This window comes from Streptomyces sp. NPDC058796 (assembly GCF_042745235.1).
GTDB lineage: Bacteria > Actinomycetota > Actinomycetes > Streptomycetales > Streptomycetaceae > Streptomyces.
In genome coordinates this window covers 115,344-228,185 of record NZ_JBHYOP010000004.1, presented here as the reverse complement: position 1 = coordinate 228,185, position 112,842 = coordinate 115,344, and the positions used below count along the sequence as shown (strand labels likewise).

The following is a 112,842-nucleotide window of genomic DNA, read 5'->3' as shown; positions in this document are numbered from 1 at the left end:
CGGCGTCACCGTCCGGGTGGGTCCCGTGACCGGTCTCGCCCTCGGGGTCCGGGTCGGCGTGCTCGACCGCGCGGCTCTCCGCGTCCCGCGACGCGTCCGCGCTCCCGCCACCGGGGCCGACCGCCCCGTCCCGGGGGGCCGACTCGTCGTCCGCCGTGGCACCGCGGCCGGCGGCGGGCTCCGTGCCCTCCCGCGGCGCCTCGGAGTCCGCGTCGGCGTCCGGATCGCCGCCCTCCGCGGCCCCCGCGCCCGGCGTGTCCTCGGCGTCGTCCTCCGCGTCCTCGCGCCGCGCGTTCGCGGCGGCCCGCTCCTCGGCGGTCGCCACCCACGCCGCGACGGCGTCCCTCAGCCGCCCGTCGCTCGCGGCGGCGGGGCCCGCCGGTGCGTCCTCGGCGGCGTCGGAGCCCTCGGACGCGGTGGAGGATCCGGCGCTCTCCGCGTCGGCGTCGGCTTCCGCGTCCTCGCTCTGCGTGTCGCGGACCGACAGCACCCGGGTGGCCGTGTCGACCCCGCCGCGCGACTTCCCGGACCCGGCGGACGCCGAAGGCTTCGCGGCGTCCCGCGCCACCGACAGCCGCGGATCACGCGTCTCGCTCGCCCCGGTCCTGGCTTCGGGAACCGGACCCGCGCTCCCCGACGTCGGTTCTTCCGACGACTCGTGCTGCTTCGACCTGTCGGGGGACTCGCCCGCCACCGATGCCTCCTCCATGCGCCGCACGCCTCGTGTGCGCTACCGAACCCGTACCGGAACCATGTACCAGTGTCCTGTGTACGGGTGGAACCCACGCGGTAGACGAGAACGACATACCTACTGGTTCCACTACGAAGCGGTCACGCACCCTCGACAGACCAATGTGAGAGGGGTCACCCTGTCTGTCATCCACGCGGGGAGGCATGGATGGGCAGGAGCCGCAGAACACTTCCGGAGGAGCTTCTGCTGCTGGCGTTGGACCCGACCACGGGTACCACCGCGCAGCCGCAGTCGCTCGACCTCGGTCTGGCCGGAGCGCAGCTGGTGGAGCTGGCGCTGGCCGGACGGATAGCCCCAGACGGGGATCGTATCGCCGTGGTGGCCCCACGGCCGACAGGAGATCCAACACTGGACTGCGCGTTGGAGTTGCTGCGAAGGCGCGGCGCTCCCGTACGGGCGGTCAACTGGATTGGCGGACCCCGCCTGGGGCTGCGCCAGACCTACCTCTCGCATCTGGAGCGATGCGGCATGGTGCATGCCGTGGAGGGCCAGATGTGCGGGGTGCTGCCGACGACTCGCTACCAGGCGACGGACACGGCGATCAGCAGGGAGATCAAGGCCCGGCTGGACTCGGCGATCCGCACCGGCGTACCGCCGGACCCGCGGACCGCGGCGCTCGCCGCGCTGGCCCACGCGGTCGGCCTCGGCAAGCACCTCTACCCGGGCAACGAAGGACGCTCGTCACGGTCCCGCCTTCGGGACCTCATCAGGCACGACCCCATGGGCGGCCTGGTGGCGCACGCGGTGATGGACGTCCAGAACGGCGCGGCGGCCCAGCCACGCCGCAGCCCGGCACCGGCCGGCCGCCAGGCCGCGGGACCGGGCGCCAGGACGGCCCCGGAGCCCGCCCGCGGTGTTCCGGCGCAGCCACGCCACGGATCCATGGCCCGCGCGGCGGCCCACTGAGCCGCACGAGCCCACCGCACCACCGCACCACCGCACCGCCGCACCACCAGTCCCCGAGCCCGGTCACGGGAGCCGCAGGTCCGCGCGGGGCGGTGGGACCGACCGCACGTCCGCAGCAGCCGGACAGCGGAAAGGTTCCGCCGCCCCGCGCGGCCATGTGTGCGGGTGGCGCCCCGAACTGGCGTGTACGCGGCGCATATCGACCGTTTCCCAGCGGTAGAAAGCACCTTGGTGGCAGTCTGCTCAGCAGCAGATACGCAAAGTGGCAGCTATGAGTCACGCAGCCGGAGGTGCACGTCCCGTGGCGTCCAATGTCAATCCCACCGTCAGGCGGCGCCGGCTGGGCCAGGAGCTGCGCCGGCTCCGTGAGCTCAAGGGCATGACGGCCGAGGAGGTGGCGGAGCGGCTGCTGGTCTCGCAGTCGAAGATCAGCCGTCTGGAGAACGGCCGGCGCAGCATCAGCCAGCGCGACGTCCGTGACCTGTGCGGGGTGTACGAGGTCGAGGACCAGCGGATGGTCGACTCGCTGATGGAGATGGCGAAGGACTCCCGCCAGCAGGGCTGGTGGCACGCTTTCGGAGATATCCCGTACAGCGTCTACATCGGCCTGGAGACCGACGCCGAGTCGCTGCGGACCTACGAACCCCAGATCATCACCGGCCTGCTGCAGACCCGGTCGTACGCCGAGGCGCTGATCCAGGGCGCCCTGCCCGAGACGCCGGTCGCGGACGTGGAGAAACGCGTCCAGGTCCGGATACGGCGTCAGGAGCGCATCACGGCGGAGACCAACCCGCTGCGGCTGTGGGTGGTCCTCGACGAGGCCTGCCTGCGCCGGGTGGTGGGCAGCAAGCAGGTGATGCGCGAGCAGCTGGAGCACGTCGCCGAGATGTCGCAGCTGCCGCACATCACCGTGCAGGTGCTGCCGTTCGACGTCGGTGGCCACCCCGGCATCAACGGCCAGTACTCGATCCTGGAGTTCGCCGACACCGCCGACTCCAGCGTCGTCTACATCGAGGGCGTCACCAGCGACCTGTACCTGGAGAAGGCCCCGGACGTACAGAAGTACACGGTGATGTACGAGCACTTGCGGGCGCAGGCCCTCAACGTGGACGAGTCGCGGCGGCGCATCGAGGATGTGGCGAAGGAGTACGCCCGCTGACGCGGTGGCGGATGTTACAGCCCTGGTGTGCAGTACAGGAAGAGTCACCTGGAATATGCCACCCGGTCGGGTGAATGGCTGCTCCGTACGGCGAGGTCAGCGAGTAGCGTCGATCACGCCAAAGATCAAGCGTCATTGGCGTGAACCACACTCAGCGACTCACCATCGGAGCAGACATGGCAATTCTCCAGGGCGCCCAGGAATCGTGGACCAAGTCCTCCTACTCCGGAGGAAACGGCGCGTGCGTCGAGGTCAAGTCGCCGGTCGTGGCGGCACTCGCCGTCCGTGACTCCAAGGTCCCCGGGGGGCCGACGCTGGCCTTCCCCGCCGACGCGTGGAACGCCTTCGTGACCTCGGTCAAGAAGTAACGGCTCCACGCGACGCCCGTCAGCACCGCCGACGGAGCCCTCTCGACCAGTTCGCCGACCTTGCCGAGAGGGCTCTGCGCAGTTCGGCTCAGCTCACGGGGAACGCGATGTCGCACACCGGGTCCCCGGGACCCGCCGCCTCCCAGTCGGCGAAGTACACCTCACGGCACGGCCCCGTCACCGTCAGCCCCTGGGCCGCGATCCATTCCTCCACCGCCTCGAACGCGGCCAGGATCTGCGGATGGGCCACCTGCGCCTTGGTGATCCGGGTGTAGGCCAGCCGCTGGGCCGGCTCCACCCGCACCCGCGTCTGCCAGGCCCGCCCCCGCTCCTCGCACCATGCCCGGGCCGCCGTCTCGTCGGCGACCGGCACGCACGACTCGGCCGGACCGTCGCTCTCCACCGAAACCTCGGAGTGGTACAGGACGAACGGCGCCGCCGTCACACCCCCGCAGCCCCGGGCCGCCTCCTCCAGCCGCCCCAGCGACGCACCGATCCAGGCCGGCAGCTCGTCCGCCAGCGTGTGCCGGGTCTCGCTGATCACCACCTGCCCGGGCACGTCCACCGTCTCGACCACGAACTTCCCGTTCATCCCGGAACTCCTTCCCGAAAGGCGTCCACGGAGGTAGTCGGCGAGCGTGCGCTGCCCGGCCACCCGGGCCTCGACCCCGGACCAGTAGGCGCCGAGCAGTTCGGCGCCGCCCGGCCCGTCCGCGCGCACCACCTCCGCGACCTTCGCCAGCGGCATGTCCAGTTGGCGCAGCAGGGCCACGAGCCGGGCGCGTTCGATCTGGCCGGGGCGGTAGTAGCGGTAGCCGGTGACCTCGTCCACGTGGTCGGGCACCAGCAGGCCCATACGGTCGTACAGCCGAAGGGCCTTGGCCGAGAGCCGGGCCCGCGCGGCGAACGCCCCGATGGGCAGCAAGCCGCCGTCGCGTTCTTCGTCCACGACGCCATCCTCCGTCACCGAGCGGTCCGTCCGCCCGGTGACGGAGACGCTCGGGCCTGTCCCAGGGGCAAGGTCAACCCGCCAGCCGCTCCTCCACGGCCGCCACGACCTCGGCCGCCTCCGGCTCGGTCTGCGGCGCGAACCGGGCGGCGACCTTGCCGTCCCGCCCGATCAGGAACTTCTCGAAGTTCCAGCGGATGTCCCCGCTGTGCCCCTCGGCGTCCGCGAAGCCCGTCAGCCGGTCGTACAGCGGATGCCGGCCCTCCCCGTTGACCTCCACCTTCTCCGTCATCGGGAAGGTGACGCCGTACGTCGCCGAACAGAACTCGGCGATCTCGTCGGCGCTGCCCGGCTCCTGGCCCATGAACTGGTTGCACGGCACGCCGAGCACGGTGAACCCCTGCTCCGCGTACCGCTCGTGCAGCCGCTCCAGGCCCGAGTACTGCGGGCTGAGCCCGCACTTGGAGGCCACGTTGACCACCAGTACCACCCGGCCCGCGTACTGGGAGAGGTCCGCGGACCCGCCCTGGAGGGCACCGATCTCCACGTCGAGGGGAAGGCTGTCGTTGTCACGCGCGTTCTGTGAGGTCGTCATGGGCGGATGCTAGCCCCGCGACATGTCACGCGCCCCGCACGCCCGCTGCCCGCTCGCCTCCACGAGCACGTCCCCGGCCGCCGTCCGCGAGTACAGCACCGACCGTCCCGCCCGCCGCCGCCGCACCAGCCCCGCGTCCAGCAGCACCCGCAGATGCCGCCCGACCGAACCGAGCCCCTGCCCGGTCAGGCCGACCAGCTGGCTGGTGCTCATGGGGGAGCCGAGCAGCGTCAGGACGCCCGCGCGGGCCGGTCCGAGCAGCGCGCCGAGGGCGGCCGGCACGTGCCGGGCACCGTCGTCCGCGAGGGCGCCCGCGCACGGGTAGACCACCGCGTACCGCTCCGGTTCCTCCCACGCCACCCACCCGTGCCGCTGCGGAGTGACCGGTACCAGGACCAGTTCGGCGCCGGACAGGTCGCGGGGCGGATAGGGGTTCAGGTTGATCTGGAGCCGGCTGTCGCCGAGCCAGCGGGTGCCGGGCCGCAGGGCGTCCAGCACGGCCGCCCAGCCACCCCGGGTCACCTGCGCGGTCCGCGCGACGACATCGGCTTCCAGGACCCGGCGCCGCCGGTCCCAGTACGGCCGTACCGCCTCGGCCCAGACGTCCTGAAGCAGCGCGGCGGCCCGTTCGGGCAGGTCGTCGCGGTCCAGGGCGGCGGGCAGCGGGCCCCCGAGGGAGACGGCCAGGTCGGCGCGGGCCTGGCCGGGGCGGGTCGCCCGGACGCGGGCGACGCCCTCCTCGAAGCTCTCGCCCTCGGCCGGTGTGGGGGTGAGGAAGTCGGCGATCCATTCCCGGCCGACGCCCGAGCGGACGAGCAGAGCGGTCACCGGGTCCTCGGCCAGCCGGCGCCGGTGCGCGGGCAGGTGGGTGTCGAGCCAGGCCCGTTCACCGGGGTGCGCGGCCACACCGGCGTGCAGCAGTTTCAGGCACGCGAAGGTCTCGGCGAGCGGCGAGACGACGAAACGGCTGCGAGCGAGCGTGTCGGCGTTCACCTGCCACCAGCCCATACGGCGCCCCCGTTCCGTGCCGGGCGAGGTTTCGCCCTCGCGCGAAACGATAACGGCCGCCCTCCCCGCCGCCCGAGACTCCCCGCATGCCGGACACGCCCCGCAAGAGCTACACGGACCTCTTCCGAACCCCCGAATTCGGCCCCCTCTTCCTCTCCTCCTCCGCCAACATCGCCGCCCAGACGGTGAGCGGCCTGGCGCTCGGCACGCTCGTGTTCCGGGCGACCGGCTCGCCGCTGCTGTCCGCGCTGAGCATGTTCGGCCCGGCGCTCGCCCAGGTGCTGGGCGCCACGTTCTTCCTCTCCGGCGCGGACCGGCTGCCCCCGCGGGCGACGCTGGCGGGCCTCTCGCTGGCCTTCGCCGCGGCCACCGCGGCCCTCGCGCTGCCCGGCCTGCCGGTCTGGGCGATGCTCGCCGTCGTCTTCGGCGAGGGCCTGATCGCCTCCCTCGGCGGCGGGGTCCGCTGGGGCCTGCTGAACGAGATCCTCACCAAGGACGGGTACCTGACGGGACGCTCGATCTTCAACATGATGAACGGCGTCATGCAGATCGCCGGCTACGCGGCCGGCGGAGTCCTGGTGACCGTGGTGTCGCCGCGCCTGTGCCTGCTGCTCGCGGCCGGCCTCTACGGAGCGGCGGCCGCGCTCGCGCTGCTGCTGACCCGCCGCCCGCCCCGCGCCGCCGGCCGCCCCTCCGTGGCCGCCACCTGGCGCGCCAACGCCCGGCTGTGGTCCGCCCGTCCCCGCCGCCACGTCTACCTGGCCCTGTGGATCCCCAACGGCCTCGTCGTCGGCTGCGAGTCCCTGTACGTCTCCTACGACCCCCGCGCCGCGGGCACACTCTTCGCCTGCGCCGCGCTGGGGATGCTGGCCGGTGACGTGACCGTCGGCCGTCTGCTGCCGCCCCGGCTGCGCCCGCGCCTCGGCATCCCCCTGCTGGTGCTGCTGGCCGCCCCGTACCTCGCCCTCTTCCTGCGCCCGCCGCTGCCGGTGACGGCCGTCCTGGTCGCCCTGGCCTCCGTCGGCTTCGGCGCGAGCCTGGTGCAGCAGGAGCGCCTGGTCGTCCTCACCCCGGACGAGCTGACCGGCCACGCCCTCGGCCTGCACTCCGCCGGGATGCTCACGGCACAGGGCCTCGCCGCGTCCCTGGCGGGCACGGTGGCCCAGTTCACCTCCCCGGCGACGGCGATGACGGCGATGGCCCTCGTCTCCCTCGCGGTGACCCTCACGCTCACGGTGGTGAGCCGCCGGGACGCGGGTGCGGACGGCGGGCTGCTGCCGAGGCGGGCGCCGGAAGCGGCGTGACCGCCCGGCCGTCCGGCCGCTCGGCCTCGATTGGGTTAAGGACCGCCCGGTGACTCCTGCCCGATCAGACCCTTGCATAGGCTAAGAGACTGGGGAGGGACGCCTGAGAAGAGGAGAGGGCGGCTCTTGAGCGCTGCGACACCGGAGTAGTCATGACCGTGAAGAAGTCGCCGTCCAGTTCCACGATGCTGGCCTGGATGCCCGCGGCGGCCATGACCGTGGTCGCGGTCGTCGACCTCACGGCCGGTCCGGACGTGGGGCTGCTGCCGCTGGTGTCGCTGGGGCCGGCGTTCGCCGGGCTGGTCGGGGGCTGGCGGCGCACGGCGGTGATCGGGCTGGCCGCGCTGCTGCTCTGCGTGGGCCTCGGCCTCTACAACGGGCTCTTCGACCGGCCCCGCGGCTACACCGCCATGGTGTCGGTGGCCGGCGTCACCGGCGTCGGCATCGCGGCGGCCGTGATGCGCTCGCGCCGGGAGGCGGAGCTGGCCAGCGTCCGGTCGATCGCGGAGGCGGCGCAACGGGTGCTGCTGCGCCCGGTGCCGCTGACCGCGGGCCCGCTGCACGCGGCCGTCTCGTACACCTCGGCGCTCGCCGAGGCCCGGATCGGCGGCGACCTGTACGAGGTGGTGGCCTCGCCGCACGGCGTCCGGGTGATCGTGGGCGACGTACAGGGCAAGGGGCTGGCCGCGGTGGAGACGGCGGCGCGGGTCCTCGGCGCCTTCCGGGAGGCGGCGTACGACGAGAAGGACCTGGTCAAGCTCGGTGAGCGGCTGGAACGCAGCGTCGCCCGGGAGCTGGAGGACGAGAAGTTCGTGACCGCGATCCTCGCCGAGATCGGCCACGACCACCAGGTCGTCCTCCTCAACTACGGCCACCCGGCCCCGATGGTCGTCCACCCCGACGGCACCGCCGACTTCCCGGAGCCGCCCGCCTACGCCCTCCCGCTGGGCCTGTCCGCCCACGGCGGTCCCGGCCCGGAACCCTTCCCGGTGCCCTTCGTCCCCGGCGACCAGCTGCTCCTCTACACCGACGGTGTCACGGAGGCCCGGGACGAGGAGGGCGGCTTCTACCCCCTCGCCGAGCGCACCCACCTCCTCAAGGACCCCGACGTCCACCGCGCGCTGGACGCCCTGCGCGAGGACCTGGTCCGGCACGCGGCCGGACCGCACCACGACGACGCCGCGATGCTGCTGCTGCGCTACCAGGGGCACGCCGGCGCCGGACCGGCCGCCGGCGTGGCGGCCGCTGCCGATCCGGCCGGCTGAACGGACCGGCGGTTCCGGAGCGGCGGGTCAGGCGTGGCGGGCGCCCGCGGACGCCATGCCCAGCCAGGTGTGCGGGTTTCCGGCCCAGCACCAGCCGAGCTTCGGGGCCTTCTGGCTGATCCAGATCGCCGGGACCCGCCGGTCGCCGGACCGGGACCCACCGAGCGAGAAGCACTTGTTCTTCACCAGGAGCCGCGGAGCGTGCGTCATCAGCGCGATGCCCTCCTCGATGGTGAGCAGGGTGCGGCCCCGTTCGGCGACGGTGGCCATCGCGTCGTTCGGTACGGCCCCGCAGAACTCCTCCCCGCGCTCGACGTCGAACAGCAGGTGGACGCCGTCCGGGCCGGGCGGCTCGGCCTCCTCGGTGGCGACGAACCGTTCCAGCGAGCCGGGCTCGAAGCTGCGGTCGACGAAGCCGGGCAGCTTGCCGCCGTGCAGGGTGGTCAGCGGCATGGTCCGTTCGACCGGCACGAGGGCGCGGGTGACGACGAGGACGAACGGCACCCGGCCGCTCACGGCCGGATCGTACGCGGTGCCCGCCGCGGCGCCCGCCCGCTCCACGGCCGCGGCACGCAGCGGCGCCACCAACTCGGCGAACTGCTCGGGGGTGCGGCCGGCGAGCGCCGGGTAGCCGAGCGAGTCCAGCGTCCGGACCTGCCGGTCGAACTCGGCCGCGGCGTCGTAGGCGGGGGAATCGGCGGAGGCGATGGGACTCTTCCGGTCGGTCAAGCGAGGTTCTCCTTCGTCTTACCCGTCGCGGCGGTGTTCGCGATGGATTCGATGTCGGCGGGGCTGCCGGACATGATCGTGCGGACGTGGCGGGTGACCAGCTCGACGGGCCAGTCCCACCACGCGGCCCGCTGGAGCCGGGCGACGTCGTCGGCGTCGTACCGCGTGCGGATGGGCCGCGCCGGGTTGCCGCCGACGATCGTGTACGGCGCGACGTCCCCCGTGACCACCGCGCCTGCGGCGACGATCGCCCCGTCGCCGATGCGTACGCCGGGCATGACGGTGGCGCCGTAGCCGAACCAGACGTCGTTTCCGACGACCGTGTCGCCACGGCTGGGCATGCCGGTGACCAGGTCGAGCGTGGCCTCGGCCCAGGCACCGCCGAACATGGTGAACGGGAAGGTGGAGACGCCCGTCGTCGGGTGCTCGGCCCCGGCCATCAGGAACCGGGTGCCGGAGGCGATCGCGCAGTACTTGCCGATGACCAGCCTCTCCGGCCCGTATGCGTAGAGCACGTTGCGGGTCTCGAAGGCGGTGGCGTCGTCGGGATCGTCGTAGTAGGTGAAGTCGCCGACCTGGATGCGTTCGTCGGTGACGAGCGGCTTGAGCAGGACGACTCTCGGATGCTGTGCGAGCGGATGCAGGACACCGGGGTCCGGGGCGGCCTCGCCGTCGGTTCCGGGGCCGGTCATGCGGTGACCTCGATCCTGGCCAGGGAGCCGGTTTCCAGGGCGCACCACAGGGCGCCGTCGTGCGGGGCGATGCCGTGCGGTTCGCAGTCGGGGCGGGGCAGCGCGTACGAGGTGACGCGCCCGTCGACGGTGATCCGCCCGACCCGGCCGCTGCCCCACTCGGTGAACCACATCGCCCCGTCGGGCCCGGCGGCGACGGCGTGCGGCCGGCACGCCGGGTCGGGCAGCGGGTACTCGGTGATCTCACCGTCCACGGTGATCCGGCCGATGCGCCCGGCCCCGATCTCCGTGAACCACAGCGCGCCGTCCGGCCCCGGCGCGATGCCGACCGGCGCAGCGCCCTCGGTCGGCAGGGGGTGGACGGTGCCGGCCCCGTCGGTGGTGATCCGCCCGATCGCGTTCTCCTGATTGAGGGTCATCCACAGCGCCCCGTCCGGGCCCGCCGTGATGGCGGACGGAAAGGCGCCGGGCGCCGGATACTCGGTGACCTCGCCGTCCACGGTGACGCGGCCGACCCGGTCGGCGGCGGAGAGCGTGAACCACATCGCCCCGTCCGGTCCGGCCGCGATCCCGAACGGTCCGCCCTCCGGGGTCGCCGGCGCGAAGGAGGAACGGGAGCCGTCGGGCGCGATCCGCCCGATGCGGTGCGCCTGGTACTCGGTGAACCACACGGCCCCGTCCGGCCCCGCCGCGATGAGCGTCGGCCCGGCCCCGACCGGGTGGACGGTGACGGTCCCGTCGCCCGGGTCGCGGCGGCCGACGGCGCCCTGGTGGACGAGGGTGAACCAGAGGGCACCGTCCGGCCCTTCGGTGAGGGCGTAGGGCCCGGCGTCCGGACCGCTGACGGCCAACTCCCCTACGGATGCGGAGACTTCCCGAAAATCATTCATCGGTAGTAACTTTAGGGCGAGGCTACACAGGCAGTCAATATAAATTTACGACGAGAGTAGTTTTTCTGATGGACCCCATCGACCCGTCCCCACCACCCCACCCGACGTCTCTCGGCCTGCGCGAGACCAAGAAGCGCGAGACCCGGCAGCTCATCTCCGACCGGGCGACCGCGCTCTTCATCGAGCAGGGCTTCGAGCGCACGACGATCGCCGAGATCGCCGACGCCGCCCGCGTCGCCAAGAAGACGGTGACGAACTACTTCCCGCGCAAGGAGGACCTGGCCCTCGACCACCAGGACGAGTTCGTCGCCACCCTGGCCGACGCCGTCACGGCGCGCGAGGGGGACGAGACTCCGCTGGCCGCCCTGCGCCGCGCCTTCCTGGCAGCCGTGGCCGCCCAGGACCCCGTCGCGGGCTTCGCCGGCCCGGCCTTCACCCGCATGATCGCCGACAGTCCCACCCTCACGTCGTGCCTGCGCGGTCTGCACGACCGGCGGGAGGAGGCGCTGGCCGAGGCGCTGGCGGAAACGACCGCCGCCCCACCCGACGACATCACCCCCCGCGCGGTCGCCGCCCTGCTCGGCGGAGTCCACCGCGTGCTGTTCACCCGCATCCAGGAACTGACCCTGGCGGGCCGCGCCAACCCGGAGATCGCGGAGGTGCTGGACGGCGAGACGCGACGCGCCTTCGACCTCCTGGAACCGGCCTTGCGGGACTACGGCCTGAGGGCTCCGGGTGCGACACCACCCGAACGGACGCACACTGACTGAGTGAGCGAAATGCGCACCAAACGGGGCGACTCGGCCCTCGGTGCGGGCCGCGCCACCTCCCAGCCGCTGGCACTCGCGGCCATGATGTTCGCGGTGGCGATGACCTTCATCGACCAGACCATCGTGTCGATCGCGGCGCCCGACGTCGTCTCCGAACTCGGCCTCTCCGCCACGGGCATGCAGTGGGTGATCAACGCCTATCTGCTGGCCCTGGCCGCGTTCTTCGCCCTCGGTGGCCGCCTGGCCGACCTGTGGGGCCCGCGCCGCGTGGTCGTCGCGGGCACCCTGATCTTCGTCATCTCCTCGGTACTGTGCGGCTGCGTACCGGCCGACGACTACGCTCTCGCCTGGCTGGTCGTCTTCCGCGCCACCCAGGGCCTGGGCGCCGCCCTGCTCTTCCCGGCCGCGCTCGCCGTGGTGGTGGCGGTGTTCCCCGTCGAGCGCCGCGGACGCGCCCTCGCCCTCTTCTTCGGCGTCACCGGCGCCCTCACCGCCGTAGGGCCCCTGCTCGGCGGCTGGCTGACGGCCTGGACCTGGCGGGCGATCTTCTGGGTCAACGTCCCCGTGGCCGTCATCGCCCTGCTCCTCACGGCCCTGGCCCACATCCCCGACCGCCGCCGCGAAGAGACCCTGGACGTGCGGGGCGCCCTCTTGATCGTCGCCGGCATGGGCCTGAGCGTCCTCGGCTTCCAGCAGGCGTCGGCGTGGGGCTGGGACAGCGCGGCGACCTGGGCCTGCACGGTGGGCGGCCTGGCCCTCCTCTACGCCTTCGTCCGCTACGAACTCCGCACCCCCGGCCACCCGCTGATCAATCTGTCGGTCTTCCGCGACCGCGGCTTCGCCACCGACACGCTCGTCCTCTTCTTCGCGATGCTGGCGTTCGTACCGGTCTTCTTCTTCGCCTCGGTCTACGCCCAGGTCTCCCTGAGCGCATCCCCCAACCAGGCCGCCCTCTACCTCCTCTACTTCTTCGCCGGCTTCGCGATCGCCTCCCAGTGGGGCGGCCGCATCCTGGACAAGCGGGGCGCCCGCCCGGCGATGAAGATCGGCTGCGCGCTGGGCGCCGTGGGCTTCGCCCTCTGGGCGGGCAAACTCACCGACCTCTCCATGCACGACCAGTGGCCCTACGCCGCGCTGGCCGGCGCCGGTATCGGCTTCCTCCTGGCCCCGGCCTCGACGGACGCGGTCAACCGCGCGATCGACGCCTCCTACGGCGAGGTCACGGGCATCACCCAGACCGTCCGCAACTACGCGGCGAGCGTGGGCCTGGCCGTCTTCGGCACCGTCCTGACCCACACCATGACCGACCGGGTCACCGAAACCCTCGGCACACGCGGCGTCCCCCAGGGCGCGGACCACTCCGTCGCCCGCGACGTGACCCAGTCCATCACCGGCAACGCGGACACCCGCACCCCCAGCGGCGACGGCCCCCTGGAGACGACGATGCGGGAGGCCATGCCCGCCATCCGCATGGACTTCGCCGAGGCCAACCAATGGATCTTCTACGGCATGGCCATCGCCCTGGCCGTGGGGTACTTCTGCGCGCTGCGGCACCCGGGGGGCCGGGCAGAGCCGCAGGGCGGCGACTGACAGCCGGCGGCGTCCAGAGCATTGACGGTCCGTCAGACGGCCAGCATCATAAATGGGCAGGAACCTGCGCACTTCGCTTCGTTGACGAAGAAGGCGGAAAAATGCCCCAAAACGCTGGACCGATCCACTTCACACGTATCAGCGATTCGGGAAGGCGTGTCGACGCGCACATCCTGCCCGGATTCGCGGAGGTGCACGAGAGCGGCATCGTCCTGAGTTTCGTACTCATGGACACCGGAAGCCTTTTCGGTGAGGCGTTCTATCTCGACGAAAGGGCCAATGCGAACGAGGAGCGTATCCGAAAACTCGGTACCTGGGTTGGCGCCCATCTGGCGGCCCTGCAAGAGGGGAAATTCTATCAGGAGAGGACTGGCGAGCAGTTCAACCCTTACGCGATGGCGGCGCTCACCCAGCTCAACCGCAAACTTATATCCTGGGTGGACGATCACCTGCCGCGGCTCACGGCGACCGAAGTCGGCTACTTCGACATCCAGGGCCGTCTGCGTTTCACGGGAATGCTGCACGACGCGTCGCAGATGTGATCGCAGACGTGATTCACGGATGATGAGCGAAACGCGGAAGATCAGAATCTTCATCTCGTACACCGAGTCGGACCTGGCGTGGGCCGAGTGGGTCGCCGCCAGGATCAGGGAGGCAGGGCACACCGTCATCATGCAGCACTACGACTCCCCGCCCGGCGACAACTTCGTCGTGTGGGTGAACAGGCAGTTGGAGACGGCAGACCTGGTCATGCCGCTCTACTCGCGCCAGTACTTCGAGTCCCAGTGGTGCACCATCGAGTGGAGCAGCGCATTGAGCGCCGGAAAGCGCATGATTCCGCTCAAGATTCGGCCCTGTGCACTGCCAGCCGTCCTGACGCACATCACTTACGTGGATGTGAGCAAGCGCTCGGAAAAGAACATCAGACGACTCCTGAACGCTGGGCTCGGGGTCTCCGGAAAGGCCGCGAAGACCACTCACCCCGCCCAAAGCCCGGCAGCGCGTTCCACCGCAGTCGTCCGGGCATGGAGAAAAGCCTCGCTCATGGCCGCCGCCCTCGGCCTCATCGGCTCCGCCGTCATCTTCGACCCGAACGGCCCGGACACTTCCGGGGACGCGGCGACCGACTTCACCGCCGGCCCCTTCTCCTGAACGGTGCCGAAGCACCGCAAGCAGCAAGTCCCCGGCGGGCGGCTGCCCCATGACCATCACCGACTGCCGTGCCCCGAACGAAGGAGCGCCCGTGATGGTGCGACCTAGGGTTTTCATCAGCTTCCAAATGGAGGACCGTTGGGCCCGAGATTTCCTTAAGGAGCACGCAAGAGGCTCGGACAATGAGATTCAATTCATTGACTATTCCGTCCAGGACCCGTTCGACAACTCGTGGAAGACTCAGTGCAAGCTGCGCATCGCGCAGACGCAGGGAACAATCGTCCTGATCGGTCCGACTACTTACCGATCGGAGGCGGTGGAGTGGGAGATTCGCGAAACGATTGACCAAGGGCATCACATCTTCGGGATTCAGATCGACTCTGATGAGACGCATAGGATCCCCAACGGCCTGCCGGCCTCAAATGTCATCCGATGGAATTTCTCCGCCATTGCCGGGCAGCTTTCAAGCTGGGTGTGATTAATGAATTACATTGAGCAGGTGGCTGCGGCCATCAAAGCCGAAGTTCCGTCATCTTCTCTGCCTGCGGGGAACGTCGATGATCTGTTCCATGCGTACGCCGTCCTTGCTCTGGCGAAGGGTGCCGACGTTACGGCGTCGGATGTCCATGACGCGTGGTCCGCCTGGCAGATGCAGCGAGACCCGATGCATACGTCTATCCGGCCGTTCGATCAGCTCTCGCAGGCCACGCAGAGGCAGGATGCCATTTTTGTGCGGGCCATCAGGAAGGCGGCCATCTCGACTGCGGTGACGGACTCGGTGAGCAGCGCTCTGCTGCCCTACGGTGTCCCCGATACGCCAGAAGAAAGTGAGCGGTTTTTCGAGCTCTACAAGATTATGGTGCAGAGTTCCGAGAGCCTGGTCAGTCGAAGGCAGGGTGTGAACACGTTCTTCATCACGGTGAACGGTGCAATTCTTACCGGACTGGGTTTTTTCATCAAAGCGGGCGGCAAGGGGGAGTTGAAGGCGCTGGGTGTGCTGCTGATTGCCCTGACCGGATTTGTTCTGGCTCATGCGTGGCGAAGTCTGATCAAGTCATTCGGGCAACTCAATACAGGCAAGTTCGCAGTCATCAACCGGATTGAGCGCTTTCTCCCTGCTGCTATATTTTATGCAGAGTGGGAGGCTTTGGAGAGGGGGGAGAATTCTAAGGTGTACCGCTCGTTCACTTCCAGGGAGATCTGGGCTCCCAGTCTCCTGATGACCCTTTACGGAGTCGCGGCAATTGGTGCGTCCCTGGTGGCCGCTGAGATATGGAACATCTAGGACGAGTAGCCGACCGGGGCTGTCGGCCGACCGCCCGCGTTGATGGCGGAAGCGGATGTCAGAAGGGGCCCGCCTCCGAGAATCCGGAGGCGGGCCCCTTCTGCCCTGGTGCCCCCGGCAGGATTCGAACCTGCGACACCCGCTTTAGGAGAGCGGTGCTCTATCCCCTGAGCTACGAAGGCAAGGCATGGCGGCAAGGTGTGGTGCCGCCGCCGACAGTGTAGCGGGTGGTCAGGTGAGGGGGACCGGGCGGAAGCGGCCCGCCGCGCTCAGGTCGGCCTCGATGTGGGCGGCGGTCTGGCGGAGGGGCGGGAGGATGTCCGTCACGCAGGCCTCTGCCGTGCGGCGGGCGGCGTGCATCGCGACGTTGAGCGCGGCGACGACGTGGCCCTCGCGGTCGTGGACGGGGACGGCGAGGGAGCGCAGGCCGGCCTCCAGTTCCTCGTCGACCAGGGCGTAGCCGGCGGTCGGGGGCCCGGGGAGGAGGACGCGGCCCAGGGCGGTCGCGTGGGCCGGGAGGCGGGTGCCGATCGCGATGCGGGCGCTCAGGACGCGGCCGGCGGAGGCCCGGGCCGTGTACTGGACCTCCTCGCCCGAGTCGGACAGGACGGCCAGTGCGGTCGACTCGTGGACGCGTTCGGCGAGGGCGGTGAGGTGGGGCTGGGCGATCTGGGGGAGGGAGGTGCGGGACAGGGGCGGGAAGCCGAGGGAGAGGACGCGGGGGGTGAGGGTGAACGTGTGGTCGGGGTTCCGTCGTACCAGGCCCGCGTGTTCGTGGGTGATCAGGGCTCGGCGGGCGGTGGCACGGGTCAGGCCCGTCGCCTTCGCGACCTCGGTGAGGGTGAGGGAGGGGCGGTTCTCGTCGAAGGCGGTGAGCACGGTGAGGCCGCGGGCCAGGGATTCGACGAAGTCCCGGCCGAGTTCCTGCTTCGACGCGCCCGTCCAGGCCGCCAGGCCGGCGGGGGGAGGGGCCGGCTGCGGGGGCGGGGTGGTGTGCAGGGTGTGCTCCATCGAGCGGACCGCCTCGCGAAGGCGGGGGAGGAGGGTTTCGCGCAGGTCGTCGGCCGTGTGGCGGCTGGTGTGGCTGACGACGCTCGCCACGCAGGCCACAGCGCCGGTGCGGGGGTCGCGTACGGGGACGGAGACCGCGACCAGGCCCGGTTCGATCAGCTGGTCGTCCAGGGACCAGCCGGCGGTCGCCGCCATGGCCGTACGGTGTGTGAAGTCCGAGTCGGGGGCTGGGTGTTCGGCCGGGGGGACGGCCGGGAAGGTGCGGTCTTCCGGGTCGGCCGCTCTGCGGGCGTGCCAGTGGTTCCAGTCGGTGTCCGTCCACTCCGTCGCGAACAGCGGTCCGGGGGCCGTGCGTTCGGCGGGGAGGAGGTCGCCGATACGGAAGCTGAGGGACATCGCGCGGCGGCGGGTGGCCTGGTGGATGAAGCGGATGCCGTCCCCGTCGGCGACCGCCAGGGAGACCGACTCGTCCAGCTCGTCGGCCAGCGCGTCGGCGCGGGCGGAGAGCAGGGCGGGGAGGCGGAGGGCGGCCAGGTAGGCGTTGCCCAGTTCCGTCAGGCGGGGGGCGAGGGTCACGTCGCGGCCGTCGAGGCGGAGGTAGCCCATGCGGGCGAGGGTGGCCGTGACGCGGTCGACCGTGGAGCGGGCCAGGCCGGTGGTCCTCTCCAGGCCGCTGAGGCTGAGGGTGCCGTCGCGCGCCTCGGTGAGGTGGTGGAGTACGGCGATGCCGCGCAGGAGGGGAGTCACCGCCTCGGCGGGCGCGGTCGGTGCGACGCCGGAGCCGTCCGGTGGGGTGTCGTTCGTGAGGTCGGCGGGCATCGGGTCTCCGGTACGGCGGTCGCTGCGGGCCCGCCTACCGTATGCCTGCGCGGCGCGGCGCCGGTCGTCACCGCCGGGTGACGCGCACCTGGTGGTCGCCCTTCGCGTCCGCTCCCGAGACCGCGATCGTGATGCCGTGGCGCGGGTCCTCGAAGGTCTCGCCGGGGGCGAAGGCGGCGTCCGAGAGTTCGGCGTGGACGTTCGGGGCGCGGGTGCAGCCACCGCTGTCCTGCCGGGAGTCGTAGACGGTCACCGGGCCCATGCCCGTGTCCACGTCCGCGTCGACCTTGTAGATCAGGATGCCGGGCCGGCAGACCACCTCGTCGTTGCCTTCGCGGGTGCGCAGTTCGATCGCGTACCCGGACTCCGCGTCCAGCGGCACGACCACCAGTTTGTCGCCGCCCTTGCGGGCCAGCGGGGTCAGTGTGTACTCCGTCGTCCCCGGCGCCGGCGCGCAGTGCACCTGGGTGCGGTCGAGCCAGCCCAGCTTCCACTTGTGCCAGCCGAGGAGGTCGTTGTTGGCGCCCCAGTCCTCGCTCATGATGTCCCAGTGGCCGACGGCGCCTCCGCCCTCCTGGGTGTAGAGGTCGGGGAGGCCGAAGACGTGGCCGTTCTCGTGGGGCAGCACGCGGTAGCCGGTCTCGTCGTAGGAGCCGGAGCCGTCGTCCTGGCGGGAGTAGACGAAGGAGGCGTTGGCGACGGGGACACCGTCGGCGACCGGTGCCTCGGCGTTGCCCGCGAAGGTGACGGACAGGACCGTGTCCAGGGCGGAGGGGCCGGCGTTCGGGGTGACCAGCACGTTCACGAGGTCGTACGCGCGGAAGTCGACCTTCGCGTCGGCCTCCGCCACCAGGTCCTCGACCAGTTCGCGGTAGCCGGGCTCGAAGGGGGCGCCGCGCTCTATGCCGTACTCGGCGAACGACTTCGGCATGCGCAGCCAGTCCCGGATCGGGGTCTCGGGGCGGTAGTCGAGGCGGCCGTAGGAACTGGTGCGGAACCATTCCTCGGTCTGCGGGAAGAACTCCGCGTACCGGTCGAGCGCCTTGCCCTCGCCGGGGGCGTCGGAGAAGTCGATCATCAGGTTGAGGGCGCGGACGGTGCCCGTGGAGCGGGTGTAGCCGGCGGCGGTGGGGACGCCCTCGGACATCTGGATCTCGGGGCCGCCGCTGATCATGCAGGGGCCGTGCGCGGAGGAGCGGGAGAGGGCCGCGGGGCCGGGGCCCGCCGCCGTGGTGCCCGGAGCGAGCCGGCCGGTGCCGGCCGAGGTGCTGACCGCGAAGGTCACGGCGGTGACGGTCGCGATCGCGGCGAGCCTGCGCGGGCGTATCCGGCGGCTCGGCGGCTGCGCCGGCGGCTGCGGCTGCATGCGGACCTCCCGGACCACGGCAGCCGCCCGACTCCGGCTGCACCCTTGCGCTCACCCTGTGCCGAGGGGTGGGCGGGCGCGCGCTGGAGGAGCCGATCGTGGGTTTCTCGCCGGTAGCCGCCGACCGGGGGAGGACGGGGAGGGTTTCCGCTCAGGCGTGTGACTCAGGTCACGGGATGTTTCTTCACCGGCCGGAAATAACCGGGGATCGTTTCCCCGTTTAGCCATGTGTCCGAGCGAAACGGGGACTCCCTCCCCGGATCGCCAACCCGATGTCCGAGGAGTACGCCGTGCAGACCGCAGCCCCCGAGCGCCAGAAGGTGACCCGGCCCCGCGCCGACGCCCTGCGCAACCGGGAGCGGATCGTCACCGCCGCCCGGGAGATGTTCGTGGAGCACGGGCCCGACGTGCCGCTCGACGACGTCGCCCGCCGCGCCGGCGTCGGCAACGCCACGGTGTACCGCAACTTCCCCGACCGCGACGCCCTCGTCCGCGAGGTCGTCTGCTCGGTCATGGACCGTACGGCGCGGGCGGCGGAGCTCGCGCTCGCCGAGACCGGGGACGCGTTCGAGGCGCTGGAGCGCTTCGTGCACGTCGCCGCCGACGAGCGGATCAGCGCCCTGTGTCCCATGGTGTCCAGCACGTTCGACCAGCACCACCCGGATCTGGAAGCGGCGCGTGAACGGGTCGAGAGGCTCGTCGCCGAGGTCATGGACCGGGCGAAGGCGGCCGGTCAGCTCCGTACCGATGTGGGCGTGGGGGACCTGATGATCGCCGCGGCCCAGCTCAGCCGGCCCCCGGCCGGCACGGAGTGCCTGAGCGCCGACCGGTTCGTCCACCGCCACCTGCAGCTGTTCCTGGACGGGCTGCGGGCTCCGGCCCGCTCCGCCCTGCCGGGCGCGGGCGTGACCATGGAGGACCTCCGCCGGCCCTGCGACCAGTAGTTCCGCGACCAGTAGTCCCGCGAAGACCTCACCGAGACTCACGTCCGGCCGGAGGGCGGCGGCTCCCGTAGCCGCCGCCCCGGGGCCGGCCGCGTCCCAGTCGTCCCTTTACTCACCTTTTTCCGTCACGAAGTCCCGAAGTGGGTATCCCCATGTCTCAAACAGCCGTCAAGGCCTCCGGCGTCACCGACGCCCCGGACGCCGGACGCTGGAAAGCGCTCGTCTTCATCGCGCTCGCCCAGCTGATGGTGGTCCTCGACGCCACCATCGTGAACATCGCGCTGCCCTCCGCGCAGCAGGATCTCGGCATCTCCGACGGCAACCGGCAGTGGGTCGTCACGGCCTACGCCCTCGCCTTCGGCGGTCTGCTGCTGTTCGGTGGCCGGATAGCCGACCTGTGGGGCCGCAAGCGCACCTTCGTCGTGGGGCTGGCCGGCTTCGCCGTCGCCTCGGCGCTCGGCGGTGCGGCCACCAACGAGGCCATGATGTTCGGCTCCCGCGCCCTCCAGGGTGTCTTCGGCGCCCTGCTCGCGCCCGCCGCGCTCTCCCTGCTCGCCGTGATGTTCACGGACGCCAAGGAGCGCGCCAAGGCGTTCGGCATCTACGGTGCGATCGCCGGCGGCGGCGGTGCCGTGGGTCTGATCCTCGGCGGTTTCCTCACCGAGTACCTGAACTGGCGCTGGACGTTCTTCGTCAACATCCCGTTCGCGGTGGTCGCCGCGGCCGGTGCGTACCTGGTCATCCGTGAGCCGAAGGGCGGCCGCAACCGCTCGCCGCTCGACGTCCCCGGCGTGATCCTGTCCACCCTCGGCCTGGTCGCGCTCGTCTACGGCTTCACCCACGCCGAGTCCGACGGCTGGAGCGACGCGGTGACGGTCGGCATGTTCGCCGGCTCGGCCGTGCTGCTGCTGGCCTTCGTGATCGTCGAGTCCCGGGTCAAGGCCCCGCTGCTGCCGCTGCGCGTGATCACCGAGCGCAACCGGGGCGGGATCTACCTCTCGCTGGGCCTGGCGATCATCGCGATGTTCGGCCTGTTCCTCTTCCTGACCTACTACCTGCAGATCGTCAAGGGCTACACGCCGGTCAAGACCGGCTTCGCCTTCCTGCCGATGATCGCGGGCATGATCACGGGCTCCACGCAGATCGGCACCCGTCTGATGACCCGGGTCGCCCCCCGGCTGCTGATGGGCCCCGGCTTCCTGGTCGCCGCCGTCGGCATGCTGCTGCTGACCCAGCTGGAGATCGACACCTCCTACGCCGCCGTGCTGCTGCCCGGCATGCTGCTGCTCGGCCTCGGCATGGGCACGGCGTTCATGCCGGCCATGTCCATGGCCACCCAGGGCGTCGAGCCGCGGGACGCCGGTGTCGCCTCCGCGATGGTCAACACCTCGCAGCAGGTGGGCGGCGCGATCGGTACGGCGCTGCTGAACACCATCGCCGCCTCGGCCACCACGTCCTACATCGCCGACCACATCGGCGGCGCGGCCACCCGGTCGCAGCAGCAGCTGGTCCAGCTGGAGGGTCAGGTGCAGGGCTACACCAGCGCGATCTGGTTCGCCGTCGGCATCCTGGTCGTGGCGGCCGTGATCGCCCTGACCTTCATCAACGCCGGTCGTCCGGGCGGCAGCACCGTCACCGGGTCCGGCGCGGGTGACGCGGCCGAGGAGGAGCTGCCGGTGCCGGTCGTCGCCCACTGACGACGCCGGACGCGGTACCCCCTCGGGCCCCCTGTTCCATCCGTGCGCGGGGGGAGGGGACGCCCTCCGCGCACGGTTCCCAGGACCTGCCCCGGCCGCGCGCTCAGCGCAGCCAGGGCAGGTCCGCACCCGCTTCGCAGGGCTGGAGTCCCTCGGCGACGATCTGCATGATCTCGCCGAGGGACTTCTGCTGTTCCGGAGTGAGACGGTCGAAGACGGCCTGGCGCACGGCCTCCACGTGGCCCGGCGCGGTCTGCCCCAGCACGGCGTACCCCTCCTCCGTGAGCACCGCGAACTGGCCCCGCTTGTCGGAGGGGCAGTTCTCGCGGCGCACCCAGCCGCTCTTCTCCAGGCGGGCGATCGCGTGCGAGAGGCGGGAACGGGTGATCTTGGCGTACCGGGCCAGCTCCGTCATCCGCAGCCGCCGCCGCGGTGACTCGGCCAGCTTGACCAGCAGTCCGTAGTAGACGTGCGGCATCCCCGCGTCACGCTGGAGCTGACGGTCGAGGTGGTCCTCCAGGAGGGTGGCCGCCTCGATGTAGGAACGCCAGACGCGCTGCTCCTCGGCGGTGAGCCAGCGGGGCTCGTCGGCGGAGGGCGGGACGGGTGCCGTGTTCATGTATCCATGGTACGAGTCCTTGAACTTTAAACAAGGAACCCTTAGATTTGCCTATGAGGAGCACTTGAGAGTTCAAGTAACCGAGTGTTCGAGTGGCCGAGCAGCTGGAGCCGCCCCGTGTCCGCCACCGCCCAGGAGCGCATGCCCGCCCTCTATCTGAGCCACGGCGCGCCGCCCCTCGCCGACGACCCGGTCTGGCCCGGCGAACTGGCCGCCTGGGCCGCCGTCCTGCCCCGTCCCAAGGCGATCCTCGTCGTCTCCGCCCACTGGGAGGAGGCCCCGCTCGCCCTCGGCGCCACCCGGACCGTCCCCCTGGTCTACGACTTCTGGGGCTTCCCGGAGCACTACTACCAGGTGCGCTACGAGGCCCCCGGCGCCCCCGCGCTCGCCGAGTCGGTGCGCAAGCTGCTGCGCGCGCCCGGCGCGCCCGTGCAGGACGTGCCCGACCGCGGACTCGACCACGGCGCGTACGTGCCGCTGGTCGAGATGTACCCCGGCGCCGACATCCCCGTACTCCAGGTCTCCATGCCGACCCTCGACCCCGAGCGGCTGATGGAGACCGGCCGCAGACTCGCGCCGCTGCGCGACGAGGGTGTGCTGATCGTCGGCTCCGGCTTCTTCACCCACAACCTGGCCGCGCTGCGCCAGGCCGGCGTCCCCTCCTGGTCCGCCGAGTTCGACGACTGGGGCCGGCGCGCGCTGGACGCCGGTGACGTGGACGCGCTGCTCGACTTCGCCCGCAAGTCCCCGGCGGGCCGGCTCGCCCACCCGCGCACCGAGCACTTCGCCCCGCTGTTCGTGACCATGGGCGCGGCGGACGCGGCCGGCGAGCTGGACCTGCGGCGGTCCGTGATCGACGGGTTCTGGATGGGGCTGGCCAAGCGGTCGGTGCAGTTCGGCTGAGCGCGGCGGTGCCGGCCGCGGGGCTACAGCGGCTTCTCGTACCAGGCCACGTCCCAGTACCGGCCGAACTTGCGGCCGACCTCCCGGTAGGTGCCGACGTACCGGAAGCCGAAGCGCTCGTGCAGCCGGGTGGAGGCCGCGTTCGGCTGGGCGATGCCCGCGTAGGCGCGGTGCAGGTCCTCGCCGGCCAGGGCCTCGAAGAGGGACGTGTAGAGCAGGGTGCCGACGCCCCGTCCGCCGGCGCCGGGGGCGACGTAGACCGTGGTCTCCACGGAGGTGCCGTAGGCGGCCTTGGCGCGATGAGGGCCGGATGTGGCGTAGCCCAGGACTTCCCGTGACTCGGCGTCCGTGGCAACCCTGAGCCGGTGGGGGCCGTCTTCAGGGTGGGAGAGCAGCCAAGGGCGGCGCTCCTCGGGAGTGAACGGCTCGGTGTCGAACGTGATGGGCGTCTCACGTACGTAGTGGTTGTAGAGGTCGGTGAGGGCCTTGAGGTCGTCCTCGATTCCCGCCCTGACCTGGACCTCCGTACGTCCCGCCGGCATCACGCCTCCTCGTGTGGCGGCACAGGGTACTGCATGATCAGAAAAATCGGGGGGCGGGTTGGGAATTCTGTCCGGATTCCAGTCGTTGTTTCCATCGGATGCAGGGCACCCGAGGAGAGTCCCGGGAGAGGCCGGAGCGCAGATCCGGGACCGGAGACAACCCCAGACGGTGCCGAACGTCCACAGGACCACCCGCTGAACCACCATCGCAAGGGAGCACGCATGGCAACCCGTGCCGTCGCCCGTCGTAAGTCCGCCACCGGCGAGACGGCCGACGCGGCAACCAGCGTCCGCGCAGGCAGCGGCGAGCTCGCCGACCGCGATCTGGTCGGCATGTACCTCGACGAGATCGCACGGACACCGCTGCTCGACGCCGCCAAGGAGGTCGAGCTGTCCCAGACCATCGAGGCCGGTGTGTTCGCGCGGCAGGTTCTCGAAGGCTACGAGGAGACCGGGACGGACGCCACCCGGGACGAGCTCCAGGCCCTGATCGACGAGGGCGAGCGCGCGAAGGACGTCTTCATCCGCTCCAACCTGCGGCTGGTCGTGGCGGTCGCCCGCCGCTACCCGCGCAGTGGCCTGCCGCTCCTCGACCTGATCCAGGAGGGCAACGCGGGCCTGGTCCGCGCGGTCGAGAAGTTCGACTACCGCAAGGGCTTCAAGTTCTCCACGTACGCCACCTGGTGGATCCGTCAGGCCATCACCCGCTCCATCGCGGACCAGTCGCGCACCATCCGGCTCCCCGTCCACCTGGTGGAGGAACTGGGCCGCATCCGGCGCGTGCAGCGGGAGTTCAACCGGGAGCACGGCCGCGAGCCGGAGCCCGCGGAGATCGCCGCCGAGCTCGGCTCGACGCCGGAGCGCGTCACCGACGTCCTCGACTGGGCCCGCGACCCCGTCTCGCTGAACATGTCGGTGGACGACGAGGGCGAGACCCAGTTCGGCGACCTGCTGGAGGACACCTCCGCCGTGTCGCCCGAGCAGTCGGTGCTGACGCTGCTGCGCAGCGAGGAGCTGGACGACCTCATCGGCCGACTCGATCCGCGCACGGCCTCCATCATCAAGATGCGGTACGGCATCGACGACGGCCGGGAGCGCACGCTGACCGAGGTCGGCAAGGAGCACGGCCTCACCCGTGAGCGCATCCGGCAGATCGAGAAGCACGCGCTGCTGGAGCTGAAGAAGCTGGCCCGCGACACCGGCTTCGAGGCGGCGGCGTAGCGCAGACCCCGGGCGCGGCGTGGCGGGCCGGTGACCTGCCCGCCGTGATGTGGGGGCGTGACGTGACGCATGGGGCGTACGCCGGTGGCCGAACCCCGCGCAAACATGGCCGTACAACGCTGCTTCAACCGGCGGGGGCCCGGGAAAAAGAACACCGGGCCCAGTGACGCGGCCCCGGGGCACCCGCTCCGGACCGGGCCTTGTGCCCCTTCAGGACCACGTCCCGACGCACTCCCCCCGGCGCCGGGACTTTCCCGAGCCGGGCTCGGCGCCTCTCCCCCCTGGGGCGCCGCAGCCCGGCTCCCTCCGTTTCCGGATCGTTCCGCAGCGGGGCACCCCGGACCTGAACCCCGGGGTGACCCGCCGAATGGCAGATTCTGTCACAGCGGCATAGCCTGCCGAAGTGAGCAGCACCATTCCGGCCTCTTCCGCGTCCGAACCGTCCGATTCCGGTCCCGGTGCCGGGCCTCTTTCCCTGACCGAGCGGCGCAAGGCCGCGACCCGGATGGAGATCGCCCGCGCGGCGGCCGGCCTCTTCGTACGCCAGGGCCTGCGGGCCACCCGGGCGGAGGACATCGCCCGGGCCGCGGGAGTCGCCCCGCGCACCTTCTACCGCTACTTCGCGACCAAGGAGGAGGCCGTCGCCCCGCTCTACGCCCTCGGCGCCGAGCGCTGGGCGGCCGCGGTGCGCGCCGCCCCGCCGGAGCTGTCCGTGCCCGACGCCCTGGAACACGCCGTACGCCACACGCTGACGCCCGGCGCCGGGGTGTCGGCGCCGTCCTGGGAGTGGGCCCGCACGCTGATCCGCCTGGCCGAGACCAGCCCGGCCTTGCGGAAGGTGTGGGCGGAGGTGTGCATGATCGCCGAACGCGGGCTGGTGGAGGTGCTGGCGGCGCGGCTGTCCGACGGTGATGACAACGTTGCCGAGCGGCTGGCGGGCTCCCCGGAGCTGCGCTTCGTGGCCGCGGTGGCGGGGGCGGCGGTGCGGGTGGCGGTGGAGCACTGGGCGGACGGTGGGGCAGGGGCGGAGAGTCCCGTCGAGCCGGCGCTGCGAAACCTGGCAGGGCTGCGGGCGTTCGCCTGGGAGGGGCGCGGGGCCGCGGCGGCCGGATAACGGGCGGGCGGGGACAGCGGTACTACGGGGGTGGGGCGGGGCGTTACCGTCCGGACCGGGTCGGCGGGGCGTGGCTCCGCGGTCGGCCGAGCCCGGCCCGGACGCCCGGGGTCGGTTACGGCCGTGACGCCTCCCGGTCGGTCACGCCCCGGGACGGTCACGGTCCGGATGCCCTTCGGGCGGCGGCAGCCCGGATGTCCCCGGTCGGTCACGGCCCGAACGCCCGCGCCGGGGCGGAAAGGCGGTCACTCGCCTGCCGCACCGACCAGCCGCGCTCCCATCTCCCGCACGGTCTCGACCAGTTCCGCCGGTTCCCGGACCCGGAAGTCCAGGCCCACCATCGCCAGCCGTACCGCCATCCAGTCCACCGGGTCGGAGACGGTGGCCCGCAGTACGCACGACGTGCCGCCGTCCGCCGGCTCCGGCGGTCCGAGCCACTGCGGCAACCGTGCGGCGACGGCATCGGGCGGCGCGGCGAAGGCGACCTCGATGTCGTACGAGTCGCCGTGCCGTTGCATCGAGCGCCGCAGGTACTCGGCCGCGCTCCCGGTCGGCAGTTCCCGGGGAGCGAACCGCGCCCCGGTCGCGAACGGCTCGCTCACCCGGTCGACCCGGAAGGTCCGCCAGTCCTCCCGGTCGAGGTCGTAGGCGACCAGATACCAGCGGCGTCCCGTCGAGACCAGCCGGTACGGCTCCGTCACGCGCCGCGTCTCGGTGCCGTCCGCCGCGCGGTAGGCGAACCGCAGCCGCTCCTGCCCCGCCACCGTGGAAGCCATCACGGTCAGCGTCTCGGGCGCGATGCTCGGGCCGTCCCCGCTGGTCAGCGGGGTCGTCGCGGCCTGGAGCGTGGCCACCCGGTGCCGCAGCCGCGACGGCAGCACCTGCTCCAGCTTGGCCAGTGCCCGCACCGACGCCTCGTCGACGCCCTCGACCGCGTGCCCGGCACCGGCGCGCAGGCCGACCGCGATCGCCACCGCCTCCTCGTCGTCGAGCACCAGCGGCGGCATCGCCTTGCCCGCCACCAGGCGGTAACCGCCGTCGGCGCCCATGGTCGCCTGCACCGGATAGCCCAGCTCGCGCAACCGGTCGATGTCCCGCCGGACCGTGCGGCGGGAGACGCCGAGCCGCTCGGCGAGCTCGCCGCCGGGCCACTCGCGGGGCGTCTGGAGGAGGGAGAGGAGCGTCAGGAGCCGGGCCGGAGTGTCCGTCGTCATGCGTTCGAGGATGGCGCATGAGTAGGACACGAACTGTCCTATTGGGCTCATAGCTTCACGGCCATGACCTCAACGCACACCCCGAGCCCCGTGCCGGGCACGCCCCCCGCGGGCGACCGCCGTCGCTGGTACGCCCTCGCGATCGTGATGACCGCGGCGTTCATGGACCTGGTCGACGTCACCATCGTCAACATCGCGATCCCGTCGATCCGGCAGGACGAAGGCGCCTCTTTCAGCCAGATCCAGTGGATCACCGCCGGTTACGCCCTCGCCTTCGCGGCCGGCCTGATCACCGGCGGGCGGCTCGGCGACATCCACGGCCGCAAGAGGGTCTTCCTCGTCGGCGTCGCCGGCTTCACCCTGGCGTCCGCGCTGTGCGGGCTCGCCGTCAACCCCGAGATGCTGGTCGCCTCCCGCATCCTCCAGGGGGCGATGGCGGCACTGATGGTGCCCCAGGTGCTGTCGATCGTGCACGCCACCTTCCCGGCGCACGAACGCGGCAAGGTGTTCGGGCTGTTCGGCGCGATCGTCGGTCTGGGCGCGGTCTCCGGGCCGCTGCTGGGCGCCCTGCTCACCGAGTGGAACCTCTTCGGGCTCGGGTGGCGGCCCATCTTCCTCATCAACCTGCCGGTCGGCGTCGCCGCCCTCGTCCTCGGCGGCCGCTTCATCACCGAGTCCAAGGCGCCGCGTGCCCTGCGGCTGGACCTGGTGGGGGTCGCCCTGGTCACCCTCGGTCTGCTGATGCTGGTCTACCCGCTCACCCGGGGACGCGAGCTGGGCTGGCCGCTGTGGGGGCACCTGTCGATGGCCGGCGCGTTCGTCGTGCTCGCGGTGCTGGTGGCGTACGAGAGGCGGAAGAGCGCGCGGGACGGTTCGCCGCTGGTCGAGCTGTCGTTGTTCCGGGTGAAGAGCTTCGCCGCCGGTATCGCCGTGCAGACCGTTTTCGGGATCGCGCTCGGCATCTTCTTCCTGGTGTGGACGCTGTACATGCAGGACGGTCTCGGCTGGAGTCCGCTGCGGGCCGGGCTGACCGGCGTGCCGTTCTCGGTCGCCGTCTCCGTGGCGGCGGGAGTGTCGGTGCAGAAGCTGGTGCCGCGCTTCGGGCGCAAGGTGCTGCAGGCGGGTGCGCTGGTGATGGCGGCGGGCGTACTGCTCTACCTCTGGGAGGCCGGGCACTACGGACTCGGCATCTCGTCCTGGCAGATGGCGCTGCCGCTCGTCGTCATGGGCGTGGGCATGGGACTGATCGTGGCGCCGCTGACGGACGCGGTGCTGTCCCAGGTGCCGCGCGAGCACGCCGGGTCGGCGTCCGGGCTCATCAACACCGTGCAGCAGATGGGCAACGCGCTCGGGCTCGGGCTGGTCTCCGTCGTCTTCTTCGGCGCGATGAGCGACCATGTGGCGCCGTCCCGGACCGGCCTCGCCCACGCGGACGCCTTCCAGAACGCGCTGGGCTGGGTCGCGGCCGTACTCGGCGTCATCTTCCTGCTGATGTTCGCGCTGCCCAAGCGGCCGGCGCAGCACGTGGAGGGGGCTTCCGGCAACGCTTCGGAGGACGCCGTGGAGATCGCCGTGGAGGAGAAGCGGGAGGCGCTGGTCTGAGGCCGTCGGCATGGATGCCCGGCCATGCCCACCTGTGCCCGGTTGTATTTGAATGAGTCCGATTGGTTGTTTACTTTCCGGAAAACCGGGCGTAGCCTCCGAGAGAAACCACAGGTTCGGGCACGGCTCGGGCACAGGCTCGGGCACAGGTCGGAGGCGAACGGTCATGTACGCACCGGAGCGGCAGCAGGAGATCCTCCGGCTCGCGCGGGACGGCGGCCGGGTGGACGTGGTGTCGCTGGCCGAGGAGTTCCAGGTGACGGCGGAGACCATCCGCCGCGACCTCAAGGCGCTGGACCGCGCCGGTCTGCTGCGCCGCGTGCACGGCGGCGCGATCCCCGCCGGGCGGCTCGACTTCGAGCCGGACCTCGCCGAGCGCGAGTCCACGGCGGCCGACGAGAAGGACCGGATCGCCAAGGCGGCCCTGGCGGAACTGCCCGCCGACGGCACGCTGATCCTGGACGCCGGTTCCACCGTGGCCCTGCTCGCCGCCGCGATCCCGCGCGAGACCTCGCTCACCGTCGTCACCCACAGCCTGCCCATCGCCGCCCGCCTCGCCGACCACCCCGGCATCCAGCTCCACCTGGTCGGAGGGCGCGTGCGGCACCGTACGCGCGCCGCCGTGGACGCCTGGGCGCTGCGCGCGTACGGCGAGATCCGCGCCGACGTGGTGCTGGTCGCCGCCAACGGCTTCTCCGCCGAGCACGGCCTGACCACCCCCGACCTCGCGGAGGCCGCGGTCAAACGGGCCGCCGTCGCCGCCGCCCGCCGCGTGGTGCTGCTCGCCGACTCCTCCAAGTTCGGCCAGGAGCACTTCGCCCGCTTCGGCTCCCTGAGCGACGTGGACCTGCTGATCACCGACAGCGGGCTGAGCCCCGAAGACGCCACCGCCGTCGAGCGCGACGGCACGGAAGTAGTACGCGCATGATCCTCACCGTCACCCCCAACCCGTCCCTGGACCGCACCTACGAGGTGCCCTCCCTCGGCCGCGGCGAGGTCGTCCGTGCCACGGGCGAACGCGTGGACCCGGGCGGCAAGGGTGTGAACGTCTCCCGCGCGGTGACGGCGGCCGGCCGGCGCACCGTGGCGGTACTGCCGCTCGGCGGCCCCTCCGGCGCGCTCGTCTCCGAACTGCTCGACGCCCAGGGCATCGAGGTCGCGCCGGTGCCCATCGCCGGCGTCACCCGGGCCAACATTGCGCTCGCCGAGGCGGACGGGGTCCTGACGAAGATCAACGCACCGGGCCCCGAACTGTCGGCGGCCGAGCGGGAACTGCTCCTGGAGACCGTACGGCGCCGGTCGCCCGGCGCGGACTGGATCGCCTGCTGCGGCAGCCTGCCCCGCGGCCTCGCCCCTTCCTGGTACGCCGACCTGGTGGCCCGCGCGCACGCCGCCGGTGTCCGCATCGCCCTCGACACCTCCGGTCCGGCCCTGCTCCAGGCTCTGCGCGAGCGGCCCGACGTGGTCAAGCCGAACGCCGAGGAGCTGGCCGAGGCCGTGGGGCGTCCCCTCCTCACGGTCGGCGACGCGGTGAAGGCCGCCGAGGAACTGCGGGAGCTGGGTGCCCGGTCCGTGCTCGCCAGCCTCGGCGCCGACGGACAGCTCCTCGTGGACGACGCGGGCACCTGGTTCGGCAGCGCCCGCGTGGACGCCGTACGCAGCAACGTCGGCGCCGGTGACGCCTCCCTCGCCGGTTTCCTCGTCGCCGGGGGTGCGGGGCCGGGCGCCCTGGCCTCCGCGGTGGCGCACGGCGCCGCGGCCGTCCGGCTGCCCGGCAGCGTGATGCCGACACCGGCCGACCTGGACCCGGGCGCGGTGACGGTGACGGCTCAGGTGCCGGCGGACCGCGCGCTGAGGGAGCCGACGTCATGACTTCGACCCACCGAGCCACCGGCCCGCTCCTCAGGGGCGGTTGTGACCGGGACGTCCCCGGCCGGTTCCCGGTGGCCGTGCTCGGGCGCGGCCGCGGTGCCCGCGGCCCCCTCTCCCGTGCCGATGCCCACCGCGGCGGCCCCGGCCCGCTCGCCGGGGCCGCCCCCGAACCCCACCGCAGTGCCCCCGTCCCCCTCCCCGTTTCCGCCCACCACCCCACTTCCCGGGCGATACGCGAGCTAAGGAGCCCGCGATGAGCGAGATGATCACCGCGGACCTGGTCGACCTCGACCTGTCCGCCGACACCAAGGAAGCGGCGGCGCGAGCCCTCGCCGAGCGGATGGTGGCCCTGGGCCGGGTGACCGACCTGGACGCCTTCCTCGCCGACGTGGCCGCCCGCGAGGCGCAGATGCCGACCGGCCTCGACGGCGGCATCGGCATCCCGCACTGCCGCAGCGCGCACGTCACCGAGCCGACGCTTGCCTTCGGGCGCAGTGCGGACGGCATCGACTTCGGGGCGGCGGACGGCCCGGCCGACCTGATCTTCCTGATCGCCGCTCCGGCGGGCGCCGACGACGCCCATCTGACGATCCTGTCCTCCCTGGCCCGGCAGCTGATGAACGCCGAGTTCACCGACGCGCTGCGGTCGGCGGGCGACGCGACGGCCGCCGCGGCGCTCATCCGCGGTGAGGAGCCGGGCGGCGCCGAAGGCGCCCCCGACGGTTCCGAGGACTCCGTGGCGGTCCCGGCGGCGGCCTCCGCCGGGACCGCCACGGGCAGCCACGACGAGGCTCCCGGCGAACCCGCACGCCCCTTCCGCGTGGTCGCCGTCACCTCCTGCCCCACCGGCATCGCGCACACCTACATGGCTGCCGAGTCGCTGGAGAACGCCGGCCGCGAGGCGGGCGTCGAGGTCGTCGTCGAGACGCAGGGCTCGGCCGGGTTCACCCGGCTCGACCCGGCGGTGATCGAGGCGGCGGACGGCGTGATCTTCGCCCACGACGTGCCCGTACGGGACAAGGAGCGCTTCGCGGGCAAGCCCACCGTCGACACCGGCGTGAAGGCGGCCGTCAACCGGCCCGGCGAGCTGATCGGCGAGGTGCGCGGCAAGGCGGCGCGCGGAGAGGTCACGGCGGCCGGTGGGGCAGGCGGGGCCGGTTCCTCCGGTGCGACGCCCGTCGAGCGCGGCGGTGGGTCCGGTGAGGGGTACGGGACGAAGCTGCGCGTCTGGCTGATGTCCGGCGTCAGTTACATGGTGCCGTTCGTCGCCGCGGGCGGTCTGCTCATCGCCCTGGGCTTCGCGATCGGCGGCTACGAGATCAACAAGGCGCCCTCGGTGATGGACCACTTCGTGTGGTCGCAGGCGGACAGCTGGGCGGCGCTGCTGTTCCAGATCGGCGGCGTGGCATTCGCCTTCCTCGTCCCGGTGCTGGCCGGTTACATCGCCTACGGCATGGCCGACCGCCCGGGTCTCGTCCCCGGCTTCGTCGGCGGCTCGATCGCACTGACCATCAACGCCGGTTTCCTCGGCGGCCTGGCGGCCGGACTGATCTCCGGGGCCGTGGTGATGGCGATCCAGCGGGTACGCATCCCGGCGGCGCTGCGCGGCATCATGCCCGTGGTGGTGATCCCGCTGATCTCCTCGGCGGTGGTCGGGTTCCTGATGTTCGTGGTGATCGGCAAGCCCATCGCGTCCGCGCAGAAGGCGATGACCGACTGGCTGAGCGGCCTGTCCGGCGCCAACGCGGTCCTGCTCGGCGCCCTGCTCGGCCTGATGATGTGCTTCGACCTGGGCGGCCCCGTCAACAAGGTCGCGTACGCCTTCGCCACGGCCGGCATCGCGGTCGCCGACCCCAGCGACTCGGCGATGAAGATCATGGCGGCGGTCATGGCGGCCGGTATGGTCCCGCCGCTGGCCATGGCCCTGGCCACGACCGTGCGGAGCAAGCTCTTCAACGCGGCCGAACGGGAGAACGGCAAGGCCGCCTGGGTGCTGGGCGCCTCCTTCATCTCCGAGGGCGCGATCCCGTTCGCCGCGGCGGACCCGCTGCGGGTCATCCCGGCGTCGATGGCGGGTGGCGCGGTCACCGGCGCCCTGTCGATGGCCTTCGGCGCCACGCTGCGCGCCCCGCACGGCGGCATCTTCGTGGTGCCGCTGATCGGCAACCCGCTGCTCTACCTGGTCGCCATCGCGGCGGGCGTCTGCGTCACCACGGCCCTGGTGATCGTCCTCAAGGGCCTGCGCAAGCCGGCGCCGGGGGCGGTGGCGCAGGGGCCGGGCGGCGCGGGCCCGTCGGCCCCGGCGTCTGGGGCGAAGCGGCCGGTGGCCGCTTGAGGGGCGGCACGCCCCGGTGATCTCCGGGCCGGGTTCCGTACGGGGCCCGGCCCGCGTGCTTTCCCGGCCCGCTCAAGAGCCCGGCGCCGTGCTCCTGAACGCGGCGCCGCTCTCAGGAGACCTGTGCCGCCCTGCGCTCCATCGCCCGGCGGGCGGTGTCCTCGCTGGCGTACACCTCGCACATGTGCCGCCCGTCGGGCGTGGCCGTGTGCTCGACCTCCCACAGGGAGATCTCCGCGCCGTCGCGCAGCAGGAACGCGTGCTCGTAGAGCGAGAAGCCGACCCGGGCGCGGCGCGGGCGGCCGGGGCCGCCGAAGGCCTGGGTGATCTGGTGCGCGGACGCCGTCGTCAGCCGGGCGGCGAGCTCGGCGCCGGGCCGGTCCGGGTTCTCCGCGCGGCGCAGCAGCCGGCGGGCGTGGTCCGCCGAGGCGTCCGGGGCGTAGTCGTGCCGCGGGGTGGGGACCGGGGACAGCTGCACCTGTACCGGAAGTTCGAAGTCGGGGGTGTCCGGCGGCAGGGCCAGCCGGGCGGTGGCGGCGCGCAGCTCCTCCTCGTCGGCGTACACCTCGTGCTGCGGTTCGCCGCCCGGGGTGGTGTTGTGGACGAGCTCCCAGAGCGTGACCGCCTCGCCGTCGGCGAGCAGCCAGGTGTGCCGGTACGTCTCGCGGTGCAGGCCCGCGCTGTGGTGCGCGGAGTGCAGCGAGCCGTCGTGCGCCAGCGCGCAGTCCAGCTGTCGTATCGTCTCGTCGGGCAGCTCGAACGAGTTCAGTGCGCGACCGAGCAGCCGCATGAGGTGCTCCTCCGGAGACTCGGGCGACTCGGGTGGTTCGTACGCTGCCGTCTCGTACGGAACGCTCAAGGTTTCTCCCGGCGTTGCTGCATGTCACCTTGTGGGTGCATACCGTAGCCCCTCGGTCGGACATCATGTCCGGGAACCGAGAAAACGTACGCACGAAAAACGCGCGGGCCGCGCGAGAAGTTCCCGCGCGACCCGACGATCCGTCAAAATACGCTGGTCAAAAGGCCACTCGCCCACTCAGGCGGCGCTCCCGGCGACCCACTCGCTCCATGCCATGTTCCAGCCGTTGAGGCCGTTGTCCGGCGCGATCGTGCCGTCCGGGGAGTTCTCGACGACCACGACGTCGCCGACGAGCGAGTTGTCGAAGAACCACTTGCCGTCGGTGGCGCCCTGCCCGCCCTGGACGTCGCGCAGCCCGACACAGCCGTGGCTGGTCCCCTGCACGCCGAAGGGCGGATTGCCCTTGTCGTACCAGTAGTTGCCGTGCAGGAAGGTGCCGGACCGGCTCAGCCGCATCGCGTGCGGTACGTCCGGGATGTCGTACGTGAACCCGACCGTGGAGCCGTCCATCCGCATCTGCTCCGCCTTCTCCGAGATCACCATCCGCCCGTTGTACGTCGGGTTCTCGGCGCTGCCCGCCGAGACGGGGACCGACTTGAGCGTCTCGCCGTCCCGCACGACGGTCATGGTCTGGGTGTTCGCGTCGACCGTGGAGACCTGGGCGCGGCCCACGGTGAAGGTGACGGTCTTCTTCTGCACGCCGTGGACGCCGTTCGCCCCCTCCACCCCGTCCAGGTCGATCTTCATCGTGACCTTCGAGCCGGCCTTCCAGTACTCCTCGGGCCGGAAGTCGAGCCGCTGGTCACCGAACCAGTGCCCGACCACCTCCTGCCCGCTGCTCGAGGTGACCGAGATGTGCGACTGCACGCTCTTCTTCTCGCTGATCGCCTTGTCGAACTTGAACGACACCGGCATGCCCACGCCCACCGTGGTCCCGCCGTCCGGGGTGTAGGTGCCGATGAAGCTGTTGGCCGCGGAGACCGTGGTGAAGACCGAGTCGGCGGCCGACGTACGGCCGTCGGCGTCCTTCGCCACCGCGTGGATCCGGTACTCGGTGCCCCGCTCCAGCTGCTCCTTCGGCTTCCAGCTGCCGCCGTCGGCGGAGACCGCGCCCGGCACTGCCGCACCCGTCTCCGCGACGGTCATCCGCACCTCGGTCAGCCTCCCGTCGCTGACCTTCACACCGGTCGTGTTGATCGAGGCGCCGGTCGAGCCGTTCCCGGCCGAGATCACGACCTTCGCGGCCGACGTCTTCGCGGAGTCGGCGCCACCGCCCTCGCGGTCCTTCTCGTCGTCGGCGCTGGCGCTGCCGCCGCAGGCGGTGAGGGTGAGGGCGCCGACCACCAGGGCGGCACAGGCCCCCAGTACGCGCCGCGGTGCTATGACCGGCCTTGTCACGGGCTGCTCCAGGATGAGGTGTTGTGCGGTATTACCTTCAACCCTGTAGAGGTGGGCGGGGGCCGACCGGGTTCCCGTCGGCCGCCCGCGGCGCCCACGCGTGACAGAACCGGGACAATCGCCCGCGCACGCGGCTCAACCGGTCCCCGGCTCCCGCCCGTACAGCTCCTCGTACGACGGCCACGCCCCGCCCGGCCCCTCCACCGGGGCGGCGGCCCGCACGGCCCGCACGATCGCCCGCGTCACCACGTCCGCGCCTGCCGCCAGCACCTCGTTCAGCGCGAGCGGCTGCCCCGCGTCGAGCGGGCGCGCCCCGGTCGCCAGGGCGAACACCGTGTCCCCGTCGCTCAGCAGATGCACCGGCCGCACGGCACGCGCGATGCCGTCGTGCGCCGTGCCGGCCAGCTTCTGCGCCTGCGCCTTGGACAGGTCGGCGTCGGTGGCGACCACGGCGAGCGTGGTGTTCAGCGGCGGCGGCGCGTTCCTCGCCGCGACCTCGGCGAGCCGTCGCCCCGCGGCCTCGTGCACCTCCGGCGCCGGGTACCGCACCCGTCCACCCCGGAACAACTCCCCGTACAGCACCCCCGTCCCCGGTTCCGTCACCGACCCCGCCGCGTTCGCCACCACCAGCGCCGCCACCGTGATCCCCGAGTCCAGCACGGTGCTCGCGGTGCCCACCCCGCCCTTCAGCGCGCCGACCACCGCTCCGGTGCCGGCCCCGACACACCCCTCGGCCACCTCACCGCCCGGCGTGCTCGCGTGCGCCGCCTCCACCGCCGCCCGGCCCGTGGCCGCGTCCGGCCTGGCCCGGAAGTCGCCGCCGCGCCCCAGGTCGAAGACGCAGGCGGCGGGCACCACCGGCACCACATGAGCGGGGTCCGGGCCGACCCGCACGCCACGGCCCCGCTCCTCCAGCCAGGCCATCACCCCGGAGGCCGCGTCGAGCCCGTACGCGCTGCCGCCGGTCAGCACCACCGCCTGGACCCGCTGCACCAGGTTGCGCGGATCGAGCGCGTCGGTCTCCTTGGTGCCGGGCCCGCCTCCCCGCACGTCCACGGCGGCGACCGCCCCCGCCTCCGGCGCGAGAACCACCGTCGTGCCCGTGAGCCACCCGCCGCCCCTGCGGGTCGCGTGCCCCACCAGCACGCCGGCGACATCGGTCAATGCGTCAACTGTCATGCCGTCAGTCTGGTCCAGGCACAGGCCCTCCCGGAGGAGGGCGGTACCGGTGGGGGAGCGCGGAACCGGGCTGTGTCAGCCGGTGGGCGCCGCCGGGTCGCCCTCCGGCACGCTCCGCCGCGCGGTCAGGACCACCCCGGTCGCCACGGCCGCCGCGAGGACGAGTCCCGCCGTGAGCACCGCCAGACCGCCGGCGAAGGTGCAGCAGAGGACCAGCAGCGCGGCCGTCGGCAGCACCGACTGCTCGGCGACGCCCGCCTTGAAGTGCCGTGCGTGCAGCGCCCACACCGTGAGCAGGAACAGGGCCGTCGGCAGGGTCACCGCGGCGGACGCCGCGAGCGTCGAGATGTGCGCCTCGCCCACCGCCTGCTCCACGGCCACCTCCAGGCCCGCCCCGATCGCCGCCGCCGACGCGAACACCGCGTAGTGGCCGTACCCCCACAGGAACGACTGCCTGTTGGAGCGCAGGTGGCCGTGGACCGGCACCACGAAGTACACCCACCACGCGGCGAAGACGATCAGCAGCCCGCCCGCCGCGATCGGCAGCAGCTCGCCCAGCGCGTCGTTCTCGTCGATGCCCGACTTCACCGCGACCGTGGCCGCCGCGATCGTCTCGCCGAGCACGATGATCGTGAACAGTCCGTACCGCTCGGCGATGTGGTGGGGGTGCCAGGACGACTGGTGCTCCCGCTCGGCGAACGCCGGCACGCTCAGCTCCAGCACCACCATGACCAGGAACAGCCAGCCGCGGCCGCCCTCCGGAAGCAGTAACAGCCCCAGCCAGCCGGCCTGGCAGACCAGTACGCCACCGGCGTACCTCAGGGCCATGGCGCGTTCCGCGGGCGCGGCGGAACTGGCCGCTCTGAGCCACTGCGCCGACATGGCCACACGCATGATCACGTAGCCGATGACGACGGCCGTCCAGTCGTGGTCCTCGAAGGCCCGGGAGACCCCGGCCGCGAGGACCAGCACGCCGGCGATCTGGACCAGGGTGACGACCCGGTACAGCACGTCGTCGTTGTCGTAGGCCGAGGCGAACCAGGAGAAGTTCATCCACGCCCACCAGATGGCGAAGAAGACCATCGCGTAGTTGAGGACGCCCTCGCCGGCGTGGCTCTCGGCGACGGAGTGCACCAGCTGGACGCCCGCCTGGGCGATGGCGACCACGAAGCACAGGTCGAAGAAGAGCTCCAGCGGCGTGGCCGCACGGTGCGACTCGTGCCGGCCACGGGCCGTGAGCCTGCGCAGTGGCGGCTGGGCGCCGGGCGGACCGGAGGACGCTGCTGCCGGGGTCGGGCTGGACGTCATGGCTCCCAGCACAGCAGAGGCGGCGCGGGTCCGCCTGCGGACGGCTCCGCCCGACGGGCCGGGCCGGTCGGACGGAGTACCGCCCGCCGGGCCGGCCGTACCCTGGAGGCATGAGCAGCGCCCCCGAACCCCCCGCCCCCGAGCCCCGCGCGCCCAGGCCCGCGCTGGTCTTCGACGACCCGCTGGACCAGCAGAGCTCGGACGACACCGACCGGGGCTGGGGAGGGCGGCCCGAGGGTGACAGCGCGGCCGACCTGAAGCGCTTCCTCGACGAGAAGCCGCCCCACCACCTGTGAGCCTCGGGGCGCGGCGGCCCTACGGGCGGTCGTGCCCCGACCCGCGCTGGGCCACCAGCGCGTCGCGGATCTCCTTGAGCACCTCCAGCTCGGAGACCTCGATGACCTCCTCCGCGCCTTCCTTCGCCTTGCGGCGGGCCTCCTGCCGGGCCAGGTACTTCGACATGGGCAGGACCATCAGGAAGTAGACGACGGCCGCGGTGATCAGGAACGTGAGCGTGGCGCCCAGCACCGAGCCCCAGAGAATGCGCACGCCCGTCGCACTGTCGCCGGTACCGGTGCACGGGCCCTTGAGGCAGGAACTGTAGCTGTCCAGGCTCTGGGTGCCGAACGCGCCGACCAGGGGGTTGATGACCCCCTTCACCACCGAGTTGACGATGTTGGTGAAGGCGGCGCCGATGACGACCGCCACCGCCAGGTCGATGACGTTTCCGCGCATCAGGAAGGCCTTGAAGCCCTCGAAGACGCTCGGCTCCTTCTTCTCGCTCACCTCGGGGGCACTCCTTGACTGAACCGGGTGTGGAACAAAACGCTCCGCAACCTACGTCAGCGTTGGGCCACCCTGTCCAATCCGGCCCCTCGAACGAGGGACTTGACGGGCTCAGCACAGTGTCACCGCGAGCCGTGCCGTGGCCGCCGCGCCGGCCAGCCGGTGGGCGGTCGCGCGTGGCACCGACACCACGACCAGCGCCCCGCCCGCAGCCGTCCCGTCCACGGGCTCCGGGACCTTCGTCACCCGCGCCCCGCGCGCGAGCACGGTCGCGTCGCCCGCGCCGCCGTCTCCGGCCGCGATGACGTCGACCCGGTCGCCGGGCCTGAGCAGGCGCACCGTGGCGGCGTCGGCGATCCGCACCGGCGCCGACACCGGCTGTGCGCCGCGCCGCTCGCGCACTGGCTCGGTCACCGGGTGTCCGCGGGCCCGCTGGGCGTCCGGGGCGCCGGCTTCCGGACGCGGGCCGGCCGCCACCAGCGCCGCGGCGGTGACCGCGAGCCCGGCGGCGACGGCGCGGCGCCGGTGGCGCAGGAGCCGGTGCAGCAGGTGCCGACCACCGCTGATCCGCACCGGGGCGAAGTGCGGCACCTCGCACGTGGGCGGTGCCTCGGTGCCGAGCGGCGGCGGGGCGGCCAGGACGGAACGGGACACGGGGACGGGCACGGACACGGTCACCACCACCTGTGACGAGGGATCGGGCTTGCGTGACCACGATGAGGCTTCTCGCCGAAGCCCGCCGGAGCCCGTGGGCCACCGGCCGGTTGTGGACAACTCCGCCACCCGAACGTGCCGTTCCGCCCGCCGGACACACGGCCCCAGGGTTTTACGGCCCCAGGGTTCTACGGCAGCGCGATCCCCGGATCCATCCCGCCCAGCGCCGTCGCACACAGGCAGTCCCGGTCGCCGGTCGCCGGCAGGGCGGCCACCGCGTCGAACAGGACCCCCCGCAGCCGGTCCACGTTCGCCGCGAAGACCCGCAGGACCTCCTCGTGCGAGACGCCCTCACCGCTCTCCGCGCCGGCGTCGAGATCCGTGACGAGGGTCAGCGAGGTGTAGCAGAGTTCCAGTTCACGGGCGAGCGCGGCCTCGGGGTGGCCGGTCATGCCCACCACCGACCAGCCCTGCGCCCGGTGCCACAGGGACTCCGCCCGGGTGCCGAACCGGGGTCCCTCGACGACGACCAGCGTGCCGCCGTCCACCGGCACCCAGTCCCGCCCCCGGGCCGCCTTCAGCGCGGCCGCCCGTCCGGTGGGGCAGTACGGGTCGGCCAGCGAGACGTGCACCACGTTGGGCACCGTGCCGTCGGGCGTCGGCAGCCCGTCGAAGTAGGTCGAGGGCCGGGACCGCGTGCGGTCGACGAACTGGTCCGGCACCAGCAGCGTGCCCGGCCCGTACTCGGGGCGCAGACCGCCGACCGCGCAGGGACCGAGGACCTGGCGGACGCCGGCCCAGCGCAGCGCCCACAGGTTGGCCCGGTAGTTGATCCGGTGCGGCGGCAGGTGGTGGCCGCGCCCGTGGCGGGGGAGGAAGGCGACCCGCCGGCCGGCGACCTCGCCGAGGAAGAGGGAGTCGCTGGGCGGCCCGTAGGGGGTGTCCACCTCGACCTCGGTCACGTCGTCGAGGAACGAGTAGAAACCGGAGCCGCCGATCACGCCGATCTCGGCATTCACCTTGTTCGCCATGCCCGCACCCTAGCCGCCCCGGCCGACGCCGAAGACCCTGCCGTCGGACGACGACAGGGTCCCGTAAGCAGTTGCCGGGCGCCTTACGCGGCGGTGGTGCTGGAGGAGCTGCCGGAGCTCGACGACGAGCCGGATCCCGACGACGACGATCCCGAGCCGGAGTCCGAGGACGAGGAGGACGCCGACTTGGCCGCTGCCGCCGCCGGCGAGCTGCTGGACGAGCTGCCGCGGCTGTCGTTGCGGTAGAACCCGGAGCCCTTGAAGACGATGCCGACCGCCGAGAACACCTTCTTCAGGCGACCCTGGCAGTTGGGGCACTCGGTCAGGGCGTCGTCGGTGAACTTCTGCACCGCCTCGAGGCCCTCGCCGCACTCGGTGCACTGGTACTGGTACGTCGGCACTTGTCTTCCTCCTGGCACTCTCACTCGATGAGTGCTAACGACGGTCCATAGTGACGCATTCCCCGGGATCAGTCCACTGCGGCGTGCTCGCGGTGACCGACGCCACGTGCGACCGTACGTCCCGGGGGCGAGGTCGCGAGGCGAGAACGCAGCGCCAGCAGTGTCGCCAGCGCCAGCACCGTGCCGGCCATCGGCACCAGGAACCCGGCGCCGTCCCAGAACCGGTCCTCGAGCTGGCCGGAGACGGTGACGGCCGCCGCCTGGCCGAGCGCCACCGCGCCGGTCAGCCAGGTGAACGCCTCGGTGCGGGCGCCCGCCGGGACCAGGTCCTCGACCAGCGTGTAGCCGGTGACGAGGGCCGGCGCGATGCACATGCCGACCAGCAGACCGAGGCCGGCCAGCACGAGCACCGAGTGAGCGGCCCACAGACCGGACGCGGTCACGGCGAGGGCGGTGTAGCCGACCAGGAGGCGCCGCTGCGGGGCCACCTTCCAGGCGATGGCGCCGCAGGCCAGGCCGGAGAGCATGTTGCCCGCGGCGAAGACGCCGTACAGGACGCCGTTCAGCCCGGGCTCGCCGATCGACTCGGTGAACGCGGCCAGCGAGACCTGCATGCCGCCGAAGACGGAACCGATGCCCAGGAAGGCCACGATCAGCACCCGCACCCCGGGGACGCGCAGCGCCGAGACGTGCTCCACGCGCGCGTGCCCGTCGGCGGCGTCGCCGACCGTCGGCTGGGTGCTCTTCTGCGCGGCGAACAGCAGACCGCCCACCAGGGTGAGGGCGGCCTCCGTGACCAGGCCCGCGGCCGGGTCCACGGCCGTGCACAGGGCGGTCGCCACCAGCGGGCCGAGGACGAAGGTCAGCTCGTCCGTGACGGACTCGAAGGCCGCCGCCGTGCTCATCAACGGGGAGCCCTTGAGCTTCACGCCCCAGCGGGCCCGCACCATGGGGCCGATCTGCGGCACCGAGGCGCCGGTGGGGACCGCCGCGACGAACAGCGCCCACAGGGGCGCGTCCGCGAGCGCGAGGACGGTCAGCGTCAGGCCGGACGCCGCGTGCACGAGCACGCCGGGAAGGAGGACGGCCCGCTGGCCGTAGCGGTCGGCCAGCCGTCCGCTGTAGGGGGCGAACAGGGCCATGGAGACGCCGGTGACGGCCGCGACGGCGCCCGCGACGCCGTAGGAGCCGGTGGTGTGCTGCACCAGCAGCACGATGGAGAGCGTCAGCATGGCGAAGGGCTGGCGTGCCGCGAAGCCGGGCAGCAGGAACGTCCAGGCGCCGCGGGTGCGCAGCAGCTGCCCGTATCCGGGGCGGTCGGAGCGGGACGCGGTCCGCGTCCGGTCCGGCGACTTCTTCGACGGGGTGACCGTGGATGCCACGGCCCGTGCCTTTCTGCCGCCTGGTAGCGCGGTCCGCCTCGCGGCTGTCGCCGCGCGGGAGCGCCGAGAGCTGTCCTCTTGCGCGGACTGCGGTAGATGCCGGAGCCCGAACGGGGAGGGGGCGTGCCGGCCGCCATACGGTCGCGCCAGCTCTGCTTCAGGCAGAGTTGGTTCGATCAGGTGCCGCGTTCATCGTACAGGGACGAAGACGGGCGCAACCTGTGAAAGCGCGCACCCCCGCCCGTCCGTCGTCGACCGCCCTCGCCCGTTCACCTCGGGCCGCCGCCCGTGCCCAGCCAGCCGGCCAGCTTGCCGCCGTGGCCGACGGCGCGCAGCCGCGCCTCGGCGGCGTCCCGGACCGGGTCGGTGGCGACCACGAGGAGTTCGTCCCCGCGCCGCAGCCCCGTCGTCGGCAGCGGTACGAACGACTTGCCGTCGCGGACCACCAGGGTGACGGCGGACCCGGCGGGCAGCCGCAGCTCGCTGATCTCCACGCCGTGCATCCTCGAGCCCTCGGGGATCGTGACGGACAGCAGGTGCCCGCGCAGCCGCTCCAGGGGTGCCGACTCGATGCCGAGGTCGGCGGCCTCCTCCCCCTTGCCCAGGCGCAGCTTGCGGGCCAGCCAGGGCAGCGTCGGCCCCTGGACCAGCGTGTAGACGACGACCAGGACGAAGACGATGTTGAAAATCCGGCGGCTGCCGTCGACGCCCTCCACCATGGGGATGGTCGCCAGGATGATGGGCACGGCGCCGCGCAGCCCGGCCCAGGACATCAGGGTCTTCTCCTGCCACGGCACCCGGAACGGCAGCAGGCACAGCACGACGCTCAGCGGACGCGCCACCATGGTCAGCACCAGCCCGATGACCAGGGCGGGCAGGATGTCGTCGCCCAGCTCGTGCGGGGTGACCAGCAGGCCGAGCAGCACGAACATGCCGATCTGGGCGAGCCAGCCCAGTCCGTCGGCGAAGCCGCGGGTGGCGGGCCAGTGCGGCAGCCGGGCGTTGCCCATGACCATCGACGCGAGGTAGACCGCCAGGAAGCCGCTTCCGTGAGTCATGGCGCCGGCCGCGTAGGCGGTGACGGCGATCGACATCACGGCGATGGGGTAGAGGCCGGACGCGGGCAGTGCCACGTGCCGCAGCCCCAGGGACCCGAGCCAGCCCACCGCGAGTCCGACGGCGGCGCCGATGGCCAGCTCCAGGGCGATCTCGCCCAGCAGCACGTACCAGTGCTCGATCGGGCCGGCCGTGGAGAAGGCGACCACCAGGATGACCACCGGGGCGTCGTTGAAGCCGGACTCGGCCTCCAGGGTGCCCGTTATGCGTCCGGGCAGCGGGATTCTGCGCAGCACCGAGAACACGGCCGCCGCGTCCGTGGAGGACACCACCGCACCGACGATCAGCGCCTGCCGCCACTCCAGCCCGGTCAGGTAGTGCGCGCCCGCCGCGGTCACACCTACGCTCACCCCGACGCCGGCCAGGGAGAGGACGGCGGCCGACGGCAGGACCGGTTTGACCTCCGTCCACTTCGTGCCGAGACCGCCCTCGGCCAGGATCACGACCAGGGCCGCGTATCCGATGACCTGGGTCAGTTCGGCGTTGTCGAAGTGGATGTCGCCGATGCCGTCCTGGCCCATGGCGACGCCGATCGCCAGGTAGACGAGCAGGCTGGGGAGCCCGCTGCGCGAGGAGATCCGGACCGCCGCGACGGCGATGAGCAGGACGAGCGAGCAGACGAGCAGGAGCTGGTTGAGGTGGTGGACAGTCAGCGGCCGTTCCCTTCCCTGACGCACAGCACGGGTCCCCCGCGGGGCATGTACGGAGACGTACACGAAACCGCAGTGCTCTGCGGACAACTACTTCGTTACCTTACCTAACTCTTGACGAGTTCTTGACGTTCGCCTTGGCAGGATCGAACGTCCGTGCGCGCCAGTACCCGACTCCGCGTCAAGGGAGAGCCGGGCCTGCGCCTACAGTTGCTCCAGCGCTCGGTCGCTCAGTACGAAGCACAGCCCGCCCCTGCCGCTCGTGTTAGGACAGCAAGGACAGCGATGCCCCCCACCACCACCGCCTCTACGGGTCAGCAGCCCGGCACGTCCGGCAGGAAGAAGGGGAAGAAGGGGCGCAAAGGCCGCCTGCTCGTCCTCGTGCTGGTCCTGGCCGTCATCGGCGGCCTCGTGTACGGCGGGTACTGGTCCGTCAGCACGGTCCGCGCGTCCTTCCCGCAGACCACGGGCTCGATCACGCTCAAGGGCCTGTCCGGGCCGGTCGACGTCAAGCGCGACGGTTACGGCATCCCGCAGATCTACGCGTCCTCCGAGGAGGACCTGTTCATGGCGCAGGGCTACGTCCAGGCGCAGGACAGGTTCTACGAGATGGACGTCCGCCGGCACATGACCGCCGGGCGCCTGTCGGAGATGTTCGGCAAGAGCCAGGTGGACAACGACGAGTTCCTGCGCACGCTGGGCTGGCACCGGGTGGCGAAGAAGGAGTACGACGAGAAGCTGTCGGACTCCACCAAGAAGTACCTCCAGGCGTACGCCAAGGGCGTCAACGCCTACCTGGAGGGCAAGGACGGCGAGGAGATCTCCCTGGAGTACGCCGCCCTCGGCTTCACCAACGACTACAAGCCCCAGGAGTGGACCCCGGTCGACTCGGTGGCCTGGCTGAAGGCGATGGCCTGGGACCTGCGCGGCAACATGCAGGACGAGGTCGACCGCGCCCTGATGACCAGCCGCCTGGGTCCCAAGCAGATCGCCGACCTGTATCCGGAGTACCCCTACGACCGGAACAAGGCGATCGTCCAGGAGGGCCAGTACGACGAGCTCTCCGAGACGTTCGAGGGCGGCGGCACGTCCGGCGGCGACGAAGGCACGGGCGCCGGGACCGGAAGTGGCACGGGCACGGGCACAGGCGCCGGAACGGGCACGGGCACCGGCAACGCCCTCCAGAGCCAGCTCTCCGGCCTCCAGGACGTCCTGGACGACCTGCCCACCGCCGTCGGCGTGAACGGCAACGGCATCGGCTCCAACTCCTGGGTCGTCTCCGGCAAGCACACCATCACCGGCAAGCCCCTGCTGGCCAACGACCCGCACCTGTCGCCGTCGCTGCCGTCCGTCTGGTACCAGATGGGCCTGCACTGCCGCACCGTCTCCGACAAGTGCCGCTACGACGTCGCCGGTTACACCTTCGCCGGCATGCCCGGCGTGGTCATCGGCCACAACCAGGAGATCGCCTGGGGCCTGACCAACTCCGGCGTCGACGTCACCGACCTCTACCTGGAGAAGATCACCGGAGACGGTTACCAGTACGACGGCAAGGTGGTCCCCTTCGAGACCCGCGAGGAGACCATCAAGGTCGCCGGCGGCGAGTCCAAGAAGATCGTGGTCCGCGAGACCAACAACGGCCCCCTGCTCTCCGACCGCGACGACGAACTGGTGAAGGTCGGCAAGAAGGCCACCGTCGAGACCGCCGCCCCCGACCGCGGCGACGGCTACGGCGTCGCGCTGCGGTGGACGGCGCTGGAGGCGGGCACCACCATGGACGCCGTCTTCGCGATGGACCGGGCGCAGAACTGGGACGACTTCCGCGAGGCCGCCGCCCTGTTCGACGTCCCCTCGCAGAACCTGGTCTACGCCGACGCCGAGCACATCGGCTACACGCTGCCCGGCAGGATCCCGGTGCGCGCCGAGGGCCACGACGGCTCGGTCCCGGCCCCGGGCTGGGACCCCGACTACCGCTGGACCGGCGAGTACATCGACGAGGACGAGCTGCCGTACGAGTACGACCCGGAGCGCGGCTACATCGTGACCGCCAACCAGGCCGTCGTCGGCGAGGACTACCCGTACACGCTGACCACGGACTGGGGCTACGGCACCCGCAGCCAGCGGATCACCTCCTTGATCGAGCAGAAGACCAAGGACGGCGGCAAGATCTCCACCGACGACATGCGCCAGATGCAGCTGGACAACAGCAGTGAGATCGCCAAGCTGCTCGTGCCGCAGCTGCTGAAGATCGACGTCGGAGACAAGGACGTCCGCGAGGCGCAGAAGCTGCTGGAGGGCTGGGACTACACCCAGGACGCCGACTCGGCGGCCGCCGCCTACTTCAACGCCGTGTGGCGCAACATCCTCAAGCTCGCCTTCGGCAACAAGCTGCCCAAGGAGCTGCGCGTCGAGGGCCAGTGCCTGTGGGTCGACCCGGTCAACACCACGGGCCCGGCGGACGAGACCAACAAGGTCCGCGAGTGCGGCCGGCGCGCTGCCGACCAGGCGCAGCCGGACGGCGGCGACCGCTGGTTCGAGGTCGTGCGGCAGCTGATGGAGAAGCCGAAGAGCGACTGGTGGACGACGCCCGCCAACGGCACCCGCAAGGGCGCCGACCACAACCGCGACGACCTGTTCAAGCGCGCCATGGTCGACGCCCGCTGGGAGCTGACCGCCAAGCTCGGCAAGGACATCGACACCTGGAACTGGGGCCGGCTGCACCGCCTGTTCCTGAAGAACCAGACCCTGGGCACCGAGGGCCCCGGCTTCCTGAAGTACGCCCTCAACCGCGGCCCGTGGAAGCTCAGCGGCGGCGAGGCCGCGGTCAACGCCGCCGGCTGGAACGCGGCCGGCGGCTACGGGGTGGTGTGGGTGCCGTCCATGCGGATGGTGGTCAACCTCGGCGACCTCGACAAGTCGCGCTGGATCAACCTCACCGGCGCCTCCGGCCACGCCTACAGCGCCCACTACACCGACCAGACCGACAAATGGGCCGAGGGCGAACTGCTGCCGTGGGCCTTCACCGAGAAGGCGGTCGACGAGAGCACGAGCGACACGCTGCAGCTCAAGCCGTAGCCCCACCGGTTGACCGAGCGGCCGCCACGCGCGCGTGGCGGCCGCTCACGTGTCCGCGCCCGCGGCGATCCGCACGCGCGGTCAGCGGAAGCGGCGCACCCCCGTCGGCGTCACCACCGCGTCCACCGGCCGGTCGTGCGGTTCCTCGGGGAGGTGCTGCTGTACGACCTCCGGGTCGTACAGCAGCACCAGCAGCGCGGGACGCGCGCCCGCCCGCTCCAGGCGCGCCAGGACCCGGTCGTACGAGCCGCCGCCGCGTCCCAGCCGCATGCCGCGCCCGTCGACCGCCAGCCCCGGCAGCAGCACCACGTCCGCCTCCGTGACGGCGTCCGGTCCCAGGCGCTCACCGGCGGGCTCGGACAGGGTCATCCGTCCGCCGTGCCGCACAGGCGTGAGAGATCCCTCACCGGTGTACTCGCCCCAGTCCAGATCGTTGTCGGGCAGCAGGGCGGGGAGCAGGACACGCGCGCCCCGCGCGCGCAGCGCGTCAAGCAGCGCGAGGGTCCCCGGCTCGGCGCCCACCGAGACGTACGCCGCGACGGCGTGCGCCCGCGCGACCTCCGGCATCGCGAGCGCCCGCCCGGCCAGGGCGTCCGCCGCTTCCCGCACGTCATCCGGCGTCAGCGCGTTCCGCGCCGCGAGGAAACCCCGCCGCAGGCTCCGCTTGTCGGGCTCGGCCGGGGGCGCGTGGTGACTCATGGACCGCTCCTGTAACGTCTAGGATGCTCATATGAGCATCCGGTATCCGGAGTCACAGATTCTCCCCATAGGTACCGGATATGGTGGCGCGCATGACTCAGTCCCACCCCAGGATCAGCAAGGCTGTCATCCCAGCAGCCGGACTCGGCACCCGGTTCCTGCCGGCCACCAAAGCCACTCCCAAGGAGATGCTGCCGGTCGTCGACAAGCCGGCGATCCAGTACGTGGTCGAAGAGGCCGTGTCCGCCGGCCTCGGTGACGTCCTCATGGTCACGGGCCGCAACAAGCGCCCCCTGGAGGACCACTTCGACCGCAACTACGAGCTCGAGTCCGCCCTCCAGAAGAAGGGCGACGCGAGCCGGCTGGCGAAGGTCCAGGAATCCAGTGACCTCGCCATGATCCACTACGTCCGCCAGGGCGACCCCAAGGGCCTCGGTCACGCCGTGCTGTGCGCGGCGCCGCACGTCGGTGACGAGCCCTTCGCGGTCCTGCTCGGCGACGACCTGATCGACCCGCGCGACCCCCTGCTCCAGCGCATGATCGACGTCCAGGAGCAGCACGGCGGCAGCGTCATCGCCCTCATGGAGGTCGCCCCCGAGCAGATCCACCTCTACGGCTGCGCGGCCGTCGAGGCCACCGGGGAGGACGACGTGGTCAAGGTGAGCGGACTGGTCGAGAAGCCCGACCCGGCCGACGCCCCCTCCAACTACGCCATCATCGGCCGCTACGTCCTCGACCCGCACGTCTTCGACATACTCCGCAAGACCGAGCCCGGCCGCGGCGGCGAGATCCAGCTGACCGACGCCCTCCAGCAGCTCGCCGAGGACGAGAAGGTCGGCGGCCCGGTCCACGGCGTCGTCTTCAAGGGCCGCCGTTATGACACCGGCGACCGCGGCGACTATCTGCGTGCCATTGTCCGACTCGCGTGCGAACGTGAAGACCTGGGCCCGGACTTCCGGACCTGGCTTCGCAGTTACGTAGCCGAGGAGATGTAAGGACGTTGAGCAGCGCCGCGCACCGTGACACCGGCCACGACCACGCCACCGCGGACTTCGGTCCGGACCGGCTGTGGTCGGTGCAGGACCACCTGGACGACATCCTCGCGACCGTCCGGCCCCTGGAGCCCATCGAGCTGAACCTGCTCGACGCCCAGGGCTGCGTCCTGGTCGACGACATCACGGTGCCGATCTCCCTGCCGCCGTTCGACAACAGCTCCATGGACGGGTACGCGGTGCGGGTCGCGGACGTCGCGGGCGCGAGCGAGGAGTACCCCGCGGTCCTGGAGGTCGTCGGGGACGTCGCCGCCGGCCAGGCCGACCCGCCGTCCGTGGGCCCCGGTCAGGCCGCCCGCATCATGACCGGCGCCCCGCTCCCGCCCGGCGCCGAGACGGTCGTCCCCGTCGAGTGGACCGACGGAGGGCTCGGCGAGGGCGCGGTGGCCGGGATGCGCGCCCGCAGCCTGGCCCCGGAGGGAGCCGAGGGCCAGGTGCACGTGTACCGGCCGGCCGCGGCGCGCGCGCACGTCAGGGCCAAGGGCAGCGACGTCGCCGCCGGTGACCGCGCCCTGGAGGCCGGCACGCTCCTCGGCCCGCCGCAGATCGCCCTGCTCGCCGCGATCGGCCGCGGCAGGGTCCGGGTGCGTCCGCGCCCGCGCGTGGTGGTGCTCTCCACCGGCAGCGAACTCGTCCAGCCCGACGAGGAACTGGCGCCCGGTCAGATCTACGACTCCAACAGCTTCGCCCTCACCGCCGCCGCCCGCGACGCCGGCGCCATCGCCTACCGCGTGGGCGCCGTCGCCGACGACGCGGAGACCCTGCGGTCCACCATCGAGGACCAGTTGGTGCGCGCCGACCTCATGGTCACCACCGGCGGCGTGAGCGTCGGGGCGTACGACGTGGTCAAGGAGGCGCTGGCGCACGTCGCCGACGAGGACGAGCCGGGCAGCGGCGTGGACTTCCGCAAGCTCGCCATGCAGCCCGGCAAGCCCCAGGGCTTCGGCTCCATCGGCCCCGACCACACCCCGCTCCTCGCCCTGCCGGGCAACCCGGTGTCGTCGTACGTCTCCTTCGAGCTGTTCGTCCGCCCCGCGATCCGCACCCTCATGGGGCTCGCCGACCTCCACCGCCCGACGGTCACCGCGTCCCTGGCCGCGGAGAAGACCCTGACCTCGCCGAAGGGCCGCCGCCAGTTCCTGCGCGGCATCCACGCGGACGGCACGGTCACCCCGGTCGGCGGGTCGGGCTCCCACCTCGTGGCCGCCCTCGCGCACGCCGACGCGCTGATCGTCGTCCCCGAGGACACCGAGTCCGTCGAGCCCGGCGCCGAGGTCGACGTGATCCTGCTCGGCTGACCACCCCTCGTTGGCGGTACCGTGTCGCGCACAGCAGGCCCGCGCGCCGCACCGCGCCGGGCCCGGACCGGGAGCGCCACACGAGCATGAGTACGCAGGACCGACCCCCGCACGACGCCCAGGCAGCGCACGACGGCCAGGCCCCGCAGGACCGGCTGACGCACATCGACGAGGCGGGCGCCGCCCGCATGGTCGACGTGTCCGCCAAGGACGTGACCGCCCGCACCGCCCGCGCCAGCGGACGCGTCCTCGTCGCGCCGCGCGTGGTCGAGCTGCTGCGCGGAGAGGGGGTCCCCAAGGGCGACGCTCTCGCCACCGCCCGCATCGCGGGCATCATGGGCGCCAAACGCACCCCGGACCTGATTCCGCTGTGCCACCCGTTGTCGGTCTCCGGTGTGAAACTGGACCTGTCGGTCGCGGACGACGCCGTGGAGATCACCGCCACGGTGAGGACGACGGATCGCACGGGCGTCGAGATGGAGGCGCTCACAGCCGTCTCCGTCGCCGCGCTCACCGTGGTCGACATGGTGAAGGCGGTCGACAAGGGAGCGGTCATCACGGACGTGCGGGTGGACGAGAAGACGGGCGGCAAGTCGGGCGACTGGAGCCGGTCGTGACGCCGGACGCGCCGGCCGGCGGCACCCCCCCGGCCCCGTACCGCGCCCTCGTGGTCACGGCCTCCAACCGGGCCGCCGCCGGGGTCTACGAGGACAAGGGCGGCCCGCTCGTCGCCGAGGGCCTGCGCCGCTTCGGCTTCTCGGTGGACGGCCCGCGGGTCGTCCCGGACGGCGACCCGGTGGAGGCGGCTCTGCGCGCGGGCGCCGAGGCGGGCTACGACGTGATCGTCACGACCGGCGGCACCGGGATCTCACCCACCGACCGCACCCCAGAGGCCACGCGGGCGGTGATCGGCTACGAGGTCCCGGGCATCGCGGAGGCGGTCCGGGCGTACGGCCGGGACAAGGTGCCGACCGCGGTGCTCTCCCGGGGCCTGGCCGGAGTGGCGGGCCGCACGCTGATCGTCAACCTGCCGGGCTCCTCCGGCGGGGTGAAGGACGGCCTGGCCGTGCTGGAGCCGCTGCTGGTCCACGCCGTGGACCAGCTCCGCGGCGGTGACCATCCCAGACCCGCCAGTGGTGGGGGTGCGAGCTGAACAGCCCATCCTGGCCCGTGGAGCTGGTGGACGGCGACATCGTCCTCAGGCCGATAAGGCTGCGCGACCAGCGGGCCTGGCGCGAGGTCAACCGGCGCAACCGCGACTGGCTGCGGCCCTGGGAGGCGACCATCCCGCCGCCCACCCCCGCCGGCCCGCTCGCGCACCGGCCGACCTACCGCCAGATGGTGCGGCACCTGCGCTCCGAGGCCAACGCGGGCCGGATGATGCCGTTCGTCATCGAGTACCAGGGCCGGCTGGCCGGGCAGCTGACGGTGGCCGGCATCACCTGGGGCTCGATGTGCTCCGGGCACGTCGGCTACTGGGTGGACGAGTCGGTGGCGGGCCGGGGGGTGATGCCGACGGCCGTGGCGATGGTGGTGGACCACTGTTTCCGCACCGCCGGACTGCACCGCGTCGAGGTCTGCATTCGCCCCGAGAACGCGCCCAGCCGCCGGGTCGTGGAGAAACTCGGATTCCGGGAGGAGGGCCTGAGGCCGCGTTATCTCCACATCGACGGGGCATGGCGCGACCACCTGGTCTTCGCGCTCACCGCGGAAGAGGTCCCCGAAGGCCTGCTGCGACGCTGGCACCGGTCACGGGACCGGAGCGCGCGGAACACCGGGAATTGAATAAACGTTCGAAATTGATCGATCCGTGACCGTACCTGCGACCGTATCGAAACGGAAAAATACCCGGCCGTGGCAGTGTGTTGATCGCATCGATCACAAGAAAAGTTCGAAATATCAGCCAGATCGTGCGACACACCGGCTCAATTGGCGGATGGCCCCACGCAAACCCCTCTACCGTGTGAGGCGTGAGCAGCAGCGGCCTCATCTACGCAGTCATTGTCGGGGCCTGGGCCGCCTACTTGGTGCCGATGTGGCTCCGTAGGCAGGACGAGCTGAACGAGGCCCGTCCGACGGAACGCTTCAGCACCGCCATCCGGCTGCTGTCCGGACGGGCGGGCATGGAGCGCCGGTACGCCAAGGACCTGCGGTCGCGCTCCGCGGACGAGGCGGAGCCCGACGCCGACGCCCCGGACGCCGTCACCGACTCGGTGGACGTCCGGGCCTTCGCCGTGTCCAGAACCCGACGGCACACCCGGCCGGTGGCCGACGGACACGCACCCGTCCCCAGGCGCGGACAGCCCGAGGAAACCGGACCGTCTCCCGAAGCCGCGCGAGTCCCGCAGGCCCGGCGCGCCCCCGTCTCCCCCAGTGCCGCGGCCCGCGCCCGGCGCAGCAAGGTACTCGCGCGCCGCCGGCGTACGACCGTGGTCCTCTTCCTGGCCTTCACGCTCGGCTCGGTCGTCGCCGCCGTCGGCGGACTCGCCTTCCTGTGGGCCCCCGGAGTCCCCGCGGTGCTGCTCAGCGTCTACATCGCCTACCTGCGTACGCAGGAACGCCGCCGGTTCGCCTTCCAGATGGACCGCCGCCAGGCCGAGGCCGCCGCGCAGCGGCTGCGGGACCGCGACCGCCGCCCGCGCAGGCGCACCCCCGCCGACCCCGCCGGCACCGTCGCCGACGCCGACGCCGAGGAGCCCGACGAGGGTCCCGAGGCGGAGCCCGACTCCGGCCTGTCGGCCCTCGCCGCGGACCGGCGTGCGCTGGTCGAGCAGACCGACCACGCCGAGTGGATCGACCAGCAGCGCGAACGCCGGCGGCGGCCGCAGGGCGACAGCTGGGACCCGGTGCCGGTGCCCCTGCCGACCTACGTGACCGCGCCCGTCGCCCCCCGCGCCACCCCCGACGTGGACCTCGGGTCGCCGGACGCCTGGAGCTCGGCACGCTCCAGCGCCGTCGACCCCCAGCGGGAGGACGCGGCGGCCCCGGCACCGGACCGCGCCGCCGACCGCCCGGAGGGCCGTGCGGAGGACCGCCCGGAGGCCCCGGCCCGCACCGGCGCGCGCCGCGCCGCCTCCGCCCGCCGCGCCCGCGAACGCGGCCGGACCCCCCTCTTCGACCAGTACGAGGACGGCGACCGCCCCCGCGCGGCCAACGAGTAGTCCCCCTGACACGACCGGCCGGCCCGGGTGCCCCGAAGCGATTTTTGAGCAGGCCGGTCGGGGTGCTAAAGTTTCACTCGTTGCAAGGGCCTGTGGCGCAGTCCGGTAGCGCACCTCGTTCGCATCGAGGGGGCCAGGGGTTCAAATCCCCTCAGGTCCACGCACATTGAGAAGGTCCCGTCCGATCATCACGATCGGACGGGACCTTCGCCGTTTCCCCCGCGGTCTGCGGCCTCCGGAGCGGCGGCGCCGCTCCGGAGGGCTGCCCGCGCGCCCTACGGAGCCTGGAGAGCCTTCGCGTAGCAGAGGCTCTCCTCGTGGAACCGGTAGTAGCCGAACTTCCCGCACGGCTCGTAGCCGCTGGACGTGTACAGGGCCACGGCCTCCGGCTGCTTGGTGCCGGTCTCCAGCACCATGCGGGTCCGGCCCGCCGCACGGGCGTCCTCCTCCAGGGCCGCCAGGATGCGGCGGGCCAGTCCGCGGCCGCGCACCTGCTCGATGACGAACATCCGCTTGAGCTCGGCGTCCCCGTCGAGGTTGCCCTCGTCGTTGGCGTCCTGGCTGCGCCAGCCGCCGGAGGCGACCGGGACGTCGTTCTCGTCGTACGCGATCAGGTACAGGCCGTTCGGCGGCGCGAAGTCCGACGCGGCCAGCTCGGTGGCGTCACCGCCGTCGCCGTAGCGGACGTCGTACTCGGCCTGGACCTCGTCGTTGAGTTTCACGGCGTCGGGGTGGTCGAAGGGGACCCGGCGTATGTTCATGCTACCTACCGTATATCGATGCGGGATCCGGGATCGGGGCACCGTCCAGTGTGCCGGTATCGTGCCCTGGTGCTCACCGTGACCTCCGTGAATGTGAACGGTCTGCGTGCCGCCGCGAAGAAGGGCTTCGTGGAATGGCTCGCGGACACCTCCGCCGACGTGCTGTGCCTCCAGGAGGTGCGGGCCGAGCCCCAGCAGCTGCCCGAACACGTCCGCACCCCCGACGGCTGGCACGTCACGCACGCCCCCGCCGCCGCCAAGGGCCGCGCCGGCGTCTCGCTCTACACCCGCCGCGAGCCCGACCGCGTCCAGGTCGGTTTCGGCTCGGCGGAGTTCGACACGAGCGGCCGCTACGTCGAGGCCGACCTGCCCGGTGTGACGGTCGCCTCCCTCTACCTCCCCTCCGGCGAGGTCGGCACCGAGCGCCAGGACGAGAAGGTCCGTTTCATGGGCGAGTTCCTGGCCTACCTCAAGGAACTGCGCGAGCGCGCCGCCGCCGACGGGCGCGAGGTCGTCGTCTGCGGTGACTGGAACATCGCCCACCGCGAGGCCGACCTGAAGAACTGGCGCGCCAACAAGAAGAACTCCGGGTTCCTGCCCGGGGAGCGGGACTGGCTCAGCCGGGTCCTCGACCCGGCCGAGGGCGGGTACGTGGACGTCGTGCGTGCCCTGCACCCGGACGTCGAGGGGCCGTACTCGTGGTGGTCGTACCGGGGGCGGGCCTTCGACAACGACAGCGGATGGAGGATCGACTACCACGTGGCCACCGAGGGGCTGGCGGCCAGGGCGGCCAAGGGGTATGTCGAGCGGGCCGCCACGCACGCCGAGCGGTGGTCGGACCACGCGCCGGTGACGGTCGTCTACGACCGCTAGCGCCCGGGCGGCTCCTCCTCCCCGGTCTTCTTCCGCGTCCGCCGGTCCATCGCCAGCGACAGTTCCGCCTCCACCACGCTGCGGGCGAGCGGGCGCAGGCGGTGGAGTTCCTCTTCGGGGGCGTGGCGCAGGATCAGGTCGGTGAAGAGGCCGGCGAGGGCGTCGGCGTGTTCGCGGACGCGGGCGCCGGCCTGGAGGACCTCGCCGAGGGGGATGCCCTCGCGGACCAGGGCGGAGGAGACCTCCAGCAGGCGGTGGCTTATGTGGACGATCTCGTCGCCGTCGGTGCCGACGTAGCCGAGGTCCATGGCGGCGGCCAGGTTCTCGGGGGTGACCTGGCCCTCGAAGCGGGCGGCGAGTTCCTCGGGGGTGAGGCGGACCGGGGTCTCCTCGGTGGGTTCGCCGAGGCCGAGCAGGTCGCCGACGTCGCGGCCGTGGTCGAAGGCGTCGGCGAGTTCCGCGATGCCGTTGAGGGTGTGGCCGCGCTCCAGGAGGGCGGCGATGGTGCGCAGGCGGGCCAGGTGGTGGTCGTCGTACCAGGCGATGCGGCCCTCGCGGCGGGGCGGGGGGATCAGTTTGCGTTCGCGGTAGAAGCGCAGGGTGCGCACCGTGATGCCGGCCAGCCGGGCCAGTTCCTCCATGCGGTATTCGCGCTTCTCGGTCACGGCGTCGAGCCTACGGCGTACCGTCGGTAACTTTCCTCGCGTGCCCCCTACCCATCAGTACGGCGCTGCTCTACTCTCCCCATTGCGCCAGTGTTCACTGGCAGAGTTCTAGGCGACGCGTGGAGGCTTCGGGATGGCCGAGCACGAGCAGGTTCAAGAACACGTGCGGGTGGCGGTGATCGGGTCCGGTTTCGGCGGACTGGGGGCCGCCGTACGGCTGCGGCGCGAGGGGATCACCGACTTCGTCGTCCTGGAGCGGGCGGGGAGCGTCGGCGGGACGTGGCGGGACAACAGTTACCCCGGGTGCGCCTGTGACGTGCCGTCCCACCTCTACTCGTTCTCCTTCGCGCCCAACCCCGACTGGCCGCGCACCTTCTCCGGCCAGGAGCACATCCGCGCCTACCTGGAGCACGTGACCGACACCTTCGGGCTGCGCCCCCACATCCGCTTCGACTCGGAGGTGAAGCGGATGGCGTGGGACGGCGAGCAGCTGCGGTGGGAGATCGAGACGGCGAGCGGGAACCTCACCGCCGACGTCGTGGTGTCCGCGAGCGGGCCGCTGTCCGATCCGAAGGTGCCCGACATCCCGGGCCTGGACTCCTTCCCCGGCAAGGTCTTCCACTCCGCCCGCTGGGACCACGACTACGACCTCACCGGCAAGCGCGTCGCCATGATCGGCACCGGCGCCTCCGCCATCCAGATCGTGCCGTCCATCCAGCCGAAGGCCGCTCACCTCACCCTCTTCCAGCGCACCCCGGCCTGGGTGATGCCCCGCATGGACCGGGCGATCAGTGGCGCCGAGCGCGCCCTGCACCGGGCGCTGCCCGTCACGACCAAACTGCGGCGCGGGCTGCTGTGGGGCATCCGCGAGCTCCAGGTGCAGGCGTTCACCAAGCACCCGGGCGAGCTCGGCTTCGTCGAGCAGATCGCCAAGCGCAACATGGCCTCCGCCGTCAAGGACCCGGCCCTGCGCGCCAAGCTCACCCCCGACTACCGGATCGGCTGCAAGCGGATCCTGCTGTCGAGCACCTACTATCCGGCGCTCGCCCAGCCGAACGTGGACGTCGTCGCGAGCGGGCTGAGCGAGGTGCGAGGCTCCACCCTCGTCGCCGCCGACGGCACCGGGACCGAGGCCGACGTGATCATCTTCGGCACCGGCTTCCACGTCACCGACATGCCCATCGCGGAGCGGGTCGTGGGCGCCGACGGGCGGACCCTCGCCGAGACCTGGAAGGGCGGCATGGAGGCCCTGCGCGGCGCCTCGGCGGCCGGCTTCCCCAACTGGATGACGATCATCGGCCCCAACACCGGCCTCGGGAACTCCTCGATGATCCTGATGATCGAGTCCCAGCTGAACTACATGGCGGACTACCTGCGCCAGCTGAACGTGCTCGGCGGCCGGGTCGCCCTCGACGCCCGCCCCGCAGCCGTGCGCAACTGGAACCACCGGGTGCAGGAGCGCATGAAGCGCACGGTGTGGAACACCGGCGGCTGCACCAGCTGGTACCTGGACGCGAGCGGCCGCAACACCACCGTGTGGCCCGGCACCACCGCCGAGTTCCGGCGGGCGACCCGGCGCGTGGACCTGGGGGAGTACGAGGTGCTGCGCCCGGCAGTCGCCCGGGCCGCCACCGGCGCGGACGCCGACGCGGAGGTGGGCGCGTGAGCCGTCTCATGCACGTCGCCGCCAGGCCGTACGCCCCGCCCGTCCCCGCCCGCGAGCTGACCGTCACCGCCGCCGACGGGGCCCGCATACACGTCGAGGTGCACGGCCCCGAGGACGCGCCGGCGGTCGTCCTCTGCCACGGCTGGTGCTGCTCCACCGCCTTCTGGACGGCGCAGATCCGCGCGCTCGCCGCCGACCACCGGGTCATCGCCTACGACCAGCGCGGCCACGGCCGCAGCCCGGCCAACCCGGCCTGCGGCACCGAGCCCCTCGCCGACGACCTCGAAGCCGTCCTGGAGGCCACGCTCGCGCCCGGCGAACGGGCCGTGATCGCCGGGCACTCCATGGGCGGCATGACCGTGATGGCCGCGGCGACCCGGACCAAGGTGCGCGAGCACGCGGCGGCGGTCCTGCTGTGCAGTACCGGCAGTTCGCGGCTGGTCGAGTCCGCGACCGTGCTGCCGTTCGGCGCGGGGCGGGTGCGGACCTGGCTGACCCGGCGGGTCCTCGGTTCCCGGGCGCCCCTGGGGCCGGTCACGCCGCTCGCGCGCCGCATTCTCAAGTACGGCACGATGGGCGCCGGTTCGGCGCCGGAGATGGTGGAGGCGTGCGCCCGGATCGTGCACGCCTGCCCGAGCCGGGTGCGGCACGCCTGGTCCCAGGTGCTGGACCTGCTCGACCTCGACCACGGGGTGCGGGAGTTGCGGATGCCGGTGGAGATAGTGGTCGGCACCGCCGACCGGCTGACCCCGCCCGTGCACGCCCGCTCGCTGGCCGCCGCGCTGCCGAACTGCGTGGGGCTGACAGAGCTTCCGGGCCTCGGCCACATGACACCGGTGGAGGCGCCCGACCTGGTCACCGGAAAGATACGCGCCCTCACCGGCACCTATGTGTCCGCCGGCCGCATATCCACCGACCGTACCGAACCCGCCGTACACGCCGAGGAGATCGCATGAGCAGGGTGAGTCTGGAAGGGCGCGTCGCCGTCGTGACGGGAGCCGCGCGCGGGGTCGGGGAGCTGCTGGCCCGCAAGCTGTCCGCACGCGGGGTGAAGGTGGCCCTGGTCGGCCTGGAGCCGGACGCGCTCAAGCAGGTCTCGGCCCGGCTGCACAGCGAGAGCGACCACTGGCACGCCGACGTCACCGACCACGAGGCGATGACCGGGGTTGCGGCGCAGGTGAAGGAACGGTTCGGCCGGATCGACGTCGTCGTCGCCAACGCCGGTGTCGCCACCGGCGGTCCGTTCGCCGAGTCCGACCCGGAGTCCTGGCGGCGGGTGATCGAGGTCAACCTGATCGGCTCGGCGGTGACGGCCCGCGCCTTCCTGCCCGCGCTGCTGGAGAGCCGCGGCTACCTGCTCCAGATCGCGTCCCTCGCGGCCATCACCCCCGCACCGATGATGTCGGCCTACTGCGCCTCCAAGTCAGGTGTGGAGGCCTACGCGCACAGTCTGCGCGGGGAGGTCGGGCACCGGGGCGTGAAGGTCGGCGTCGGCTATCTGTCGTGGACCGACACGGACATGGTGCGCGGCGCCGACCAGGACGACGTGATGCGCGAGCTGCGGCAGCGGCTGCCCTGGCCGTCGAACAAGACCTACCCGCTGGGGCCGGCGGTGGACCGGCTGGTGGAGGGCATCGAGCGCCGCTCGGCACACGTCTACGGGCAGTGGTGGCTGCGCGGCATGCAGGGCGTGCGCGGCTACCTGCCGGCCCTCATCGGTACCGTCGGACAGCGCGAGATGCGGCGCTTCGGGGACCGGCTGGACGGGGTGCGCGTCGGCCTGGTCGGCGCGGGCGGAGCCGCCGACGAACAGCGGCGATCGGAGTCGGCTACGGTCCGTGATTGATCGACATGCGCACGGTCACCGCCCATGTGAATCTGATCGAGCGCCCGGCCGATCCGGTCGGGCCCGATCACCACAGGAGTGAACCCACATGGGTATCAAGGACCAGTTCCAGGACAAGGCCGAGCGCATGCAGCAGCAGGGCAAGCAGCGTGCCGACCAGGCCAGGGAGCAGATGCCGAACCGCGACGACCGCGACCGCGACCGCCGCCGCGACGAGGACGAGATGGACCCCTCCTCGCGCCGCCGCCGCGACGAGGACGAGCGCTTCGAGAGCAGCTACGACGCCTGACGCGCTGCCGCTGAGCTGAAGGGGCGCCCCCCCGCCGGGAGGGCGCCCCTTTCGCGTGGCCCCGGTACCTCAGTTCCTGGGCGGCAGCGGCGGACGGGACCGGTCGGGCACGGCGTCGTAACCGGGCGGCGTGGCGGGCGGGTTGGTCTCCAGCAGCTCCAGCGCCAGGCGCACCGCCTCGTCCAGCACCGGGTAGCGGCCCTCGGCCCAGTCGAGCGGGGTGCGCAGCGCCTCGACGTCGGGGTCGACGCCGTAGTTCTCCACGGACCAGCCGTACGCGTCGAACCAGGCCGCGTTCATCGGCACCGTGATCACCGTGCCGTCGCCGAGGCGGTGCCGGCCGGTCATGCCGACCACACCGCCCCACGTGCGCTGCCCGACGACCGGACCGAGCCGCAGCAGCTTGAACGCGGCCGTGATCATGTCGCCGTCGGAGGACGTCGCCTCGTCCGCGACCGCCACGACCGGCCCGCGCGGGGCGTTGGAGGTGTACGACACCGGCTGGGCGTCGCGCGTCAGGTCCCAGCCCAGGATGGTGCGGGTCAGCTTCTCGATGACCAGCTCGCTGATGTGACCGCCCGCGTTGCCGCGCACGTCCACGATGAGGGCGGGCCGGGACACCTCCATGCGCAGGTCCCGGTTGAACTGCGCCCAGCCGGAGCCGCCCATGTCGGGGATGTGCAGGTAGCCGCAGCGCCCGCCGCTCAGCTCCCGCACCACCTCGCGCCGTTTGGCCACCCAGTCCTGGTAGCGCAGCGGGCGCTCGTCGATCAGCGGCACGACGGCGATCCGGCGGGACGGTCCCGGGGCGCCGACCGCTGGAACAGGGGGGCCCGTAGGGCCTTCCGCGGAAGGGCGGTGACGGGCGACGGGCTGGGCGAAGGTCAGCTCCACCGTCGTACCGCCCGCGCCCGCCAGCAGCGGATACGGTCCCGTCACCGGGTCGACCGGCCGGCCGTCCACATGGGTCAGCACCGCGCCCTCGCGGATGCCCGTGCCGGCCAGCGGGGAGCGGGCCTTGGAGTCGGAGGAGTCGCCGGGCAGGATGCGTTTGACCACCCAGTGCCCGTCCCGGCGCGCGAAGTTGGCGCCGAGCAGGCCCTGCCAGCGCTGGTAGTGCGCCGGGCCCTCGTTGCGGCGGGCGGCGGCGACGTAGGCGTGCGAGGTGCCGAGTTCGCCGAGCACCTCGCGCAGCAGGTCGGCGAACTCGTCGGGGGAGGCGACCCGTTCGATCAGCGGACGGTACTGGTCCAGCACCGCGTCCCAGTCGATGCCGCACATGCCGGGGTCCCAGAAGTAGGCGCGGATCAGCCGGCCTGCCTCGTCGTAGGCCTGGCGCCACTCGGCGGCCGGGTCGACCTCGTGCAGGATGCGGCGCAGGTCGATCCAGGTGGTCGAGTCGCTGTCGCCCGCCTCGGTGGCCGGTACGGCGCGCAGGTCGCCCTCGTCGAGCACGACCAGGCGGGTGCCGTCGCCGCTGACCCGGAACCAGTCCAGGTGGTCGACCAGTTCGGACTTCCTCGCCTTGGCGAGGTTGAAGTGCTCCAGGGTGGGCCGCTCGCTCGGGTCGGCCGGGTTGGCGAAGGTCTCGCCGAGCGCGCCCGAGATCGGCCAGCGCAGCCAGACCAGTCCGCCGCCCGCGACCGGGCACAGCGCCGAGTACTTGGAGGCGGTGACCGGGAACGGCGTCACCCGGGACTCCAGGCCCTCGACCTCGACGGTCACCGCGCCGCCCTCGCCGGGCTCGTCCTCCAGCGGGTCCAGGCCACCGGCGGCGGGGCGGCCCTCCGGATTCAGCGCGAAGGGGGAGGGGGTCGCGGACGACAGCGGGACGAGGTAGGGGCGGCAGCCCAGCGGGAAGGAGAGGTCGCCGGTGTGCACGTCGTACACCGGGTCGAAGCCGCGCCAGGAGAGGAAGGCGAGGTAGCGGCCGTCCCGGGTGAAGACGGGGTTCTCGTCCTCGAAGCGTCCGTCGGTGACGTCGACGACGAGCGGGCCCTCCTGCCCGTTCCCGCCGTCGTTCCTCCCGTCGATGCGGGCCATCCTGATCTGCCGCAGGGAGCGCCCGATGCCGGGGTGGGACCAGGTGAGCCAGCTCCCGTCCGGGGAGAAGGCGAGGTCGCGGACGGGGCCGTTGACGGAGCGGACCAGTTCGGTCACCCCGACGGGCCGGCCGACGGGAGCACCGGCGTCCGTCCCCTCCGTCTCCGCCGCCCCCACGAGCGCCTCGGCGGCCTCCGCGTCCTCCTCCGGCAGGTCGAGGAGCAGCAGCCGCCCGTCGTGCGAGGCGATGGCCAGCCGCTCGCCCGCCGGGTCCGAGACCAGCTCCAGCACCCGGCCCAGTTCTCCCGAGGCCAGCCGGCGCAGCGCGCGGGTGCCGGTCGCCCGCGGCAGGTGGCCGATCTCGACGGCGTCCTCGCCCTCCGCGTCCGTCACGTACGCGATCCGCCCGCTCGCCCCGAGCATCTCCGGCAGCCGGACCCGTACGCCCGGTGTGTCGGCGAGGGTGCGGGCCGGGCCGTCGCGGTGGGTGAGCCAGTACAGGCTGCCGCGTACGACGACGGCGCTCGCGCGGCCCGTCTCGTCGACGGAGACGCCGCCGACGTGCTGGGCGGCGGGCACCTGGTACCTGCGCCGTCCCGCGCGCGGGCCGCTCAGCCGGATGTCGAGCCGGCGCGGTCGGGAACCCGGCGACAGGTCCTCGACGATCCACAGGTCGCCCGCGCACTGGTACACCACGCGGCTGCCGTCGCTCGCCGCGTGCCGGGCGTAGCAGGCGTCGTGGTCGGTGTGGCGGCGCAGGTCGGTGCCGTCGTGGGCGCAGGAGTAGAGGTTGCCGACGCCCTCGTGGTCGGAGAGGAAGGCGATCCGGCCACCGACGAACACGGGGGAGTGCAGATGCCCCTGGAGGTCGGGCAGGAGCCGTTCGCCGTGCAGCCAGAGCCGGCCCGTGGCGCCGCCCCGGTAGCGCTTCCAGGAGGCCGGTTCGTGCGGCGGGGTGCCGGTGAGCAGGAGGGTTCTGCGCTCGCCGTCGAGGTCGGCGGCCTGGATGTCGGTGACCGGGCCCCAGGGCAGCTTGCGGCCGGGGTCGCCGTCGGGGGTGATCTTGTAGGCCCAGGTGAGGTGGGAGAAGGGCTCGCCGTGCGAGGCGACGGCGAGGATCGCGGTGGTGCCGTCGGGGTCGGGGGGCGACCAGCCGCAGACCCGGGTGTCGAGGCCGCCCCAGTGGGTGAGCTGCCGCCCGGGACCGCCGTCCACCGGCACGAGGTGGACTTCCGGCACCAGGCTCCGCCAGCTGGTGTACGCGATGTGGCGGCCGTCGGGGGAGAAGCGGGGATGGCCGGTCTTGGTGCGGTCGACGGTGAGCCGCCAGGCGCGGCCCGGGCCGTCGAGGGACGCGAGCCAGAGGTCGTCCTCGGCCACGAAGCACAGCTGGTCGCCGCTGAGGTGCGGAAGGCGCAGATAACTCACCCACCCCATGCTTTGCCGCTGACCGTGGACCGGCAACTTATGGGTAACCGACAAGCGTGACCCACACCACGAACGAAACAGTTTCGTTTCGCTAGGGGTGGGGGTACCTTGGTCCTGTACGAAACGGTGTCGTTCCTGAGCGGAGCGGCCGGAGAAGGAGAGGAGTGAGCGAGATGACGGAGGCCGCCACCGCGCGCCGCAGTCGGATCACTCCCGAGCGCGAGGCCGAGCTGTACGAGGCCGTGCTCGACCTGCTCCGGGAAGTCGGCTACGACGCCCTCACCATGGACGCCGTGGCCGCCCGCACCCGGTCCAGCAAGGCGACGCTCTACCGCCAGTGGGGCGGCAAGCCCGAGCTGGTCGTCAAGGCCATCCGGCACAACAAGCCCGGCGAGATCGGTGACGTCGACACCGGCTCGCTCCGCGGCGACCTGCACGCCCTGATGGCCCGCGAGGACGACTGCACCATGGCGCAGAACTCCGCGCTGATGCGCGGCGTCGCCATGGCGCTGCACCAGAACCCGGACCTGCGCCAGGCCTTCCGGGACCAGCTCATCGAACCGGAGATGGCGGAGTTCCGGCGCGTGCTGCAACGCGCCGTCGACCGGGGCGAGATCAGACCGGACTGCCCGGCGCTGGACTTCCTCGTGCACATGATGGTCGGCGGGTTCGCCACCCGCACGCTGCTCGACGACCAGCCGCCGACCCGGGCCTTCCTCACCTCGTACATCGACGCCGTGATCCTCCCCGCCCTCGGCGTCGGCACCACGTCCTGACCAGATTCCCCACCTGAGCCCCACCTGACGTCACCGCTCACGTCGTCGTCGGGCTGATCCGTCCTGCCCTGAAGACCCACGACCTGACCGGGAGTACGCCCCCGTGGCCACGTTCCTCTACAAACTCGGCCGGCTCGCCTTCCGCCGACGGCACTTCGTCGCCCTGATATGGGTGGCCCTGCTGACGCTCGCCGGCGTCGGCGCGGCCAGTGCCCCGCCCGCCGGCACCACCTCCTTCTCCATCCCCGGCACCGAGGCCCAGAAGGCCTTCGACCTGCTGGAGGAGCGCTTCCCCGGTGCCGCCGCCGACGGGGCGACCGCCCGCGTCGTCTTCAAGGCGCCGGACGGCGAGAAGATGACGGACCCCGACAACAAGGCGGCCGTCGAGAAGACCGTCGCCGACCTCGCCGACGGCTCCGAGGTCGCCTCGGTCGCCGACCCGTACCGGGGGAACGGGGTCAGCCAGGACGGGACGATCGCCTACGCCTCGGTGAAGTACGACGTCTCCGGCATGGAGCTGGAGGACACCACCAAGGACGCCCTCAAGGACGCCGCCCAGCGGGCGCGCGACGCCGGGCTGACCGTGGAGGTCGGCGGGGACGCGCTGCAGGCCGTCCCGCACACCGGCGCCACGGAGATCATCGGCATCGCGGTCGCCGCCGTCGTCCTGGTCATCACCTTCGGCTCGCTGGTCGCGGCCGGACTGCCCCTGCTCACGGCCCTGATCGGCGTCGGCATCGGCGTCTCCTCGATCACCGCCCTGGCCAGCGCCCTGGAACTGGGCTCCACCACCTCCATCCTGGCGATGATGATCGGCCTGGCGGTCGGCATCGACTACGCCCTGTTCATCGTCTCCCGCTACCGCGCGGAACTCGCCGAGGGCCGCGAGCGCGAGGAGGCCGCCGGCCGGGCCGTCGGCACCGCCGGCTCGGCGGTCGTCTTCGCCGGCCTGACCGTCGTCATCGCCCTGGTCGGCCTCGCGGTCGTCAACATCCCGATGCTCACCAAGATGGGCATCGCGGCCGCCGGCACCGTCGCCATCGCGGTCGTGATCGCCCTGACCATGGTCCCCGCGCTGCTCGGCTACGCCGGCCGCCGGGTCAAGCCGGCCGGCGCGAAGGGCAAGCTCCTGGGCCGCGGCCGCAAGAGCGCCGACCAGGGTGCCGAGAAGACCGAGGGCGCTCAGCCCAAGGCCAACCTCGGCACCCGATGGGCGCGCTTCGTCGTCCGCCGTCCGCTGGCCGTACTCCTGCTGGGCGTCGTCGGCCTCGGCGCGGCGGCCGTCCCCGCGGCCTCCCTGGAACTGGGCCTGCCCGACGACGGCTCCCAGCCGACGTCCACGACCCAGCGCCGCGCCTACGACCTGCTCTCCGAGGGCTTCGGCCCCGGCTTCAACGGCCCGCTGATGGTCGTCGTGGACGCCAAGGGCAGCAATGCGCCGCAGCAGGTGTTCACCGACGTCTCCGACGAGATCAAGGGCCTGAATGACGTCGTGGCGGTGACCCCGCCCCAGCCCAACAAGGGCGGCGACACCGCGACGATCACCGTGATCCCGGACTCCAAGCCGTCCTCCGTCGCGACCGAGGACCTGGTGCACGCCATCCGCGACGCGGGCGGCGACATAAAGGCCGACACCGGCGCGGAGACCCTGGTCACCGGCTCGACGGCGATGAACATCGACGTCAGCCAGAAGCTCAACGACGCGCTCCTGCCCTACCTGGTCCTGGTCGTCGGCCTGGCCTTCCTCCTGCTGATCGTGGTCTTCCGCTCGATCCTGGTGCCGCTGAAGGCGGCCCTCGGCTTCCTGCTGTCCGTCATGGCGGCGCTCGGCGCGGTCGTCGCGGTCTTCCAGTGGGGCTGGCTGTCCGGCCTGATGGGCGTCGAGGAGACCGGCCCGGTCATGTCGATGATGCCGATCTTCATGGTCGGCGTGGTCTTCGGCCTCGCGATGGACTACGAGGTCTTCCTGGTCACCCGCATGCGGGAGGCTTACGTCCACGGTGAGAAGCCCAGCCAGGCCGTCGTCACCGGCTTCAAGCACGGCGCCCGGGTCGTCACGGCCGCGGCGGTCATCATGATGGCGGTCTTCGCCGGCTTCATCGGCTCCAGCGAGTCGATGGTCAAGATGATCGGCTTCGGCCTCGCGATCGCCGTCCTCTTCGACGCGTTCGTCGTCCGCATGGCCATCGTCCCGGCCGTCCTCGCCCTGCTCGGCAAGAAGGCCTGGTGGCTGCCGAAGTGGCTGGACCGGGCTCTGCCCAACGTGGACGTCGAGGGCGAGGGCCTGCGCACCCTCGGCGACGACGACCAGGACGAGGACCGGGAACTGGTGCGCACCACCTGACCCGCCACCTCTGAACACCTCTGTCAGGAGGACGACAGACCAGCCGGTGAGGGCTCCGTGGGGACGGGGCTGCCCTCACCGGCTTCCTCCTTCCCGGGCGACCCGCACGCCCCGTAACCGGGTCGCCTGCGAACTACACGTACCGCTACGGTGCCGCCATGACGACCACCGACGACACCTCCGGCACCTCCGCCGTCCACCCCCGCTTCGCCGAGGCGCTGCACGCGCTCGGCCTCGGGGACCTGACCGCCGAGGTCCGCCGCTTCCCGGAGGCCACCCGCACCGCCGCCGAGGCCGCCGCCGCGATCGGGTGCGAGCTGAGCCAGATCTGCAAATCGCTGATCTTCGCCGCCGACGGGGTGCCCGTGCTGGTCCTCATGGACGGCGCCTCCCGTGTCGACGTGGAGCGGGTCCGCGAGGAACTCGGCGCCCAGAAGGTGACGCGGGCCAAGGCCGACGTCGTACGGGAGACGACCGGGTACGCCATCGGGGGCGTGCCGCCCTTCGGGCACCGGGAGCGGACCCGGGTGCTCGCCGACCGTTCCCTGCTCGCCCACGAGGTCGTCTGGGCCGCCGCCGGCACCCCGTACTCCGTCTTCCCGATGGAGCCCAAGGAGCTCGTCGCCACCGCCGGCGCCACCCTCGTGGACGTGCGCGAGCGCTCCGAGTGACGCCGCTGGTCACCGAAGCCGTCCTGCTCGCCGCCGTCACGCACGCCGCCTGGAACGCCATCGCCCACCGGATCACCGACAAGCTGACCGGCTTCGCGCTGATCTCCGGCGGCGGCATGCTCATCGGGCTGGCGCTGCTGCCGTTCACGGCGTTCCCGGAGGCCGGCGCGTGGCCGTACCTGCTCCTCTCCGCCGCGATCCACATCGCGTACTACGCGCTGCTCATGCGGTCCTTCCGGCTCGGCGACTTCGGGCAGGCGTACCCGATCGCCCGCGGCAGCGCGCCGCTGCTGGTGACCGTCCTCGCCGCCGTCTTCGCCCACGAGGTGCCCGACGGCTGGGCCGCGGCCGGCATCGTGGTGTCCTGCGCGGGCCTGACCGGCGTGGCCCTGTGGGGGCTGCGCGGGCGCCTGCCCGACTGGGCGGCGATCGGCGCGGCCCTGGCGACCGGCGCGACCATCGCCGTGTACACGGTCGTCGACGGGCTCGGCGTACGCGCCTCCGGGTCCTCCCTCGGCTACATCGCCTGGCTGATGGCCGTGCAGGGCACGGTCCTCCCGGCGTACTTCCTGTGCCGCCACCGCGCCGGGGCCTGGCCGCTGCTGCGCCCGCACGTGCGGCTCGGGCTGCTCGGCGCGGTGCTGTCGGTCGCCGCGTACGCGCTGGTCCTGTGGGCGCAGACCCGCGCGGAGCTCGCCCCGATCGCCGCCCTGCGCGAGTCGTCGATCCTGGTCGGCGCCGCGATAGGCGCCCTCCTCTTCAAGGAGCGGTTCGGCGCGCCCCGGATCGCGGCGGCGGGCCTGCTCGTCGTCGGGATCGGGCTGATGCTGCACACGGGATGAGCGGTGTCAGCCGCGGGGACCGGGCGGACGGATGATGCGTGCGGCGCCCGCGAGGAGCACTCTGGAAGGAGGACTTCCGGAGGTGATCGTCATGATGCACACCGCAGTGGGATGGCATGTCGAGCTGGAGTTCATGGAGGACGACCAGCACACGCGGGCGGTCGCGATGGTGCGGCTCCCCGACGGCACCGAGGTCCGCGCGCACGGCCACGCCAGCCGCCACCGCGTGGACGCCCAGCAGCCGAGGGTCGGCGAAGAGGTCGCCGGTGCACGCGCGTTGAACGAGCTGGCGATGCAACTGCTCACCAAGGCGCACGACGAGATCGACGCCGCGTCGGGCAGGACGTCCCACCCGATCCACGTGTGACACCGGGCCGGAGCGGGCCGGGCGGGACCGTCAGCCGTCCGTGCCGAGCGACGTCCGCACCGCCCGCACCAGCGCCTGCGCCCGCGGGTCCGCCGTCACGGTCTTGCGGAAGCCGTTGGTGACGTAGCCGAAGGCGACGCCGGTCTCCGGGTCGGCGAAGCCGAGGGCGCCGCCGCGGCCCGGGTGGCCGAAGGAGCCGGGGGACAGGAACGGCGACGCGCTGCCGTGCAGCATGTAGCCGAGGCCGAAGCGGGTGCCGACGACCAGGACGCGGTCGGGGCCCGACGACTCCTCGGCGCGGGCCAGTTCCGTCGTCGCGGGGTCGAACAGCCGCGCCCGCCGGGTCACGTCGTCGACCTCGCCGATCAGCGCCGCGTAGAAGCGGGCCAGAGCGTCCGCCGTCGCGATGCCGTTGGTCGCCGGGAGGGCAGCCGCACGGTACGCGGGGTCGTTCTGGTCGGGGAACGGGGTGACGGCGGCGAAGGCGCGGCGGGTGAGGGAGCCCGGGTCCGTGTAGGCCTCGGTGACGGCGCGCTTGGGGCGCAGGCGCGGGCCGCTCCCCGACGGTTCGGCCTCGTCGAGGCGCCCGACCCGGCCCGCACGGCCCGCCGCCTCCTCCGCGCCCGGCAGGCCCAGCCACAGGTCCAGGCCCAGCGGGCGGGCGATCTCGTCCGCGAGCCACTCACCGGTGCTCCGCCCGCCCGTCACCCTGCGCACCAGCTCGTCGAGGAGCCAGCCGTAGGTGAGCGCGTGGTAGCCGTGGTCGGTGCCCGGCTCCCAGACGGGTGCCTGCGCGGCGACCGCCTCGGGGCCCCGCAGCGGGTCCAGGGCCTGGGCAGGGGTGAGCGGGTGATCGAGGACCGGCAGGCCCGCCCGGTGGTTCAGGACGTGCCGGACCAGTACGCGTTCCTTGCCGTGCGCCTTGAACTCGGGCCAGTACGCCGCCACCGGCGCGTCCAGGTCCAGCTGCCCGCGCTGGTGCAGCAGCAGCGGTACGGCGGCGGCGACGCCCTTCGTCGCCGAGCGCACCACCTGCGCGGTGCCCCGGCGCCACGGTTCCGTGCCGTCGACGTCCCTGGTGCCGCCCCACAGGTCGACGACCTTGCGCCCGTCCCGGTAGACGGCGACCGCCGCGCCCCGGTCCCCGAGTGCCGCGAAGTTCCGTGCGAACGCGTCCCTGACCGGCTCGAACCCCTCAGCCACCGTGCCCCGCACGTCCACGTCCGCGCTCACTTCTCCACCCGTCCCTTCGGATCGCCTGCGACAGTGGGTGCAACCGTCGCCGGGCGCCTGCGATTCCTCGCCCGCGCCGCCGGTAGTACCGGTGCCCGCGGAGCGCGGAGGGCTGATCTCACATGTGATATCCGGCCCGAAGGGCGTGAGGCGGGAAATGTGGGACATTGGACAGGGGTGGGGCGCACAGCTTTCGCACAGGTCACAGAGCGCAAGGGGCGATCCGATGTCGGTGGTCGAACAGCACGCACGAGCCCACATCCTGACCGACGCGGACCTCCCGGACTGGGACGACGGCGGGACGATACCCGTCGTACTGCGCTACGACCCCGACCACGACCCGCGGTCGGTGTGCGTGGCCCTGCCCGCACGGGGGCGGACTCCCGCCTCCCGCGAATGGACCTTCCCCCGTGCCCTGCTGGAGCAGGGGCTGCGCGCGCCCACCGGGACCGGCGACGTGCGGGTGTGGCCGTGCGGGCGGGTGCAGGCCGTGATCGAGTTCCACTCCCCGCAGGGCTGTTCGGTGGTGCAGTTCGAGACCAAGGCCGTCATGCGGTTCCTGCGCCGTACCTATACGGCGGTCGCGCAGCCGGTGGCCCACTGATCCACCGGCGCCTCGCCTCCGAGGGGCCGGTTCAGCCCGCGTTCTTCAGCAGCGCCGCGACGATCGGTCCCGCGCTCTCGCTGCCGTGGCCGCCCTGCTGGACGACGCCCGCCGCGGCCAGGTCGCCCTTGTACGCGGTGAACCAGCCGTTGGGCTTCTCCTGGTTGTCGACCTCCGCCGAGCCGGTCTTCGCCCCGGCGTCACCGCCCACCCCGGCCATGGGCTCCGCCGCGGTACCGGCGGCCGCCGTGTAGGACATCATCTCGCGCAGCTGCGCCAGCGTGGACGCCGACATGGTGCGGGAGGCGGTGGCGAGTTCGCGCCCGTCGGCCGACGGGGGGACCAGGTACGGCTGGTGGAAGGAGCCGGACTTCACGGTCGCCGCCACGGACGCCATGTTCAGCGGGTTCATCCGCACCCCGCCCTGACCGATGAGGGAGGCGGCCATCGGGGCGGCGCTCTGCACGGGCACCGAGCCGTCGAAGGTGGGTACGCCGACGGACCAGTTGTTCATGGACAGGCCGAACACCTCCTTCGCCTGCCTGGTCAGGTCGTCGTTCTTCAGCTCGGGGGCCTGGCTGATGAAGGCGGTGTTGCAGGAGCGGGCGAAGCTCGCCTTGAAGGTGCCGTCCTTGATCTCGAACTCGTCGTCGTTCTGGAACTTCCAGCCGCCGTAGCTGAAGTACTTCGGGCACGGGTGCTTCTCGTCCATCGACGCCAGGTTCTTCTCGATCAGCAACGAGGCGGTGACGACCTTCATCGTGGAGCCGGGCGCCAGCGAGCCCTGGAAGGCGGTGTTGAAACCGTGGCCGCCGTTGGCGACGGCGAGGATCTCGCCCGTGGAGGCGCGCATCAGCACCACCGACGCCCGCGCCTTGCCGGACACCTGCTGCTCGGCGGCGGCCTGCAGCGCCGGGTCCAAGGTGGTCTTCACGGTGCCGGGCGTGCCCTCGCTCAGCTCCAGCAGGGTCTTGTCGGAGGCCTTGGCCGCCTTGGACTCCTTGCCGCGGACCACGCGCAGTTCGATGCCCGGGGTGCCGCCGGCCTTCTCGCCGTACTTCTCGCGCAGGCCGTCCAGGACGGTGCCGAGCGAGGGGTACTCCGCGGCGGTGAGCTTTCCGCCGTCCCGGTCCAGCGCCTCGACCGGCGGGTCCCCGGCCTCGCCGGTGACCAGCTTGTCGCCGTCCTTCAGCTCCGGGTGGACGACGGCGGCGTGCCAGTCGACCAGGGGCCGGCCGTCGCCGGGGCCGCGTACGACGGTCAGCGCGCTGTCGTACGTCAGCGGCCTGCTCGTCTCCTCGTGGACGACGGTGGCCTTCACGGAGAACGGGACCTTGTCCCCGGCGGGGGTGCCCGGGGTGAGGGTGACGCCCTTGACGCGGGCGTCCTTGGTGTAGCCGGTGAGCAGCGCCTTCGCGGCCTCGGCGTCGTCGGTGGCGGCGGCCGCCCCGGCGACGTCGCCGTTCTGCCAGGCGGTCAGGAACCGCTGGGCCGTGGCGGTGACCTCGGCCGCCGTCAGCGGGCCGGACTTCACCTTCTCCCCGGCCGCCGCGGACGTGGTCCGCCCGCCGTCCTCGCCGCCGTACATGGCGTAGGCGCCGAATCCGGCGCCGGCCACGACCACGGCGGCGACACTGCCGATCACGGCGGGTCTCGTACTGCGCCGCTCGGCGGCGGCCCTTCTGCTGCCCACTGCGTCCCGTTCCTTCGCGCTGCCCTGTCGGTGGTCCCCGCCGTCGGTGACGCGCTGCCGCGCGCCCGCCCCGACGGCGACCACCCTAGGGCGTCCGGGCGGGTCCTACCGGCCGGGTTCAGCCACCGGCGCGCAGCACGTCCGCGACGATCGGGCCGGCCGCGTCACCGCCGTGGCCGGCTCCCTCGGCCATGGCCGCCGCCGCGAGGTCGTCGCGGAAGCCGGTGAACCAGCTGTCGGACGTGGTCTGCCCGTCGACCTCCGCCGACCCCGTCTTGGCGCCGATGTCGCCGCCGAGCCCGGACATGGCCGCGGCGCCGGTGCCCTGCGTGGCGGTGAGCCGCATCATCTGCTTGAGCTGGTCGGCGGTGCTCCGCGGCAGGCCCTTGGCGGTGGCCAGCTGCCGCCCGTCCAGGTCGGGGGAGACCAGGTACGGCTGGCGGAACTCGCCGGTGATGGCGGTCGCCGTCACCGACGCCATGTTCAGGGGGTTCATCTGGACCTTGCCCTGACCGATGGCGTTGGCCGCGCGGTCCGGGCCGCTCACGGCGGGGACGCTGCCGTCGAAGGAGACGATGCCGGTCTGCCAGTCGTCCCGGCCCAGCCCGAAGCGCTCCTCGGCCTCCGTCGTCAGCGAGGCGTCGGTGACCTCGTCGATGAGCTTGATGAAGCCCGTGTTGCAGGAGCGCATGAAGGTGTTGGCGAGCGTGGCGCCCTCGTTGGGCTCCATGCCGGTGAGGTTCTTGAAGGTCTGGCCCTTCCAGATCGCCGTGTCCGGGCAGGGCGCCGGTCCGTTCATCGAGGTCACGCCGTTGTCGATGAGCATCGCCGCGGTGATGATCTTCATGGTGGAGCCGGGGGCGACCCGCCCCTGGAACGCCGCGTTGAAGCCGTCCGCCCGGTTGTTGGCCACGGCCAGCACCTCGCCGGTGCTCGGCTTGACCGCGACCACGGACGACTCGCCGAACCGCTTCACGGCCTTCTCGGCCGCCGCCTGGACGCTCGCGCTGAGCGTCGTCTCCAGCTTGCCGGGCTCGCCCTCGGCGAGGGTCAGCAGCGGAGTGTCGGGGGAGTCGGCGGCCGTGTGCCGCACCACCAGCTCGACACCGGGGGTGCCGCCCGCCTTGGCGCCGTACTTCTCCCGCAGGGTGGCCAGCACCGGACCGAGCGAGGGGTACTTCTCCTTGGTCAGCACGGTGCCGTTGCGGCCGACCGCCTGGATCTGCGGGGTCTCCGACTCCGCGGTGACCAGGGTGTCGCCGTCCTTCAGCCGCGGATGGACGACGGACGGCTTCCAGTCCACCAGCGCCCGCCCGGTGGTCTCCCCGCGCACCACCGTCAGCTCGCTCTGGTACGACAGCGGCTTGGTCACCCCCTCGTACGACACCTTCGCCTTCACCGTGAACGGCACGCTGGTGCCGGTCGCCGTGCCGGGCGTGACGTCCACGTCGGTGATGTGTGCCGCCTCGCCGTACGCCGTGAGCAGCGTCCCTGCCGCCGAGGCGTTGTTCGTGTACGACGCCGCCGTCGTCGCGTCGCCCTTCTCCCAGGCCGTGAAGAACTTCTCGGTCGTCTCCCCGACCTCGTCACCGTCGGGCGGCCCGCTCTTCTTCGCGGTACCGGCGCTCCCCGAGCCGCCCCCGCCGTCCAGCGCCGACACGATGTTGTAGGCGCCGTACCCGGCCCCGCCCACCATCACGGCGAACACGCCGCCTATGACGGCGACCTTCACCCCCCTGCCCATCGGCAGTCCCCTCCCAAATCCCCGTCAGACCTTCCACCCGCATTATTGAACGCGTTCAGAAGCAGTTGTGGGTTGCACTCTATGCGCAGGGGGAGCCCAGCGGTACGGATGTTTCCGTTTGGTGGCCCAAAGGAGACCCGTGAGGACGGGACGGTCGAGTGAGCCGTCTTTGAGCGCCCCCTTCGCACGGCGGCGGCCCGGGGAGTGCCGCGGGACGACAGGCAGCGGCCCCGGCTAGACCCACGTGTCCAGCCACATCCGCGCGCGCCAGTCCTCCATCGGGATCGCCGTGCCCGTGTAGATGGGCCAGAAGTAGATGAAGTTCCAGGCGATCAGCAGCACCAGCACGCCCGCGCCCGTCGCCCCCGCGACCCGCCGGGCGTCACCGCAGCCCGGCCGGCCGATGATCGCCCCCAGCAGCATCGCCACCGCCAGGCACAGGAACGGTACGAAGACGACCGCGTAGAAGACGAAGATCGTGCGCTCCTGGTACAGGAACCACGGCAGATAGCCGGCCGCGACGCCGCAGGCGACGGCGCCCGCCCGCCAGTCCCGGCGGAAGACCCAGCGCCACAGCACGTACAGCAGCGCGAAGCAGCCCAGCCACCACAGCAGCGGCGTGCCCAGCGCCAGCACCTCGCGGGCGCACTTCTCGCCCGCGTCGGCCGGGCAGCCGTCCGAGCCCGGTGAGGGCGACTCGTAGAAGTAGGAGACCGGGCGGCCCATCACGACCCAGCTCCACGGATTGGACTGGTACGTGTGCGGCGACGTCAGGTGGGTGTGGAACTCCAGCACCTGCGTCTCGTAGTGCCACAGGCTGCGCCACCAGTCCGGGAAGAGCCACGACCAGGAGCTGTTCTCGCCGTCGGTCGCCGCCCAGTCGCGGTAGTAGCCCCCGGTGCCGCCGGACGGGGAGAGGATCCAGCCCAGCCAGGACAGCAGGTAGGTGCCGAGCGCCACCGGCACGGTCGACAGGAACGCCCAGCCCAGGTCGTACCTGAGGACCGACAGGTGCGGCCGGTGGGCGCCCGCGACCCGGCGGGTGCCGACGTCCCACAGCACGGCCATCACGCAGAACGCGGCCATGATGTAGAGGCCGTTCCACTTGGTGGCCGCGGCCAGACCCAGCATCAGCCCCGCCGCCAGCCGCCACGGCCGCCACCCGAACCGGAACGTCTCCGCGAGGCCCGCGTCCGGGCGGACCCGGCCGTCGGCGTCCACGGGCAGCGCGGCGGCGAGTCTCCCGCGGGCCCAGTCGCGGTCGGCGACCAGGCACCCGAAGGCCGCCAGCACGAAGAACATCAGCACGCTGTCCAGCAGCGCGGTGCGGCTCATCACGAAGTGCAGCCCGTCCACCGCCATCAGCGCGCCCGCCAGGCACCCGAGGAAGGTCGAGCGGAACAGGCGCCGGCCGATCCGGCACAGCAGCAGCACCGAGAGGGTGCCGAGCAGCGCCGTCATGAAGCGCCAGCCGAACGGGTCGAAGCCGAACAGCAGCTCGCCGAGACCGATGACGTACTTGCCGACCGGCGGATGCACGACGTACGCCGCGTCCGCGGGGATCGGGACGTCGCCGCCGGAGTTCAGGATCAGGTCGTTGGCGTTCTTGTCCCAGTTGACCTCGAAACCGCGGTGGATCAGCGCCCACGCGTCCTTGGCGTAGTACGTCTCGTCGAATATCACCGCCTTCGGGCTGCCCAGGTTCCAGAACCGCAGCACCCCCGCGAACAGCGCCACCAGCAGCGGCCCGCCCCACGCCGACCAGCGCACGAACCGCTCGGCGCGCGTCTTCGACAGCCCGAGGAAGACCCACAGACGCGGCCCCGGACGCGTGTACGGGGGCACCAGCCGGTCGCGGACGTCGTCGGCCGCGGGCGGTGCCGGGTAGCCGAAGCGGCGCAGCCGCTGCTGCCAGGCCGGCCGCTGCTCGTGCGGGGCCTGGTCCTGCCGGGTGTCCGTGGAGGACGCGGTACTGGTCACCGCGCCATCGTAGGGAACCGTGCTGTGCACGTCCCGCGCATGCCCCGGACCGGTCCCGACGCGTTGCTGGGAGGATGGGGACGTGACTGGAACCCTTGTACTGGCGGGCACCCCCATCGGCGACGTGCGCGACGCGCCGCCCCGGCTCGCCGAGGAACTGGCCGGAGCCGACGTCGTCGCCGCCGAGGACACCCGGCGGCTGCGCCGGCTCACCCAGGCGCTCGGCGTCACCCCGCGCGGGCGTGTCGTGTCGTACTTCGAGGGCAACGAGTCCGCCCGCACCCCGGAGCTGGTCGAGGAGCTGGCGGGCGGCGCGCGCGTGCTGCTGGTGACCGACGCCGGGATGCCGTCCGTGTCCGACCCCGGCTACCGGCTGGTCGCCGCCGCCGTCGAGCGGGACGTCCGGGTCACCGCCGTGCCCGGTCCGTCCGCCGTGCTCACCGCGCTCGCCCTGTCCGGGCTGCCCGTCGACCGGTTCTGCTTCGAGGGCTTCCTGCCCCGCAAGGCCGGCGAACGGCGCGCGCGGCTGCGCGAGGCCGCCGCGGAACGCCGGACCCTCGTGTACTTCGAGGCCCCGCACCGCCTCGACGACACGCTCGCCGACATGGCCGAGGCGTTCGGCGAGGGACGGCGGGCCGCCGTCTGCCGGGAGCTGACCAAGACCTACGAGGAGGTCAGGCGCGGCGCGCTGGGCGAGCTGGCCGCGTGGGCCGCCGAAGGGGTGCGCGGCGAGATCACCGTCGTCGTCGAGGGCGCCCCGGACCTGGGCCCCGAGGAGGTCGACGCGGCGGAACTGGTGCGCCGGGTCCGCGTGCGCGAGGAGGCGGGGGAGCGGCGCAAGGAGGCCATCGCGGCGGTCGCCGCGCAGGCGGGCCTGCCCAAGCGCGAGGTGTTCGACGCGGTGGTGGCGGCGAAGAACGCGGGGGCGTGATCCGGCCGCGCTTGACCCGGCCCTGACCTTGCGGGCACTTCCGTCAAGGGCAGCCCAAATCGGCTCAAACACTCGGCACTGCCTGGTGCTTTCCGGCTGGTGGAGGAGTCCACTGGTGGCAGGAAGGCGAACGGACCGAAGGAGCCGGGATGAGCACGAACGAGAGCGCGGCACGGACCGGAACAGCCTCCGGAGCCACTGACGTCGTCCACGAGTCCTACTCGTTCGCCTGCATGCGCTGCGGGCACGGCTGGGAGCAGTCGTTCGAGATCGAGCACCACAGGGACGCCGAGGGCCACGAGTTCGTGCTCTACGTCGCCGACGGCCGCGTCGTGCCTTCCCCGCTGACCCGGCCGACCTGCGCCAACTGCGACAACCACGTCGTGCGGATCATGCGGCCGGGGCGGGTCGCCTCGGTGCGCGGCGTCTCCCACGGCTTCCACCGGGTGCCGCCCGCCGGGCCCCTGGAGGTGCCCCAGGTGCCGGCCGGCCAGGTGGTGCCCGAGGCGCCGGGGCCGGGCGCGCCGGGCCTGACCGCCGGACGCGGGCACCGGCACCTGAGCGGCCTCCTGCACTCCCTGCACCTCCACCGCAGGGCGAGCTGACCCCACCGGGACCCGGCCGGGGCTTTCGTAGGATCGGAGGCATGCCTTCGAACGCCTCCGGCCGCACCGACAAGAACGACGCGCCGCCGCTGCCCGAGCCCCTGCGGGTCCCGGTCGCCGACTCCCACACCCACCTCGACATGCAGTCGGGCACGGTGGCGGAAGGCCTCGCCAAGGCCGCGTCGGCCGGCGTCACGACCGTCGTCCAGGTCGGCTGCGACCTCGCCGGCTCCCGCTGGGCGGCCGAGACGGCGGCGGCCCACGACGCCGTCCACGCCACGGTCGCCCTGCACCCCAACGAGGCGCCGCGCATCGTCCACGGCGATCCCGACGGCTGGTCGCGGCAGGGAGCGCGCGGGCCCGGCGGGGACGCCGCGCTCGACGAGGCGCTCGCCGAGATCGACCGGCTGGCGGCACTTCCGCAGGTCAAGGGCGTCGGAGAGACGGGACTGGACTACTTCCGCACCGGCCCCGAGGGCAAGGAGGCGCAGGAGCGGTCCTTCCGCGCCCACATCGAGATCGCCAAGCGGCACGGCAAGACCCTGGTCATCCACGACCGCGACGCCCACGCCGACGTCCTGCGCGTCCTCAAGGAGGAGGGCGCCCCCGAGCGCACCGTCTTCCACTGCTACTCCGGCGACGCGGAGATGGCCGAGGTCTGCGCGAGCGCCGGCTACTACATGTCCTTCGCCGGGAACGTCACCTTCAAGAACGCCCAGAACCTCCGCGACGCCCTCGCCGTCGCCCCGGCGGGCCTGGTCCTCGTGGAGACCGACGCGCCGTTCCTGACGCCGGTGCCCTACCGGGGCCGGCCGAACGCCCCCTACCTGATCCCGGTCACGGTGCGTGCCATGGCCGCCGTGCGGGGCGTCGACGAGGACACGCTGGCGACCGCGCTGGCCGCGAACACCGCGCGCGCCTTCGGGTACTGAGGCGGGGCGCACCCGTTCGCCACGCTGAGTACCCGTCCGGCTTTGGAGAGTGACGAACGCTCCGCTAGGTTCTGGGAGCCCGATCCGGACCCCTGGAGCGTGTCGGCGTGAGCGGAACGCAGTTCAAGACCTACGAGACCGGGGCGCCGTACGACGTCCACAGCGCGCCGACCCTGCCGTACGGCGACGCCTACCGTCCCCCGCTGCCCCGGCAGGGCACCCGCCCGGTGCCGGTGCCCGCCCCCGCCCCCGACGGCGGCCGGGCCGCACGCCGGCGCCGGGAACGCCGGCCCGCACCCGCCGACGGCTCCCTGCGCCGCCTGGTGCCGCGCGCCCTGGTCGTGGCGTTCCTCGCGGGCGGCACCACCGCCTTCGTCGCCAAGGACAAGGCGGTCGAGCTGACCGTCGACGGCACCCCGCGCACGCTGCACACCTTCGCCGACGACGTCACCGAACTGCTCGCCGAGGAAGGCGTCCACGTGGGCGCCCACGACGTGATCACACCCGCCCCCGGCACCGGCCTGACCAGCGGCGAGGAGGTCACCGTCCGCCACGGACGCCCCGTCCTGCTCACCCTCGACGGCCGCCGCCGCCAGGTGTGGACGACCGCGGAGACGGTGGAGGGGGCGCTGCGGGAACTCGGCGTACGCACCCAGGGCGCGTACCTGTCCGCCCCCGCCTCCCGGCGCATCGGACGCGAGGGACTCGCCCTGGACGTGCGCACCGAGCGCGTGGTGACCGTCATGGCGGACGGCCGGGCCCGCACCGTCCGCACCAACGCCGCCACCGTGCGCGAGGCCGTCGAGCAGGCCGGGTTCACACTGCGCGGCGAGGACACCACCTCGGTCCCGGGCACCGGCTTCCCCCGCGACGGGCAGACCGTCACCGTGCTGCGGATCACCGGCTCCCAGGAGGTCCGCGAGGACCCGGTCCCCTTCGCCGAGCGACGGACCGAGGACCCGACCCTCTACCGGGGCACCGAGGTCGTCCAGCAGGCCGGACGGCCCGGCCTGCGGCGGACCACCTACGCCCTGCGCACCGTCAACGGGGTCCGGCAGAAACCGCGCGAGCTGCGCACCGAGCTGGTGCGCGCACCCCGCCCGCAGATCGTCCGGGTCGGCACCCGCGCCCGTCCCGCGTCCGTTCGGGGCGCCGACCACCTGAACTGGCAGGCCCTCGCCGCCTGCGAGTCGGGCGGCCGCCCGCACGCCGTCGACCCCTCGGGGACGTACGGGGGCCTCTACCAGTTCGACGCCGACACGTGGCACAGCCTCGGCGGCGAGGGGCGCCCCGAGGAGGCGACGCCCGCCGAGCAGACGTACCGGGCGAAGAAGCTGTACGTGCGCAGCGGCAGCAGCCCGTGGCCGCACTGCGGGGCCCGCCTGCAGGACTGACCGTCCCCGGGCAGCCCCCGCCGCTCGGGGCGGACGGCCCCCCTCCCGCCCCCGGCTACCCTTGCGGGGTGAGCAGCCCCACCCCCGACGCCCTCCTGGGTCCCGCCGACGTCCGCGAACTCGCGGCGGCCCTCGGTGTGCGCCCCACCAAGCAGCGCGGCCAGAACTTCGTCATCGACGCGAACACGGTCCGCCGTATCGTCCGCACCGCCGAGGTACGCCCCGACGACGTGGTGGTCGAGGTGGGACCGGGTCTCGGCTCGCTCACCCTGGCCCTGCTGGAGGCGGCCGACCGGGTCACCGCCGTCGAGATCGACGACGTCCTGGCCGCCGCCCTGCCCGCCACCGTCGCCGCCCGCATGCCCGAGCGCGCCGACCGGTTCGCGCTCGTCCACTCCGACGCCATGCAGGTGACCGAGCTGCCGGGCCCCGCGCCCACCGCGCTGGTCGCGAACCTGCCGTACAACGTGGCCGTGCCCGTCCTCCTCCACATGCTGGAGACCTTCCCGGGCATCGAGCGGACCCTCGTCATGGTCCAGGCGGAGGTCGCCGACCGTCTCGCCGCCGGACCCGGCTCGAAGGTGTACGGCGTCCCCTCCGTGAAGGCCAACTGGTACGCCGAGGTCAAGCGGGCCGGCTCCATCGGCCGCAACGTCTTCTGGCCCGCGCCGAACGTCGACAGCGGCCTGGTGTCACTCGTCCGGCGGACCGAGCCGCTGAAGACCACCGCGTCCCGGCGCGAGGTGTTCGCCGTCGTCGACGCCGCGTTCGCCCAGCGCCGCAAGACGCTGCGGGCCGCCCTCTCCGGATGGGCGGGGTCCGCAGCCGCCGCCGAGGCCGCCCTCGTCGCCGCGGGCGTGTCGCCGCAGGCGCGCGGAGAGGCGCTGACCGTGGAAGAGTTCGCGCGTATCGCCGAACACAAGGAGTGACGAGCAAGTGAGCGTGACGGTCCGCGTCCCCGCCAAGGTCAACGTCCAGCTCGCGGTAGGCGCCGCCCGCCCCGACGGCTTCCACGACCTGGCCAACGTCTTCCTCGCGGTCTCCCTGTACGACGAGGTCACCGCCACCCCCGCCGGTGAACTCCGCGTCACCTGCGAGGGCCCGGACGCCGGCCAGGTCCCCCTGGACCGCACCAACCTGGCGGCCCGCGCGGCACTCGCCCTCGCCGAGCGGTACGGCCGCGCCCCCGACGTCCACCTGCACATCGCCAAGGACATCCCGGTCGCCGGCGGCATGGCGGGCGGCAGCGCGGACTGCGCGGGTGCCCTGGTCGCCTGCGACGCCCTGTGGGGCACCGGCGCCTCGCGCGACGAGCTGCTGGAGATCTGCGCCGAGCTGGGCAGCGACGTGCCGTTCAGCCTGGTCGGCGGGGCGGCGCTGGGCACCGGGCGGGGAGAGAAGCTGGCGGAGCTGGAGGTCGGCGGCGACTTCCACTGGGTGTTCGCACTGGCCGCGCGGGGGCTGTCGACCCCGGCCGTCTTCCGCGAGTTCGACCGGCTGGGGGAGGGCCTGGACATTCCGGAGCCGGTCGCCGACCAGGCGGTCGTCGACGCCCTGGCCAAGGGCGACCCGGCCGCGCTCGCCGTGGCCGTCTCCAACGACCTCCAGCCGGCCGCGCTCTCCCTCTTCCCGGAACTGGGCGACACCCTCGCGGCAGGGCGGGCGGCGGGGGCGCTGGCGGCCATCGTCTCGGGCTCGGGGCCGACGACGGCCTTCCTCGCCCCCGACGCCGGGTCGGCCTCCGACATTGCGGGCGTGCTGCGGGCGTCGGGGACGTGCCGGGACGTGCGGACCGCGGTGGGGGCGGCGGCGGGGGCGACGGTGGTCTGAGAGTCAGAGGTTGTCGATGGCAGTCAGGTCGATGTCGATGACGTAGGGCTTTTCGACCTTGATCTGGTCACGGTGCATGCCCATGTGCACATAAGCCTTGGTCATCGGGTCGAGTTCGTAGACATGGATGACCGGCCTGCCGTCCGTACCGCCCTGCTCGACGCGCCAGAAGTTCGGGATGCCGGCGGCAGCGTACTTCTGGGGTTTGGTCGTGCGGTCGCGGGACTCGGAGTCCGGGGAGACGACCTCGACGGCAAGGAGAACGTCTTCAGCCAGGTAGCTCGTCTGGGTCGGCCCGGTGACCGCCTCGGCACGGACGATGCTCACGTCGGGCTCCGGACCGTTGCGCCGGTCGAGGATGGTGGTCATCTCCCGGCTGACCTTGAACTCGGCGGGCAATCCTGCGCGCAGCCCCCAGACCAGCAGGTCGATCACATTCGCGTGGAAACGGCGCTGCGGACTCACGAAAACCAGACTCCCGTCGATCAGCTCGGTGTGCGGCGGGAGATTCGGCAGCGTGAACAGGTCGTCCACGGTGTATCCGGCCGGCGGCGGCACCGGCCACGAGACGTGGTGCTCTACGGACTCGGCGGTCATGGTTCCTCCCATGGACGGGATCCTGCTGCCTGCTCCCCACCGTAGCCGGACGGTCCGACACACGTCACCACAAAGAGTGACCACCCCCGCCCGCGTCCCCCCACCCCCCGGAGGGCCTACGCTTGAAGGCTGATCGATCCCCCAGGCAGGAGAGAAATGGCCGTCAACCTGGTCAATGTCGAGAACGTCAGCAAGGTGTACGGCACCCGTGCACTCCTCGACGGCGTGTCCCTCGGCGTCTCCGAAGGGGACCGCATCGGTGTCGTCGGCCGCAACGGCGACGGCAAGACGACCATGATCCGGATGCTGGCCAGGCTGGAGGAGCCCGACACCGGACGCGTCACCCACTCCGGCGGACTGCGCCTCGGCGTGCTCACCCAGCACGACTCGCTGGACCCCGAGGCGACCGTCCGCCACGAGGTCATCGGCGACATGGCCGACCACGAGTGGGCGGGCGACGCCAAGGTCCGCGACGTGCTGACCGGGCTGTTCGGCGGGCTGGACATGCCGGGGTTCCCGCAGGGGCTGGACACCGTCATCGGTCCGCTCTCCGGTGGTGAGCGGCGCCGGATCGCGCTGGCCAAGCTGCTCATCGAGGAACAGGACCTGATCGTCCTCGACGAGCCCACCAACCACCTCGACGTCGAGGGCATCGCCTGGCTCGCCAAGCACCTGCGCGAGCGGCGCTCGGCACTCGTGTGCGTGACGCACGACCGGTGGTTCCTGGACCAGGTCTGCACCCGCATGTGGGACGTGCAGCGCGGCGACGTCTACGAGTACGAGGGCGGCTACTCCGACTACGTCTTCGCCCGCGCCGAACGCGAGCGCATCGCCGCCACCGAGGAGACCAAGCGGCAGAACCTCGTCCGCAAGGAGCTGGCCTGGCTGCGGCGCGGGGCGCCCGCCCGCACCTCCAAGCCGCGCTTCCGCGTCGAGGCCGCCAACGAGCTGATCGCCGACGTGCCGCCGCCCCGGGACAGCAGCGAGCTGATGAAGTTCGCCTCGTCGCGGCTCGGCAAGACCGTGTTCGACCTGGAGGACGTGACCGTCCAGGCCGGTCCCAAGGTGCTGCTCAAGCACGTCACCTGGCAGCTCGGCCCCGGCGACCGCATCGGCCTGGTCGGTGTCAACGGCGCCGGCAAGACGTCCCTGCTGCGGGCCATGGCCCAGGCCGCCCGCAGCGAGGGCGAGGAGCAGCCGGCGGGCGGGCAGGTGCGCGTCGGCAAGACCGTCAAGCTGGCGTACCTCTCCCAGGAGGTCGCCGAGCTGGACCCGACCTGGCGGGTGCTGGAGGCCGTGCAGCGCGTGCGCGAGCGCGTCGACCTGGGCAAGGGCCGGGAGATGACCGCCGGGCAGCTGTGCGAGACCTTCGGCTTCGGCAAGGAGAAGCAGTGGACGCCGGTCGGGGACCTCTCCGGCGGTGAGCGGCGGCGGCTGCAGCTGCTGCGGCTCCTCATGGACGAGCCCAACGTCCTCTTCCTCGACGAGCCCACCAACGACCTCGACATCGAGACCCTGACCCAGCTCGAGGACGTCCTCGACGGCTGGCCCGGGTCGATGATCGTCATCTCCCACGACCGCTTCTTCATCGAGCGGACCACCGACCGGGTCTTCGCCCTCCTCGGCGACGGCGCCCTGCGGATGCTGCCGCGCGGCATCGACGAGTACCTGGAGCGCCGGAAGCGGATGGAGGAGGCCGCCGCGTCGAGCGCTCCGGCCGTGGCGGCCAAGCCCGCCGCCGCCGTGCCCGAGAAGAGCGCCGCCGACGTGCGCGCCGCGAAGAAGGAGCTCCAGAAGATCGAGCGGCAGCTGGACAAGGTCTCCGAGAAGGAGACCAAGCTGCACGCACGGATCGCCGAGAACGCCACCGACTTCGCGAAGGTGGCCGAACTCGACGCCGAGCTGCGGGAACTGGCCGGTCAGCGCGAGGAGCTGGAAATGCGCTGGCTGGAACTCGCCGAGGACGCCTGACGCCCTGCGCGCAGGGGGCGCGCGTGGCGTGAAGAGGGCGTGAAGGCGCGTAACAGAGGCATCACGGGCCGGTCCTCCCTTGGGAACAGGGGCGGACGCGGCCCGGTGTGCCCTTCGGCCCGGGTGATAGAAATGCCGTCTGAGAACTGTCTGAACGACTGCCGTGAAACGACTCCGAGGCCAGCGCGTACCTCGGGACGTGGCTAAAAATCAGTGAGTCATAAGGGGGAACGCGCTGATGAGCCAGCCGCCCAACCAGCCGCCGCAGGGTGGCTTCGGAGCACCGCAGGACCCACCGCCGGGAGGCTTCGGGGCACCGACCCCGCCGCCCCCGCAGGGGCAGCCGCAGCCGGGGTACGGATACCCGCAGCAGCCGCCCGGCCAGCCGGGACCGTACGGGCAGCCGGGGCAGCCGGGTCCCTACGGCCAGCCCGGACCGTACAATTCCGGCCCGTACGGCCAGCCGCAGCAGCCCGGCCCGTACGGGCAGCCCGGGCAGCCCGGTCAGCCGGGGTACGGCTACCCGCAGGCGCAGTTCCCGGGCGCGCCCGGCACCCCGCCGCCCGGCGGCTCCGGCTCCCGCAACCCGTTCAAGGGCAAGCCGGCCCTGGCGGTCGGCGCCGCGGTCGCCGCCCTGCTCGTCATCGGCGGCGGCGTGTGGGCGGTCACCGCGGCCGGCGGTGACGACAAGGACAAGAAGCCCGTCGCCGGCAAGAGCGACGACCCCAAGCCCTCCGGCTCCGGTGGCGGCGCCCCGGTCAACCCCGGTGACGGCAGCGGCGACGGCGGCGAGGACCCCGAGAACCTCAACGAGGGCCGCCAGGCCGGCGAGTCCAAGGTGCTCTGGTACAAGGAGGCGCCCGACGCGCCCGGTTCCGGCGCCGACGCCGAGGGCATGTGGGTCACCGACAAGGCCGCGGTGAAGGCGGCGTACAAGCAGGTCTTCGCCTGGAACGTCGGCGACGGCAAGCCCAGCTGGGACCCGATCACCTTCCCCGAGAAGATCTGCGCGGTCACCCCGGAGAAGACGGCCGACGACAAGATCGTCGTCGCCTACATGAGCGGCTCCAGCGACCGCGCGAAGTGCAACAAGCTCCAGGAGATCGACCTCGCCACCGGCCAGAAGGGCTGGTCGGAGGAGGTCGGGGACGGCGAGCTGTTCGACTCCACGCTCTCCGTGGAGCTCACCGTCAGCGGCAGCACCCTGATGGTCGGCCGCTCCCAGTCCGGCACCGCCTACGACGTCACCAGCGGCAAGAAGCTGTACGACAAGAAGAAGTACGGCGACGCCTGCTTCCCCGCCGGTTTCGCGGGCAGCGCGAACAAGCTGGTCCAGGTCGCCTCCTGCGGCGCCGGCGGCAACAACGCGCACGACGAGCTCCAGGGTCTCGACCCGAAGACCGGCAAGGTCCTGTGGACCTACGCCTACGAGAAGGGCTGGCGGGTCGCCCGCGCCTACTCCGTCGACCCGCTGGTCGTCTACGCCACCAACGAGGACAAGAAGGTCTGGAACATCTCCACCTTCACCTCCGCCGGCAAGGTCCAGGAACAGGTCGGCGTGGACGAGGACTTCGCCCCCGAATGCGGCTGGGCGATCCTCGAACGCGACCTGCAGGGCTGCGCGGGCGTCGCCGTCGGCGGCGGCACCCTCTACCTGCCGACCGAGGCCACCAGCGGCGCCAACGAGATCGTCGCCATCAACCTCACCACCGGCAAGGAGAAGTGGCGGACCAAGTCCCCCGCGGACGAGTCGATGATGCCGATGAAGGTCGAGGGCGACCAGCTCATCGCGTACGTCCAGCCCTCGTACGACGCGGGCGGCCAGGTCGTGTCGATCCCGACCGGCGGCAGCGACCACAAGCCGGCCAAGCTGCTGCAGAACCCGCAGGCCGTGGCGGACATCGAGAACAGTTTCTACTCCAAGGACATCGACTGGGTCGACGGGCGGTTCTACATCTCCAGCACCCGCCTGACCGGGAACGACGAAGCGAAGGAGAAGTTGATGCTCGCCTTCGGCAAGTGACCTTCTTCCTCCGCGCGTTCCGTCCTCCGTCCCCGCTCCCCGAGGTAATCACGTCATGACCCAGCCGCCGCCCCCGCCGCCCAACCAGCCCCCGCAGGGCGGCGGCTTCGGCCCGCCGCAGAACCAGCCGCCGCAGCAGCCGCCCACCCCGCCCGCGGGCGGCGGACCGAACCTCGGCAAGGCGCCCGAGCCGGGATACGGCTACCCGCAGACACCCCCGGCCGCCCCGCCGTCCGGGCCCGTGCCGCAGCCCGGGTACGGGTACCCGCAGACACCGCCGCAGCCGCAGCCCGGGTACGGCTATCCGGGTCAGCCGGGCCAGCCGGGGCCGTACGGGCAGCCGACGCCCGCGTACGGGCAGCCGGGACTGCCGGGTCAGCCCGGGTACGGCTATCAGCAGCCGACCATGCCGATGCAGCCCCAGCCCGGAGGGCCGGGCGGCGGCGGGCGGAGGATCAACGCGCAGATGGCGATCATCGTGTCGGCCGTCGTCGCGATCGCGCTGATCGTCGGCGGCGGTGTCTGGTACGCCAAGTCCTCCGACGACGGGGGCAAGGACGACACCGCGAGCTCGGGCGGCAAGGGCGGCACCGACGAGAAGGGCGGCTCCGGCGGCAAGTCCTCCGGCGGTGAGGAGAAGGTGCCCTCGGACCCGGCGTCCAAGGTGCTCTTCCAGGTCCCCGCACCCGCCGTCCCCAAGGACACCTCGAGCATCCCCACCACCGGTTCCTGGCTCACCGACAAGGTGTACGCCAAGACCGGCATCGCGGAGATCGTCGGCTACGACCGGGACAAGGGCAGCAAGGCCTGGACGATCGACCTGCCCGGCCCGGTGTGCGAGGCCAGCCACCGGATCACCGAGGACAACAAGACGGCGATCATCTACAAGCCCGCCATGCCGACCAAGGCCGAGCCGCAGTCCTGCACGGAGATCGCCGTGCTCGACCTGGCGGCGGGCAAGACCGCCTGGACCAAGCCCGTCGAAGCGGGCGGACGGCCGATGTCCCTGGACAACGTGACCCTGAGCGGCGGCACCGTCGCCGTCGGCAGCACCGACGGCGGCATCGCCTGGGACATCGCCACCGGTGACGAGCTGTGGTCCCCCAAGCCCACCGACACCTGCTACGACGCCGGCTACGGCGGTGGCGAGAAGCTGGTCGCGGTGCGCAAGTGCGGTTCGTACGATGCCCGGCAGCTGAACATCCAGACCATCGACCCGAAGAGCGGGAAGGTGATCTCCGAGTACAAGATGGCCAAGGGCATCGAGTACGCCGCCGTCGTCTCCACCGAACCGCTCGTCGTGGCCGCCGACATCGGCGACTCCGCCGGGGACGGAAGCGGCATCTCGGACTTCTTCTCCATCGACAACAAGACCGGCAAGCTCCTGAACCGCATCTCCGCGCCGGGTGACGAGTTCGGCGCCAGCTGCGAGTCGATCACCGAGGTCGAGGACTGCCGCGGTCTGGCGGTCGGCAACAACCGGCTCTACATCGCGACCGAGGAGCACGAGAGCGGCGGCGAGTCCTACAGCCGCACCAACGAGGTCGTCGCCTTCGACCTGACCACCGGCAAGCAGACCGGCGAGCGCGCCGACGCCGGCGACGGCTACACCATCACCCCGCTGCGCATGGACGGCGGCAACGTGATCGCGTACAAGCGCCCTCCGTACGACAAGGGCGGCCAGGTCGTGAGCATCGACGGCGGGACGTTCAAGCAGACCACGCTGATGGAGAACCCGGCGACCGAGGCGGTGCGGAACGTGGAGGCCCGGATGTCGCCGGACTACTCCGAGATCCGGTACTCGCAGGGCCACCTGTACATGTCGCAGGTGTACGCGAGCGAGCCGAGCAGCGCGGACGACAAGGAGTACCTGGCGATCGCGTTCGGCACGAGCGGCTGAGACGCGCGGCGCCGTGGTCCGTGACGGCCCCGTCCCCTTGCTTGGGGGGCGGGGCCGTGCCGCGTGGCGTGCCGCATGGATTTCGGTGATACGGGGGCGGTTCTTGCCGGTAGGGGCAGCGCGAGGGGGCGCTAGCGTGTAGCTTCCGGGGGACCGGGGAGGGTGACTGGGGGGTTGCTCGATGGGTGTACGGCTCATGGTGGTCGACGATCACCGATTGCTCGCCGAGGCGCTGGCCTCGGCGTTGAAGCTGCGGGGGCATCGTGTGCTGGCCGCGGCCGCGCCGGCGGCGGGGGCCGCGGAGCTGGTGATCAGCCGGGCGCCGGAGGTGTGCCTGCTGGGGACGGCGGCACCGGCCGAGCCGGGAGTCTTCGACCCGGTGGTGCGGATCAAGCGGGAGCGCCCGCAGGTGGCCGTGCTGGTACTGGGGCCCGTGCCGAACCCTCGCGGGATCGCGGCGGCGTTCGCGGCGGGGGCGTCGGGGTACGTGCGGCACGACGAGCGGATAGAGGGCGTCGAGCGGGCCATCATGAAGGCACGGGCCGGGGAGGCGGCGGTGGCGCCGGCGCTGTTGCAGGGGGCGTTCGGCGAGCTGCTGAACCCGGCGGCCCAGCCCGACGACGAGGGGCAGCGGCTGCTGCAGATGCTCACGCCGAGGGAGGTGGAGGTGCTGGTGCGGGTCGCGGACGGGGAGGACACCCGGCTGATCGCGGCGGGGATGGGCATCGCGCCGTCCACGGCCCGGACGCATGTGCAGCGGGTGCTGATGAAGCTGGGCGTGGGGTCGAGGCTGGAGGCGGCGGCGTTGGCGGCTCGGACGGGGCTGCTGGACCGGGCGGTCGCCTCCGGCGGTTGAGCGGGGTGCCTGCGGCGGTGGTGCGGGTGGGATGCCTGCGGCGCCTGTGCGGGTTCGGTGGGGGTGCGGGCGGCGCGGTGCGTGGTGGTGTGGGTCGGGGCCGCGCCGGGGGATGTCCGTCGTCGGAACGGCGCGGAATCGGTCGGCTACGGGGGTGGGCGGCGTTGACGCGCCAACCGCTGCGGGCGGACGCCCCCCCCGACACGTCCCCTTCCCGCCGTACGCACCCCCCGCGCCCACACCCGCGCCGGGGGCCCGTGAACGCCGGTCAGGGACACGGCGTTCACGGGACCGGCGTCACTTCTCGGAGGTCTCCTCCAGTGGCGGAGTCGGCGGAGCCGCGGGCCGCAGTTTCAGCCACGCCAGGAAGAACAGCCCCAGCACCAGCATCCCCAGCCCGGTCCAGAGGTTGATGTTCACTCCCTGCGCCTTGTCGATCTCGTCGTTGGACGCCACGAAACCCGCGATCGTCACGATGACGCCGTAGACCACGAACAGTCCGCCGATGATCCGCCGGATGTCGAACAGCCGCGCGGCGGTGATGGACTTGGTCTCCAGCTCGGAGACCTCGTCCTGGACGTTCTTGTCGGAGTAGGAATCGGACATGCTCTCTCAATCCTCCCGCGATCAGAACGAGAACGGGATGTAGCAGGCGGCGGCCAGCACGACCGCACCCCAGCCCAGCAGCGCCGGCTTGCGGTACCACGCGTCGTCACCCTTGGCGGGCGCCTCGGACATGCCGGGGGAGACGGTGCCGTAGACGAGGCCCTGGAGTTCCGCGGCCGGCTTGGGCGCGGTGAACAGGGACACGGCGACCATGACCACCGCGCCGGCCACGAAGCCCGCGATCGCGGAGACGAAGTTGGCGCCCTGGTCGGACGGGATGTCGATGATGCCCTGCTTGTAGATGACGAAGTAGTTCACCATCGCGGCCGTGGTGCCCGCGATCAGGCCCCAGAAGCCGGACTTCATGGACGCCCGCTTCCAGAACATGCCGATGATGAAGACCACGAACATCGGCACGTTGAAGAAGGAGAAGAGCGTCTGGAGGTAGCTCATGATGTTCGAGAACGACGAGGCCAGGAACGCCGTGCCGATGGAGGCGAGGACGCCGATCACGGTGATCAGGCGGCCGAAGCGGACGTAGTAGTCGTCCTCCCGGCCCTTCACGACGTAACGCGCCCAGACGTCGTTGGTGAAGACCGTGTTGAAGGAGGAGATGTTCGCCGCCATGCCCGCCATGAACGCGGCCAGGAGACCGGTGACCGCGATGCCGAGGACACCGTTGGGCAGCAGTTGCTGCATCAGGTACGGGATCGCGTCGTTGTACTGGAGGTCCGAGCCGGGCGTGCCGATCTTCGGGACGAGGACCGCGGCGACCAGGCCGGGGATCATGACGACGAAGACGATGAAGATCTTCGGGAAGGCGGCGATGAGCGGGGTGCGCTGGGCCGCCGAGAGGTTCTTCGCGGACAGGGCGCGCTGCACCTCGGCGAAGTTCGTCGTCCAGTAGCCGAAGGAGAGGACGAAGCCGAGGCCGAGGACGATGGTGAGCCAGTTGGCGCCCAGCGGGTTGTCGCTGCCGATGCCCGTGCCGCCCCAGGCGGTCATGAAGTCGCCGCCGCGGGACTGGGTGAGGGAGTCGGACAGGCCGTCCCAGCCGCCGACCTTCTTCAGGCCCAGGATCGTGATCGGGATGAGACCGGCCAGGATCACGAAGAACTGGAGGACCTCGTTGTAGATCGCCGAGGACAGGCCGCCGAGCGTGATGTACGCCAGGACGAAGAAGCCGGCGACGACGATGGCCACCCACTGGGGCCAGCCCAGCAGTGCCTCGACGACGATCGCGAGGGCGTAGAGGTTCACGCCGGCGATCAGGATGGCCGCGACGGCGAACAGGATCGAACTCAGCAGGTGTGAGGACCTGTCGAAGCGCAGCAGCAGGAACTCCGGGACCGAGCGGACCTTGGAGCCGTAGTAGAACGGCATCATCACCAGGCCCAGGAAGACCATGGCCGGGATGGCGCCGATCCAGTACCAGTGGGTCGTGTAGACACCGTACTGGGCGCTGTTGGCGGCCATGCCGAGGATCTCGGTGGCGCCCAGGTTGGCCGCGACGAAGGCGAGGCCGGTGACCCAGGCGGGCAGCGAACGGCCGGACAGGAAGAAGTCCAGGCTGGTCTTGACCGACCGGCGGGCGGCGAAGCCGATGCCGAGCACGGCCACGAAGTAGATCCCGAGGATCGTGTAGTCGAGCCAGTTGGTGGGGAGTCGAAGCTCCGCGGCTAGGTATGTGGGGGTATGCATACGAACTCGCTTCGTTGCGCGAACTGATCCGCAGCGGAACCTACGCCTCCGCGTTCAGGAATTGAACAGTTTTGGTGGTGTTCTTTGTTTGATTGTGATGATCCGCATGGCTGGTGGGTTGTGAAGTGTTATGTTTGATTGTGTTGGATGATTGGGTGTGGGTACGGAGGAGTGCGGCTGTGAAGAAGACCTCGACCCGGCTGGCCGACGGTCGCGAGCTCGTCTACTACGACCTGCACGACGACGCGGTGCGCGACGCCGTGGACCGGCGCCCGCTGGAGCGGACCGTCACCACCTCCGAGGTCCGCCGCGACCCGCTGCTCGGCGACTCGGTCGCCATCGCCTCGCACCGCCAGGGCCGCACCTACCACCCGCCCGCCGACCAGTGCCCGCTGTGCCCGTCGCACGGGGAGCGGCTGAGCGAGATCCCGGACTCGTCGTACGACGTGGTGGTCTTCGAGAACCGCTTCCCCTCGCTGGCCGGCGACTCCGGCCGCTGCGAGGTCGTCTGCTTCACCTCCGACCACAACGCCTCCTTCGCCGATCTGAGCGAGGAGCAGGCCCGGCTCGTACTCGACGCCTGGACCGATCGCACCTCGGAGCTGTCGCACCTGGCCTCCGTGGAGCAGGTGTTCTGTTTCGAGAACCGCGGTGCCGAGATCGGGGTGACGCTGGGTCACCCGCACGGCCAGATCTACGCCTACCCCTTCACCACGCCCCGCACCGCGCAGATGCTCCGTTCGCTCGCCGCGCACAAGGACGCGACCGGCGGCGAGAACCTCTTCGACGCCGTGCTGGAGGAGGAGCTGGCCGGTGAGCGGGTCGTCCTGGAGGGCGAGCACTGGGCGGCCTTCGTGCCGTACTCCGCGCACTGGCCGTACGAGGTGCACCTCTACCCCAAGCGGCGGGTGCCCGACCTGCTCGGCCTCGACGAGGCGGCCCGCGCGGAGTTCCCCCGCGTCTATCTGGAACTCTTGAGGCGCTTCGACCGGATCTTCGGGGAGGCCGAGCCCCCCACGCCGTACATCGCGGCCTGGCACCAGGCCCCGTTCGGACAGCTGGAGGACTTCGAGGGGGTGGCGCGGGACGACTTCGCGCTCCACCTGGAACTTTTCACTATCCGCCGTACGTCCGGCAAGCTGAAGTTCCTCGCGGGCTCCGAGTCCGGCATGGACGTGTTCATCAACGACGTGCCCCCGGAGCGCGCGGCCGAGCGACTGCGAGAGGTAGCGAGTTCATGAGCGGGAAGTACCTGGTGACGGGCGGGGCCGGCTATGTCGGCAGCGTGGTCGCCCAGCATCTGCTGGAGGCGGGCCACGAGGTCGTCGTCCTCGACAACCTGTCGACGGGCTTCCGGGAGGGCGTGCCGTCGGGTGCCACCTTCATCGAGGGGGACATCCGCGACGCGGCCAAGTGGCTGGACGCGTCGTACGACGGCGTGCTGCACTTCGCCGCCTTCTCCCAGGTCGGCGAGTCCGTCGTGAAGCCCGAGAAGTACTGGGACAACAACGTCGGCGGCACCATGGCCCTGCTGGAGGCCATGCGTACGGCGGGAGTGCGGCGCCTCGTCTTCTCCTCCACGGCCGCCACCTACGGCGAGCCGGAGCAGGTGCCGATCGTGGAGGCCGCCCCGACCAGGCCGACGAACCCGTACGGCGCCTCGAAGCTCGCCGTCGACCACATGATCAGCGGTGAGGCGGCGGCCCACGGGCTGGGCGCGGTGTCGCTGCGCTACTTCAACGTCGCGGGCGCGTACGGCGAGTACGGCGAGCGTCACGACCCCGAGTCCCACCTGATCCCCCTGGTCCTCCAGGTGGCGCAGGGCCGCCGCGACGCCATCTCCGTCTTCGGCGACGACTACCCGACGCCGGACGGCACCTGCGTGCGCGACTACATCCACGTCGCCGACCTGGCCGAGGCGCACCTGCTGGCGGTCGCGGCCGCAGTCCCGGGCGAGCACCTCATCTGCAACCTGGGCAACGGCAACGGCTTCTCCGTCCGCGAGGTCGTCGAGACCGTCCGCCGCGTGACCGGCCACCCGATCCCCGAGGTCGTGGCACCGCGCCGGGGCGGCGACCCGGCGGTCCTGGTGGCGTCGGCGGACACCGCGAAGGAGAAGCTGGGCTGGAACCCGTCCCGCGCGGACCTCGCGGGCATCGTGGCGGACGCGTGGGAGTTCGCGCAGCGGCGCGCGGGCCAGGAATAGGGAAGAGCGAGGGGCAGGACATGGGCGAGGCTGTGGCGAAGGCCGTCGGCGAGCGGTTCCGGGAGCTGTACGGCGCGGAGCCGGAGGGGATCTGGGCCGCCCCCGGCCGCGTCAACCTCATCGGCGAGCACACCGACTACAACGACGGCTTCGTCATGCCCTTCGCCCTGCCGCACACCGCGGTCGCGGCCGTCTCCCGCCGGGACGACGGCATCCTGCGCCTGCACTCGGCGGACATCGGCGCCGGCCCCGTCGAGCTGCGCGTCGCCGACCTGACCCCCGAGTCGGACAAGGCCTGGACCGCGTACCCCTCGGGCGTGGTCTGGGCGCTGCGCGAGGCCGGCCACGAGCTGACCGGCGCCGACATCCACCTGGCCTCCACGGTCCCGTCCGGCGCGGGCCTGTCCTCCTCGGCGGCCCTGGAAGTCGTGGTCGCCCTGGCCCTGAACGACCTCTACTCCCTCGGCCTGCGCGGCTGGCAGCTGGCCCGCCTGTGCCAGCGTGCGGAGAACGTCTACGTCGGCGCCCCCGTCGGCATCATGGACCAGACCGCCTCCGCCTGCTGCGAAGCGGGCCACGCCCTCTTCCTCGACACCCGCGACCTCTCCCAGCGCCAGATCCCCTTCGACCTCGCGGCCGAGGGCATGCGCCTGCTCGTCGTGGACACGCAGGTCAAGCACTCCCACAGCGAGGGCGAGTACGGCAAGCGCCGCGCCGGCTGCGAGAAGGGCGCGGCGCTGCTGGGCGTGGACGCCCTGCGGGACGTCCCGTACGGCGAACTCGACGCGGCGCTGGAACGCCTGGCCGACGACGAGGAGGTCCGCCGCCTGGTCCGGCACGTCGTCACGGAGGACGAGCGCGTCGAGCGGGTGGTGGCGCTCCTGGAATCCGGCGACACCCGCGCCATCGGCCCCGTCCTCGTCGAGGGCCACACCTCGCTGCGCGACGACTTCCGCATCTCCTGCCCCGAACTCGACCTGGTCGTCGGCACGGCCCTCGCCTCCGGCGCCCTCGGCGCCCGCATGACCGGCGGCGGCTTCGGCGGCTCGGCGATCGTGCTGGCGGACGTGTCCGACGTGGACGCCATCACGAAGGCGGTGGAGGAGGCCTTCGCGGCAAGGGGCTTCACCGCCCCGCGGGTGTTCGAGGCGGTGCCTTCGGCGGGGGCGCGGCGGGTGGGGTGACGCCTCGGGGCGGTCCCGGCAAGGCGGTGCTGACGCGAACCCAACTACCCCCTCACCAGGCCCGGTCGATAGCGTTGCGTCACTCGTGAGAACCCTCGCCCCACCGGGAGCCATCCGTGAACCGCCGCCCCACCCTGCTCGCCGCTGCCGCGTTGACCGCCGTCGCGGCTCTGTCGCTGTCCGCCTGCGGGGGCGGTGAGGAGAGCTCCGAGGGCAGCGACAAGATCGCGGGGGCGGATACGGGTGGTGAAGCTTCGACCTCAGCTTCGCCGAGTGCGTCGGGTTCTGCCGAACGCCCGAAGATCACCCTGCCGCCGGACGTCAAGGACGTCTTCACGCCGGAGAAGACCGGTGACGCCGCGAAGGACGCGGTACTACGCGATAATGCGGAATTCGTGAAAGCCATGGACGCAGCCATCGTCGCCGGCGACCCCGAATTTCCGGCGCTCGAGTTCTACACCGAAGGGGAAGCGGCTGCGGCCGCGCACGACTGGGTCAAGGGGTACGTGGACGGCGGCCTGGCCATCACCGGCACTGTGCGTTACTACGACCGCAAGGTGGAGGTGAACTCCGAGAATTCCGCAGCGATCGGCTATTGCGCGGACGAGTCCAAGGCCTACGACAAAGTCATCAAGACTGGCGAGGTCAAAAGGACCGTCGCCTCCGAGAACAGCTATGTCGCCTACACCGGGCAACTGCGTCTCAACGATGACGGCGTCTGGGAGACCACGAAGCTCGTTGCGACTCGGGGAGCCTCGGCATGCCAGCGGTGACGCGGCCCCTGAGGCACGCGACGGTGGCGGCGACCGTCCTTCTGCTGACGCTGGGCATGCCCCCTGCCGCGATGGCAGACCGGACGGGCTCGGGGAACGGCGGAGAGTTCGGCGGCGGGACCGGGACGGACACGGGTGCCTCGGGCGGACGCGACGGTGACACCCTCAAGTCCGGTGTCAGCGGAACGATCGTGTTCGACCGCTCGAAGAACGGCGCCGGGGAGGCGACCGGAGCGGTCACGGCGTCGTCCACGTCCTGGACACCCCCAGCCTGCTACTACGCGCCGAAGTACACGCCCAAGGAGATCGAGGCGCAGATGCGCCAGGTCTGGGAAAGCAGCGCGCCCAGCCCGCAGTGGTCCCTGAAGACGCAGAATCACTTCGTCAACGGCAAGCCCTACAAGGACTTCAACAGGGACAAGGAGGGCGAGGGCTACTGGTGGGACGCGTACATCACCGAGGGGCGGGAAACGGACCCAGCCTCCCAGGAATGCGACGAGCTGCCCTTCTGGGTCGACGAGGGGGCCGCCCCGCCGGCCGATGTCCCGCAGGCCATCAACGTTGAGATGCTCGCCCAGCTCGCCTACGCCGAGATCCGCGTCCCTTCCACCGAGGTCGAACTCGCCCCCGCGGACACCACAAAGGTCAACCTTCCGACCTGGGCCTGGCTGGACACCGCCGAGTTCAAGCCGGTTTCCGTCACCGCGTCCGTGCCGCTCCTCGGCCTCAGCGCGACGACCACGGCCGAGCCCGTTTCCCTTGAGATCAGCCCGGGCACGGACGACGCCGTCACGTACCCCGCCTCCGGCCAGTGCGAGATCCGCGACGGTCGGATCGGTGAGCCCTACGCCAAGGGGAAGGCCGACGAGACCCCGCCCTGTGGAGTGAAGTACCTCCGTTCATCCGGCGACGGCTCTTACAAACTCCAAGCGACCGTCACCTGGAAGATCAGCTGGACGAGCACGACCGGTGAGGCCGGCGACCTTCCCGACGGTCAGTTCGGTGCCGACCAGGATGTCGTGGTCCAGGAGATCCAGGCCGTCAACCGCTGAACAAGGAACGGGGAATAATGAGCGACATATCCATCGATTCTGGTGTACTGAAGCGTGTGCGGACGAATATCGAGCACATCGGCGAAGTCATGGAGCGTCCCGGCAAGGAGATGGAAGAGGTCGACGGCGCCTCCATGGGCGTGAGCATGCTCGCCTCACGCATGAACGACTTCGGCGACGAGTGGTCGTACGGCATCAAGCAGATCAAGAAGTTCTCGGGTGCCGCGGTCAAAACGCTCGACAAGATGCAGCAGGCGTTCGAGGACCTCGACGACACGCTGGCCAAGGAGCTGCGGAAAGCACGGGAGCAGCAGGCGTGAGCGATCCGTTCTCCTGGTTGTCGCCTACGCAGACCTAGACCTCTCCCATGAAGGACCGGTTCCCGGCCCTGGAGTTCGTCCCCTGCCCCGGCGACCCGCAGACTTCGAAGCACGTCGCGAACATCGTGCAGCGCACGGCCAAGGCGCTGGACGAGATATCCGATGCGCTGCATGGCACCGACGAAGCCGACTGGAAGGGGCGCCATGCCAACGCGTTCCGGGAGCAGTTCGACGATACATCGCCCCGAACGAGCCCGGCCTGCTGGACAAGATCGGTGACACTCTTCTAGACATCGGCAAGACTCTCGGCAAGCTCGATGACATCGTCGCAGAAGCCGTCAGCGCGGCCGTTGCCGACGCGGTCAAGTGGCTCGAGGAACACGCTTGCACCATCGCTGCCCTCGGTGACGTCCTGGCGACTGTGAGCGCCGCACTGGGTGCGATCTCGCTCGTCATGCTCGGTCTCAGTGTGTTCTTCCCGCCCCTCGCCCTGGCATCCGTAACGGTGGGTACGGTGGCGGGCGGCTTCTCCGGCGGGGCGCTGGCGCTCCATGGGACGGCGCGGGCGGTTGGCGGTGACGCCGTGGTCTCCAACCGAACCCTCGCGCAGGATGCACTGGGTGCTCTCCCGTTCGGGCTCGCGTTCAAGGGGGGTGACTGCGGTCGTAGCCGGAAGCCGTGCCGCTGAGGCCTCCGCCAATTTCGGGCTGGTGGACACCGTCGCGTCCTTCATCGCAGATCCGACAGCACTGGGTTACTTCGCACCGCAGAACAACCGTCAGAAGGCCGAACTTGCCATGCCCGGAGGGGGCGGATTCCTCCTCGTGGGGTTCGAGAACGCCTGGAATGCCGGGAGAGAGAAGGATCGTGCCGCGCAACAAGAGAAGTGATGCCCCTCATGAAGGATGAACAGATCCTCGCCTACTTCGATGGGCGAGGCACCGCAGAGATCACGCTGAGAGGTCGAGAGGTATCGCAGAGCAACAGAATCGCGGCGGTGGCCTTCGAACTGGGTTACAAGCTTCACGAGACTGACATCGTCACTCGGGGGCAATGGCGGCTCACCTATCTGCGGGACGACTCCCCGGACGTCCGCCAACGCGCGCAGCGCACGATGGACCGTCTGCGGGCTGGTGGCCCCCTGTTCTCCCACATGTCGGCTCCGGCGGGGATGCCGCCCGTCCCCGGCAGGCAGATCGCTCCGATGGAGGCGGCTTCGGCGCGGCAGAACATGGCTGCGTATGAAACGCACGGCTCGCGGGGCCTGGTCGTCATAGCGATTCTTCTCAGCGCCGCCTTCCTGGTACTGGCGTGGGTGGCGCGCGAGACGATCGGCGGCGCGGTCGCCCTGCTGGCGACGGCAGCCCTTCTAGGCGTGGTGGCGGCCCTGACTCCGCGCTGGATGAGGAGTTGGTATGAGCGCAACCGCCGAAAGGTGACCCGCTTCGACCAGCAGCAGTCCCAGCGGTGGGGGCCGCCGCCTCCTGCTCCTCCCCCTCCGGTCAGCGGCAATGAGCGGGGCGGTCCTAGGGGGAACGGCTCGTGATCCGTGTCGACTTCTCCGTCCCGACGGACTTCGAGGACATCCCTGTCGGCACGGACTTCGAGACGGCATGGACCGAGCTGAACAGACGCTACGCCCGGCTGGCCGGGACGGAAGACCTCGACCAGGAGAAGCTCAGTCACCCGGCCCGGGCATTGCACCAGGTTTCGCGCTTCCTCAAGGAGGTCGGTGTCGTGTATGCGGCTGACTGCCTCCACATGTTCAAGGGCGAGCCATCACATGGCGGCGACGCGGCCACGGCGGCTCGCGGAGCTCTGCGGGGCGTTTTGGAGGCAAGAGGTGCGGCGCGGTCCGGCTCGGTCATAGAAGCTCGAGTGCTAGAACCGGCTCCACCTCCCGTACGGCAAGGCGGTCACCCTCGCCACGGAGCTCGGGACCTGGACCGTCGAGACGGCCGGGCTGCCCCGCTACAGCGCGAAGGACATGGGGCTGGAGTCCGAGTGACGACCGGACCCGGGCCCGTAGTCGCCGGCCCGCTCATCCCAACCGCTTCACCAGCGTGTACTCCGTGACCCCCGGCGGATAGTCCGGGATCACGCACACCACCTCGTACCCCTGCTTCCGGTAGAAGTCCGGTGCCTGGAAGTCCCAGGTCTCCACGCGGGCCGCCGCGCAGCGCCGTTCGTCGCGGGCCGTCCGTTCCGCCTCGGTGAGGAGGGCGGAGCCCAGGCCCGTGCCGCGGTGGGGGGTGTCGACCCACAGGTACGTGACGTGCAGCCAGGTCGCCCAGGTGTGGCCGACGAGGCCGCCGGCCAGGGTGCCGGACGACTGGTCGAGGGCCCAGACGTGCAGGGGGTGTTCGCGTTCGTGAGGGGTTCCGCGCAGGGAGCGCAGGACGGAGGAGGCCGTCGTGTTCGTCTCCCGGAGCCGGGTGCGCAGCAGATCGCGCCGTGTCCTGTCCACTTCTGTCACGAGACGAAACATGCGGCTCACCATAAACGCGTCGGGCTGTCAGTTCTGCAAATAACCTTCCGCTCCCGGCGCCCGCCCGTACTCTGATGAACAGCACCGGTGGGGGCCGGTGCCGTTCAGGGGGCGAGACAGCCGGGTACGGCGCCCGGGGCGGGGGTGGCGGTGACCGCACGGCGGCGGCCGTGCGACTGCGGCGACCCGTCCCGGTGTCGTTCTCCCCGTTCCGTGGCTGGACAGACGATGGGTGCCCCTGCTCCGTCAGGAGCCTGGGGGAGGGGGTTTCGTGGTTCGTATCCGTGTCCTGGTCGTCGACGACCATCGCATCTTCGCCGAGTCGCTCGCCGCCGCGCTGGCGGCCGAGCCGGACGTGGAGGTCTCCGCGGCCGGCAGCGGCCCGGCCGCGCTGCGCTGCCTGGAGCGGGCCGCGTCCGAGGGGCGGCGGTACGACGTGCTGCTCGTCGACGCCGACCTGGGCGGACACGTGCCCGGCGCGCGGCCCGCCGTGCCGGTGCGGGAGGGCAACGAGGACGGGCTGGTCGACGGGATCTCACTGGTCGCCGGGGTGCGGTCGGGGCAGCCGGGCGTGCGGACCGTCGTCCTCGCCGAGAAGGACGATCCCCGGCGGGCGGCCCTCGCGCTGGGGGCCGGGGCATCGGGGTGGGTGGCGAAGGACTGCTCGCTGTCGCGGCTGCTCAGTGTGATCCGGGGTGTGCTGCGGGACGAGACGCATCTGCCGCCCGCGCTGCTCACCGGCGTCCTGCGCGAGCTGACCGCCGCCCGCAAGCACCGCACCGAGAGCGAGCGGCTGGTGGAGTCGCTGACCCCGCGGGAGCGGGAGGTGCTGCGCTGCATGGTCGCCGGGCTCGGGCGCAAGGCGGTCGCGGAGCGTCTGTACCTGTCCCCGCACACCGTGCGGACACACATGCAGAACGTGCTGGGGAAGCTGGGCGTGCACTCGACCCTCGCGGCCGTGGCGCTGGCCCGGCGGGCCGGGGTGGGGCCGGTCGACCTAGCCGGGGATGTTGTCGAACGGGGCGGTCAGCTGGCGTAGCAGGCCCGCCAGTTCGCCGCGCTGGGCGCGGGAGAGCTCGGCCAGGATCGCGCGCTCCTGTGCCAGCAGGCCCGCCAGGGACTGGTCGGCGCGGTCGCGGCCCTCGTCCGTGAGCCGGACCAGCACGCCGCGCCGGTCGCTGGGGTCGGGCAGGCGCTCCACCAGGCCCTTCTTGGCGAGGCGGTCGATGCGGTTGGTCATCGTGCCCGAGGTGACCAGGGTCTGGGTGAGAAGCTGGCCCGGGGAGAGCTGGTACGGGGTGCCCGCGCGGCGCAGTGCCGTCAGGACGTCGAACTCCCACGGCTCGAGATTGTGTTCGGAGAAGGCGAGGCGGCGGGCGCGGTCCAGGTGCCGGGCGAGCCTGCTGACCCGGCTCAGTACCTCGAGCGGTTCCACGTCGAGGTCCGGGCGCTCCCGGCGCCACGCTGCGACCAGTCGATCGACCTCGTCCTCCATGACGATCAGTGTAGTGGTTGTGTCGACGTGAAGTCTCTTGATGTCAATTGTCTTGACGTCAAGATAATAATGGGGTGACGCTGGGTACCCGACCCGGACCGTCGGCCTCTGGAGGCCCCATGCTCGCCACCACCCCCACCTGGGACCCCGCCCAGTACCTGCGCCACGCCGGACCCCGCGCCCGCCCCTTCGCCGACCTCCTCGCCCGCGTCCCCGATCTGCCCGGGGACCGACCCCGCATCGCCGACCTCGGCTGCGGCCCCGGCCACGTCACCACCCTGCTCGCCGACCGCTGGCCCACCGCCCGCGTCACCGGCTACGACAACTCCGCCGAGATGCTGGAACGCGCCCGGCAGCACGCCGGGGACACCCCCGACGGCGGCCACCTCGACTTCGCGCCCGCCGACGCCCGCACCTGGACCCCCGCCGAACCCCACGACCTCGTCATCAGCAACGCCACCCTCCAGTGGGTCCCCGGCCACACGGAACGTTTCCCCGACTGGATCGCGGGCCTCGCCCCCGGCGGCGTCCTCGCCTTCCAGGTCCCCGGCAACTTCGCCGCCCCCAGTCACCGTCTGATGCGCGAACTCGCGCACTCCCCGCGCTGGCGCCACCGCCTCGCCGGCACCCTCCGCCACGACGACGCCGTCCTCACCCCCGAGGCCTACCTCGCCCACCTGACCGCCGCCGGCTGCACCGCCGACGTGTGGGAGACGACGTACGTACACCTGCTGCCCGGCGAGGACGCCGTACTGGACTGGGTGAAAGGGACGGGACTGCGGCCCGTGATCACCGCCCTCGACGACGACCCCGAGGCCCGCGACGCGTTCGTCGAGGAGTACCGCACCGTCCTGCGCGCCGCCTACCCGCCGGGGCCGCACGGCACCGCCTTCCCCTTCCGCCGGATCTTCGCCGTCGCCCGGAAGCCGGCCGACCGGTGATCACCGGCCTCGACCACGTACAGCTCGCCGCGCCACCCGGTGCCGAGGAGGCGCTGCGCGCCTTCTACGCCGGTGTCCTGGGCCTGACCGAGGTGCCCAAGCCGCCCGCGCTCGCCGCCCGAGGCGGCTGCTGGTTCCGGGCGGGAACGGTCCAGCTCCACCTGGGCGTCGAGACGACCGGCTTCCGGCCCGCCCGCAAGGCCCACCCCGGCCTGCGCGTCGCCGGGATCGACGCGTACGCCGCCCGGCTGGAGGCCCGGGGCACGCCCGTTACCTGGGACGACGACCTGCCCGGCCACCGGCGCTTCTACTGCGCGGACCCCGTCGGCAACCGCCTGGAGTTCCTGGAGCCGGACCCACCGGAGCGGCCGTGACCCCGGCCGGCGGCGCTCACGCCACCCCCGCCGCGACCAGCGCGTCGATCTCCTCCCCGGACAGGCCCAGCTCGCCGAGGACGGCGCGGGTGTGCTCGCCCAGCGCCGGGACCGCCTCCATGCGGGGCGCCGCCCCCTTCGGGCCCGGCGGCGCGAACGCCGGCACCGGACCGGCCGGCGTGGGCACCTCGTGCCGGCGCCCCCGCGCGGCCAGCTGCGGGTGGTCCCACACCTCGGCGAGCGTGTTCACCCGCGCGTTCGCCACCGGCACCGCGCCGAGCAGCTCGATCGCCTCCGCGCCGGTCAGCTCCGCGAACCGGGCCGCGATCACCTCGCCCAGTTCCTCGCGGTGCGCGTTGCGGTCCGCGTTGGTGGCGTAGTGGGGGTGCGCCGCCAGCTCCGGGCGGCCCAGGAACCGCGTACAGAAACCCTGCCACTCGCGCTCGTTCTGGATCGCCATCATGACGACCTTCCCGTCACCCGCCGTGAAGGGGCCGTACGGGTGGATCGTCGCGTGCGCGGCACCGGCCCGCGGCGGCGGCTCGGCGCCGTCGAAGGCGTAGTACAGCGGGAAGCCCATCCACTCCACGGTGGCCTCCAGCATCGACACGTCCAGATGCGTGCCCCGGCCTGTGCGCCCGCGCTCCAGCAGCGCCGCGAGGATCGAGCTGTACGCGTACATCCCGGCGGCGACGTCCGAGACCGAGACGCCCACCTTGGCCATCTCCTCCGGGGTGCCCGTCACCGACAGCAGCCCCGACTCGGCCTGCACCATCAGGTCGTACGCCTTGCGGCCCTCGTACGGGCCCGGGGAGCCGTAACCGGAGATGTCGCACACGATCAGCGAAGGGTGCCGCTCCCGCAGTTCCCCGGCCCCGAGCCCCGCCCGGGCCGCCGCGCCCGGCGCCAGGTTCTGCAGGAACACGTCGGCGCCCGCGATCAGGCGGCGCAGCACCGCCATGCCCCGCGGGTCCTTGATGTCGAGGGTCACGGACTCCTTGTTGCGGTTCACCCACACGAAGTGCGAGCTCAAGCCCTTCACCCGGGTGTCGTAGGCGCGGGCGAAGTCACCCGTCCCCGGACGCTCCACCTTGATCACCCGCGCGCCGAGATCGGCGAGCTGACGGCTGGCGTAGGGGGCGGCGACCGCCTGTTCGAGTGAGACGACGGTGATTCCGCGCAGCGGCTGCATGGGCTCCGGCTCCCGTACGGTCCTAGTTCTTCCGGTGCCCTATCAGGCGCGGCTTCGGCTCCAGGCCGTCCAGCCCGTGCCACGCCAGGTTCACCAGGTGCGCCGCCACCTCCGCCTTCTTGGGCTTGCGCACGTCCAGCCACCACTGCCCGGTCAGCGCCACCATGCCGACCAGTGCCTGCGCGTACAGCGGGGCCAGCTTGGCGTCGAAACCGCGGCTCTTGAACTCGCGGCCCAGGATGTCCTCCACCTGGGTGGCGATGTCCGAGATGAGGGAGGCGAAGGAACCCGTCGACTGGGGGATGGGGGAGTCGCGGACCAGGATGCGGAAGCCGTCCGTGTACTCCTCGATGTAGTCCAGGAGGGCGAAGGCCGCCTGCTCGCACAGCTCACGCGGATGGCCCGCGGTCAGGGAACTGGTCACCATGTCCAGCAGCCGCCGCATCTCACGGTCCACCACCACCGCGTACAGCCCCTCCTTGCCGCCGAAGTGCTCGTACACCACCGGCTTGGAGACCCCGGCCTTCGCCGCGATCTCCTCCACCGACGTGCCCTCGAAGCCCTTCGCCGCGAAGAGGGTGCGACCGATCTCCAGCAGCTGCTGGCGGCGCTCGGCACCGGTCATCCGGGTGCGACGCGCACGCCGCGGCTTCTCGTTGCTCGGGGTGCTGCTGGAGTCGGTCGCCACAGCGACCATCATGCCGTCTCGACGGTTTCCTTCCGGCGCCGGGAGGAACCTTGGTCCGTGTTGCGGCGGGAATCGATACGCGAGCGTGACGGCCACCGCACGTCGTACGCCCACCCCAGCTGCTCGAACCAGCGGATCAGCCGCGCCGACGAGTCCAACTGGCCGCGCATCACACCGTGCCGCGCCGACGTCGGGTCGGCGTGGTGCAGGTTGTGCCAGGACTCACCGCAGGACAGGACCGCCAGCCACCACACGTTGCCCGAACGGTCCCGCGACTTGAACGGACGCTTGCCGACCGCGTGGCAGATCGAGTTGATCGACCACGTCACGTGGTGCAGCAGAGCCACCCGGACGAGTGAACCCCAGAAGAAGCCGGTGAACGCGCCCCACCACGACATCGTGACCAGGCCGCCGATCAGGGCCGGGAGGGCCAGCGACACCACCGTCCACAGGATGAACTGCCGGGAGATCGCACGCAGCGCGGGGTCCTTGATCAGATCCGGTGCGTACTTGTCCTGCGGCGTCTGCTCCTCGTCGAACATCCACGCGATGTGCGCCCACCACAGGCCCTTGATCAGCGCCGGCACCGTCTCGCCGTACCGCCACGGCGAATGCGGGTCGCCCTCGTCGTCGGAGAACTTGTGGTGCTTGCGGTGGTCCGCCACCCAGCGCACCAGCGGCCCCTCCACGGCCATCGAACCGGCGATCGCCAACGCGATCTTCAGCGGACGTTTCGCCTTGAACGAACCGTGGGTGAAGTGACGGTGGAAGCCGATGGTGATGCCGTGGCAGCCCAGGAAGTAGAAGAAGACCAGCAGCCCCAGGTCCAGCCAGCTCACCCCCCATCCCCACGCCAGCGGCACCGCCGCCACCAGCGCCAGGAACGGAACGGTGATGAACAACAACAGCGTGATCTGCTCGATGGACCGCTTCTGCTCACCCCCCAGCGTCGCGGAAGAGGCGGAGCCGCCGCCGGGCGGCTCAGGGGGCTTCGGAGCGTCTGCGATCACATCGGAACTCGAGGTCATGCGCGTCCCCTGTGGGGTCGAGGGTGGTGTCCGGTGCCGGGCTGCGGGAACCATGCACACTTTCCTACGGTTCCGTAACCTACGGCGACGTAAGTATGGCAGTGCGTCGCCCCGCGGCAAGAGCCCGAGAACCTGCGCGTCCTGGCCGACACCTATCCTGGGAGTCGGTCGGACAGCGCGGTCCGCTCGGAATACTTCCCGGACGTCCGGCCCCGTAAGCGGCGCCCGCCGCGCGAGACGCCGTCCGGGTTCCCTCCCAGACGAGCTTCAACACTGCAAGGAGCCGCACCTGTGAGCAGTGCCGACGACCAGACCACCACGACGACCAGCAGCGAGCTGCGTGCCGACATCCGCCGGCTGGGTGACCTCCTCGGAGAGACCCTCGTGCGGCAGGAAGGCCCCGAGCTGCTGGACCTCGTCGAGAAGGTCCGCCGACTCACCCGAGAGGACGGCGAGGCCGCCGCCGAGCTGCTGCGCGGCACCGAACTGGAGACCGCCGCCAAGCTGGTGCGCGCCTTCTCCACCTACTTCCACCTCGCCAACGTCACCGAGCAGGTCCACCGCGGCCGCGAACTCGGCGCCAAGCGCGCCGCCGAAGGCGGGCTCCTCGCCCGGACGGCCGACCGCCTCAAGGACGCCGACCCCGAGCACCTGCGCGACACCGTCCGCAACCTCAACGTGCGCCCCGTCTTCACCGCACACCCCACCGAGGCCGCCCGCCGCTCCGTCCTCAACAAGCTGCGCCGCATCGCCGCCCTCCTCGACACCCCGGTCAACGAGTCCGACCGCCGCCGCCTCGACACCCGCCTCGCCGAGAACATCGACCTGGTGTGGCAGACCGACGAGCTGCGCGTGGTCCGCCCGGAGCCCGCCGACGAGGCCCGCAACGCCATCTACTACCTCGACGAGCTGCACGCGGGCGCCGTCGGCGACGTCCTGGAGGACCTGACCGCCGAACTGGAACGCGCCGGCGTCGAGCTCCCCGACGACACCCGCCCGCTCACCTTCGGCACCTGGATCGGCGGCGACCGCGACGGCAACCCCAACGTCACCCCCGAGGTCACCTGGGACGTCCTCATCCTCCAGCACGAGCACGGCATCAACGACGCCCTGGAGATGATCGACGAGCTGCGCGGCTTCCTGTCCAACTCCATCCGGTACGCGGGTGCCACGGAGGAACTGCTGGCCTCGCTCCAGGCAGACCTGGAACTGCTCCCCGAGATCAGCCCGCGCTACAAGCGGCTCAACGCCGAGGAGCCCTACCGGCTCAAGGCCACCTGCATCCGGCAGAAGCTGGAGAACACCAAGCAGCGCCTCGCCAAGGGCACCCCCCACGAGGCCGGCCGCGACTACCTCGGCACCGCACAGCTCCTGGACGACCTGCGGCTCGTCCAGACCTCCCTGCGCGAACACCGCGGCGGACTCTTCGCCGACGGCCGCCTCGCCCGCACCATCCGCACGCTCGCCGCCTTCGGCCTCCAGCTCGCCACCATGGACGTCCGCGAACACGCCGACGCCCACCACCACGCCCTCGGCCAGCTCTTCGACCGGCTCGGCGAGGAATCCTGGCGCTACGCCGACATGCCCCGCGAGTACCGCGCCAAGCTCCTCGCCAAGGAGCTGCGGTCCCGGCGCCCGCTGGCGCCCAGCCCGGCACCCGTCGACGCCGCCGGCGAGAAGACCCTCGGCGTCTTCCAGACCGTCAAGCGCGCCCTGGAGGTCTTCGGCCCCGAGGTCATCGAGTCCTACATCATCTCCATGTGCCAGGGCGCCGACGACGTCTTCGCCGCGGCCGTACTCGCCCGCGAGGCCGGACTCATCGACCTGCACGCCGGCTGGGCCAAGATCGGCATCGTGCCGCTCCTGGAGACCACCGACGAGCTCAAGGCCGCCGACACCATCCTCGAGGACCTCCTCGCCGACCCCTCCTACCGGCGCCTGGTCGCCCTGCGCGGAGACGTCCAGGAGGTCATGCTCGGCTACTCCGACTCCTCCAAGTTCGGCGGCATCACCACCAGCCAGTGGGAGATCCACCGCGCCCAGCGCCGCCTGCGCGACGTCGCCCACCGCTACGGCGTACGCCTGCGCCTCTTCCACGGCCGCGGCGGCACCGTCGGCCGCGGCGGCGGCCCCACCCACGACGCCATCCTCGCCCAGCCCTGGGGCACCCTCGAAGGCGAGATCAAGGTCACCGAGCAGGGCGAGGTCATCTCCGACAAGTACCTCATCCCCTCGCTGGCCAGGGAGAACCTGGAACTGACCGTCGCGGCCACCCTCCAGGCCTCCGCCCTGCACACCGCACCCCGCCAGTCCGACGAGGCCCTCGCCCGCTGGGACGCCGCCATGGACGTCGTCTCCGACGCCGCCCACACGGCCTACCGCAAGCTGGTCGAGGACCCCGACCTGCCGACGTACTTCCTGGCCTCCACGCCGGTCGACCAGCTCGCCGACCTGCACCTGGGCTCGCGGCCCTCCCGCCGCCCCGGCTCGGGCGTGTCGCTCGACGGACTGCGCGCCATCCCGTGGGTGTTCGGCTGGACCCAGTCACGGCAGATCGTCCCCGGCTGGTACGGAGTCGGCTCCGGCCTCAAGGCCCTGCGCGAGGCCGGCCTGGACACCGTCCTGGACGAGATGCACCAGCAGTGGCACTTCTTCCGCAACTTCATCTCCAACGTCGAGATGACCCTCGCCAAGACCGACCTGCGCATCGCCCAGCACTACGTCGACACCCTCGTCCCGGACGAGCTCAAGCACGTCTTCGACCGGATCAAGGCCGAACACGAGCTCACCGTCGCCGAGGTGCTGCGCGTCACCGGCGAGAAGGAACTGCTCGACGCCGACCCCGTCCTCAAGCAGACCTTCACCATCCGCGACGCCTACCTCGACCCGATCTCCTACCTCCAGGTCGCGCTCCTCGGCCGCCAGCGCGAGGCCGCCGCCGCGGGCGAGACCCCCGACCCCCTGCTCGCCCGAGCCCTCCTCCTCACCGTCAACGGAGTCGCCGCCGGCCTGCGCAACACCGGCTGACGGCCCCCGCGGCCGGAAACGACGGGCGCCCCGGACTCACCAGAGCCCGGGGCACCGTCATGCCGTACACACGGCGGCACTCACACCGCGAAGAACGCCGCCGTCAGCAACGCCACACCGGCCCCCGCCATCCCCCACGCCACCCGAGTCCGCCGCAACCCCCCGGCCACCACCACGGACGCCAGCAACAACGCCCCGCCCAGCGGCACCCACGCGTACAGCACCCCCGCCGGCCCCGACCGCACCGCGCCGTCACCGCCGGGCTTCACCACCACGGAGTACGTCCGCCCCTCAGCCACCGCGACCGAATCCTCCAGCACCACCCGGTCCCGCGCCTGCGACCCCGCCGACACCGGCGCGTACGGACCGCCGCACACACCGTCGCCGCACCGCGTCACCTCGACGGTCCCCTGCTCACGACCCTTGGTCAGCATCACGTGCTGCGCGGTGCCCCACGACGCCCACACCCCGGCGATCAGCAGCAGCACCGCCACCGTCCCCATGACCGCGACCCGCCCGAACCCCAGGACGGCACGGGTGACCCGACGGGGACGAGCAGCGGCGACGGCTGAGGCAGACATGGCCGGGATCATTGGCCATGCCCGTACGGTCGGTCAACTCACCCGTGTGCCATCCACGGACAAGTCACGAGTTGTACGTGCTCTGCGCCCGCTCCAGTCCCTCGATCACCAGAGCCTCCACCGCGTCCGCCGCCCGGTCCACGAAGTAGTCCAGCTCCTTGCGCTCCGCCGACGAGAAGTCCTTCAGCACGAAATCCGCCACCGGCATCCGCCCCGGCGGCCGCCCGATCCCGAACCGCACCCGGTGGTAGTCCGACCCCAGCGACTTCGTGATCGACTTCAGCCCGTTGTGCCCGTTGTCCCCGCCGCCCAGCTTCAGCCGCAGCACCCCGTAGTCGATGTCCAGCTCGTCGTGCACCGCCACGATGTTGCCCACCGGGACCTTGTAGAAGTCCCGCAACACCGTCACCGGCCCACCCGACACGTTCATGAACGACATCGGCTTCGCCAGAATCACCCGCCGATTCGCCGGCCCCGGAGGACCGATCCGGCCCTCCACCACCTGCGCCTGCGCCTTGCCGTGCCGCTTGAACCGCGCCCCCATCCGCTCGGCCAGCAGATCCGCCACCATGAAACCGACGTTGTGCCGGTTCGCGGCGTACTCGGGGCCCGGGTTGCCGAGACCGGCCACCAACCAGGGCGCACCCGCGTCCGTCGTCACGTCCCTGTCTCCTTCGCGTCCGTCCACACATACGCGTCGGCCGCTGCCCCCGCACGGGAACAGCGGCCGACCACACCTTGACCGTAAGGGAGAGGATCAGGCCTCGGCGGCCTCGTCGCCCTCGCCCGCACCCTCGGCCGCGGGCTCCTCGGCCTGCGACGCCAGGACCTGCAGCACCACGGCGTCGTCCTCGACGGCCAGCTTCACACCGGACGGCAGCTTGATGTCCTTGGCCAGGATCGAGGCACCGGCCTCCAGACCCGCCACCGACACCGCGACCTGCTCCGGGATGTGCGTGGCCTCGGCCTCGACCGGCAGCGCGTCCAGGACGTACTCCAGCAGGTTGCCACCCGGGGCCAGCTCGCCCTCGGCCTGCACCGGGATCTCGACGGTCACGGTCTCGCCGCGCTGCACCAGCTGCAGGTCGACGTGCTCCAGGAAGCCCTTGATCGGGTCACGCTGCACCGACTTCGGGATCGCCAGCTCGTTCGTCTTGCCACCGTCGATGTCCAGCGCGATCAGCACGTTCGGCGTACGCAGCGCCAGCAGCAGGTCGTGACCCGGCAGGGTCAGGTGCAGCGGGTCGGAACCGTGGCCGTACAGAACACCGGGAACCTTGTCGTCACGACGGATACGGCGGGCAGCACCCTTGCCGAACTCGGTGCGCGTCGCGGCGGCGATCTTCACCTCGGACATGATCACTCCTCGTAGAGGTAGAAAACGGACGTGGTCACCCGGCCACGAACGGCCTGCTACGAAGAGCGCGTCGATAACGGACAGCCACACCCGGAAAACGGGCACGGCCTCCCTCGCCGAGCAACTTCAGCAGTCTACTCGGAGAGGGAGGCCGCACTCAAAACGATCTCAGCGCTGTGCAGAACGGTTACTGCAGAACGCTCACTGCTCGTCGAACAGGCTCGTCACCGAACCGTCCTCGAACACCTCGCGCACCGCACGCGCGATCGTCGGCGCGATCGACAGCACCGTGATCTTGTCCAGCTCCAGCTCGTTCGGCGTCGGCAGCGTGTTCGTGAACACGAACTCGCTCACCTTCGAATTCTTCAGCCGGTCCGCCGCCGGACCCGACAGCACACCGTGCGTCGCCGTCACGATCACGTCCTCCGCACCGTGCGCGAACAGCGCGTCGGCCGCGGCACAGATCGTGCCACCCGTGTCGATCATGTCGTCGACCAGGACGCAGATCCGCCCCTTCACGTCACCCACGACCTCGTGCACCGTGACCTGGTTCGCCACGTCCTTGTCACGCCGCTTGTGCACGATCGCCAGCGGCGCACCCAGACGGTCACACCAACGGTCCGCCACCCGCACCCGGCCCGCGTCCGGCGACACCACCGTCAGCTTCGAACGGTCCACCTTCGCACCCACGTAGTCCGCCAGCAGCGGCAGCGCGAAGAGGTGGTCGACCGGACCGTCGAAGAAGCCCTGGATCTGGTCCGTGTGCAGATCCACGGCCAGGATCCGGTCCGCACCCGCGGTCTTCATCAGGTCCGCGATCAGACGCGCCGAGATCGGTTCCCGTCCCCGGTGCTTCTTGTCCTGCCGCGCGTAACCGTAGAACGGCACGATGACAGTGATGGAGCGAGCCGACGCACGCTTCAACGCGTCGATCATGATCAACTGCTCCATGACCCACTTGTTGATCGGAGCCGTGTGGCTCTGGATCAGGAAACAGTCCGCACCTCGCGCCGACTCCTGATAACGCACATAGATTTCGCCGTTTGCGAAGTCGAAGGCCTTCGTCGGAACGACCCCGACACCCAACTGCTGGGCGACCTCCTCGGCAAGCTCGGGGTGGGCGCGGCCGGAGAAGAACATCAGCTTCTTCTCGCCGGTCGTCTTGATCCCGGTCACAGCACTTTCTCCTCAGAGGTTCGCAGCTGAGCGTCATGGGCGCTCTCCCGCTGGCCGCGGGGGCGTCTCAGCTGGTGGGGTGCGGATGTGCACTTATCACGGTACGCCCAGTTCGACGCACCGGTGTCCGGTCAGCCTTCGCCACCGGCCTCCGGAGTCACCGCCTCGGCCGCCTTCGCCGCCGCGCTCCCCGGACGCTTACGAGCCACCCAGCCCTCGATATTCCGCTGCTGGCCACGGGCCACGGCCAGCGAACCGGGCGGCACATCCTTCGTGATCACCGAGCCGGCGGCGGTGTAAGCACCGTCCCCGACAGTGACAGGAGCCACAAACATGTTGTCCGAACCCGTACGGCAGTGGGACCCGATGGTCGTGTGGTGCTTGTCCTGCCCGTCGTAGTTCACGAACACGCTCGCCGCACCGATGTTGGTGTACTCACCGATCGTCGCGTCACCCACATACGACAGGTGCGGCACCTTCGTGCCCTCGCCGATCGAGGAGTTCTTCGTCTCGACGTACGTCCCGACCTTCGACTTCGCGCCCAGGCGAGTGCCGGGACGCAGATACGCGTACGGCCCGACGGCCGCCCCCGGGCCGACATCGGCACCGAGGGAAACGGTGTTGTCGACGCGGGCGCCCGCACCCACCCGGGTGTCGGTGAGCCGGGAATTCGGCCCGACCTCGCACCCCTCGGCCAGGTGCGTGGAACCCTGCAGCTGCGTACCCGGATGCACGACGACGTCCTGCTCGAACGTCACCGTCACGTCGACCCACGTCGTCGCCGGGTCCACCACCGTCACGCCGGCCAGCATCGCCCGCGACAGCAGACGGTCGTTCAGAATCCGGCGCGCCTCGGCCAGCTGCACCCGGTTGTTGATCCCCGCGATCTCCCGGTGATCACCGGCGACCGACGCACCGACCCGGTGACCGGCCTCGCGCAGAATCCCGAGCACGTCGGTGAGGTACTCCTCGCCCTGGCTGTTGTCCGTCCGCACCTTGCCCAGCGCGTCGGCGAGCAGCCGGCCGTCGAACGCGAACACACCCGAGTTGATCTCCCGGATCGCCCGCTGCGACTCCGACGCGTCCTTGTGCTCCACAATCGCCGTCACGGCGCCCGAAGCCCCGTCCCGCACGATTCGGCCGTACCCCGTCGCGTCCGGCACCTCGGCCGTCAGCACGGTCACCGCGTTCCCGTCGGCGGAGTGCGTGGCCGCCAGCGCCCGCAGCGTCTCGCCGGTGAGCAGCGGGGTGTCCCCGCACACGACGACCACGGTCCCGTCCACGGCACCGCCCAGCGCCTCCAGCCCCATCCGGACCGCGTGACCGGTGCCGTTCTGCTGCTCCTGGACGGCGGTGCGCACGTCGGGGGCGACCTCGGCGAGGTGCGCGGTGACCTTCTCGCGGGCGTGCCCGACGACGGCGACCAGGTTCTCGGGGTCCAGCTCACCGGCGGCGGCGAGCACGTGCCCGACGAGGGAACGGCCGCACAGCTCGTGGAGGACCTTGGGTGTGGCCGACTTCATACGGGTGCCCTCACCCGCTGCGAGAACGACGACGGCTGCCGGGCGAATGGCGCTCACGGGATGCCCTTCGGCTTTGAGGGGGTGGGGGTGGACATCCGCAGGATACCGGGGTGGTTGGTGGGGGGTATGAGTGCGGGCCCTGACGGTGGCCGATGTGCCGGTCAGGGCCCGAACCCAGGCGCTGTGCGCTGTGGCTCCCCCGCAAGGATTCGAACCTTGTCCTGCTGGCACCAAAAACCAGTGTGCTGCCAGTTACACCACGGGGGACAGCGCATCAGACCTTACCGGAGCCGCGTCTGCGCGGAAGCCACAATGCCGCTCCACCAGCCTTCGACGCGGTTGTACAGATCGGCGCCCTTGGCGACTCCCACGACCAGGCATCTCGTGGGCCGCCGTGATGTCCGCCGACTCGTGGATGAGGATCCGGTAGGTGAGACGGTCGTGGCTCACGCCAAGCAGGTCGAGCCAGGCCAGGTAGACCTCGATCACCCCCGGGTCGCTGTTCACGAAGACGACCCGCTCCCGGCGGTCATAGGGTTTGCTCTTGGATCCCTCGGCCCAGTAGAGCGCCACGCCAGTCAGGAACAGCTCCCTGTCGCCGAGACCGCTGGCTTCTTGCTTGGCCGCGGCCCGGACGCTCTCGCGCTCCGCGTCCTGGGCCTCGCGCAGGCGCGTGAGACCGGCGTTCATGAGGGCCCTTTGTTCTTCCGGGGTGTATCGAGGTTCGGGTTTCGGTAGGTCACGCACCCACAGCGACACCGAACTCCTGGAGCAGCCCAGCCGACTGAGGATGTCGTTGTTGAAGACCTCAACTCGTCGCGGATCTGCCGAAGGCTGTAGCCGGCCCGCCGCAGCGCCCCCGCCCGCTCCCGCAACCCTTCGAAGTCCGCGTACTTGTTCTCTGAACGTGCCATGGGCATACCGTCCGGCCGGAATCTTCGCCTCCGGCGCCGTACGGCGCAGGGTTCACCAGTTCGAGGGATATCGCGTCGTATCGTTTGTCGAAAGTCACCGGAAATGGGGCGCCCGGCGCCCGTAGGCTGGAGGCATGACCACGACGGGGGAAGACCACGCACCGGCCCGGGGCGGGCCTTGGTGGTGGGGCAGGCGGCGCGGTGCGGTGCTCGATGTGAGCCTCGGTGCCGTGTCCGCGTTGGAGTGCGCGGCGGAGGGGATTCCGTTCGCTCGGGACGCCGGGATTCCGTTGGCGGCGGGGGTCGTCTTCGGGGTGCTGGCCGGTTCGGTACTGGTGGTGCGGCGGAGGTATCCGATCGCGGTGGTGCTGGTGGCGATCGCCATCACGCCGGCGCAGATGGGTTTCCTGATGGGCATCGTCGGTCTGTACACGCTGGCGGCGTCGGAGTTGCCGCGGCGGGTCATCGGGGCGCTGGCCGGGATGACGTTCCTGGGGACGTTGATCGTGACGTTCGTGCGGCTGGGCCAGGACATGCGGCGGGACGGCCTGGACCTGGGGGACTGGTTCCTTCCCTTCGCGTCGATCGCGACGTCGCTGGGGATGGCCGCGCCGCCGTTGCTGCTGGGTCT

General features: G+C 71.7%; 107 protein-coding genes, 3 tRNA genes and 1 pseudogene (2 of these 111 running past the window's edge). 64 read left to right on the top strand and 47 right to left on the bottom strand.

Annotated elements, in window-relative coordinates:
* Positions 1-709: the start of a D-alanyl-D-alanine carboxypeptidase gene (locus ACFW47_RS12895; protein ID WP_386305802.1), read on the bottom strand. The gene continues 1,826 nt to the left of window position 1, outside the view; only the first 709 of its 2,535 coding nucleotides appear in the window; it begins with the start codon at positions 707-709; its stop codon lies off the left edge, out of view.
* A 189-nt stretch (positions 710-898) separates the two neighbouring features.
* Here ACFW47_RS12895 and ACFW47_RS12890 point away from each other — a divergent pair, with 189 nt between their 5' ends.
* The 3 genes from ACFW47_RS12890 (at position 899) to ACFW47_RS12880 (ending at position 3,184) form a co-directional block, all read left to right on the top strand.
* Positions 899-1,657, top strand: a complete 759-nt coding sequence (locus tag ACFW47_RS12890; protein ID WP_073729459.1) for a GPP34 family phosphoprotein — start codon at positions 899-901, stop codon at positions 1,655-1,657.
* 301 nt (positions 1,658-1,958) lie between these two features.
* Positions 1,959-2,816, top strand: a complete 858-nt coding sequence (locus ACFW47_RS12885; RefSeq protein WP_386280912.1) for a helix-turn-helix domain-containing protein — start codon at positions 1,959-1,961, stop codon at positions 2,814-2,816.
* 176 nt (positions 2,817-2,992) lie between these two features.
* On the top strand, positions 2,993-3,184 hold the full coding sequence (locus ACFW47_RS12880) for a DUF397 domain-containing protein (protein WP_386280914.1): 192 nt from the start codon (positions 2,993-2,995) through the stop codon (positions 3,182-3,184).
* 88 nt (positions 3,185-3,272) lie between these two features.
* Here the strand turns inward: ACFW47_RS12880 and ACFW47_RS12875 are convergent, their stop codons facing one another.
* From ACFW47_RS12875 to ACFW47_RS12865, 3 genes are read right to left on the bottom strand one after another with little or no spacing between them, the layout of a single operon-like run.
* Positions 3,273-4,151 carry a MerR family transcriptional regulator gene (locus tag ACFW47_RS12875; protein ID WP_386305800.1) on the bottom strand — a complete coding sequence of 293 codons (879 nt, stop codon included), beginning with the start codon at positions 4,149-4,151 and terminating at the stop codon, positions 3,273-3,275.
* 55 nt (positions 4,152-4,206) lie between these two features.
* On the bottom strand, positions 4,207-4,728 hold the full coding sequence (locus tag ACFW47_RS12870; RefSeq protein ID WP_386305798.1) for a glutathione peroxidase: 522 nt from the start codon (positions 4,726-4,728) through the stop codon (positions 4,207-4,209).
* Positions 4,729-4,737: 9 nt separating this feature from the next.
* Positions 4,738-5,736 (bottom strand): ArsR/SmtB family transcription factor, encoded by a 999-nt coding sequence (locus tag ACFW47_RS12865; protein ID WP_386280922.1) that lies wholly within the window; start codon positions 5,734-5,736, stop codon positions 4,738-4,740.
* Positions 5,737-5,822: 86 nt separating this feature from the next.
* Here ACFW47_RS12865 and ACFW47_RS12860 point away from each other — a divergent pair, with 86 nt between their 5' ends.
* A complete protein-coding gene (locus ACFW47_RS12860; RefSeq protein WP_386305796.1) occupies positions 5,823-7,040 on the top strand; it encodes an MFS transporter in 1,218 nt (405 codons plus the stop codon).
* A 152-nt stretch (positions 7,041-7,192) separates the two neighbouring features.
* Positions 7,193-8,305 carry a PP2C family protein-serine/threonine phosphatase gene (locus tag ACFW47_RS12855; protein ID WP_386280928.1) on the top strand — a complete coding sequence of 371 codons (1,113 nt, stop codon included), beginning with the start codon at positions 7,193-7,195 and terminating at the stop codon, positions 8,303-8,305.
* Positions 8,306-8,332: 27 nt separating this feature from the next.
* Here the strand turns inward: ACFW47_RS12855 and ACFW47_RS12850 are convergent, their stop codons facing one another.
* Genes ACFW47_RS12850 through ACFW47_RS12840 form a run of 3 tightly spaced genes read right to left on the bottom strand, consistent with a single transcriptional unit; the run spans position 8,333 to position 10,616 of the window.
* Positions 8,333-9,034, bottom strand: a complete 702-nt coding sequence (locus ACFW47_RS12850) for a DUF5701 family protein (protein WP_386280930.1) — start codon at positions 9,032-9,034, stop codon at positions 8,333-8,335.
* On the bottom strand, positions 9,031-9,726 hold the full coding sequence (locus tag ACFW47_RS12845; RefSeq protein WP_386305795.1) for a CatB-related O-acetyltransferase: 696 nt from the start codon (positions 9,724-9,726) through the stop codon (positions 9,031-9,033). The genes ACFW47_RS12850 and ACFW47_RS12845 overlap by 4 nt, the downstream gene beginning before the upstream one ends.
* Entirely contained in the window at positions 9,723-10,616 is an 894-nt protein-coding gene (locus ACFW47_RS12840) for a virginiamycin B lyase (RefSeq protein ID WP_386305793.1), read from the bottom strand. Before ACFW47_RS12840 ends, ACFW47_RS12845 begins: the two co-directional genes overlap by 4 nt.
* Before the next feature lie 68 nt (positions 10,617-10,684).
* Between ACFW47_RS12840 and ACFW47_RS12835 the strand changes: the two genes are divergently transcribed.
* The 6 genes from ACFW47_RS12835 to ACFW47_RS12810 all read left to right on the top strand — a co-directional run bounded on the left by ACFW47_RS12835 (position 10,685) and on the right by ACFW47_RS12810 (position 15,413).
* Positions 10,685-11,386, top strand: a complete 702-nt coding sequence (locus ACFW47_RS12835) for a TetR/AcrR family transcriptional regulator (RefSeq protein ID WP_386280937.1) — start codon at positions 10,685-10,687, stop codon at positions 11,384-11,386.
* Between the two features lie 9 nt (positions 11,387-11,395).
* Positions 11,396-12,976 (top strand): MFS transporter, encoded by a 1,581-nt coding sequence (locus ACFW47_RS12830; protein WP_386305929.1) that lies wholly within the window; start codon positions 11,396-11,398, stop codon positions 12,974-12,976.
* 101 nt (positions 12,977-13,077) lie between these two features.
* Positions 13,078-13,518, top strand: coding sequence for a hypothetical protein (locus ACFW47_RS12825; RefSeq protein WP_386280940.1), 441 nt, complete (start codon positions 13,078-13,080; stop codon positions 13,516-13,518).
* A gap of 19 nt (positions 13,519-13,537) precedes the next feature.
* Complete coding sequence (locus ACFW47_RS12820; protein WP_386305792.1) at positions 13,538-14,128, top strand: toll/interleukin-1 receptor domain-containing protein; 591 nt, start codon at positions 13,538-13,540, stop codon at positions 14,126-14,128.
* A gap of 49 nt (positions 14,129-14,177) precedes the next feature.
* On the top strand, positions 14,178-14,606 hold the full coding sequence (locus tag ACFW47_RS12815) for a TIR domain-containing protein (protein WP_386280945.1): 429 nt from the start codon (positions 14,178-14,180) through the stop codon (positions 14,604-14,606).
* Positions 14,607-14,627: 21 nt separating this feature from the next.
* Positions 14,628-15,413 carry a hypothetical protein gene (locus tag ACFW47_RS12810; RefSeq protein ID WP_386280948.1) on the top strand — a complete coding sequence of 262 codons (786 nt, stop codon included), beginning with the start codon at positions 14,628-14,630 and terminating at the stop codon, positions 15,411-15,413.
* Between the two features lie 106 nt (positions 15,414-15,519).
* Here the strand turns inward: ACFW47_RS12810 and ACFW47_RS12805 are convergent.
* The 3 genes from ACFW47_RS12805 to ACFW47_RS12795 all read right to left on the bottom strand — a co-directional run bounded on the left by ACFW47_RS12805 (position 15,520) and on the right by ACFW47_RS12795 (position 18,609).
* Positions 15,520-15,595: transfer RNA gene (locus ACFW47_RS12805), tRNA-Arg, on the bottom strand.
* A 49-nt stretch (positions 15,596-15,644) separates the two neighbouring features.
* Positions 15,645-17,243, bottom strand: a complete 1,599-nt coding sequence (locus tag ACFW47_RS12800) for an IclR family transcriptional regulator C-terminal domain-containing protein (RefSeq protein ID WP_386305790.1) — start codon at positions 17,241-17,243, stop codon at positions 15,645-15,647.
* Between the two features lie 67 nt (positions 17,244-17,310).
* A complete protein-coding gene (locus ACFW47_RS12795; protein ID WP_386280952.1) occupies positions 17,311-18,609 on the bottom strand; it encodes a M6 family metalloprotease domain-containing protein in 1,299 nt (432 codons plus the stop codon).
* 290 nt (positions 18,610-18,899) lie between these two features.
* On the opposite strand from ACFW47_RS12795, the gene ACFW47_RS12790 reads away from it, so the two are divergent.
* Both ACFW47_RS12790 and ACFW47_RS12785 read left to right on the top strand, forming a co-directional pair.
* Entirely contained in the window at positions 18,900-19,553 is a 654-nt protein-coding gene (locus tag ACFW47_RS12790) for a TetR/AcrR family transcriptional regulator (protein WP_386280954.1), read from the top strand.
* 152 nt (positions 19,554-19,705) lie between these two features.
* On the top strand, positions 19,706-21,250 hold the full coding sequence (locus tag ACFW47_RS12785) for an MFS transporter (RefSeq protein WP_386305788.1): 1,545 nt from the start codon (positions 19,706-19,708) through the stop codon (positions 21,248-21,250).
* Between the two features lie 103 nt (positions 21,251-21,353).
* Here the strand turns inward: ACFW47_RS12785 and ACFW47_RS12780 are convergent, their stop codons facing one another.
* A complete protein-coding gene (locus ACFW47_RS12780) occupies positions 21,354-21,869 on the bottom strand; it encodes a MarR family winged helix-turn-helix transcriptional regulator (protein ID WP_386305787.1) in 516 nt (171 codons plus the stop codon).
* 141 nt (positions 21,870-22,010) lie between these two features.
* Here ACFW47_RS12780 and ACFW47_RS12775 point away from each other — a divergent pair, with 141 nt between their 5' ends.
* The gene (locus ACFW47_RS12775) at positions 22,011-22,772 is read left to right on the top strand and encodes a dioxygenase (protein ID WP_386281258.1); all 762 of its coding nucleotides are present in this window, start codon (positions 22,011-22,013) and stop codon (positions 22,770-22,772) included.
* A gap of 23 nt (positions 22,773-22,795) precedes the next feature.
* Here the strand turns inward: ACFW47_RS12775 and ACFW47_RS12770 are convergent, their stop codons facing one another.
* Positions 22,796-23,314, bottom strand: a complete 519-nt coding sequence (locus tag ACFW47_RS12770; protein ID WP_386305786.1) for a GNAT family N-acetyltransferase — start codon at positions 23,312-23,314, stop codon at positions 22,796-22,798.
* A 222-nt stretch (positions 23,315-23,536) separates the two neighbouring features.
* On the opposite strand from ACFW47_RS12770, the gene ACFW47_RS12765 reads away from it, so the two are divergent.
* Together ACFW47_RS12765 and ACFW47_RS12760 are read left to right on the top strand one after the other, a co-directional pair.
* Positions 23,537-24,535, top strand: coding sequence for an RNA polymerase sigma factor RpoD/SigA (locus tag ACFW47_RS12765; RefSeq protein WP_386305784.1), 999 nt, complete (start codon positions 23,537-23,539; stop codon positions 24,533-24,535).
* A gap of 403 nt (positions 24,536-24,938) precedes the next feature.
* Positions 24,939-25,649 (top strand): TetR/AcrR family transcriptional regulator, encoded by a 711-nt coding sequence (locus ACFW47_RS12760; RefSeq protein ID WP_386280963.1) that lies wholly within the window; start codon positions 24,939-24,941, stop codon positions 25,647-25,649.
* A gap of 245 nt (positions 25,650-25,894) precedes the next feature.
* Here the strand turns inward: ACFW47_RS12760 and ACFW47_RS12755 are convergent, their stop codons facing one another.
* Positions 25,895-26,863, bottom strand: coding sequence for a helix-turn-helix transcriptional regulator (locus tag ACFW47_RS12755; RefSeq protein WP_386305783.1), 969 nt, complete (start codon positions 26,861-26,863; stop codon positions 25,895-25,897).
* 63 nt (positions 26,864-26,926) lie between these two features.
* Between ACFW47_RS12755 and ACFW47_RS12750 the strand changes: the two genes are divergently transcribed.
* The 4 genes from ACFW47_RS12750 to ACFW47_RS12735 all read left to right on the top strand — a co-directional run bounded on the left by ACFW47_RS12750 (position 26,927) and on the right by ACFW47_RS12735 (position 32,672).
* Positions 26,927-28,465: an MFS transporter gene (locus ACFW47_RS12750; protein ID WP_386305781.1), complete on the top strand. Its 1,539-nt coding sequence runs from the start codon at positions 26,927-26,929 to the stop codon at positions 28,463-28,465.
* A 166-nt stretch (positions 28,466-28,631) separates the two neighbouring features.
* Complete coding sequence (locus ACFW47_RS12745) at positions 28,632-29,393, top strand: DeoR/GlpR family DNA-binding transcription regulator (protein ID WP_386280969.1); 762 nt, start codon at positions 28,632-28,634, stop codon at positions 29,391-29,393.
* The gene (gene pfkB / locus ACFW47_RS12740; RefSeq protein WP_386280972.1) at positions 29,390-30,337 is read left to right on the top strand and encodes a 1-phosphofructokinase; all 948 of its coding nucleotides are present in this window, start codon (positions 29,390-29,392) and stop codon (positions 30,335-30,337) included. Before ACFW47_RS12745 ends, pfkB begins: the two co-directional genes overlap by 4 nt.
* Before the next feature lie 253 nt (positions 30,338-30,590).
* Positions 30,591-32,672 (top strand): fructose-specific PTS transporter subunit EIIC, encoded by a 2,082-nt coding sequence (locus ACFW47_RS12735; RefSeq protein WP_386280974.1) that lies wholly within the window; start codon positions 30,591-30,593, stop codon positions 32,670-32,672.
* A 112-nt stretch (positions 32,673-32,784) separates the two neighbouring features.
* Here the strand turns inward: ACFW47_RS12735 and ACFW47_RS12730 are convergent, their stop codons facing one another.
* From ACFW47_RS12730 to ACFW47_RS12715, 4 genes are all read right to left on the bottom strand, one after another.
* The gene (locus ACFW47_RS12730) at positions 32,785-33,531 is read right to left on the bottom strand and encodes a DUF6227 family protein (RefSeq protein WP_386305779.1); all 747 of its coding nucleotides are present in this window, start codon (positions 33,529-33,531) and stop codon (positions 32,785-32,787) included.
* A gap of 177 nt (positions 33,532-33,708) precedes the next feature.
* The gene (locus ACFW47_RS12725; protein ID WP_386305778.1) at positions 33,709-34,929 is read right to left on the bottom strand and encodes an Ig-like domain-containing protein; all 1,221 of its coding nucleotides are present in this window, start codon (positions 34,927-34,929) and stop codon (positions 33,709-33,711) included.
* 135 nt (positions 34,930-35,064) lie between these two features.
* Positions 35,065-36,108 (bottom strand): P1 family peptidase, encoded by a 1,044-nt coding sequence (locus tag ACFW47_RS12720; protein ID WP_386305776.1) that lies wholly within the window; start codon positions 36,106-36,108, stop codon positions 35,065-35,067.
* A 75-nt stretch (positions 36,109-36,183) separates the two neighbouring features.
* On the bottom strand, positions 36,184-37,416 hold the full coding sequence (locus tag ACFW47_RS12715; protein ID WP_386280982.1) for a low temperature requirement protein A: 1,233 nt from the start codon (positions 37,414-37,416) through the stop codon (positions 36,184-36,186).
* Positions 37,417-37,526: 110 nt separating this feature from the next.
* Here ACFW47_RS12715 and ACFW47_RS12710 point away from each other — a divergent pair, with 110 nt between their 5' ends.
* Positions 37,527-37,712: a hypothetical protein gene (locus ACFW47_RS12710; protein WP_361211517.1), complete on the top strand. Its 186-nt coding sequence runs from the start codon at positions 37,527-37,529 to the stop codon at positions 37,710-37,712.
* A 19-nt stretch (positions 37,713-37,731) separates the two neighbouring features.
* On the opposite strand, the gene mscL is transcribed toward ACFW47_RS12710, so the two are convergent.
* From mscL to ACFW47_RS12680, 6 genes are all read right to left on the bottom strand, one after another.
* Positions 37,732-38,202, bottom strand: a complete 471-nt coding sequence (gene mscL / locus ACFW47_RS12705; protein WP_382720786.1) for a large conductance mechanosensitive channel protein MscL — start codon at positions 38,200-38,202, stop codon at positions 37,732-37,734.
* 111 nt (positions 38,203-38,313) lie between these two features.
* Complete coding sequence (locus ACFW47_RS12700) at positions 38,314-38,793, bottom strand: hypothetical protein (protein WP_386281259.1); 480 nt, start codon at positions 38,791-38,793, stop codon at positions 38,314-38,316.
* A 251-nt stretch (positions 38,794-39,044) separates the two neighbouring features.
* Positions 39,045-39,887: an S-methyl-5'-thioadenosine phosphorylase gene (locus ACFW47_RS12695; protein WP_386305775.1), complete on the bottom strand. Its 843-nt coding sequence runs from the start codon at positions 39,885-39,887 to the stop codon at positions 39,045-39,047.
* Positions 39,888-39,970: 83 nt separating this feature from the next.
* On the bottom strand, positions 39,971-40,288 hold the full coding sequence (locus tag ACFW47_RS12690) for an FmdB family zinc ribbon protein (protein WP_386280987.1): 318 nt from the start codon (positions 40,286-40,288) through the stop codon (positions 39,971-39,973).
* 68 nt (positions 40,289-40,356) lie between these two features.
* Positions 40,357-41,670 carry an MFS transporter gene (locus ACFW47_RS12685; protein WP_386305773.1) on the bottom strand — a complete coding sequence of 438 codons (1,314 nt, stop codon included), beginning with the start codon at positions 41,668-41,670 and terminating at the stop codon, positions 40,357-40,359.
* A 269-nt stretch (positions 41,671-41,939) separates the two neighbouring features.
* A complete protein-coding gene (locus ACFW47_RS12680) occupies positions 41,940-43,463 on the bottom strand; it encodes a potassium/proton antiporter (protein WP_386305772.1) in 1,524 nt (507 codons plus the stop codon).
* Positions 43,464-43,721: 258 nt separating this feature from the next.
* Between ACFW47_RS12680 and ACFW47_RS12675 the strand changes: the two genes are divergently transcribed.
* The gene (locus ACFW47_RS12675) at positions 43,722-46,511 is read left to right on the top strand and encodes a penicillin acylase family protein (protein WP_386305771.1); all 2,790 of its coding nucleotides are present in this window, start codon (positions 43,722-43,724) and stop codon (positions 46,509-46,511) included.
* Positions 46,512-46,592: 81 nt separating this feature from the next.
* Here the strand turns inward: ACFW47_RS12675 and ACFW47_RS12670 are convergent, their stop codons facing one another.
* Positions 46,593-47,210, bottom strand: coding sequence for a 5-formyltetrahydrofolate cyclo-ligase (locus tag ACFW47_RS12670; RefSeq protein ID WP_386305769.1), 618 nt, complete (start codon positions 47,208-47,210; stop codon positions 46,593-46,595).
* A 92-nt stretch (positions 47,211-47,302) separates the two neighbouring features.
* On the opposite strand from ACFW47_RS12670, the gene galU reads away from it, so the two are divergent.
* From galU to ACFW47_RS12635, 7 genes are all read left to right on the top strand, one after another.
* Positions 47,303-48,205 carry a UTP--glucose-1-phosphate uridylyltransferase GalU gene (gene galU, locus ACFW47_RS12665; protein ID WP_382714486.1) on the top strand — a complete coding sequence of 301 codons (903 nt, stop codon included), beginning with the start codon at positions 47,303-47,305 and terminating at the stop codon, positions 48,203-48,205.
* A gap of 5 nt (positions 48,206-48,210) precedes the next feature.
* Positions 48,211-49,560 (top strand): gephyrin-like molybdotransferase Glp, encoded by a 1,350-nt coding sequence (gene glp, locus ACFW47_RS12660; protein ID WP_386280999.1) that lies wholly within the window; start codon positions 48,211-48,213, stop codon positions 49,558-49,560.
* An 86-nt stretch (positions 49,561-49,646) separates the two neighbouring features.
* Positions 49,647-50,177: a cyclic pyranopterin monophosphate synthase MoaC gene (moaC, locus tag ACFW47_RS12655; protein WP_386281001.1), complete on the top strand. Its 531-nt coding sequence runs from the start codon at positions 49,647-49,649 to the stop codon at positions 50,175-50,177.
* The gene (locus ACFW47_RS12650) at positions 50,174-50,713 is read left to right on the top strand and encodes a molybdenum cofactor biosynthesis protein B (RefSeq protein ID WP_386281003.1); all 540 of its coding nucleotides are present in this window, start codon (positions 50,174-50,176) and stop codon (positions 50,711-50,713) included. The genes moaC and ACFW47_RS12650 overlap by 4 nt, the downstream gene beginning before the upstream one ends.
* A gap of 17 nt (positions 50,714-50,730) precedes the next feature.
* Positions 50,731-51,345, top strand: coding sequence for a GNAT family N-acetyltransferase (locus ACFW47_RS12645; RefSeq protein WP_386281006.1), 615 nt, complete (start codon positions 50,731-50,733; stop codon positions 51,343-51,345).
* Positions 51,346-51,530: 185 nt separating this feature from the next.
* Positions 51,531-52,721, top strand: coding sequence for a gephyrin-like molybdotransferase receptor GlpR (gene glpR / locus ACFW47_RS12640; protein WP_386281009.1), 1,191 nt, complete (start codon positions 51,531-51,533; stop codon positions 52,719-52,721).
* Between the two features lie 86 nt (positions 52,722-52,807).
* Positions 52,808-52,881 (top strand) — tRNA-Ala (locus ACFW47_RS12635).
* Positions 52,882-52,996: 115 nt separating this feature from the next.
* Here ACFW47_RS12635 and ACFW47_RS12630 read toward each other — a convergent pair.
* The gene (locus ACFW47_RS12630; protein WP_386281011.1) at positions 52,997-53,482 is read right to left on the bottom strand and encodes a GNAT family N-acetyltransferase; all 486 of its coding nucleotides are present in this window, start codon (positions 53,480-53,482) and stop codon (positions 52,997-52,999) included.
* A gap of 69 nt (positions 53,483-53,551) precedes the next feature.
* On the opposite strand from ACFW47_RS12630, the gene ACFW47_RS12625 reads away from it, so the two are divergent.
* On the top strand, positions 53,552-54,355 hold the full coding sequence (locus ACFW47_RS12625) for an exodeoxyribonuclease III (RefSeq protein WP_386281013.1): 804 nt from the start codon (positions 53,552-53,554) through the stop codon (positions 54,353-54,355).
* Here the strand turns inward: ACFW47_RS12625 and ACFW47_RS12620 are convergent.
* A complete protein-coding gene (locus ACFW47_RS12620; protein ID WP_386281016.1) occupies positions 54,352-55,020 on the bottom strand; it encodes a MerR family transcriptional regulator in 669 nt (222 codons plus the stop codon). The two genes, ACFW47_RS12625 and ACFW47_RS12620, sit on opposite strands and share 4 nt — an antisense overlap.
* Before the next feature lie 133 nt (positions 55,021-55,153).
* On the opposite strand from ACFW47_RS12620, the gene ACFW47_RS12615 reads away from it, so the two are divergent.
* The 4 genes from ACFW47_RS12615 to ACFW47_RS12600 all read left to right on the top strand — a co-directional run bounded on the left by ACFW47_RS12615 (position 55,154) and on the right by ACFW47_RS12600 (position 58,821).
* On the top strand, positions 55,154-56,686 hold the full coding sequence (locus tag ACFW47_RS12615; RefSeq protein WP_386305767.1) for a flavin-containing monooxygenase: 1,533 nt from the start codon (positions 55,154-55,156) through the stop codon (positions 56,684-56,686).
* On the top strand, positions 56,683-57,642 hold the full coding sequence (locus ACFW47_RS12610) for an alpha/beta fold hydrolase (RefSeq protein WP_386305766.1): 960 nt from the start codon (positions 56,683-56,685) through the stop codon (positions 57,640-57,642). The genes ACFW47_RS12615 and ACFW47_RS12610 overlap by 4 nt, the downstream gene beginning before the upstream one ends.
* Entirely contained in the window at positions 57,639-58,532 is an 894-nt protein-coding gene (locus ACFW47_RS12605) for an SDR family oxidoreductase (RefSeq protein WP_386281024.1), read from the top strand. The genes ACFW47_RS12610 and ACFW47_RS12605 overlap by 4 nt, the downstream gene beginning before the upstream one ends.
* A gap of 88 nt (positions 58,533-58,620) precedes the next feature.
* Positions 58,621-58,821 carry a hypothetical protein gene (locus ACFW47_RS12600; RefSeq protein ID WP_100045047.1) on the top strand — a complete coding sequence of 67 codons (201 nt, stop codon included), beginning with the start codon at positions 58,621-58,623 and terminating at the stop codon, positions 58,819-58,821.
* 69 nt (positions 58,822-58,890) lie between these two features.
* On the opposite strand, the gene ACFW47_RS12595 is transcribed toward ACFW47_RS12600, so the two are convergent.
* Positions 58,891-62,301 (bottom strand): S41 family peptidase, encoded by a 3,411-nt coding sequence (locus ACFW47_RS12595; protein WP_386305765.1) that lies wholly within the window; start codon positions 62,299-62,301, stop codon positions 58,891-58,893.
* 164 nt (positions 62,302-62,465) lie between these two features.
* Here ACFW47_RS12595 and ACFW47_RS12590 point away from each other — a divergent pair, with 164 nt between their 5' ends.
* The 5 genes from ACFW47_RS12590 to ACFW47_RS12570 all read left to right on the top strand — a co-directional run bounded on the left by ACFW47_RS12590 (position 62,466) and on the right by ACFW47_RS12570 (position 67,292).
* Entirely contained in the window at positions 62,466-63,068 is a 603-nt protein-coding gene (locus ACFW47_RS12590) for a TetR/AcrR family transcriptional regulator (RefSeq protein WP_386281261.1), read from the top strand.
* 103 nt (positions 63,069-63,171) lie between these two features.
* Positions 63,172-65,412, top strand: coding sequence for an MMPL family transporter (locus ACFW47_RS12585; RefSeq protein WP_386305763.1), 2,241 nt, complete (start codon positions 63,172-63,174; stop codon positions 65,410-65,412).
* Between the two features lie 158 nt (positions 65,413-65,570).
* Entirely contained in the window at positions 65,571-66,083 is a 513-nt protein-coding gene (locus ACFW47_RS12580) for a YbaK/EbsC family protein (protein ID WP_386281033.1), read from the top strand.
* Positions 66,080-66,925 (top strand): EamA family transporter, encoded by an 846-nt coding sequence (locus ACFW47_RS12575; protein ID WP_386305762.1) that lies wholly within the window; start codon positions 66,080-66,082, stop codon positions 66,923-66,925. Before ACFW47_RS12580 ends, ACFW47_RS12575 begins: the two co-directional genes overlap by 4 nt.
* A gap of 91 nt (positions 66,926-67,016) precedes the next feature.
* Positions 67,017-67,292 carry a DUF1876 domain-containing protein gene (locus ACFW47_RS12570; RefSeq protein ID WP_073729796.1) on the top strand — a complete coding sequence of 92 codons (276 nt, stop codon included), beginning with the start codon at positions 67,017-67,019 and terminating at the stop codon, positions 67,290-67,292.
* Between the two features lie 30 nt (positions 67,293-67,322).
* Here the strand turns inward: ACFW47_RS12570 and ACFW47_RS12565 are convergent, their stop codons facing one another.
* Positions 67,323-68,513 carry a serine hydrolase domain-containing protein gene (locus ACFW47_RS12565; protein ID WP_386281264.1) on the bottom strand — a complete coding sequence of 397 codons (1,191 nt, stop codon included), beginning with the start codon at positions 68,511-68,513 and terminating at the stop codon, positions 67,323-67,325.
* 238 nt (positions 68,514-68,751) lie between these two features.
* On the opposite strand from ACFW47_RS12565, the gene ACFW47_RS12560 reads away from it, so the two are divergent.
* The gene (locus ACFW47_RS12560; RefSeq protein WP_386281038.1) at positions 68,752-69,129 is read left to right on the top strand and encodes an SsgA family sporulation/cell division regulator; all 378 of its coding nucleotides are present in this window, start codon (positions 68,752-68,754) and stop codon (positions 69,127-69,129) included.
* A gap of 31 nt (positions 69,130-69,160) precedes the next feature.
* Here ACFW47_RS12560 and ACFW47_RS12555 read toward each other — a convergent pair whose 3' ends face one another.
* The 3 genes from ACFW47_RS12555 to ACFW47_RS12545 form a co-directional block, all read right to left on the bottom strand.
* Positions 69,161-70,822, bottom strand: coding sequence for a penicillin-binding transpeptidase domain-containing protein (locus ACFW47_RS12555; protein WP_386305760.1), 1,662 nt, complete (start codon positions 70,820-70,822; stop codon positions 69,161-69,163).
* A gap of 118 nt (positions 70,823-70,940) precedes the next feature.
* The gene (locus tag ACFW47_RS12550) at positions 70,941-72,566 is read right to left on the bottom strand and encodes a penicillin-binding transpeptidase domain-containing protein (protein WP_386305759.1); all 1,626 of its coding nucleotides are present in this window, start codon (positions 72,564-72,566) and stop codon (positions 70,941-70,943) included.
* Between the two features lie 234 nt (positions 72,567-72,800).
* Positions 72,801-74,546 carry a dolichyl-phosphate-mannose--protein mannosyltransferase gene (locus ACFW47_RS12545; protein ID WP_386281044.1) on the bottom strand — a complete coding sequence of 582 codons (1,746 nt, stop codon included), beginning with the start codon at positions 74,544-74,546 and terminating at the stop codon, positions 72,801-72,803.
* Positions 74,547-74,628: 82 nt separating this feature from the next.
* Here ACFW47_RS12545 and rsmI point away from each other — a divergent pair, with 82 nt between their 5' ends.
* From rsmI to ACFW47_RS12515, 6 genes are all read left to right on the top strand, one after another.
* On the top strand, positions 74,629-75,477 hold the full coding sequence (rsmI, locus tag ACFW47_RS12540) for a 16S rRNA (cytidine(1402)-2'-O)-methyltransferase (protein WP_386281046.1): 849 nt from the start codon (positions 74,629-74,631) through the stop codon (positions 75,475-75,477).
* A gap of 149 nt (positions 75,478-75,626) precedes the next feature.
* Complete coding sequence (locus tag ACFW47_RS12535; protein ID WP_386281049.1) at positions 75,627-76,082, top strand: hypothetical protein; 456 nt, start codon at positions 75,627-75,629, stop codon at positions 76,080-76,082.
* Positions 76,083-76,123: 41 nt separating this feature from the next.
* Positions 76,124-77,014, top strand: a complete 891-nt coding sequence (locus ACFW47_RS12530; RefSeq protein ID WP_386305758.1) for a TatD family hydrolase — start codon at positions 76,124-76,126, stop codon at positions 77,012-77,014.
* A gap of 107 nt (positions 77,015-77,121) precedes the next feature.
* The gene (locus tag ACFW47_RS12525; protein ID WP_386281056.1) at positions 77,122-78,408 is read left to right on the top strand and encodes a ubiquitin-like domain-containing protein; all 1,287 of its coding nucleotides are present in this window, start codon (positions 77,122-77,124) and stop codon (positions 78,406-78,408) included.
* Between the two features lie 68 nt (positions 78,409-78,476).
* Positions 78,477-79,337: a 16S rRNA (adenine(1518)-N(6)/adenine(1519)-N(6))-dimethyltransferase RsmA gene (rsmA, locus tag ACFW47_RS12520; RefSeq protein WP_386305756.1), complete on the top strand. Its 861-nt coding sequence runs from the start codon at positions 78,477-78,479 to the stop codon at positions 79,335-79,337.
* Between the two features lie 7 nt (positions 79,338-79,344).
* On the top strand, positions 79,345-80,238 hold the full coding sequence (locus ACFW47_RS12515) for a 4-(cytidine 5'-diphospho)-2-C-methyl-D-erythritol kinase (protein ID WP_386305754.1): 894 nt from the start codon (positions 79,345-79,347) through the stop codon (positions 80,236-80,238).
* A gap of 3 nt (positions 80,239-80,241) precedes the next feature.
* On the opposite strand, the gene ACFW47_RS12510 is transcribed toward ACFW47_RS12515, so the two are convergent.
* Positions 80,242-80,835, bottom strand: a complete 594-nt coding sequence (locus ACFW47_RS12510) for a Uma2 family endonuclease (protein WP_386281062.1) — start codon at positions 80,833-80,835, stop codon at positions 80,242-80,244.
* 156 nt (positions 80,836-80,991) lie between these two features.
* Between ACFW47_RS12510 and ACFW47_RS12505 the strand changes: the two genes are divergently transcribed.
* The 4 genes from ACFW47_RS12505 to ACFW47_RS12490 all read left to right on the top strand — a co-directional run bounded on the left by ACFW47_RS12505 (position 80,992) and on the right by ACFW47_RS12490 (position 87,585).
* On the top strand, positions 80,992-82,806 hold the full coding sequence (locus ACFW47_RS12505) for an ABC-F family ATP-binding cassette domain-containing protein (protein ID WP_386305753.1): 1,815 nt from the start codon (positions 80,992-80,994) through the stop codon (positions 82,804-82,806).
* Between the two features lie 238 nt (positions 82,807-83,044).
* A complete protein-coding gene (locus ACFW47_RS12500) occupies positions 83,045-84,829 on the top strand; it encodes a PQQ-binding-like beta-propeller repeat protein (protein ID WP_386305751.1) in 1,785 nt (594 codons plus the stop codon).
* A 55-nt stretch (positions 84,830-84,884) separates the two neighbouring features.
* Positions 84,885-86,729 carry a PQQ-binding-like beta-propeller repeat protein gene (locus tag ACFW47_RS12495; protein ID WP_386305749.1) on the top strand — a complete coding sequence of 615 codons (1,845 nt, stop codon included), beginning with the start codon at positions 84,885-84,887 and terminating at the stop codon, positions 86,727-86,729.
* Between the two features lie 181 nt (positions 86,730-86,910).
* Positions 86,911-87,585, top strand: coding sequence for a LuxR C-terminal-related transcriptional regulator (locus tag ACFW47_RS12490; protein WP_386281069.1), 675 nt, complete (start codon positions 86,911-86,913; stop codon positions 87,583-87,585).
* A gap of 297 nt (positions 87,586-87,882) precedes the next feature.
* On the opposite strand, the gene ACFW47_RS12485 is transcribed toward ACFW47_RS12490, so the two are convergent.
* Positions 87,883-88,191 carry a hypothetical protein gene (locus ACFW47_RS12485; RefSeq protein WP_386305747.1) on the bottom strand — a complete coding sequence of 103 codons (309 nt, stop codon included), beginning with the start codon at positions 88,189-88,191 and terminating at the stop codon, positions 87,883-87,885.
* 21 nt (positions 88,192-88,212) lie between these two features.
* Positions 88,213-89,892: a sodium:solute symporter family protein gene (locus ACFW47_RS12480; protein WP_386305746.1), complete on the bottom strand. Its 1,680-nt coding sequence runs from the start codon at positions 89,890-89,892 to the stop codon at positions 88,213-88,215.
* A gap of 179 nt (positions 89,893-90,071) precedes the next feature.
* Here ACFW47_RS12480 and galT point away from each other — a divergent pair, with 179 nt between their 5' ends.
* From galT to ACFW47_RS12445, 7 genes are all read left to right on the top strand, one after another.
* Positions 90,072-91,133: a galactose-1-phosphate uridylyltransferase gene (galT, locus tag ACFW47_RS12475; protein ID WP_386281076.1), complete on the top strand. Its 1,062-nt coding sequence runs from the start codon at positions 90,072-90,074 to the stop codon at positions 91,131-91,133.
* Positions 91,130-92,098: a UDP-glucose 4-epimerase GalE gene (galE, locus tag ACFW47_RS12470; RefSeq protein WP_386281079.1), complete on the top strand. Its 969-nt coding sequence runs from the start codon at positions 91,130-91,132 to the stop codon at positions 92,096-92,098. Before galT ends, galE begins: the two co-directional genes overlap by 4 nt.
* A gap of 20 nt (positions 92,099-92,118) precedes the next feature.
* Positions 92,119-93,282 (top strand): galactokinase, encoded by a 1,164-nt coding sequence (galK, locus tag ACFW47_RS12465; RefSeq protein WP_386305744.1) that lies wholly within the window; start codon positions 92,119-92,121, stop codon positions 93,280-93,282.
* Between the two features lie 116 nt (positions 93,283-93,398).
* Complete coding sequence (locus ACFW47_RS12460; RefSeq protein WP_386305743.1) at positions 93,399-94,055, top strand: hypothetical protein; 657 nt, start codon at positions 93,399-93,401, stop codon at positions 94,053-94,055.
* Positions 94,043-95,107 carry a hypothetical protein gene (locus ACFW47_RS12455; protein ID WP_386305741.1) on the top strand — a complete coding sequence of 355 codons (1,065 nt, stop codon included), beginning with the start codon at positions 94,043-94,045 and terminating at the stop codon, positions 95,105-95,107. Before ACFW47_RS12460 ends, ACFW47_RS12455 begins: the two co-directional genes overlap by 13 nt.
* A gap of 17 nt (positions 95,108-95,124) precedes the next feature.
* On the top strand, positions 95,125-95,427 hold the full coding sequence (locus tag ACFW47_RS12450) for a hypothetical protein (protein ID WP_386305739.1): 303 nt from the start codon (positions 95,125-95,127) through the stop codon (positions 95,425-95,427).
* A gap of 47 nt (positions 95,428-95,474) precedes the next feature.
* Complete coding sequence (locus tag ACFW47_RS12445) at positions 95,475-95,717, top strand: putative T7SS-secreted protein (protein WP_386305738.1); 243 nt, start codon at positions 95,475-95,477, stop codon at positions 95,715-95,717.
* Here the strand turns inward: ACFW47_RS12445 and ACFW47_RS12440 are convergent.
* Positions 95,714-96,145 (bottom strand): hypothetical protein, encoded by a 432-nt coding sequence (locus ACFW47_RS12440; protein ID WP_386305736.1) that lies wholly within the window; start codon positions 96,143-96,145, stop codon positions 95,714-95,716. The two genes, ACFW47_RS12445 and ACFW47_RS12440, sit on opposite strands and share 4 nt — an antisense overlap.
* Between ACFW47_RS12440 and ACFW47_RS12435 the strand changes: the two genes are divergently transcribed.
* Positions 96,138-96,317, top strand: a complete 180-nt coding sequence (locus ACFW47_RS12435; RefSeq protein WP_382714607.1) for a hypothetical protein — start codon at positions 96,138-96,140, stop codon at positions 96,315-96,317. The genes ACFW47_RS12440 and ACFW47_RS12435 overlap by 8 nt on opposite strands.
* Before the next feature lie 8 nt (positions 96,318-96,325).
* Complete coding sequence (locus ACFW47_RS12430; RefSeq protein ID WP_386305734.1) at positions 96,326-96,973, top strand: hypothetical protein; 648 nt, start codon at positions 96,326-96,328, stop codon at positions 96,971-96,973.
* A gap of 495 nt (positions 96,974-97,468) precedes the next feature.
* Here the strand turns inward: ACFW47_RS12430 and ACFW47_RS12425 are convergent, their stop codons facing one another.
* Positions 97,469-97,927, bottom strand: coding sequence for a GNAT family N-acetyltransferase (locus ACFW47_RS12425; protein ID WP_386281103.1), 459 nt, complete (start codon positions 97,925-97,927; stop codon positions 97,469-97,471).
* A gap of 259 nt (positions 97,928-98,186) precedes the next feature.
* On the opposite strand from ACFW47_RS12425, the gene ACFW47_RS12420 reads away from it, so the two are divergent.
* Positions 98,187-98,954: a LuxR C-terminal-related transcriptional regulator gene (locus ACFW47_RS12420; RefSeq protein WP_386281105.1), complete on the top strand. Its 768-nt coding sequence runs from the start codon at positions 98,187-98,189 to the stop codon at positions 98,952-98,954.
* Here ACFW47_RS12420 and tamR read toward each other — a convergent pair.
* Positions 98,913-99,410, bottom strand: a complete 498-nt coding sequence (gene tamR, locus ACFW47_RS12415; protein ID WP_361212189.1) for a MarR family transcriptional regulator TamR — start codon at positions 99,408-99,410, stop codon at positions 98,913-98,915. The genes ACFW47_RS12420 and tamR overlap by 42 nt on opposite strands.
* Before the next feature lie 119 nt (positions 99,411-99,529).
* Here tamR and ACFW47_RS12410 point away from each other — a divergent pair, with 119 nt between their 5' ends.
* Positions 99,530-100,351: a trans-aconitate 2-methyltransferase gene (locus ACFW47_RS12410; RefSeq protein WP_386305732.1), complete on the top strand. Its 822-nt coding sequence runs from the start codon at positions 99,530-99,532 to the stop codon at positions 100,349-100,351.
* The gene (locus tag ACFW47_RS12405) at positions 100,348-100,725 is read left to right on the top strand and encodes a VOC family protein (protein ID WP_386281110.1); all 378 of its coding nucleotides are present in this window, start codon (positions 100,348-100,350) and stop codon (positions 100,723-100,725) included. The genes ACFW47_RS12410 and ACFW47_RS12405 overlap by 4 nt, the downstream gene beginning before the upstream one ends.
* Before the next feature lie 16 nt (positions 100,726-100,741).
* On the opposite strand, the gene ACFW47_RS12400 is transcribed toward ACFW47_RS12405, so the two are convergent.
* The 3 genes from ACFW47_RS12400 to ACFW47_RS12390 are packed head-to-tail and all read right to left on the bottom strand — an operon-like array spanning position 100,742 to position 103,633.
* Entirely contained in the window at positions 100,742-101,917 is a 1,176-nt protein-coding gene (locus ACFW47_RS12400) for a CaiB/BaiF CoA transferase family protein (protein WP_386281112.1), read from the bottom strand.
* Between the two features lie 22 nt (positions 101,918-101,939).
* Positions 101,940-102,617 carry a TetR/AcrR family transcriptional regulator gene (locus ACFW47_RS12395; RefSeq protein WP_073729285.1) on the bottom strand — a complete coding sequence of 226 codons (678 nt, stop codon included), beginning with the start codon at positions 102,615-102,617 and terminating at the stop codon, positions 101,940-101,942.
* Positions 102,614-103,633 (bottom strand): acyl-CoA desaturase, encoded by a 1,020-nt coding sequence (locus ACFW47_RS12390; RefSeq protein WP_386281115.1) that lies wholly within the window; start codon positions 103,631-103,633, stop codon positions 102,614-102,616. Before ACFW47_RS12390 ends, ACFW47_RS12395 begins: the two co-directional genes overlap by 4 nt.
* Before the next feature lie 291 nt (positions 103,634-103,924).
* Here ACFW47_RS12390 and ppc point away from each other — a divergent pair, with 291 nt between their 5' ends.
* Positions 103,925-106,660, top strand: coding sequence for a phosphoenolpyruvate carboxylase (gene ppc, locus ACFW47_RS12385; RefSeq protein WP_386305730.1), 2,736 nt, complete (start codon positions 103,925-103,927; stop codon positions 106,658-106,660).
* Positions 106,661-106,740: 80 nt separating this feature from the next.
* Here ppc and ACFW47_RS12380 read toward each other — a convergent pair whose 3' ends face one another.
* From ACFW47_RS12380 to ACFW47_RS12350, 7 genes and pseudogenes are all read right to left on the bottom strand, one after another.
* On the bottom strand, positions 106,741-107,253 hold the full coding sequence (locus tag ACFW47_RS12380; RefSeq protein ID WP_386281120.1) for a hypothetical protein: 513 nt from the start codon (positions 107,251-107,253) through the stop codon (positions 106,741-106,743).
* 52 nt (positions 107,254-107,305) lie between these two features.
* Complete coding sequence (gene pth, locus ACFW47_RS12375; RefSeq protein ID WP_217246375.1) at positions 107,306-107,902, bottom strand: aminoacyl-tRNA hydrolase; 597 nt, start codon at positions 107,900-107,902, stop codon at positions 107,306-107,308.
* 96 nt (positions 107,903-107,998) lie between these two features.
* Positions 107,999-108,598 carry a 50S ribosomal protein L25/general stress protein Ctc gene (locus ACFW47_RS12370; RefSeq protein ID WP_386281122.1) on the bottom strand — a complete coding sequence of 200 codons (600 nt, stop codon included), beginning with the start codon at positions 108,596-108,598 and terminating at the stop codon, positions 107,999-108,001.
* Between the two features lie 201 nt (positions 108,599-108,799).
* Complete coding sequence (locus ACFW47_RS12365) at positions 108,800-109,774, bottom strand: ribose-phosphate diphosphokinase (protein WP_019329914.1); 975 nt, start codon at positions 109,772-109,774, stop codon at positions 108,800-108,802.
* Positions 109,775-109,905: 131 nt separating this feature from the next.
* Complete coding sequence (glmU, locus tag ACFW47_RS12360; protein WP_386281124.1) at positions 109,906-111,354, bottom strand: bifunctional UDP-N-acetylglucosamine diphosphorylase/glucosamine-1-phosphate N-acetyltransferase GlmU; 1,449 nt, start codon at positions 111,352-111,354, stop codon at positions 109,906-109,908.
* Positions 111,355-111,488: 134 nt separating this feature from the next.
* Positions 111,489-111,564 (bottom strand) — tRNA-Gln (locus ACFW47_RS12355).
* 14 nt (positions 111,565-111,578) lie between these two features.
* Positions 111,579-112,211, bottom strand: a pseudogene (locus ACFW47_RS12350) (hypothetical protein).
* Positions 112,212-112,345: 134 nt separating this feature from the next.
* Between ACFW47_RS12350 and ACFW47_RS12345 the strand changes: the two are divergent.
* Positions 112,346-112,842, top strand: the 5' portion of a protein-coding gene (locus tag ACFW47_RS12345) for a sensor histidine kinase (RefSeq protein WP_386281126.1). 829 nt of this gene lie beyond the right edge of the window; the window shows 497 of its 1,326 coding nt (coding positions 1-497); the start codon lies at positions 112,346-112,348; its stop codon lies off the right edge, out of view.

Excerpts from the sequence above, each read along its gene's own strand:
- ACFW47_RS12890 (WP_073729459.1), top strand. The coding sequence starts at position 899 with ATGGGCAGGAGCCGCAGAACACTTCCGGAGGAGCTTCTGCTGCTGGCG.
- ACFW47_RS12880 (WP_386280914.1), top strand. The coding sequence starts at position 2,993 with ATGGCAATTCTCCAGGGCGCCCAGGAATCGTGGACCAAGTCCTCCTAC.
- ACFW47_RS12870 (WP_386305798.1), bottom strand. The coding sequence starts at position 4,728 with ATGACGACCTCACAGAACGCGCGTGACAACGACAGCCTTCCCCTCGAC.
- ACFW47_RS12865 (WP_386280922.1), bottom strand. The coding sequence starts at position 5,736 with ATGGGCTGGTGGCAGGTGAACGCCGACACGCTCGCTCGCAGCCGTTTC.
- ACFW47_RS12860 (WP_386305796.1), top strand. The coding sequence starts at position 5,823 with ATGCCGGACACGCCCCGCAAGAGCTACACGGACCTCTTCCGAACCCCC.
- ACFW47_RS12855 (WP_386280928.1), top strand. The coding sequence starts at position 7,193 with ATGACCGTGAAGAAGTCGCCGTCCAGTTCCACGATGCTGGCCTGGATG.
- ACFW47_RS12845 (WP_386305795.1), bottom strand. The coding sequence starts at position 9,726 with ATGACCGGCCCCGGAACCGACGGCGAGGCCGCCCCGGACCCCGGTGTC.
- ACFW47_RS12840 (WP_386305793.1), bottom strand. The coding sequence starts at position 10,616 with ATGAATGATTTTCGGGAAGTCTCCGCATCCGTAGGGGAGTTGGCCGTC.
- ACFW47_RS12835 (WP_386280937.1), top strand. The coding sequence starts at position 10,685 with ATGGACCCCATCGACCCGTCCCCACCACCCCACCCGACGTCTCTCGGC.
- ACFW47_RS12830 (WP_386305929.1), top strand. The coding sequence starts at position 11,396 with ATGCGCACCAAACGGGGCGACTCGGCCCTCGGTGCGGGCCGCGCCACC.
- ACFW47_RS12825 (WP_386280940.1), top strand. The coding sequence starts at position 13,078 with ATGCCCCAAAACGCTGGACCGATCCACTTCACACGTATCAGCGATTCG.
- ACFW47_RS12820 (WP_386305792.1), top strand. The coding sequence starts at position 13,538 with ATGATGAGCGAAACGCGGAAGATCAGAATCTTCATCTCGTACACCGAG.
- ACFW47_RS12815 (WP_386280945.1), top strand. The coding sequence starts at position 14,178 with ATGACCATCACCGACTGCCGTGCCCCGAACGAAGGAGCGCCCGTGATG.
- ACFW47_RS12800 (WP_386305790.1), bottom strand. The coding sequence starts at position 17,243 with ATGCCCGCCGACCTCACGAACGACACCCCACCGGACGGCTCCGGCGTC.
- ACFW47_RS12795 (WP_386280952.1), bottom strand. The coding sequence starts at position 18,609 with ATGCAGCCGCAGCCGCCGGCGCAGCCGCCGAGCCGCCGGATACGCCCG.
- ACFW47_RS12785 (WP_386305788.1), top strand. The coding sequence starts at position 19,706 with ATGTCTCAAACAGCCGTCAAGGCCTCCGGCGTCACCGACGCCCCGGAC.
- ACFW47_RS12780 (WP_386305787.1), bottom strand. The coding sequence starts at position 21,869 with ATGAACACGGCACCCGTCCCGCCCTCCGCCGACGAGCCCCGCTGGCTC.
- ACFW47_RS12775 (WP_386281258.1), top strand. The coding sequence starts at position 22,011 with ATGCCCGCCCTCTATCTGAGCCACGGCGCGCCGCCCCTCGCCGACGAC.
- ACFW47_RS12770 (WP_386305786.1), bottom strand. The coding sequence starts at position 23,314 with ATGCCGGCGGGACGTACGGAGGTCCAGGTCAGGGCGGGAATCGAGGAC.
- ACFW47_RS12765 (WP_386305784.1), top strand. The coding sequence starts at position 23,537 with ATGGCAACCCGTGCCGTCGCCCGTCGTAAGTCCGCCACCGGCGAGACG.
- ACFW47_RS12755 (WP_386305783.1), bottom strand. The coding sequence starts at position 26,863 with ATGACGACGGACACTCCGGCCCGGCTCCTGACGCTCCTCTCCCTCCTC.
- ACFW47_RS12750 (WP_386305781.1), top strand. The coding sequence starts at position 26,927 with ATGACCTCAACGCACACCCCGAGCCCCGTGCCGGGCACGCCCCCCGCG.
- ACFW47_RS12745 (WP_386280969.1), top strand. The coding sequence starts at position 28,632 with ATGTACGCACCGGAGCGGCAGCAGGAGATCCTCCGGCTCGCGCGGGAC.
- pfkB (WP_386280972.1), top strand. The coding sequence starts at position 29,390 with ATGATCCTCACCGTCACCCCCAACCCGTCCCTGGACCGCACCTACGAG.
- ACFW47_RS12735 (WP_386280974.1), top strand. The coding sequence starts at position 30,591 with ATGAGCGAGATGATCACCGCGGACCTGGTCGACCTCGACCTGTCCGCC.
- ACFW47_RS12720 (WP_386305776.1), bottom strand. The coding sequence starts at position 36,108 with ATGACAGTTGACGCATTGACCGATGTCGCCGGCGTGCTGGTGGGGCAC.
- ACFW47_RS12715 (WP_386280982.1), bottom strand. The coding sequence starts at position 37,416 with ATGACGTCCAGCCCGACCCCGGCAGCAGCGTCCTCCGGTCCGCCCGGC.
- ACFW47_RS12710 (WP_361211517.1), top strand. The coding sequence starts at position 37,527 with ATGAGCAGCGCCCCCGAACCCCCCGCCCCCGAGCCCCGCGCGCCCAGG.
- ACFW47_RS12695 (WP_386305775.1), bottom strand. The coding sequence starts at position 39,887 with ATGGCGAACAAGGTGAATGCCGAGATCGGCGTGATCGGCGGCTCCGGT.
- ACFW47_RS12675 (WP_386305771.1), top strand. The coding sequence starts at position 43,722 with ATGCCCCCCACCACCACCGCCTCTACGGGTCAGCAGCCCGGCACGTCC.
- ACFW47_RS12670 (WP_386305769.1), bottom strand. The coding sequence starts at position 47,210 with ATGAGTCACCACGCGCCCCCGGCCGAGCCCGACAAGCGGAGCCTGCGG.
- galU (WP_382714486.1), top strand. The coding sequence starts at position 47,303 with ATGACTCAGTCCCACCCCAGGATCAGCAAGGCTGTCATCCCAGCAGCC.
- moaC (WP_386281001.1), top strand. The coding sequence starts at position 49,647 with ATGAGTACGCAGGACCGACCCCCGCACGACGCCCAGGCAGCGCACGAC.
- ACFW47_RS12630 (WP_386281011.1), bottom strand. The coding sequence starts at position 53,482 with ATGAACATACGCCGGGTCCCCTTCGACCACCCCGACGCCGTGAAACTC.
- ACFW47_RS12615 (WP_386305767.1), top strand. The coding sequence starts at position 55,154 with ATGGCCGAGCACGAGCAGGTTCAAGAACACGTGCGGGTGGCGGTGATC.
- ACFW47_RS12605 (WP_386281024.1), top strand. The coding sequence starts at position 57,639 with ATGAGCAGGGTGAGTCTGGAAGGGCGCGTCGCCGTCGTGACGGGAGCC.
- ACFW47_RS12600 (WP_100045047.1), top strand. The coding sequence starts at position 58,621 with ATGGGTATCAAGGACCAGTTCCAGGACAAGGCCGAGCGCATGCAGCAG.
- ACFW47_RS12595 (WP_386305765.1), bottom strand. The coding sequence starts at position 62,301 with ATGGGGTGGGTGAGTTATCTGCGCCTTCCGCACCTCAGCGGCGACCAG.
- ACFW47_RS12590 (WP_386281261.1), top strand. The coding sequence starts at position 62,466 with ATGACGGAGGCCGCCACCGCGCGCCGCAGTCGGATCACTCCCGAGCGC.
- ACFW47_RS12580 (WP_386281033.1), top strand. The coding sequence starts at position 65,571 with ATGACGACCACCGACGACACCTCCGGCACCTCCGCCGTCCACCCCCGC.
- ACFW47_RS12570 (WP_073729796.1), top strand. The coding sequence starts at position 67,017 with ATGATGCACACCGCAGTGGGATGGCATGTCGAGCTGGAGTTCATGGAG.
- ACFW47_RS12560 (WP_386281038.1), top strand. The coding sequence starts at position 68,752 with ATGTCGGTGGTCGAACAGCACGCACGAGCCCACATCCTGACCGACGCG.
- ACFW47_RS12550 (WP_386305759.1), bottom strand. The coding sequence starts at position 72,566 with ATGGGCAGGGGGGTGAAGGTCGCCGTCATAGGCGGCGTGTTCGCCGTG.
- ACFW47_RS12535 (WP_386281049.1), top strand. The coding sequence starts at position 75,627 with ATGAGCACGAACGAGAGCGCGGCACGGACCGGAACAGCCTCCGGAGCC.
- ACFW47_RS12530 (WP_386305758.1), top strand. The coding sequence starts at position 76,124 with ATGCCTTCGAACGCCTCCGGCCGCACCGACAAGAACGACGCGCCGCCG.
- ACFW47_RS12510 (WP_386281062.1), bottom strand. The coding sequence starts at position 80,835 with ATGACCGCCGAGTCCGTAGAGCACCACGTCTCGTGGCCGGTGCCGCCG.
- ACFW47_RS12505 (WP_386305753.1), top strand. The coding sequence starts at position 80,992 with ATGGCCGTCAACCTGGTCAATGTCGAGAACGTCAGCAAGGTGTACGGC.
- ACFW47_RS12500 (WP_386305751.1), top strand. The coding sequence starts at position 83,045 with ATGAGCCAGCCGCCCAACCAGCCGCCGCAGGGTGGCTTCGGAGCACCG.
- ACFW47_RS12495 (WP_386305749.1), top strand. The coding sequence starts at position 84,885 with ATGACCCAGCCGCCGCCCCCGCCGCCCAACCAGCCCCCGCAGGGCGGC.
- ACFW47_RS12490 (WP_386281069.1), top strand. The coding sequence starts at position 86,911 with ATGGGTGTACGGCTCATGGTGGTCGACGATCACCGATTGCTCGCCGAG.
- ACFW47_RS12485 (WP_386305747.1), bottom strand. The coding sequence starts at position 88,191 with ATGTCCGATTCCTACTCCGACAAGAACGTCCAGGACGAGGTCTCCGAG.
- ACFW47_RS12480 (WP_386305746.1), bottom strand. The coding sequence starts at position 89,892 with ATGCATACCCCCACATACCTAGCCGCGGAGCTTCGACTCCCCACCAAC.
- galE (WP_386281079.1), top strand. The coding sequence starts at position 91,130 with ATGAGCGGGAAGTACCTGGTGACGGGCGGGGCCGGCTATGTCGGCAGC.
- galK (WP_386305744.1), top strand. The coding sequence starts at position 92,119 with ATGGGCGAGGCTGTGGCGAAGGCCGTCGGCGAGCGGTTCCGGGAGCTG.
- ACFW47_RS12455 (WP_386305741.1), top strand. The coding sequence starts at position 94,043 with ATGCCAGCGGTGACGCGGCCCCTGAGGCACGCGACGGTGGCGGCGACC.
- ACFW47_RS12450 (WP_386305739.1), top strand. The coding sequence starts at position 95,125 with ATGAGCGACATATCCATCGATTCTGGTGTACTGAAGCGTGTGCGGACG.
- ACFW47_RS12445 (WP_386305738.1), top strand. The coding sequence starts at position 95,475 with ATGAAGGACCGGTTCCCGGCCCTGGAGTTCGTCCCCTGCCCCGGCGAC.
- ACFW47_RS12430 (WP_386305734.1), top strand. The coding sequence starts at position 96,326 with ATGAAGGATGAACAGATCCTCGCCTACTTCGATGGGCGAGGCACCGCA.
- ACFW47_RS12425 (WP_386281103.1), bottom strand. The coding sequence starts at position 97,927 with ATGGTGAGCCGCATGTTTCGTCTCGTGACAGAAGTGGACAGGACACGG.
- tamR (WP_361212189.1), bottom strand. The coding sequence starts at position 99,410 with ATGGAGGACGAGGTCGATCGACTGGTCGCAGCGTGGCGCCGGGAGCGC.
- ACFW47_RS12410 (WP_386305732.1), top strand. The coding sequence starts at position 99,530 with ATGCTCGCCACCACCCCCACCTGGGACCCCGCCCAGTACCTGCGCCAC.
- ACFW47_RS12400 (WP_386281112.1), bottom strand. The coding sequence starts at position 101,917 with ATGCAGCCGCTGCGCGGAATCACCGTCGTCTCACTCGAACAGGCGGTC.
- ACFW47_RS12395 (WP_073729285.1), bottom strand. The coding sequence starts at position 102,617 with ATGATGGTCGCTGTGGCGACCGACTCCAGCAGCACCCCGAGCAACGAG.
- ACFW47_RS12390 (WP_386281115.1), bottom strand. The coding sequence starts at position 103,633 with ATGACCTCGAGTTCCGATGTGATCGCAGACGCTCCGAAGCCCCCTGAG.
- ACFW47_RS12380 (WP_386281120.1), bottom strand. The coding sequence starts at position 107,253 with ATGATCCCGGCCATGTCTGCCTCAGCCGTCGCCGCTGCTCGTCCCCGT.
- ACFW47_RS12370 (WP_386281122.1), bottom strand. The coding sequence starts at position 108,598 with ATGTCCGAGGTGAAGATCGCCGCCGCGACGCGCACCGAGTTCGGCAAG.